The 114,484-nt window shown below is 59.9% G+C and carries 105 protein-coding genes, 2 tRNA genes and 4 pseudogenes (1 of these 111 running past the window's edge); 41 read left to right on the forward strand and 70 right to left on the reverse strand.

What is annotated here, in order from left to right; all coding sequences use genetic code 11:
- The 3 genes in view from PSH57_RS22685 to PSH57_RS22695 are tightly spaced (at most 27 nt apart) and all read left to right on the forward strand, a layout consistent with a single transcriptional unit that may run on beyond the window.
- On the forward strand, positions 1-176 hold the final stretch of the coding sequence (locus PSH57_RS22685) for an ABC transporter permease (protein WP_256232579.1). It extends 535 nt beyond the left edge of the window; only the last 176 of its 711 coding nucleotides appear in the window; its start codon lies beyond the left edge, outside the window; it ends in the stop codon at positions 174-176.
- Between the two features lie 27 nt (positions 177-203).
- Positions 204-1,322, forward strand: a complete 1,119-nt coding sequence (locus PSH57_RS22690; RefSeq protein ID WP_305416113.1) for a succinylglutamate desuccinylase/aspartoacylase family protein — start codon at positions 204-206, stop codon at positions 1,320-1,322.
- 13 nt (positions 1,323-1,335) lie between these two features.
- A complete protein-coding gene (locus PSH57_RS22695) occupies positions 1,336-2,100 on the forward strand; it encodes an ABC transporter ATP-binding protein (RefSeq protein WP_256232581.1) in 765 nt (254 codons plus the stop codon).
- 409 nt (positions 2,101-2,509) lie between these two features.
- Here the strand turns inward: PSH57_RS22695 and PSH57_RS22700 are convergent, their stop codons facing one another.
- The gene (locus tag PSH57_RS22700; RefSeq protein WP_305385692.1) at positions 2,510-2,725 is read right to left on the reverse strand and encodes a hypothetical protein; all 216 of its coding nucleotides are present in this window, start codon (positions 2,723-2,725) and stop codon (positions 2,510-2,512) included.
- Between the two features lie 102 nt (positions 2,726-2,827).
- Positions 2,828-3,394: a dCTP deaminase gene (gene dcd / locus PSH57_RS22705; RefSeq protein ID WP_214918353.1), complete on the reverse strand. Its 567-nt coding sequence runs from the start codon at positions 3,392-3,394 to the stop codon at positions 2,828-2,830.
- 354 nt (positions 3,395-3,748) lie between these two features.
- Here dcd and PSH57_RS22710 point away from each other — a divergent pair, with 354 nt between their 5' ends.
- Positions 3,749-3,958, forward strand: a complete 210-nt coding sequence (locus PSH57_RS22710) for a cold-shock protein (protein ID WP_002554837.1) — start codon at positions 3,749-3,751, stop codon at positions 3,956-3,958.
- A 195-nt stretch (positions 3,959-4,153) separates the two neighbouring features.
- Here the strand turns inward: PSH57_RS22710 and PSH57_RS22715 are convergent, their stop codons facing one another.
- Positions 4,154-5,161, reverse strand: coding sequence for a DUF481 domain-containing protein (locus tag PSH57_RS22715; RefSeq protein ID WP_305385693.1), 1,008 nt, complete (start codon positions 5,159-5,161; stop codon positions 4,154-4,156).
- Between the two features lie 137 nt (positions 5,162-5,298).
- Between PSH57_RS22715 and PSH57_RS22720 the strand changes: the two genes are divergently transcribed.
- The 4 genes and pseudogenes from PSH57_RS22720 (at position 5,299) to PSH57_RS22735 (ending at position 10,106) form a co-directional block, all read left to right on the forward strand.
- On the forward strand, positions 5,299-5,679 hold the full coding sequence (locus tag PSH57_RS22720; protein WP_422766110.1) for an MGMT family protein: 381 nt from the start codon (positions 5,299-5,301) through the stop codon (positions 5,677-5,679).
- Between the two features lie 44 nt (positions 5,680-5,723).
- A complete protein-coding gene (locus PSH57_RS22725; RefSeq protein WP_305416115.1) occupies positions 5,724-7,289 on the forward strand; it encodes an AmpG family muropeptide MFS transporter in 1,566 nt (521 codons plus the stop codon).
- A gap of 129 nt (positions 7,290-7,418) precedes the next feature.
- A pseudogene (locus PSH57_RS22730) lies at positions 7,419-9,135 on the forward strand (proline--tRNA ligase).
- A gap of 17 nt (positions 9,136-9,152) precedes the next feature.
- Positions 9,153-10,106 carry a YceB family lipoprotein gene (locus PSH57_RS22735; protein ID WP_305385696.1) on the forward strand — a complete coding sequence of 318 codons (954 nt, stop codon included), beginning with the start codon at positions 9,153-9,155 and terminating at the stop codon, positions 10,104-10,106.
- A 177-nt stretch (positions 10,107-10,283) separates the two neighbouring features.
- On the opposite strand, the gene dinB is transcribed toward PSH57_RS22735, so the two are convergent.
- Positions 10,284-11,345: a DNA polymerase IV gene (dinB, locus tag PSH57_RS22740; RefSeq protein ID WP_305385697.1), complete on the reverse strand. Its 1,062-nt coding sequence runs from the start codon at positions 11,343-11,345 to the stop codon at positions 10,284-10,286.
- 282 nt (positions 11,346-11,627) lie between these two features.
- Here dinB and PSH57_RS22745 point away from each other — a divergent pair.
- The 4 genes from PSH57_RS22745 (at position 11,628) to PSH57_RS22760 (ending at position 16,113) form a co-directional block, all read left to right on the forward strand.
- A tRNA-Met gene (locus PSH57_RS22745) sits at positions 11,628-11,704 on the forward strand.
- 254 nt (positions 11,705-11,958) lie between these two features.
- Positions 11,959-12,035 (forward strand) — tRNA-Met (locus PSH57_RS22750).
- A 152-nt stretch (positions 12,036-12,187) separates the two neighbouring features.
- Positions 12,188-14,830, forward strand: coding sequence for a bifunctional lysylphosphatidylglycerol flippase/synthetase MprF (gene mprF / locus PSH57_RS22755; protein ID WP_305385698.1), 2,643 nt, complete (start codon positions 12,188-12,190; stop codon positions 14,828-14,830).
- The gene (locus PSH57_RS22760; protein ID WP_305385699.1) at positions 14,830-16,113 is read left to right on the forward strand and encodes a virulence factor family protein; all 1,284 of its coding nucleotides are present in this window, start codon (positions 14,830-14,832) and stop codon (positions 16,111-16,113) included. The genes mprF and PSH57_RS22760 overlap by 1 nt, the downstream gene beginning before the upstream one ends.
- Positions 16,114-16,338: 225 nt before the next feature.
- Here the strand turns inward: PSH57_RS22760 and PSH57_RS22765 are convergent, their stop codons facing one another.
- Positions 16,339-18,180, reverse strand: a complete 1,842-nt coding sequence (locus tag PSH57_RS22765; protein ID WP_422766111.1) for a potassium transporter Kup — start codon at positions 18,178-18,180, stop codon at positions 16,339-16,341.
- A gap of 334 nt (positions 18,181-18,514) precedes the next feature.
- On the opposite strand from PSH57_RS22765, the gene rimO reads away from it, so the two are divergent.
- The 5 genes from rimO (at position 18,515) to tsaA (ending at position 22,535) form a co-directional block, all read left to right on the forward strand.
- The gene (gene rimO / locus PSH57_RS22770; RefSeq protein WP_305385701.1) at positions 18,515-19,855 is read left to right on the forward strand and encodes a 30S ribosomal protein S12 methylthiotransferase RimO; all 1,341 of its coding nucleotides are present in this window, start codon (positions 18,515-18,517) and stop codon (positions 19,853-19,855) included.
- Positions 19,856-20,030: 175 nt separating this feature from the next.
- A complete protein-coding gene (locus PSH57_RS22775) occupies positions 20,031-20,504 on the forward strand; it encodes a GNAT family N-acetyltransferase (protein ID WP_305385702.1) in 474 nt (157 codons plus the stop codon).
- Positions 20,505-20,578: 74 nt separating this feature from the next.
- Positions 20,579-21,289, forward strand: a complete 711-nt coding sequence (locus tag PSH57_RS22780; protein ID WP_305385703.1) for an rRNA pseudouridine synthase — start codon at positions 20,579-20,581, stop codon at positions 21,287-21,289.
- A 63-nt stretch (positions 21,290-21,352) separates the two neighbouring features.
- The gene (locus tag PSH57_RS22785; RefSeq protein ID WP_305385704.1) at positions 21,353-21,814 is read left to right on the forward strand and encodes a YehS family protein; all 462 of its coding nucleotides are present in this window, start codon (positions 21,353-21,355) and stop codon (positions 21,812-21,814) included.
- Positions 21,815-21,836: 22 nt separating this feature from the next.
- Positions 21,837-22,535 carry a tRNA (N6-threonylcarbamoyladenosine(37)-N6)-methyltransferase TrmO gene (tsaA, locus tag PSH57_RS22790; RefSeq protein WP_305385705.1) on the forward strand — a complete coding sequence of 233 codons (699 nt, stop codon included), beginning with the start codon at positions 21,837-21,839 and terminating at the stop codon, positions 22,533-22,535.
- Between the two features lie 239 nt (positions 22,536-22,774).
- Here the strand turns inward: tsaA and fpr are convergent, their stop codons facing one another.
- Positions 22,775-23,554, reverse strand: coding sequence for a ferredoxin-NADP reductase (gene fpr, locus PSH57_RS22795; protein ID WP_003184787.1), 780 nt, complete (start codon positions 23,552-23,554; stop codon positions 22,775-22,777).
- Between the two features lie 121 nt (positions 23,555-23,675).
- Here fpr and PSH57_RS22800 point away from each other — a divergent pair, with 121 nt between their 5' ends.
- Complete coding sequence (locus tag PSH57_RS22800) at positions 23,676-24,602, forward strand: LysR family transcriptional regulator (protein WP_214915496.1); 927 nt, start codon at positions 23,676-23,678, stop codon at positions 24,600-24,602.
- 5 nt (positions 24,603-24,607) lie between these two features.
- Here PSH57_RS22800 and PSH57_RS22805 read toward each other — a convergent pair whose 3' ends face one another.
- The 3 genes from PSH57_RS22805 to PSH57_RS22815 form a co-directional block, all read right to left on the reverse strand.
- Complete coding sequence (locus tag PSH57_RS22805) at positions 24,608-24,970, reverse strand: diacylglycerol kinase (RefSeq protein ID WP_305385706.1); 363 nt, start codon at positions 24,968-24,970, stop codon at positions 24,608-24,610.
- Between the two features lie 70 nt (positions 24,971-25,040).
- The gene (gene erdR / locus PSH57_RS22810) at positions 25,041-25,694 is read right to left on the reverse strand and encodes a response regulator transcription factor ErdR (RefSeq protein ID WP_305385707.1); all 654 of its coding nucleotides are present in this window, start codon (positions 25,692-25,694) and stop codon (positions 25,041-25,043) included.
- A gap of 224 nt (positions 25,695-25,918) precedes the next feature.
- Complete coding sequence (locus PSH57_RS22815) at positions 25,919-26,662, reverse strand: tRNA-uridine aminocarboxypropyltransferase (protein ID WP_305385708.1); 744 nt, start codon at positions 26,660-26,662, stop codon at positions 25,919-25,921.
- Between the two features lie 181 nt (positions 26,663-26,843).
- Between PSH57_RS22815 and PSH57_RS22820 the strand changes: the two genes are divergently transcribed.
- Positions 26,844-27,266, forward strand: a complete 423-nt coding sequence (locus PSH57_RS22820; protein ID WP_305385709.1) for a PA3611 family quorum-sensing-regulated virulence factor — start codon at positions 26,844-26,846, stop codon at positions 27,264-27,266.
- Here PSH57_RS22820 and PSH57_RS22825 read toward each other — a convergent pair whose 3' ends face one another.
- The gene (locus PSH57_RS22825) at positions 27,267-27,461 is read right to left on the reverse strand and encodes a hypothetical protein (protein WP_092401045.1); all 195 of its coding nucleotides are present in this window, start codon (positions 27,459-27,461) and stop codon (positions 27,267-27,269) included.
- 452 nt (positions 27,462-27,913) lie between these two features.
- Between PSH57_RS22825 and PSH57_RS22830 the strand changes: the two genes are divergently transcribed.
- Positions 27,914-29,032 (forward strand): LOG family protein, encoded by a 1,119-nt coding sequence (locus tag PSH57_RS22830; protein ID WP_305385710.1) that lies wholly within the window; start codon positions 27,914-27,916, stop codon positions 29,030-29,032.
- Positions 29,033-29,078: 46 nt separating this feature from the next.
- On the opposite strand, the gene recX is transcribed toward PSH57_RS22830, so the two are convergent.
- The 22 genes from recX to PSH57_RS22940 all read right to left on the reverse strand — a co-directional run bounded on the left by recX (position 29,079) and on the right by PSH57_RS22940 (position 46,509).
- The gene (recX, locus tag PSH57_RS22835; RefSeq protein ID WP_092401050.1) at positions 29,079-29,546 is read right to left on the reverse strand and encodes a recombination regulator RecX; all 468 of its coding nucleotides are present in this window, start codon (positions 29,544-29,546) and stop codon (positions 29,079-29,081) included.
- 8 nt (positions 29,547-29,554) lie between these two features.
- Positions 29,555-30,607 (reverse strand): recombinase RecA, encoded by a 1,053-nt coding sequence (gene recA, locus PSH57_RS22840; RefSeq protein WP_047230023.1) that lies wholly within the window; start codon positions 30,605-30,607, stop codon positions 29,555-29,557.
- Positions 30,608-30,690: 83 nt separating this feature from the next.
- Positions 30,691-31,191: a CinA family protein gene (locus tag PSH57_RS22845; protein WP_305385711.1), complete on the reverse strand. Its 501-nt coding sequence runs from the start codon at positions 31,189-31,191 to the stop codon at positions 30,691-30,693.
- Positions 31,192-31,260: 69 nt separating this feature from the next.
- Positions 31,261-31,797: a lysis system i-spanin subunit Rz gene (locus PSH57_RS22850; RefSeq protein WP_305385712.1), complete on the reverse strand. Its 537-nt coding sequence runs from the start codon at positions 31,795-31,797 to the stop codon at positions 31,261-31,263.
- Entirely contained in the window at positions 31,779-32,342 is a 564-nt protein-coding gene (locus PSH57_RS22855; protein ID WP_305385713.1) for a glycoside hydrolase family 19 protein, read from the reverse strand. The genes PSH57_RS22850 and PSH57_RS22855 overlap by 19 nt, the downstream gene beginning before the upstream one ends.
- Positions 32,343-32,506: 164 nt before the next feature.
- The gene (locus tag PSH57_RS22860) at positions 32,507-33,523 is read right to left on the reverse strand and encodes a contractile injection system protein, VgrG/Pvc8 family (RefSeq protein ID WP_305385714.1); all 1,017 of its coding nucleotides are present in this window, start codon (positions 33,521-33,523) and stop codon (positions 32,507-32,509) included.
- 9 nt (positions 33,524-33,532) lie between these two features.
- Positions 33,533-33,745 carry a tail protein X gene (locus tag PSH57_RS22865; protein WP_047230001.1) on the reverse strand — a complete coding sequence of 71 codons (213 nt, stop codon included), beginning with the start codon at positions 33,743-33,745 and terminating at the stop codon, positions 33,533-33,535.
- Positions 33,738-34,121, reverse strand: a complete 384-nt coding sequence (locus PSH57_RS22870) for a phage tail protein (protein WP_305385715.1) — start codon at positions 34,119-34,121, stop codon at positions 33,738-33,740. The genes PSH57_RS22865 and PSH57_RS22870 overlap by 8 nt, the downstream gene beginning before the upstream one ends.
- Entirely contained in the window at positions 34,121-36,301 is a 2,181-nt protein-coding gene (locus tag PSH57_RS22875; RefSeq protein WP_305385716.1) for a phage tail tape measure protein, read from the reverse strand. The genes PSH57_RS22870 and PSH57_RS22875 overlap by 1 nt, the downstream gene beginning before the upstream one ends.
- Before the next feature lie 128 nt (positions 36,302-36,429).
- The gene (locus PSH57_RS22880) at positions 36,430-37,014 is read right to left on the reverse strand and encodes a phage tail assembly protein (RefSeq protein ID WP_305385717.1); all 585 of its coding nucleotides are present in this window, start codon (positions 37,012-37,014) and stop codon (positions 36,430-36,432) included.
- A gap of 199 nt (positions 37,015-37,213) precedes the next feature.
- A complete protein-coding gene (locus tag PSH57_RS22885) occupies positions 37,214-37,720 on the reverse strand; it encodes a phage major tail tube protein (protein WP_305416117.1) in 507 nt (168 codons plus the stop codon).
- Positions 37,720-38,886: a phage tail sheath protein gene (locus PSH57_RS22890; protein WP_256232623.1), complete on the reverse strand. Its 1,167-nt coding sequence runs from the start codon at positions 38,884-38,886 to the stop codon at positions 37,720-37,722. The genes PSH57_RS22885 and PSH57_RS22890 overlap by 1 nt, the downstream gene beginning before the upstream one ends.
- A gap of 2 nt (positions 38,887-38,888) precedes the next feature.
- Complete coding sequence (locus PSH57_RS22895) at positions 38,889-39,098, reverse strand: hypothetical protein (RefSeq protein ID WP_305385718.1); 210 nt, start codon at positions 39,096-39,098, stop codon at positions 38,889-38,891.
- Between the two features lie 98 nt (positions 39,099-39,196).
- On the reverse strand, positions 39,197-39,595 hold the full coding sequence (locus PSH57_RS22900; RefSeq protein ID WP_305385719.1) for a phage tail assembly chaperone: 399 nt from the start codon (positions 39,593-39,595) through the stop codon (positions 39,197-39,199).
- A 59-nt stretch (positions 39,596-39,654) separates the two neighbouring features.
- Positions 39,655-41,766 carry a phage tail protein gene (locus tag PSH57_RS22905; protein ID WP_305385720.1) on the reverse strand — a complete coding sequence of 704 codons (2,112 nt, stop codon included), beginning with the start codon at positions 41,764-41,766 and terminating at the stop codon, positions 39,655-39,657.
- Positions 41,767-42,402 carry a phage tail protein I gene (locus tag PSH57_RS22910; protein WP_305385721.1) on the reverse strand — a complete coding sequence of 212 codons (636 nt, stop codon included), beginning with the start codon at positions 42,400-42,402 and terminating at the stop codon, positions 41,767-41,769.
- A complete protein-coding gene (locus PSH57_RS22915) occupies positions 42,399-43,394 on the reverse strand; it encodes a baseplate J/gp47 family protein (protein WP_076386159.1) in 996 nt (331 codons plus the stop codon). Before PSH57_RS22915 ends, PSH57_RS22910 begins: the two co-directional genes overlap by 4 nt.
- Entirely contained in the window at positions 43,391-43,723 is a 333-nt protein-coding gene (locus PSH57_RS22920; RefSeq protein ID WP_305385722.1) for a phage baseplate protein, read from the reverse strand. The genes PSH57_RS22915 and PSH57_RS22920 overlap by 4 nt, the downstream gene beginning before the upstream one ends.
- Positions 43,724-43,734: 11 nt before the next feature.
- A complete protein-coding gene (locus PSH57_RS22925; RefSeq protein ID WP_256232630.1) occupies positions 43,735-44,346 on the reverse strand; it encodes a phage baseplate assembly protein V in 612 nt (203 codons plus the stop codon).
- A 3-nt stretch (positions 44,347-44,349) separates the two neighbouring features.
- Complete coding sequence (locus PSH57_RS22930; protein ID WP_305385723.1) at positions 44,350-44,862, reverse strand: hypothetical protein; 513 nt, start codon at positions 44,860-44,862, stop codon at positions 44,350-44,352.
- A gap of 46 nt (positions 44,863-44,908) precedes the next feature.
- The gene (locus tag PSH57_RS22935) at positions 44,909-45,259 is read right to left on the reverse strand and encodes a phage holin family protein (protein WP_305385724.1); all 351 of its coding nucleotides are present in this window, start codon (positions 45,257-45,259) and stop codon (positions 44,909-44,911) included.
- A 515-nt stretch (positions 45,260-45,774) separates the two neighbouring features.
- Positions 45,775-46,509 carry a LexA family transcriptional regulator gene (locus PSH57_RS22940; RefSeq protein ID WP_305390459.1) on the reverse strand — a complete coding sequence of 245 codons (735 nt, stop codon included), beginning with the start codon at positions 46,507-46,509 and terminating at the stop codon, positions 45,775-45,777.
- A gap of 785 nt (positions 46,510-47,294) precedes the next feature.
- Here PSH57_RS22940 and PSH57_RS22945 point away from each other — a divergent pair.
- The 4 genes from PSH57_RS22945 to fdxA all read left to right on the forward strand — a co-directional run bounded on the left by PSH57_RS22945 (position 47,295) and on the right by fdxA (position 53,191).
- Entirely contained in the window at positions 47,295-47,654 is a 360-nt protein-coding gene (locus PSH57_RS22945) for a DUF6124 family protein (protein ID WP_305385725.1), read from the forward strand.
- Positions 47,655-47,946: 292 nt separating this feature from the next.
- Positions 47,947-49,499 (forward strand): IS3 family transposase gene (locus PSH57_RS22950; protein ID WP_305388963.1). Its coding sequence is split into 2 segments (ribosomal slippage): positions 47,947-48,409 and positions 48,409-49,499, totalling 1,554 coding nucleotides; the frame shifts between segments, so codons are not numbered across the junction.
- Positions 49,500-50,157: 658 nt separating this feature from the next.
- The gene (mutS, locus tag PSH57_RS22955; RefSeq protein WP_305385726.1) at positions 50,158-52,725 is read left to right on the forward strand and encodes a DNA mismatch repair protein MutS; all 2,568 of its coding nucleotides are present in this window, start codon (positions 50,158-50,160) and stop codon (positions 52,723-52,725) included.
- A 142-nt stretch (positions 52,726-52,867) separates the two neighbouring features.
- Positions 52,868-53,191: a ferredoxin FdxA gene (fdxA, locus tag PSH57_RS22960; protein WP_076386173.1), complete on the forward strand. Its 324-nt coding sequence runs from the start codon at positions 52,868-52,870 to the stop codon at positions 53,189-53,191.
- 494 nt (positions 53,192-53,685) lie between these two features.
- On the opposite strand, the gene rpoS is transcribed toward fdxA, so the two are convergent.
- The 8 genes and pseudogenes from rpoS to PSH57_RS23000 all read right to left on the reverse strand — a co-directional run bounded on the left by rpoS (position 53,686) and on the right by PSH57_RS23000 (position 60,878).
- On the reverse strand, positions 53,686-54,693 hold the full coding sequence (gene rpoS, locus PSH57_RS22965; RefSeq protein WP_003198289.1) for an RNA polymerase sigma factor RpoS: 1,008 nt from the start codon (positions 54,691-54,693) through the stop codon (positions 53,686-53,688).
- Positions 54,694-54,799: 106 nt separating this feature from the next.
- Entirely contained in the window at positions 54,800-55,645 is an 846-nt protein-coding gene (locus tag PSH57_RS22970; protein ID WP_305385727.1) for a peptidoglycan DD-metalloendopeptidase family protein, read from the reverse strand.
- Positions 55,646-55,871: 226 nt separating this feature from the next.
- On the reverse strand, positions 55,872-56,507 hold the full coding sequence (locus PSH57_RS22975) for a protein-L-isoaspartate(D-aspartate) O-methyltransferase (protein ID WP_171061419.1): 636 nt from the start codon (positions 56,505-56,507) through the stop codon (positions 55,872-55,874).
- Positions 56,508-56,548: 41 nt separating this feature from the next.
- Entirely contained in the window at positions 56,549-57,298 is a 750-nt protein-coding gene (gene surE / locus PSH57_RS22980; RefSeq protein ID WP_047227585.1) for a 5'/3'-nucleotidase SurE, read from the reverse strand.
- Positions 57,286-58,344 carry a tRNA pseudouridine(13) synthase TruD gene (gene truD / locus PSH57_RS22985; RefSeq protein ID WP_305385728.1) on the reverse strand — a complete coding sequence of 353 codons (1,059 nt, stop codon included), beginning with the start codon at positions 58,342-58,344 and terminating at the stop codon, positions 57,286-57,288. Before truD ends, surE begins: the two co-directional genes overlap by 13 nt.
- Entirely contained in the window at positions 58,341-58,814 is a 474-nt protein-coding gene (gene ispF / locus PSH57_RS22990) for a 2-C-methyl-D-erythritol 2,4-cyclodiphosphate synthase (protein WP_305385729.1), read from the reverse strand. Before ispF ends, truD begins: the two co-directional genes overlap by 4 nt.
- Before the next feature lie 93 nt (positions 58,815-58,907).
- Positions 58,908-59,756, reverse strand: a complete 849-nt coding sequence (fghA, locus tag PSH57_RS22995) for an S-formylglutathione hydrolase (RefSeq protein WP_305385730.1) — start codon at positions 59,754-59,756, stop codon at positions 58,908-58,910.
- 8 nt (positions 59,757-59,764) lie between these two features.
- A pseudogene (locus tag PSH57_RS23000) lies at positions 59,765-60,878 on the reverse strand (S-(hydroxymethyl)glutathione dehydrogenase/class III alcohol dehydrogenase).
- Positions 60,879-60,984: 106 nt separating this feature from the next.
- Here PSH57_RS23000 and PSH57_RS23005 point away from each other — a divergent pair.
- Positions 60,985-61,881: a LysR substrate-binding domain-containing protein gene (locus PSH57_RS23005; protein ID WP_305385732.1), complete on the forward strand. Its 897-nt coding sequence runs from the start codon at positions 60,985-60,987 to the stop codon at positions 61,879-61,881.
- Between the two features lie 172 nt (positions 61,882-62,053).
- Here the strand turns inward: PSH57_RS23005 and ispD are convergent, their stop codons facing one another.
- The 23 genes from ispD to rpsB all read right to left on the reverse strand — a co-directional run bounded on the left by ispD (position 62,054) and on the right by rpsB (position 88,387).
- Positions 62,054-62,761: a 2-C-methyl-D-erythritol 4-phosphate cytidylyltransferase gene (gene ispD / locus PSH57_RS23010; protein WP_305385733.1), complete on the reverse strand. Its 708-nt coding sequence runs from the start codon at positions 62,759-62,761 to the stop codon at positions 62,054-62,056.
- Positions 62,758-63,036 (reverse strand): cell division protein FtsB, encoded by a 279-nt coding sequence (gene ftsB, locus PSH57_RS23015; protein WP_047227579.1) that lies wholly within the window; start codon positions 63,034-63,036, stop codon positions 62,758-62,760. The genes ispD and ftsB overlap by 4 nt, the downstream gene beginning before the upstream one ends.
- A gap of 170 nt (positions 63,037-63,206) precedes the next feature.
- Positions 63,207-64,496, reverse strand: a complete 1,290-nt coding sequence (gene eno, locus PSH57_RS23020; RefSeq protein ID WP_305385734.1) for a phosphopyruvate hydratase — start codon at positions 64,494-64,496, stop codon at positions 63,207-63,209.
- 159 nt (positions 64,497-64,655) lie between these two features.
- A complete protein-coding gene (kdsA, locus tag PSH57_RS23025; RefSeq protein WP_256232251.1) occupies positions 64,656-65,501 on the reverse strand; it encodes a 3-deoxy-8-phosphooctulonate synthase in 846 nt (281 codons plus the stop codon).
- A 4-nt stretch (positions 65,502-65,505) separates the two neighbouring features.
- A complete protein-coding gene (locus PSH57_RS23030) occupies positions 65,506-67,137 on the reverse strand; it encodes a CTP synthase (protein ID WP_092401179.1) in 1,632 nt (543 codons plus the stop codon).
- 298 nt (positions 67,138-67,435) lie between these two features.
- Complete coding sequence (gene tilS / locus PSH57_RS23035; protein ID WP_305385735.1) at positions 67,436-68,737, reverse strand: tRNA lysidine(34) synthetase TilS; 1,302 nt, start codon at positions 68,735-68,737, stop codon at positions 67,436-67,438.
- Positions 68,738-68,887: 150 nt separating this feature from the next.
- Positions 68,888-69,835 (reverse strand): acetyl-CoA carboxylase carboxyltransferase subunit alpha, encoded by a 948-nt coding sequence (locus tag PSH57_RS23040; protein WP_256232255.1) that lies wholly within the window; start codon positions 69,833-69,835, stop codon positions 68,888-68,890.
- Positions 69,836-69,986: 151 nt separating this feature from the next.
- The gene (dnaE, locus tag PSH57_RS23045) at positions 69,987-73,508 is read right to left on the reverse strand and encodes a DNA polymerase III subunit alpha (RefSeq protein WP_305385736.1); all 3,522 of its coding nucleotides are present in this window, start codon (positions 73,506-73,508) and stop codon (positions 69,987-69,989) included.
- Between the two features lie 239 nt (positions 73,509-73,747).
- Complete coding sequence (gene rnhB / locus PSH57_RS23050; RefSeq protein WP_305390460.1) at positions 73,748-74,392, reverse strand: ribonuclease HII; 645 nt, start codon at positions 74,390-74,392, stop codon at positions 73,748-73,750.
- A gap of 11 nt (positions 74,393-74,403) precedes the next feature.
- A complete protein-coding gene (gene lpxB, locus PSH57_RS23055) occupies positions 74,404-75,534 on the reverse strand; it encodes a lipid-A-disaccharide synthase (RefSeq protein ID WP_305385737.1) in 1,131 nt (376 codons plus the stop codon).
- A gap of 2 nt (positions 75,535-75,536) precedes the next feature.
- Positions 75,537-76,313: an acyl-ACP--UDP-N-acetylglucosamine O-acyltransferase gene (gene lpxA / locus PSH57_RS23060; protein ID WP_305385738.1), complete on the reverse strand. Its 777-nt coding sequence runs from the start codon at positions 76,311-76,313 to the stop codon at positions 75,537-75,539.
- Positions 76,310-76,750, reverse strand: coding sequence for a 3-hydroxyacyl-ACP dehydratase FabZ (fabZ, locus tag PSH57_RS23065; RefSeq protein WP_047227569.1), 441 nt, complete (start codon positions 76,748-76,750; stop codon positions 76,310-76,312). The genes lpxA and fabZ overlap by 4 nt, the downstream gene beginning before the upstream one ends.
- Before the next feature lie 108 nt (positions 76,751-76,858).
- On the reverse strand, positions 76,859-77,914 hold the full coding sequence (gene lpxD, locus PSH57_RS23070; protein WP_305385739.1) for a UDP-3-O-(3-hydroxymyristoyl)glucosamine N-acyltransferase: 1,056 nt from the start codon (positions 77,912-77,914) through the stop codon (positions 76,859-76,861).
- A 3-nt stretch (positions 77,915-77,917) separates the two neighbouring features.
- Positions 77,918-78,421 (reverse strand): OmpH/Skp family outer membrane protein, encoded by a 504-nt coding sequence (locus PSH57_RS23075; RefSeq protein WP_047227567.1) that lies wholly within the window; start codon positions 78,419-78,421, stop codon positions 77,918-77,920.
- A 45-nt stretch (positions 78,422-78,466) separates the two neighbouring features.
- Positions 78,467-80,842 (reverse strand): outer membrane protein assembly factor BamA, encoded by a 2,376-nt coding sequence (bamA, locus tag PSH57_RS23080; protein ID WP_305385740.1) that lies wholly within the window; start codon positions 80,840-80,842, stop codon positions 78,467-78,469.
- A gap of 74 nt (positions 80,843-80,916) precedes the next feature.
- A complete protein-coding gene (gene rseP, locus PSH57_RS23085; RefSeq protein WP_305385741.1) occupies positions 80,917-82,269 on the reverse strand; it encodes an RIP metalloprotease RseP in 1,353 nt (450 codons plus the stop codon).
- Positions 82,270-82,321: 52 nt separating this feature from the next.
- Positions 82,322-83,512, reverse strand: coding sequence for a 1-deoxy-D-xylulose-5-phosphate reductoisomerase (gene ispC, locus PSH57_RS23090; RefSeq protein ID WP_305385742.1), 1,191 nt, complete (start codon positions 83,510-83,512; stop codon positions 82,322-82,324).
- Positions 83,509-84,315, reverse strand: coding sequence for a phosphatidate cytidylyltransferase (locus PSH57_RS23095; RefSeq protein ID WP_047227564.1), 807 nt, complete (start codon positions 84,313-84,315; stop codon positions 83,509-83,511). Before PSH57_RS23095 ends, ispC begins: the two co-directional genes overlap by 4 nt.
- On the reverse strand, positions 84,315-85,070 hold the full coding sequence (gene uppS, locus PSH57_RS23100) for a polyprenyl diphosphate synthase (RefSeq protein WP_305385743.1): 756 nt from the start codon (positions 85,068-85,070) through the stop codon (positions 84,315-84,317). The genes PSH57_RS23095 and uppS overlap by 1 nt, the downstream gene beginning before the upstream one ends.
- A gap of 13 nt (positions 85,071-85,083) precedes the next feature.
- Positions 85,084-85,641 (reverse strand): ribosome recycling factor, encoded by a 558-nt coding sequence (gene frr, locus PSH57_RS23105; RefSeq protein WP_305385744.1) that lies wholly within the window; start codon positions 85,639-85,641, stop codon positions 85,084-85,086.
- The gene (gene pyrH, locus PSH57_RS23110; protein WP_003184915.1) at positions 85,638-86,381 is read right to left on the reverse strand and encodes a UMP kinase; all 744 of its coding nucleotides are present in this window, start codon (positions 86,379-86,381) and stop codon (positions 85,638-85,640) included. Before pyrH ends, frr begins: the two co-directional genes overlap by 4 nt.
- 211 nt (positions 86,382-86,592) lie before the next feature.
- Positions 86,593-87,456, reverse strand: a complete 864-nt coding sequence (gene tsf / locus PSH57_RS23115) for a translation elongation factor Ts (protein ID WP_305416124.1) — start codon at positions 87,454-87,456, stop codon at positions 86,593-86,595.
- 193 nt (positions 87,457-87,649) lie between these two features.
- Complete coding sequence (rpsB, locus tag PSH57_RS23120; protein ID WP_003198231.1) at positions 87,650-88,387, reverse strand: 30S ribosomal protein S2; 738 nt, start codon at positions 88,385-88,387, stop codon at positions 87,650-87,652.
- Positions 88,388-88,763: 376 nt separating this feature from the next.
- Here rpsB and map point away from each other — a divergent pair, with 376 nt between their 5' ends.
- From map to dapC, 3 genes are all read left to right on the forward strand, one after another.
- Complete coding sequence (gene map, locus PSH57_RS23125; protein WP_305385745.1) at positions 88,764-89,546, forward strand: type I methionyl aminopeptidase; 783 nt, start codon at positions 88,764-88,766, stop codon at positions 89,544-89,546.
- A 42-nt stretch (positions 89,547-89,588) separates the two neighbouring features.
- The gene (locus tag PSH57_RS23130; protein WP_305385746.1) at positions 89,589-92,291 is read left to right on the forward strand and encodes a [protein-PII] uridylyltransferase; all 2,703 of its coding nucleotides are present in this window, start codon (positions 89,589-89,591) and stop codon (positions 92,289-92,291) included.
- Between the two features lie 72 nt (positions 92,292-92,363).
- Positions 92,364-93,563 carry a succinyldiaminopimelate transaminase gene (gene dapC / locus PSH57_RS23135; RefSeq protein ID WP_305385747.1) on the forward strand — a complete coding sequence of 400 codons (1,200 nt, stop codon included), beginning with the start codon at positions 92,364-92,366 and terminating at the stop codon, positions 93,561-93,563.
- Between the two features lie 205 nt (positions 93,564-93,768).
- Here the strand turns inward: dapC and PSH57_RS29405 are convergent.
- Positions 93,769-93,912: pseudogene (locus tag PSH57_RS29405) on the reverse strand (DUF6124 family protein); the annotation flags it as partial.
- 58 nt (positions 93,913-93,970) lie between these two features.
- Between PSH57_RS29405 and PSH57_RS23140 the strand changes: the two are divergent.
- Positions 93,971-94,337: pseudogene (locus tag PSH57_RS23140) on the forward strand (type II toxin-antitoxin system RelE/ParE family toxin).
- A 10-nt stretch (positions 94,338-94,347) separates the two neighbouring features.
- Positions 94,348-94,650: an XRE family transcriptional regulator gene (locus PSH57_RS23145; RefSeq protein WP_057448352.1), complete on the forward strand. Its 303-nt coding sequence runs from the start codon at positions 94,348-94,350 to the stop codon at positions 94,648-94,650.
- A 293-nt stretch (positions 94,651-94,943) separates the two neighbouring features.
- Here PSH57_RS23145 and PSH57_RS23150 read toward each other — a convergent pair whose 3' ends face one another.
- Both PSH57_RS23150 and PSH57_RS23155 read right to left on the reverse strand, forming a co-directional pair.
- Positions 94,944-95,303, reverse strand: coding sequence for a DUF6124 family protein (locus tag PSH57_RS23150; protein WP_305385748.1), 360 nt, complete (start codon positions 95,301-95,303; stop codon positions 94,944-94,946).
- Positions 95,304-96,118: 815 nt separating this feature from the next.
- Positions 96,119-97,765, reverse strand: a complete 1,647-nt coding sequence (locus tag PSH57_RS23155; RefSeq protein WP_305385749.1) for a Na+/H+ antiporter — start codon at positions 97,763-97,765, stop codon at positions 96,119-96,121.
- A 309-nt stretch (positions 97,766-98,074) separates the two neighbouring features.
- On the opposite strand from PSH57_RS23155, the gene PSH57_RS23160 reads away from it, so the two are divergent.
- From PSH57_RS23160 to PSH57_RS23175, 4 genes are all read left to right on the forward strand, one after another.
- Entirely contained in the window at positions 98,075-98,437 is a 363-nt protein-coding gene (locus PSH57_RS23160) for an ArsC family reductase (RefSeq protein WP_305444750.1), read from the forward strand.
- A gap of 32 nt (positions 98,438-98,469) precedes the next feature.
- The gene (gene dapD / locus PSH57_RS23165; RefSeq protein ID WP_305385750.1) at positions 98,470-99,504 is read left to right on the forward strand and encodes a 2,3,4,5-tetrahydropyridine-2,6-dicarboxylate N-succinyltransferase; all 1,035 of its coding nucleotides are present in this window, start codon (positions 98,470-98,472) and stop codon (positions 99,502-99,504) included.
- A 181-nt stretch (positions 99,505-99,685) separates the two neighbouring features.
- Positions 99,686-100,891: an aminotransferase class V-fold PLP-dependent enzyme gene (locus PSH57_RS23170; RefSeq protein ID WP_305385751.1), complete on the forward strand. Its 1,206-nt coding sequence runs from the start codon at positions 99,686-99,688 to the stop codon at positions 100,889-100,891.
- On the forward strand, positions 100,888-101,292 hold the full coding sequence (locus PSH57_RS23175) for a SufE family protein (protein WP_305385752.1): 405 nt from the start codon (positions 100,888-100,890) through the stop codon (positions 101,290-101,292). Before PSH57_RS23170 ends, PSH57_RS23175 begins: the two co-directional genes overlap by 4 nt.
- A gap of 146 nt (positions 101,293-101,438) precedes the next feature.
- Here PSH57_RS23175 and tcdA read toward each other — a convergent pair whose 3' ends face one another.
- Complete coding sequence (gene tcdA, locus PSH57_RS23180; RefSeq protein WP_390178971.1) at positions 101,439-102,248, reverse strand: tRNA cyclic N6-threonylcarbamoyladenosine(37) synthase TcdA; 810 nt, start codon at positions 102,246-102,248, stop codon at positions 101,439-101,441.
- Between the two features lie 376 nt (positions 102,249-102,624).
- On the opposite strand from tcdA, the gene dapE reads away from it, so the two are divergent.
- The 3 genes from dapE (at position 102,625) to PSH57_RS23195 (ending at position 105,045) form a co-directional block, all read left to right on the forward strand.
- On the forward strand, positions 102,625-103,776 hold the full coding sequence (gene dapE, locus PSH57_RS23185) for a succinyl-diaminopimelate desuccinylase (protein ID WP_305385753.1): 1,152 nt from the start codon (positions 102,625-102,627) through the stop codon (positions 103,774-103,776).
- Positions 103,776-104,585 carry a putative RNA methyltransferase gene (locus tag PSH57_RS23190; RefSeq protein WP_305385754.1) on the forward strand — a complete coding sequence of 270 codons (810 nt, stop codon included), beginning with the start codon at positions 103,776-103,778 and terminating at the stop codon, positions 104,583-104,585. The genes dapE and PSH57_RS23190 overlap by 1 nt, the downstream gene beginning before the upstream one ends.
- Positions 104,586-104,667: 82 nt before the next feature.
- A complete protein-coding gene (locus tag PSH57_RS23195) occupies positions 104,668-105,045 on the forward strand; it encodes a hypothetical protein (protein ID WP_305385755.1) in 378 nt (125 codons plus the stop codon).
- A 180-nt stretch (positions 105,046-105,225) separates the two neighbouring features.
- Here PSH57_RS23195 and PSH57_RS23200 read toward each other — a convergent pair whose 3' ends face one another.
- Complete coding sequence (locus PSH57_RS23200) at positions 105,226-105,435, reverse strand: cold-shock protein (RefSeq protein ID WP_003184959.1); 210 nt, start codon at positions 105,433-105,435, stop codon at positions 105,226-105,228.
- A 227-nt stretch (positions 105,436-105,662) separates the two neighbouring features.
- On the opposite strand from PSH57_RS23200, the gene plsB reads away from it, so the two are divergent.
- The 3 genes from plsB to PSH57_RS23215 are packed head-to-tail and all read left to right on the forward strand — an operon-like array spanning position 105,663 to position 109,337.
- Positions 105,663-108,164 (forward strand): glycerol-3-phosphate 1-O-acyltransferase PlsB, encoded by a 2,502-nt coding sequence (gene plsB, locus PSH57_RS23205; RefSeq protein WP_305416126.1) that lies wholly within the window; start codon positions 105,663-105,665, stop codon positions 108,162-108,164.
- A gap of 51 nt (positions 108,165-108,215) precedes the next feature.
- A complete protein-coding gene (locus PSH57_RS23210; protein ID WP_047227547.1) occupies positions 108,216-108,614 on the forward strand; it encodes a YbaY family lipoprotein in 399 nt (132 codons plus the stop codon).
- A gap of 33 nt (positions 108,615-108,647) precedes the next feature.
- Positions 108,648-109,337, forward strand: coding sequence for a DUF4197 domain-containing protein (locus PSH57_RS23215; RefSeq protein ID WP_305385756.1), 690 nt, complete (start codon positions 108,648-108,650; stop codon positions 109,335-109,337).
- A 159-nt stretch (positions 109,338-109,496) separates the two neighbouring features.
- Here PSH57_RS23215 and PSH57_RS23220 read toward each other — a convergent pair whose 3' ends face one another.
- Entirely contained in the window at positions 109,497-112,562 is a 3,066-nt protein-coding gene (locus PSH57_RS23220; protein ID WP_305416129.1) for an efflux RND transporter permease subunit, read from the reverse strand.
- 6 nt (positions 112,563-112,568) lie between these two features.
- The gene (locus PSH57_RS23225) at positions 112,569-113,669 is read right to left on the reverse strand and encodes an efflux RND transporter periplasmic adaptor subunit (RefSeq protein WP_305385757.1); all 1,101 of its coding nucleotides are present in this window, start codon (positions 113,667-113,669) and stop codon (positions 112,569-112,571) included.
- A gap of 94 nt (positions 113,670-113,763) precedes the next feature.
- Between PSH57_RS23225 and PSH57_RS23230 the strand changes: the two genes are divergently transcribed.
- The gene (locus PSH57_RS23230; protein ID WP_305385758.1) at positions 113,764-114,408 is read left to right on the forward strand and encodes a TetR/AcrR family transcriptional regulator; all 645 of its coding nucleotides are present in this window, start codon (positions 113,764-113,766) and stop codon (positions 114,406-114,408) included.
- The last annotated feature ends 76 nt before the right edge of the window (positions 114,409-114,484 follow it).

Raw genomic sequence — 114,484 nt, forward strand, 5'->3', positions numbered from 1 at the left:
CCGCTACCGTTCCAGACGTGCTCAAAGTCGCCCGGGACGCCAACTCGGCCACCTTCCTGACGTTCCAGTCGTTCGGTATCGCCGCGTTGATCTACCTGACCGTCACCTTTGCACTGGTGGGCCTCTTCCGCCTCGCCGAACGCCGCTGGTTGGCCTTTCTCGGGCCGACTCACTAGGTCTTCTGTTCCAGGACACACACGCAAATGCGCCACCAGATTCATGACCTGCTGGCCCCACTGCCGGGGACCGCACGCAAGATCCACAGCTTCCACTTCGGCCCGGAAAAAGCCGTCGGCAAAATCTACATCCAGTCGTCCCTGCACGCCGATGAGTTGCCCGGCATGCTGGTGGCCTGGCACCTCAAGCAGCGTCTGGCCGAGCTTGAGGCGTCCGGTCACCTGCGCCACGAGATCGTGCTGGTGCCCGTGGCCAACCCCATCGGCCTGGAACAAGTGCTGATGGATGTGCCCCTGGGCCGCTACGAAATGGAGAGCGGGCAGAATTTCAACCGCCGGTTCGTCGACCTGAGCGAGGAAATCGGCAACCAGATCGAAGGCCAGCTCACGGCTGATCCACAACACAACCTGATGCTGATCCGCAAACACCTGCGTGACGCCCTCGCCCGCCAGACCGCCAGTACGCAATTGCAATCCCAGCGCCTGGTCCTGCAACGGCTGGCCTGCGACGCCGACATGGTGCTGGACCTGCATTGTGATTTCGAAGCGGTCGCCCACCTCTATACCACCCCCGAAGCCTGGCCCCAGGTCGAGCCACTGGCCCGCTACATCGGTGCCGAGGCGAGCCTGCTGGCGACGGATTCGGGTGGTCAATCGTTCGATGAATGTTTCACCCTGCTCTGGTGGCAACTCAAAGAACGCTTCGGCGAACAATTCGAGATTCCTCTGGGCAGTTTTTCGGTCACCGTCGAACTGCGCGGCCAGGGCGACGTCACCCACGACCTGGCGAGTCTCGACTGCCAGGCCCTGATCGAATACCTGATCCGCTTCGGCGCCATTGACGGCGAACCGATGCCCTTGCCCGACCTGCCCTACCCGGCTACGCCGCTGGCCGGCGTGGAGCCGGTGGCGACGCCGGTCGGCGGCCTGCTGGTCTACAGCGCCGTGCCCGGAGAGTACCTGGAGGCCGGGCAACTGGTGGCGCAAATCATCGATCCGATCAACGACACGGTCACCCCCGTTCATTGCTGCAATGCCGGGCTGCTGTACGCCCGCTCGCTGCGGCGCATGGCCACTGCCGGCATGGTGATCGCCCATGTCGCCGGTGCCGAAGCCTACCGCAGCGGCTACCTACTTTCGCCTTGAGGATGCACGCCCCATGTACAAACTGACCATCGAAGGCCTGCATAAAAGCTATGGCGAACATCAAGTGCTCAAAGGCGTTTCGCTCAAGGCCAGGACCGGCGACGTCATCAGCCTGATCGGCGCCAGCGGCTCGGGCAAAAGTACCTTTTTGCGCTGCATCAACTTTCTGGAACAACCCAACGACGGCGCAATGAGCCTGGACGGCCAGGCGATCCGCATGATCAACGACCGCCACGGCATGCGCGTGGCTGACGAAAAGGAACTGCAGCGCCTGCGCACCCGCCTGGCCATGGTGTTCCAGCACTTCAACCTGTGGAGCCACATGACCGTGCTGGAAAACATCACCATGGCGCCGCGCCGGGTGTTGGGCGTCAGTCAGCAGGAAGCCGAGGACCGTGCCCGTCGTTATCTCGACAAGGTCGGCCTGCCGGCGCGAGTGGCCGAGCAGTACCCGGCGTTCCTTTCCGGTGGCCAGCAACAGCGCGTGGCCATCGCCCGCGCACTGGCGATGGAACCGGAAGTGATGCTGTTCGACGAACCCACTTCGGCCCTTGACCCGGAGTTGGTGGGAGAAGTCTTGAAGGTGATCCAGGGCCTGGCCGAAGAAGGCCGGACCATGATCATGGTGACCCACGAAATGAGCTTCGCCCGCAAGGTGTCGGATCAGGTGCTGTTTCTGCACCAGGGCCTGGTGGAAGAAGAAGGCGCGCCGGAAGACGTGCTGGGCAATCCCAAGAGCGAGCGGCTCCAGCAGTTTCTCAGTGGCAACCTGAAATAAACCCCGTGGGCAAGGGGGTTTTGTGGGAGCAAAGCTTGCTCGCGAAGCAGGCGCCTCGATTTTTGAAAGACCGCATCGCACCCGTCGCGGGCAAGTCTTGCTCCCACAAAATCGCCCCGCCACAGGAGCTTGCATGTTCTCAGCGCGCTCCTGCGTCGCCTTCCCCCATTAAACCTTTCATCTCCCACGGTGGTCACTGAAAGAAGACTTTCAGGGCGCACGCGGCGGGTATGGCGACCTCCAACAATTACGCAAACCAATGGTTCAGCGCCCGCGGCTGGAAGCCGTTCGCCTTTCAGGCCATCGCGTCGAACAGGACAATGACTGCAGGATCTTTGTCATTGGGGATAACGAAATATGGCCCGTCAGTTGAAGCACACGTGCTTTCTACTGACGGGCCATTTTGCGATCAGGCAACAGGCGCAGGAGGCGGCTCATCCGGCAGGGTAGGTTCGCCGGGTTCGGTGGGTTCGAAGGGCTGTTCGTTGGGGGTATCGGGATCAGGCTGGCCTGGAATACCGCCCGCCGCTTCGGCAGGGTGGGCCAGCAATGACCAAGCCATGACACCAATCTGATTGGGCTCAAGCCTGGCCAGTTCGGCACTGATTCGCGGATCGATCTTCATAGAGCAACTCCTGGGCGAAGGCCCGCTGCGCTGAGGCAAAAAAACGGGCAGTACACCCCATAGAGTGCCTGCCCGCCCAGGAATTCAAACTGTTCGTCAGAATCAGGTACGCGGCAGCGTCACACCGCGCTGGCCCTGATATTTGCCACCACGATCCTTGTAGGACACTTCACATTCTTCATCGGACTCAAGGAACAGCATCTGCGCCACACCTTCGTTGGCATAGATTTTTGCCGGCAAGGTCGTGGTGTTGGAGAACTCCAGGGTCACATGGCCTTCCCATTCAGGCTCCAGCGGCGTGACGTTGACGATGATGCCGCAGCGCGCGTACGTGCTTTTGCCCAGGCAGATGGTCAGCACGTTGCGCGGGATACGGAAATACTCAACGGTGCGCGCCAGGGCAAAGGAGTTCGGCGGAATGATGCATACGTCGCTCTTGACGTCGACGAAGCTCTTCTCATCGAAGTTCTTCGGGTCGACGGTGGCCGAGTTGATGTTGGTGAACACCTTGAATTCATCGGCGCAGCGCACGTCGTAGCCGTAGCTGGAGACGCCGAAGGAAATCAGCCGGTCGGCGCCTTCGCCACGCATCTGGCGCTCTACGAAAGGCTCGATCATGCCCTGCTCTTGCGCCATGCGGCGAATCCACTTGTCCGATTTGATGCTCATGGCGGGAGTCCTGAATAGCGAGGTGGAAAAAATACGTCCGGCATCTTACCGGGGCACGGGGCCGGGTTCAAAGCGCGGAACGCAAATCTCGCCGATCCGCCTTGATTTCCTGGCCCTGACGGCAATATCGCCCGCCGTCAGTCACCAAAACCGAGAAACCTTCGCAAAGACCATTGGCACGTACCGGAAAAAGGGTTAAGGTGGCGCCACTGTGCTGCTTGTGTCACTGAGAATCTCTACACGATATGTTGAATTTCGATCCAACCATCTACAAGAATTTTTCCTGCTCTTTGCACTCAGTCTCGGCCAGGGTTCTTCCTGTGTCGCAGTTATCTTTGTTCAAGGAGTTACACCATGTCTAATCGCCAAACTGGTACCGTTAAGTGGTTCAACGATGAAAAAGGCTTCGGCTTCATCACCCCACAATCCGGTGACGACCTGTTTGTTCACTTCAAAGCAATCCAATCCGACGGCTTCAAAAGCCTGAAAGAAGGCCAGCAGGTCTCTTTCATCGCTACCCGCGGTCAGAAAGGCATGCAAGCTGAAGAAGTTCAAGTTATCTAACTTGTCCTTGCTTTAGTAAAAGGCCCCGCCCTCAAAAGCGGGGCTTTTTTGTGCCTGTAAGTTTTTTGCAGGCACAAAATTAATGTGGGAGCGGACTTGCTCGCGAACGCGGTGGATCAGCAACATTTTCGTTGACTGACACACCGTTTTCGCGAGCAAGCCCGCTCCCACATTGGTTTGTTGGTTAGCCCGTAATTACCAGGTCACGCCAAACCCGGCGGTGTAGCGCGTTCTGCTCAAGTCGCTGTCTTCGGTACCCTCGATGACATCTTTCTCGGCCTTGAGGTTGAGCGAAGCCCAGTCGGTAACCTTGTAGCGCAGCCCCACCTCGGCGTCGTAGGCGTACTCGGCGACGCCGGACAGCGGCTTGCCGACTTCACCATTGGTGAAGAACTCGACACGCTTGCCGATCAGGTAGCGGTTGTAGTCCCACTTCATGGCGACGGAATAGAAGTTGTCCGTTCCACCGTCGCGGTATTCATAATCGGTGCGGTTGAGCAGCGAGCCCAACGAGAAAGCCCCCAACTCGTCATCCCAGAACTGATAACCCGGACCGGTGCCCACCACGCGCTGGCGAGCCAGCTCTTCGACCTTGTCGCGCTTGTAATTCAGGCGCCCTTGCCAGAACCATTTTTCCGTGAGGAACCGGTCGAGGGAGTACTCCAGCCTCCAGTTGTCGGTGGAAACCACATCATCCTGGAATTCACGGTTGTATTCGCCTTCGGCGGTGTGCCGCCATCTGCCGTGGCGTGCCGAGGTCTTGAAGTCGATGTCGTAGTCGTCGGTATCGTTTTCCGCGCGCTGATAATCCAGTGCGGCATCGATATTGCCCTTCCACACCAGATCCTCGACCACCGGTTTGGGTTTGAGGATTTGCTGGATACTGGCCAGCTCGACGGTTTTGGGCCCGTCGCCGTTGGCCAGGGTCACCTTGCCGTCCTCGGCCGCCTGCAACCCCTTGGCTTTTTCGCCGGCGTAGGCATCCTGCTTGACCAGCAATTGCTGGTCGCTCTCAAGAGTCTTGACCTGTTTCCAGTCGATGGGAATCGCGCCAGCGTAATCGGTCTGGATCAGCAGTTTGCCGCCATCGAAAACGGTGATCTTGCCACTGAGCTTGTCACCGTTCTTCAACCAGACGGTATCGGCAAGCAATGGCATGGAGGCGCTGGTGACAGCTAGGCATAGCAGGGTTCTAGACAACATAAGCGTATAAAGAGCTCAAGTTTGCGGTAAAAAGGCGGCATTATCCCCCGGGACGACACCTTAGCAAGGACTGACCGAAGTATTTGTAATGAGTTCATTTCTCAACCAACCTTGCGGGACTTAATCTACAAACGGCAATACGCCCTCCTTCAGGACGCCTGAACGTGACTGATGCTCCCGCGGACGCAGAGAGCGCCGCCCAGATTCGCCGTACCACCCTGTACCTGACCCTGGCACAAGTGCCGGCCGGCAAGGTAGTGACCTATGGCCAGCTCGCCGAAATGGCCGGCCTGGGCCGCGCGGCGCGCTGGGTGGGGCGTACCCTCAGCCAGCTGCCGAACGACACAAAGTTGCCATGGCATCGCGTGCTGGGTGCCGGCGGTCGGATCAGCCTGCCGGCAGGCAGCGCTTCAGGGGATGAACAACGCGCGCGCCTGCGCATGGAAGGGGTGAGTGTCCTGAATAGTCGTGTTGATATTCAGCGCCATGGCTGGCGCCCGGTAGAGCACAGCGGTTAGAGTGCGCGCTTTGTTTTCGCAATTTTTGAGGCAGACTCCAGCCCATGCCCCGTAAAACCTGGCGCGCCGCGCTCGCCGCCTATGCCAGTCCCTCGACGCTCGTGCTGTTGCTGCTTGGCTTCGCCGCCGGCTTGCCCTACATGCTGGTGTTTTCCACGCTTTCGGTCTGGTTGCGCGAAGCTGGCGTGGCTCGCGAGACCATTGGTTACGCGAGCCTCATCGGCCTGGCCTATGCCTTTAAATGGGTCTGGTCGCCCCTGCTCGACCAATGGCGCCTGCCGCTGCTGGGCAAACTCGGCCGCCGGCGTTCATGGCTGGTGCTCTCCCAGGCCCTGGTGATCCTCGGCCTGATTGGCATGGGCTTCTGCGATCCGCAAAAACACCTGTCATGGTTGATCGCCATCGCCGTGATCGTGGCTTTCGCCTCGGCCACCCAGGACATCGCCGTCGACGCTTACCGCCTGGAGATCGCCGACGACACCCGCCAGGCGGCCCTCGCCGCCAGCTACATGTCCGGGTACCGAATCGCGGCATTGCTGGCCACCGCCGGCGCACTGTTCTTTGCCGAAGGGTTCGGCTCCACCGGTTTCAGCTATAAACACTCGGCCTGGGCAGGCACCTACCTGTTGTTCGGCGTACTGATGGTCCCGGCGCTGCTCACCTCGCTGTTCATGCGCGAACCGCCGGTACCGCTGCGCACCCAGTTGCAGGCCGGTCGCTATAGCTTCGCCCACCAGTTGGCCTCGGTGTTCGTGCTCATCGTACTGCTGGTGTCGGTACCGGCGATGTTCACCCAGCTCTACAACACCGACTTCGCCAGCGTCCTGTTCGAAGGCGTCAGCCTGCTGGATCTGCTGCTCGAAGACCGCGCCTTTCTGCGGGCCATCCTCTATATCACCCTGACGGCCCTGTGCCTTTCAGCCATGGGGCGCCGCGGGCTGGCGCCAGTACTGACCCCGGTCAACGATTTCATTCTGCGCTACCGCTGGCAGGCCCTGTTGCTGCTTGGACTGATTGCCACCTACCGAATGTCCGACACGGTCATGGGCGTCATGGCCAACGTGTTCTACATCGACCAAGGTTTCACCAAGGACCAGATCGCCAGCGTCAGCAAGATTTTCGGGCTGATCATGACACTCGTCGGCGCCGGCATGGGCGGCTTGTTGATCGTGCGTTTTGGCATCCTGCCGATCCTGTTCATCGGCGGCGTTGCCTCCGCCGGTACCAATATCCTGTTTTTGATGCTCGCCGACATGGGCGCCAACCTGCAGATGCTGATTGTCACCATCTCTCTGGACAACTTCAGTTCTGGCCTGGCCACTTCGGCGTTCGTTGCCTACCTGTCGAGCCTGACCAACCTGAAGTTCTCGGCCACCCAATACGCCCTGCTCAGCTCGATCATGCTGTTGCTCCCGCGCTTGATCGGCGGTTATTCAGGGGTGATGGTGGAGAAATTCGGCTATCACGACTTCTTCCTGATCACCGCCTTGCTGGGGGTTCCGACCCTGTTGCTGATTGCCTTGCACTGGTATCAGGAAAACCGCCGCCAAGATTCGGGCTCGGCTTCGGACGAGGAACCGGCCCCCACGCGACCTGCGGAAGAATCGTAGGAAACCTCAGCAAACGCCGGCGAAACCGGCGTTCATGCCTGGCGACCGGCCACGCGCCTGTACGCCAGGGCATCTCGCCCGTACAATGCTCCGTCACTTCTCGTCATCAGCAACCGACAACGGCCAACCATGCGCACCAGTCAATTTTTGCTCGCCACACAGAAAGAAACGCCTTCCGACGCCGTCGTGATCAGCCACCAGCTGATGCTGCGTGCCGGCATGATCCGCAAACTCGCCTCGGGCCTTTACACCTGGCTGCCGATGGGCCTGCGAGTGATGCGCAAGGTAGAAGCTATCGTTCGCGAAGAGATGAACGCCGCCGGTTCTCTGGAAGTGTTGATGCCGGGCACCCAGCCGGCCGAGCTGTGGCAGGAGTCGGGACGTTGGGAAGAATACGGCCCGGAGTTGCTGCGCATCAAAGACCGTCATGGTCGCGACTTCTGCGCAGGCCCGACTCACGAGGAAGTGATCACCGATCTGATGCGCAACGAGTTGAGCAGCTATAAGCAGCTGCCGATCAACCTGTATCAGATCCAGACCAAATTCCGTGATGAGATCCGCCCACGCTTCGGCCTGATGCGTGGCCGCGAATTCATCATGAAGGATTCGTACTCCTTCCACACCGACCTGGCCTCGTTGCAAGTCACCTACGACCGCATGCACCAGGCGTACTGCAACATTTTCACCCGCCTGGGCCTGAAATTCCGCCCAGTTGAAGCCGACAACGGCTCCATCGGTGGCGCCGGCTCCCACGAGTTCCACGTATTGGCCGAGTCCGGCGAAGACGACATCGTCTTCAGCAACGGTTCCGACTACGCCGCCAACATCGAAAAAGCCGAGGCCGTGCCACGGGAAACCTCCCGCCCTGCACCGGCCGAAGAACTGCGCCTGGTGGACACACCAAACGCCAAGACCATCGCCCAACTGGTGGAAGGCTACAACCTGCCGATCGAACGCACCATCAAGACCCTGATCGTGCGCGCCGAAGAAGAAGGCAAGCTGATCGCCCTGATCATCCGCGGCGATCATGAGCTGAACGAAATCAAGGCTGGCAACCAGCCAGGCGTCGCCAGCCCCCTGGTCATGGCCACCGACGCCGAACTGCGCGACGCCATCGGCGCCGGTGCCGGCTCCCCTCGGCCCGTTGAACCTGCCGCTGCCGATCATCATCGACCGCTCGGTGGAGCTGATGAGCGATTTCGCCATCGGCGCCAACATCGATGACAAGCACTACTTCGGCGTGAACTGGGAGCGCGACTTGCCGGTTCCAACCGTGGCCGACCTGCGCAACGTCGTGGCGGGCGATCCGAGCCCGGACGGCAAAGGCGTCCTGGAAATCAAGCGAGGCATCGAAGTCGGGCACATCTTCCAGCTGGGCAACAAATACAGCAAGGCGATGAAGTGCGAAGTGCTGGGCGAAAATGGCAAGCCGGTGACCCTGGAAATGGGCTGCTACGGCATCGGCGTGTCCCGCGTGGTAGCGGCTGCCATCGAGCAGAACAACGACGACAAAGGGATCATCTGGAGCGATACCCTGGCGCCGTTCCAGATTGCCCTGGTGCCGCTGCGCTACGAGACCGAACTGGTTCGCGAAGCCACCGACAAGCTCTACGCCGAACTGACGGCCGCCGGCTTCGAAGTCCTGCTGGACGACCGCGACAAGAAAACCAGCCCCGGCATCAAGTTCGCGGACATGGAGCTGATCGGCATCCCACACCGGATCGTGGTCAGTGACCGCAGCCTGGCCGAAGACAACCTGGAATACAAAAGCCGCACTGAGGCCGAGCCGCAAGCGCTGCCGGTCGCCGACGTGCTGTCGTTCCTCCAGGCCCGTATCCGCCGCTGACATCAGATAGAGACGTCATGTTCAAGCGAAACACCTTAGGCCTCGGGGGCGCCGCGCTGTGCGGCGCCCTGCTGGTCAGCGGCTGTGCCAACCAAATGTCGCAACGCAGCGAGCACGAAGAGCGGGTCGAGCGCAAACTGCTCGACCATAACCTGCAGATCGATGTGGGTGAACCCAAGGTGCTCGACCTGCCTCAGCGCCGTGTACGAATCAATGAGCAGAAGACCTTCGAAGTCACCGAGTTCGAAGTGACCCGCCATTACGATCGCTACACGCCATACCAGCCTTGGCGGGAGGTTTACGAAATCCCGCTGGGCGCGGTGGCGGTGGTGGCCGGGGTCGGCGCTAATGTGGTCAATGTGTTTGCCCTCGGCAACCTCCCGGAGAGTGCGACCAGGGACTGGATCAGTTACGGTTTCGCCGGGCTCAACCCATTCATGAACGTGCCATCCCATGGCCGCGCCCAGCAGAACCTGGCCCGAATCGATGAAGTGCAGCGCGACAAACGGGTCGAACACTCAAGCCTGCCCTGGAGCGAGCGCCCGGTACAGGTCAAGGCTGCCCGACAGACCTTCGAGCTGAGCACCGACCGCAATGGCGTGTTGCGCTTGAACCTGCTGGAAAGCCCGTTCGCCGAGCATGACCTGAGCCACTTCGGCAAATTGCAGATCAGCGTGACGGACACCTTGGACGAGGTACACACCGACTCGTCCTTGAGCATCAGCAGCACCTTGCGCGGCAAGCTGGTAGAGGCCCACGCATTGATTTATGACGACCTGGAAGATGACGAGGTGAGCCAGTGGGTTCACCGGGTCAAGCGGCTGTCGGAACTGGGCCTTGAAGAAGAGGCCAGTGAGCTGGAACAAAGCCTGATCGAACTGACCCGCAATGATCCGGAGTTGCAGACCGAATTCCTCAAAGCCCTGACCAAGGATGGCGGGCGCCTGGTGGCGGATCCGGGGGCGAATTGAACAATGGGGCCTAACCGGCCTCTGTGGCGAGGGCCCGTTGTGGGAGCAAAGCTTGCTCGCGAAACAGCCGCCTCGACTTCTGAAAGACCGCATCGCCCTCATCGCGGGCAAGCCTTGCTCCCACAAAAGGCTCGCCGCCACAAAGACTGTGTATGGACTGGCACTTGAACAGTCGCCTCACCGCTCGAACAATTCCAACTGCTCAAATCCACCCCGCAGATCCTCCAGCCGTACCCCTATCCCCAACAACCGCACCGGCTTGCCGCCGCGGTTGAACGCCTGGGTCAATAGCAACTGGTAGCTGCCCAGATCCCGCCCTGCCCCGGCCTGCTCCAGAGTGGTCTGGGTAAAGTCGTGGAATTTCACTTTGACGAACGGCTTGCCCGGTCGATAGCTGCTGTCGATCCGCGCCATGCGCCCGCTGAGGGTCTCCATGAGTTCCGGCAGTTTGTCGAGGCAACTCACCAGGTCGGGCAGGTCAACATCATAGGTATTTTCCACACTGATGGACTGCCGCCGGCTGTCATTGTGTACCAGACGCTCATCGATCCCACGAGCCAGGCTCCAGAGTCGCTCACCGAAACTGCCGAATTCGCGCACCAGCGCCAACTTGTCCCATTGACGCAATTGCGAGCAATCGACAATGCCGAGCCGGTTCAACTTATCGGCAGTGACCTTTCCAACACCGTGGAGCTTGCTGACCGACAGGGCCGAGACAAAGTCCTCGACCTGGTCTGGGGTGATGACGAACAAGCCGTTGGGCTTTTTCCAGTCGCTGGCGATTTTGGCCAGAAACTTGTTGGGGGCGACACCAGCGGACACCGTGATGTGCAACTGATTGGAAACCCGTCGACGAATGTCCTGGGCGATGCGGGTGGCACTACCACCGAAATGGGCACTGGCGGAGACATCCAGGTAGGCCTCGTCCAGGGACAGTGGCTCGATCAGGTCAGTGTAATCGCTGAAAATCGTATGAATTTCCTTCGACGCCTCCCTGTAGGCCTCCATCCGCGGTTTGACGATGGTCAGGTCAGGGCAGAGCTTCAAGGCGTGCCCGGATGACATGGCCGAGCGTACACCGTAGGCCCGGGCTTCATAGTTACAGGTCGCGATTACCCCACGCCGGTCCGCCGAACCACCGACCGCCAGGGGTTTGCCGGCCAGCCGCGGGTCATCGCGCATCTCGATAGCGGCGTAGAAGCAGTCACAGTCGACGTGGATGATTTTGCGTTGCGTCATAAAAGAAGCGGATGTGCGACGAGTCGGGCGCCCAGTATCGCACCGACAACTGTACATAGCACCAGTAGTTGGAAAGATCCTTCCCTGCGGCTGGAAAAAACCTACGTGAATTCATTTCTTCAATCGCGGCAAAGCGTCCAATAGAGCGCCAGCCCTTGCCAGGCTTGCGTCACAGCGCTGTCACAATGCCCATGACTTAGGCTAAGCAATTGAAGCTGAACAGATTTTTCTCGCCCAAGGGTTGACAGCCCGCCAATCCTCTGTAGAATGCCGCCACACAGACGCGGGATGGAGCAGTCTGGTAGCTCGTCGGGCTCATAACCCGAAGGTCGTCGGTTCAAATCCGGCTCCCGCAACCAAACATCAAAAAAGGCTACTCGAAAGAGTGGCCTTTTTTGTGGCCGTTTGTTTTTGAGCAATGGTCCGCTGAAGAGAAGCCATTCGAACATGGCGCAAGCCTGCGGCGGCGTAATGCACGCTACAGCTTGTAGGACAATTTCCTTTTGATTTCGCGCATTTAGCTGGGTTGGCGACGGATTGGCCGTTTATTTGACCCTGCGACCTTTTAACGGTTGACACTCAGGCGTTCGCCTGTAGAATGCCGCCACACAGACGCGGGATGGAGCAGTCTGGTAGCTCGTCGGGCTCATAACCCGAAGGTCGTCGGTTCAAATCCGGCTCCCGCAACCAAACATCAAACAAGGCTACTCGAAAGAGTGGCCTTTTTTGTGCCTGTCAAAAAAAGCTTTCATTACAAATATTTTGTAATTATTTTTTTCAGGAGGGATTGGTAACTGGACTGGATGCCCCCATCCTGTCGCGCATAGTTCAAGAGGTGATTGATGCGCGCCCACTCGTCTGCCCCGCAAGACACTGTTACTGCGACCCAACCGATCAAGGCCGAGCGGCTACGCTGGCTGGACCGTATCAGTCAGTACCGTCAACCTATCGGCCTCGCCGTCACGCTGTTGTTGTTCGCGATCGCATTGATCGCCTGTCGCCACCTGCTGAGCGAACTCGATCTGTACGCCCTGCACGACTCAATTGTGCAAGTGCCGCGCTCAGCCCTGCTCGGCGCAGTCGCCGCGACGGTAGTCGGATTCGTCATCTTGCTGGGCTATGAATGGTCCGCCAGCCGTTATGCCGGGGTGAAATTGCCAGCGCAAACGCTGATCCTGGGCGGATTCAGCGCTTTTGCCATCGGCAACGCCATCGGGCTCTCGTTATTGTCGGGAGGCTCGGTTCGCTACCGGCTATATGCCCGCCATGGCCTGGGCGCGACGGATGTCGCCCACATGACCCTGTTCGCCAGCCTGTCCCTGGGCTGTGCACTGCCACCGCTGGCGGCCCTGGCAACCCTCAGCGATCTTCCCGCCGCTGCCGCCGCCCTGCACCTGCCGGCCACGTGGCTGGGAGCCACCTGTGTGGCGGTGCTGCTGCTCACCTGTGCGCTGGCTATCGACATCTATCGACGGCGCCTGCCAGAACAGCCCTATCGGGACAGCCTGCTGGTCAAGGCCGGCCGCCACACCCTACGCCTGCCCGGCCGACGCCTGACGCTTCTGCAACTGATCATCACCACGCTGGATGTCGCGGCAGCCGCCACGGTGCTGTACTTGTTGTTACCCGAAGCACCACCGTTCGGCGCATTCCTGCTGGTGTATCTGCTGGCGCTGGCAGCGGGCGTGCTCAGTCATGTGCCCGGCGGGGTCGGGGTGTTCGAAGCAGTTTTGCTGGCGGCCTTCGCCGACAAACTGGGGGCTGCGCCTTTGGCCGCCGCCCTGCTTTTGTATCGCTTGATCTATGTGCTGCTGCCGATGCTGGTGGCCTGTGTGTTGTTGCTGATCAATGAAGCGCAACGGCTGTTCCAGACCCGCCAGTCTCTGCGTGCAGCGTCGGGCCTGGCGGCGCCGATCCTGGCGGTACTGGTATTCCTGTCGGGCGTGGTGCTGCTGTTTTCCGGTGTGACCCCGGAGATCGATACTCGCCTGGAACACATTGGCTTCCTGATCCCTCATCGACTGGTTGACGCTTCGCACTTCGGCGCCAGCCTCGTGGGCGTGCTGTGCCTGTTGCTTGCTCAGGGCCTGCGCCGGCGCTTGTCCGCCGCCTGGATGCTGACCACTGTTTTACTTCTGGTCGGCGCCCTGCTCTCGTTGCTCAAGGGTTTCGATTGGGAAGAGGCCACCCTGCTGTCGCTGACGGCCAGTTTGCTGGCGGTGTTCCGGCGTTCCTTTTATCGTCCGAGTCGCCTGACCGAGCTGCCATTTTCGCCGCTGTTTCTGATTGCCAGCCTGTGTGTGCTCGGTGCGTCGATCTGGCTGCTGCTGTTTGCATACCAGGACGTGCCCTACAGTCATGAACTGTGGTGGCAATTCACCCTCGATGCCGATGCCCCTCGTGGTCTGCGCTCACTGCTGGGCGCGGCGGTGCTGCTGGTGGCGGTATCCCTGACCTGGTTGCTGCGCACCGCGCGGCCGGTGATCCAGTTGCCAGCGGCAGAAGAACTGGAGCGAGCCAAAAAGATTCTCATGGCCTCTTCGCAACCCGACGGCGGCTTGGCCCTGACCGGTGACAAGGCATTGCTGTTTCACCCCAACGACGAAGCGTTTCTGATGTATGCCCGCCGAGGCCGCAGTCTGGTGGCGCTGTACGACCCGATCGGCCCCACCCAGCAACGCGCTGAAATGATCTGGCAGTTCCGCGATCTGTGCGATACCCATCATGCGCGTCCGGTGTTCTATCAGGTACGCGCCGAGAACCTGCCGTATTACATGGACATCGGCCTGACGGCGATCAAGTTGGGTGAAGAAGCACGGGTCGACCTCAAGCAGTTCGATCTCGAAGCCAAGGGCAAAGAGATGAAGGACTTGCGCTACACCTGGAACCGCGGCACCCGTGACGGCCTGTCGCTGGAGATCCACGAACCAGGCCAGGCACCGATGGATGAGCTGAAAGTCATTTCCGAGGCTTGGCTGACCGGCAAGAACGTGCGGGAGAAAGGCTTCTCGCTCGGTCGCTTCAGTGACGACTACCTCAAGCATTTTCGCATCGCAGTGATTCGTTTCGAGGGCCGCCCGGTGGCGTTCGCCAACCTGCTGGAGACCTACAACCATGAACTGGCCAGCCTCGACCTGATGCGCGCCCATCCCGACGCCCCGAAACTGACCATGGAATTCATGATGGTCGGCCTTATTCAGCATTATAAAACCCATGGCTACGCCCGCTTCAGCCTCGGAATGGTGCCCCTGTCGGGCCTGCAACCGCGACGCGGCGCACCGCTAACCCAGCGTCTGGGTTCGATGGTGTTCCGCCGTGGCGAACAGCTCTACAACTTCCAGGGCCTGCGCCGTTTCAAAGATAAATTCCAGCCTGACTGGGAACCTCGTTACATGGCCGTGCCCGCCGGACTTGATCCGCTGGTAGCCCTGGCCGATACCGCCGCCCTGATTGCAGGCGGCCTGACTGGATTGGTGAAACGCTGATGATGCAACGTTCCTGGCGATACGTAGTGGCCACCCTGTTGGTGTTGGCAGTGATTCTAGGGGGCGGTTACTGGTACTGGAACCGCCCTGCCCCGCAACCGACCCTTGAACAACTGACGCCGGTCGACGGTGCGCCGATGACCCGGATCATTCCCGGCACCCCGCCCCGCGCCCAGGTGCTGGTGGCGGTCACTGAAGAGCAGAAACTCAGCGACACGCAATTGCTGGCCCTCAGCCGCAGCGGCTCGGCGCAGATCGTCCAGGTGATCCTGCCCAAGGACTGTGTGCTGCAAGGCCGCGCCCTGCAGGCCGGCCTGAAGCAGCTCCAGGGATCGGCGACGCTGGTCAGCGGTATCGGCCCGGGAGCCGTGCTGGCCTGGCGCTGGCTGGCCGAGCAGAAGGACGACAAAGCTCAGGCCGTGTCGGTGGACCTGGCCCTGGAAAAACCCGGTTGCACCCACCTGCTGCCTAAAAGCGCGGCCCACGGCCACTGGCTGGTGGCCTGGAATGACAACCCTGACGACACCAGCGCCGGTTTCGTACGGGATCAACCGAACGCCGAAACCAGCATCAGCAACTACGACATCAACCTGCCACAGGTGCTGAACAACGAACTGCACAAGATCCTGGTGGGCGCCGACCAGGGCGGCCTGAGCATTCCCGTGGTGGAAGTGCCAGCCAGCCAGGCCCGGGACACCGTGACACTGTTTCTCTCCGGAGACGGCGGCTGGCGGGACCTGGACCGGGACGTGGCCGAAGAAATGGCCAAGATCGGCTACCCGGTCGTCGGCATCGACACCCTGCGCTACTACTGGCAGCACAAGAGTCCGGAACAAAGCGCCCTGGACCTCACCGAACTGATGCAGCACTACCGTCAGGTCTGGGGCACCAAGCGCTTCATCCTGACCGGTTATTCCTTTGGCGCCGACGTGCTGCCTGCGATCTACAATCGCCTGCCGGCCAGCGAGCAGCAAGGGGTCGACGCAATCATCCTGCTGGCCTTTGCGCGCACCGGCAGCTTCGAGATCGAAGTCGAAGGCTGGCTCGGCAATGCCGGCACCGAAGCCGCCACCGGCCCGGAAATGGCCAAGCTGCCCGCCGACAAAGTGGTGTGCATCTATGGCGTAGAAGAAGCAGCTGAAAGTGGCTGCACTGACAAGACGGCGGTGGGCGAAGCCATCCAGCTACCTGGCGGCCATCACTTCGACGAAAACTACCCGGCACTGGCCAAGCGCTTGGTGGACGAAATCAACAAACGTCAGAACAAGAACGCCGAACAGTGAGCTGAAACCCGCTTTTTTGTGAACCCTGCAAACCTGATGTGGCGAGGGGATTTATCCCCGCTCGAGTGCGAAGCACTCGCACAGGTCATGAACCCAGGAAAATCCAGAGGGTTGCTTCGCAACCCAACGGGGATAAATCCCCTCGCCACAAGTTGTTGTCCACACAACCCCACGCCCACCAAAAAGCCCCCGCTGCCACAAGGCAACGGGGGCTTTTTGTTTGGGCTACATCTCCACCTGCGTCCCCAACTCAATCACCCGGTTCAGCGGCAGATTGAAAAAACGCAAATTGCCGTTGGCGTTTTTCAGCATGAAGGCGAACAACACTTCGCGCCAACGAGCCATGCCTTCGAGCTTGGACGCGATGACCGTCTCGCGACTGAGGAAGTAGGTGGTGCGCATCGGGCTGAAGTCCAGCTCATCCAGATGACACAGCCTGAGAGCCAGCGGCACGTCCGGTTCGTCGGTGAAACCAAAGTGCAGGATCACCCGGAAGAAACCTTCACCGTAGGCGTCCACCTCGAAGCGCCGTTGCGGCGGCACCCGGGGGATGTCTTCGTACACCACCGTCAGCAGCACCACTTGCTCGTGCAGCACCTGGTTGTGCAACAGGTTATGGAGCAGTGCGTGAGGCACGGCATCCGGGCGGGCGGTGAGGAAAACTGCCGTGCCCTTGACCCGATGAGGAGGTTCGATGCGGATGCTGCTGATAAATACCGGCAGCGGCAGAGCGCCTTCATCCAACCGATCCACCAGCAGTTCCTTCCCGCGCTTCCACGTGGTCATCAGAATGAACAACACGATTCCCGCCAATACCGGAAATGCGCCGCCCTGCAGGATTTTCGGGACATTGGCGGCAAAGAACAGGCCGTCCACCAACAGAAAACCAACCAGCAACGGCACCGTCAGCAGCGGCGGCCACTTCCACAACAACAACGCCACCGCCGACACCAGGATGCTGGTGATCAGCATGGTGCCGGTCACTGCCACGCCATAGGCTGAGGCCAACGCGCCGGACGACTCGAAGCCAAGCACTAGCAGGATCACACCAACCATCAACGCCCAGTTCACCGCGCCGATGTAGATCTGCCCTTGTTCGGCGCTGGAGGTGTGTTGGATGTACATGCGCGGGATATAGCCGAGCTGGATGGCTTGGCGGGTGAGGGAAAACGCACCGGAAATCACCGCTTGGGAAGCGATCACGGTGGCGAGGGTCGAGAGCACCACCAGCGGCACCAGCGCCCAGCCTGGGGCCAGCAAATAAAACGGGTTGCGAGCGGCCTCCGGGTTCTCCAACAGCAAGGCGCCCTGACCGAAATAGTTGAGCACCAGCCCGGGCAACACCAGGGCGAACCAGGCCCGGGCAATTGGTTTGCGGCCAAAATGTCCCATGTCCGCATACAAGGCCTCGGCGCCGGTCAAGGCCAGGACCACGGCCCCCAGGATCGCAACGCCAACACCCGGATGCACCATGAAAAAGCGCACGCCCCAGGCCGGGTTCAAAGCCTGGAGCACCTGCGGATGCTGGACGATGCCATGAATGCCCAGACCGCCAAGGACCACGAACCACAGCACCATGACCGGCCCGAACAATTTACCGATCCGGTCGGTACCGTGTTTCTGGATCAGAAAAAGCGCCACCAGAATCACCAACGCCATTGGTACAACCCAGTGATCCAGGCCATCAAAGGCCACCTCCAGGCCCTCCACGGCCGATAACACGGAAATGGCCGGGGTGATCATGCTGTCACCGTAAAACAGCGAGGCGCCGATCAGCCCGAGAATCACCAGCACTGAACGCAACCGGGGATAAGGGGAAGACGCCCGCCGGGCCAGCGCCGTCAACGACATGATGCCGCCTTCGCCCTGGTTGTCGGCGCGCAGGATAAACAGCACGTATTTGATCGAGACGACCCAGACCAGCGACCAGAAAATCAGCGCCAGAATCCCGAACACTCCGTCATGGTTGACCTGCACACCGTATTGACCGGAGAACACTTCCTTGATGGTGTACAAGGGGCTGGTGCCGATATCGCCATAGACCACTCCCGCGGCGGCCACCAGCATGCCCACGGGTCTGGCCGCTGCACGCCCGGCCCCCGACACCCGACTCTCTGCCTGCTCCATCCAACACTCCCACTACCTGATCCGCGTTGCTGGAAAGAAGCACTCTGATTGACCTTGCATCCACGCTGCCTTACTTCCTGTTACAGACAAATGATTGACTGTAGAGATTCAGGTGCGCTTAACGGCGCGAAGCATAGCGCAGCACTCGTCGTTTTTCCCCGTATAAAGCTGGTCAAGCGCTTCGAGCACCGCTAGAATTGCGCACTTTTTGATCAGAGGCGCGTCAAGCGTCCTGTCTCTACAAGAGACGATCTCTCCTACACCGAGGTTAGACATGTCCACCACTACCGCGCCGGCCAACCCCAAGGTTGGCTTCGTATCCCTGGGTTGCCCGAAGGCTCTGGTCGACTCCGAGCGCATCCTGACCCAGCTGCGCATGGAAGGTTATGACGTCGTATCCACGTACCAGGACGCCGACGTGGTAGTGGTCAACACCTGCGGCTTCATCGACTCGGCCAAAGCCGAATCCCTGGAAGTGATTGGCGAAGCCATCAAGGAAAATGGCAAGGTCATCGTCACTGGCTGCATGGGTGTGGAAGAAGGCAACATCCGCAACGTGCACCCCAGCGTGCTGGCCGTGACCGGTCCGCAGCAATACGAGCAGGTGGTCAATGCCGTGCACGACGTCGTGCCGCCCCGCCAGGACCACAACCCGCTGATCGACCTGGTACCGCCGCAAGGCATCAAGCTGACCCCGCGCCACTACGCTTACCTGAAGATTTCCGAAGGCTGCAACCACAGCTGCAGCTTCTGCATCATCCCCTCGATGCGCGGCAAACTGGTGAGCCGCCCGGTGGGTGATGTGCTCGACGAGGCCCAACGTCTGGTCAAGGCCGGCGTCAAGGAGCTGCTGGTGATCTCCCAGGACACCAGCGCCTATGGCGTCGACGTGAAATACCGCACTGGCTTCTGGAACGGCGCGCCGGTGAAAACCCGCATGACCGAACTGTGCGAAGCCCTCAGCACCCTCGGCGTGTGGGTCCGTCTGCATTACGTTTACCCATATCCGCATGTCGACGAACTGATCCCGCTGATGGCCGCCGGCAAGATCCTGCCGTACCTGGACATCCCGTTCCAGCACGCCAGCCCGAAAGTCCTCAAGGCCATGAAGCGCCCGGCTTTCGAAGACAAGACCCTGGCCCGCATCAAGAACTGGCGCCAGATCTGCCCGGACCTGATCATCCGCTCGACCTTCATCGTCGGCTTCCCTGGCGAAACCGAGGAAGACTTCCAGTACCTGCTGGATTGGCTGACCGAAGCCCAGCTCGACCGCGTCGGCTGCTTCCAGTATTCGCCCGTCGAAGGCGCACCGGCCAACGACCTGGACCTGGACGTGGTGCCGGACGAGGTCAAACAGGACCGTTGGGAGCGTTTCATGGCGCACCAGCAGGCCATCAGCTCGGCGCGCCTGCAAATGCGCATCGGCCGTAAAATCGAAGTGCTGGTGGATGAAGTGGATGAACAAGGCGCCGTGGGCCGCTGCTTCTTCGACGCCCCGGAAATCGATGGCAACGTATTCATCGACAACGGCAGCAACCTCAAGCCGGGCGACAAGGTCTGGTGCAAGGTAACCGACGCCGACGAATACGATCTGTGGGCTGAGCAGATCGGTTGATCTGCTGCTTCACAGACTCAATGTGATACCTGTGGGAGCCGAGCTTGCTCGGCTTGTATGTTTCCCACAGGTTCTTTCACAGGCCGAAAAAATGAAGAGCCTCGCTATCCTCACAAGATGCGAGGCTTTTTTGCAGCTATCGTATGGAGATATCCAGCACAAGGAGCAGGCGGGCATGCGTCAGCACTCGGTCATCCATACACCGAAATCCAGCGATTATCAGGAACTGACCCGGGTCTGGGAGGCCTCGGTACGCGCCACCCACGACTTTCTGCCGGACAGCTACATCGAATTGTTGAAAAACCTGGTGCTCACCCGTTATCTGGACGCGGTCATGCTTATCTGCACCCGGGACGCTCGCCAGCGCATTACCGGTTTCGCCGGTGTCGCGGCCGGCAAGATCGAGATGCTTTTCATCGACCCGCAACACCGTGGCCAGGGCCTGGGCAAACAGCTATTGCGCTATGCCATGGAGCACATGAACGCCGATCAACTGGATGTCAACGAACAGAACCCGCAAGCCTTGGGCTTTTACCTCAAGCAAGGCTTCGAAGTGGTCGGTCGTTCAGCAAAGGACGGCATGAACCAACCGTACCCGCTGCTGCACATGCGCTACAAACAGCCCGACCTGAAGGTCCAACACGGCTAAAAGGCAAATGGACCCGCGATTAACCGGCGCCAGGCAGGTACAATGCCCACCCTCTTTTTTGTTACGGCCCTGTCATGACTGACCCGATTCGTCTCTCCAAACGCCTCATCGAACTCGTCGGCTGTTCCCGTCGGGAGGCTGAGCTGTTCATCGAGGGCGGCTGGGTCACCGTGGACGGCGAAGTGATTGACGAGCCGCAGTTCAAGGTCGCCACCCAGAAAGTCGAACTCGACCCCGAGGCCAAGGCCACCGCGCCAGAGCCGGTGACCCTCCTGCTGAACGCCCCGGCGGGCATGGATGCAGACACGGCGATGGCCTCCCTGGGGCCACAGACCCTGAGCGAAGAACACCGTTTCGGCAAGCGCCCGCTAAAGGGCCACTTTCTGCGCCTGACCGCCAGCGCCGACCTGCAGGCCAACGCCAGTGGGTTGCTGGTGTTCACCCAGGACTGGAAGATCCTGCGCAAGCTCACCGCCGACGCCACCAAGATCGAGCAGGAATACGTGGTGGAAGTCGAAGGCGAGATGGTCGCCCATGGTCTCAATCGCCTGAACCATGGTCTGACCTACAAAGGCAAGGAGTTGCCGGCGGTCAAGGCCAGCTGGCAGAACGAGAACCGCTTGCGCTTTGCCATGAAAAACCCGCAACCGGGGGTGATCGCGCTGTTTTGCCAGGCGGTCGGCCTCAAGGTGGTGGCCATTCGTCGCATCCGCATTGGCGGCGTGTCCATCGGTAAGGTGCCGCTGGGCCAGTGGCGTTACCTGTCCACCAAAGAGAAGTTCTAGTTTCTTTTTTCCGGCGCCGCACTGAGCTGGGGCGCCCACTGCCGATTGATCAGGATTGCACACATGGTTCACAACGACGTACTTCGCAGCGTGCGCTACATGCTCGACATCAGCGACAAGAAAGTCATCGAGATCATCAAGCTGGGCGGCCTGGAAGTGCCCATGGCGGATCTGGTGGGTTACCTCAAGAAAGACGAGGAAGAAGGCTTCGTGTTCTGCCCTGACGACGTCATGGCGCATTTTCTCGATGGCCTGGTGATCTTCAAGCGCGGCAAGGACGAAAGCCGTCCGCCGCAGCCCATCGAAGTACCGGTCACCAACAACATCATCCTCAAGAAGCTGCGAGTGGCCTTCGAACTGAAGGAAGACGACATGCACGCCATTCTCAAGGCAGCGGAGTTCCCGGTGTCCAAGCCGGAACTGAGCGCATTGTTTCGCAAGTTCGGCCACACCAACTACCGCCCGTGCGGCGACCAGTTGCTGCGCAACTTCCTCAAGGGCCTGACGCTGCGCGTTCGCGGCTAATTTCCCCGCCTCGACCCAACCCATGACCTACAACGTCTCCCCCATCGGCTTCGTCCGCTCCTGCTTCAAGGAGAAGTTCGCCATTCCCCGCCAACCGCAACTGGCCCCGGCCGCACGCGGTGTGCTGGAGTTGGTGGCGCCATTCGATCAAGGCGACGCCGTGCAGGGCCTGGAGCAGGTCAGCCATGTCTGGCTGCTGTTCCTGTTCCACCAGGCCCTGGAAGACAAACCACGGCTGAAAGTGCGCCCGCCGCGTCTGGGCGGCAACAAATCCATGGGGGTGTTCGCCACCCGCGCCACTCATCGCCCCAATGGCATCGGCCAATCGGTGGTGAAGCTGGAACGGGTCGAAGCCGGTCGGCTGTGGATCTCGGGTATCGACTTGCTGGACGGCACCCCGGTGCTGGATATCAAACCCTACGTGCCCTACGCAGACATCATCGGCTCGGCGCACAACAGCATCGCCAGCGCAGCGCCTGAGCTGATTGCGGTGCGATGGGCCAGCTCTGCCCTGCATCAGGCCCGCGACCACGCCAAGCGCCTGGAAGAACCCCTGGTAGAGCTGATTGAACAGTGCCTGGCCCAAGACCCACGTCCGGCGTACCAGATTCCTACGCCCGAACGGGAATATGGTGCGCAATTCTGGGATCTGGACGTGCGTTGGCATTATCCGCAGTCGGGGGTGATCAAGGTGCTGGAAGTTATTCCCGCGAAATCGTAACCGCCAGAAACGAAAAAGCCCGCGCTGCCTTCTTCAGGTAGCGCGGGCTTCTTTATGGGGGCCACTGTTGGACCGAGTCGCCTTCTTCGCGAGCAAGCCCGCTCCCACATTGGATCGTAGTGAACGCGAATCTTGTGTTCACCAGGGATCCAGTGTGGGAGCGGGCTTGCTCGCGAAAGCGGTCCAACATTCAACGACTATGTTGGCTGACACCCCACTCCACACTTATCCAAACAGGCTTACTTCTCTACAAACGCCCGTTCGATCAGGTAATCACCCGGCTCACGCATGCGCGGCGAAACGGTCAGGCCGAAGCTGTTGAGCACTTCGCTGGTCTCGTCGAGCATGCTCGGACTGCCGCACAGCATGGCGCGGTCGTCCTGCGGGTTGATCGGCGGCAGGCCGATGTCGCGGAACAGCTTGCCGCTGCGCATCAGGTCGGTCAGGCGGCCTTCGTTCTCGAACGGTTCGCGGGTCACGGTCGGGTAATAAATCAGTTTGTCACGCAGCGCTTCGCCGAAGAATTCATTCTGCGGCAGGTGTTCAGTGATGAACTCGCGGTAGGCAACTTCATTGACGTAACGTACGCCGTGGCACAGGATCACTTTTTCGAAACGCTCGTAGGTTTCCGGATCCTGGATCACGCTCATGAACGGCGCCAGGCCGGTGCCGGTGCTGAGCAGGTACAAATGCTTGCCAGGCTTGAGATCGTCCAGCACCAGGGTGCCGGTGGGCTTCTTGCTGATGATGATCTCGTCGCCTTCCTTCAGATGCTGCAACTGGGAAGTCAACGGGCCGTCAGGTACCTTGATGCTGAAGAATTCGAGATGCTCTTCCCAGTTCGGACTGGCGATCGAGTAAGCGCGCATAAGCGGGCGGCCGTTGGGCTGTTGCAGGCCGATCATCACGAACTGACCGTTCTCGAAGCGCAGGCCCGGATCACGGGTGCACTTGAAGCTGAACAGAGTGTCGTTCCAGTGATGAACACTGAGGACACGCTCGTGGTTCATGTTGCTCATGTACGGGGACTCCTGGGAATGATGCCTGCGTCGTTAATTTGCGCAATTGCATCGCATTCTAATGGCGGCGACAATATCTGTTAAATGAATTATTAAGATAAGGGTTATCGGTTATATCGATATGCGATTTACTCTCCGTCAACTTCAAGTCTTCGTCGCCGTCGCCCAGCAAGAGAGCGTGTCCCGTGCCGCGGGCCTGCTCAATCTTTCGCAGTCGGCGGCCAGCACCTCCATCACCGAACTGGAGCGTCAGTCCAGCTGCCAATTATTCGACCGCGCCGGCAAACGCTTGAGTCTCAATGCCTTGGGCAAACAACTGCTGCCCCAGGCGGTGGCATTGCTGGACCAGTCCAAGGAGATCGAAGACCTGCTCAACGGCAAGTCCGGTTTCGGCTCACTGGCGGTCGGCGCGACCCTGACCATCGGCAATTACCTGGCGACCTTGTTGATCGGCAGCTTCATGCAGCGCCATCCGGAAAGCCAGGTGAAGCTGCACGTGCAAAACACTGCCAATATCGTGCACCAGGTTGCCCACTATGAAATTGATCTGGGTCTAATTGAAGGCGACTGCAGCCATCCGGACATTGAGGTCCAGAGCTGGGTCGAGGATGAGCTGGTGGTGTTCTGCGCCCCTCAACATCCGCTGGCCAAACGCGGCCAGGCGACCATGGAGGAGCTGACGCATGAAGCGTGGATTCTGCGAGAGCAAGGTTCCGGCACCCGCCTGACCTTCGACCAGGCCATGCGTCACCATCGCAGTGCGCTGAACGTGCGTCTGGAACTGGAACACACCGAAGCCATCAAGCGAGCCGTGGAATCGGGCCTGGGGATTGGCTGCATCTCCCGCCTGGCCCTGCGCGACGCCTTCCGGCGCGGTAGCCTCGTAGCGGTGGAAACCCCGGACATGGACCTGGCCCGGCAGTTTTATTTCATCTGGCATAAACAGAAGTACCAGACGTCGGCCATGCGCGAATTCCTCGAGCTGTGCCGGGCGTTTACCGCTGGCGTGCAGCGCAGCGACGAAATCGTCCTGCCGGCCATTGCCTGAAGACACTAGAGCAGCACCAGGCCCCACACCAAGGCAATCATTGTCAAAGCAATAAACTGAGCGGCACTGCCCATGTCCTTGGCATTTTTCGACAACGGGTGCTGTTCCAGGGAAATGCGGTCGATGGCCGCCTCCACCGCTGAGTTGAGCAACTCCACGATCAACGCCAGCAGGCAGACCGCAATCAGCAGCGCCTGCTCGACACGGCTGACATTCAGGAAGAACGACAATGGAATCAGGATGACGTTGAGCAAGACCAACTGACGAAACGCGGCTTCACCGACGAAGGCCGCGCGCAGGCCATCCAGAGAATAGCCAGAGGCGTTGAGGATGCGTTTCAGGCCGGTTTGGCCTTTAAAAGGCGACATAGAGTGGGCAACTGATCAAAAGGAGTGGAGAAGCTAATTCAAACCCGGTCAAAAAAGCGTGAACAAGACGCTACGATTGCGGTGAAATAGACTCAAGTTGCTGCAGCAGCAAGGCCGCCTGGGTCCGGGTGCGCACATTCAGTTTACGAAAGATTGCAGTGACATGGGCCTTGATGGTGGCTTCGGACACGCTCAACTCATAGGCAATCTGCTTGTTCAGCAGACCTTCACAGACCATGGTCAACACTCGGAACTGCTGCGGGGTGAGGCTGGCCAGTCCCTCGCTGGCGGCCTTGGCTTCGTCGGACACGCTCACCGCTTCGAATGCCTGGGGAGGCCAGGACACATCGCCATCCAGGACCGCCTTGACGGCTACCTGAATCATCTCAAGGGAACTGGATTTAGGAATGAAACCACTGGCCCCGAACTCCCGGGCCTTGACCATCACCGAGGCTTCTTCCTGGGCCGAGACCATCACCACGGGAATTTGCGGGTATTGGCCGCGCAACAGCACCAGCCCGGAAAAACCATAGGCACCCGGCATATTCAGATCCAGCAGTACAAGATCCCAGTCGGCCTTTTCAGTCAGCCGGGCCTCCAGTTCCGCAATACTGGCCACCTCCGTCAGACGGACATCCGGGCCAAGCCCCATGGTCACCGCCTGATGTAACGCGCTGCGAAAGAGTGGATGGTCATCGGCTATCAGGATTTCGTATGTGGCCATTATTCAAATGATCCTGTTTTTAATGGCAGGCCCGATGCACTCACGCCTCGCCCAAGCAACTCAAGATACCGGCATGCAGCGGCATCAACGGGGTACGTTCAACGCCAACACGTAAAAACACGGCGTTTCAAACCTTGGCCGTACCCTAATCGGCGCCAAGCATGCCCAGCGAAACAGGGGTGGTCAAGCAGCGCAGCCGCTGGCGTGTTCAGTATGCGCCACTATTAAGCCAACACTGGCTGTGGCGTACGAATAAAGGGCTGCAACTCGGCGTGGGCCGCAGTGGACACATCCACCTCCTGCTGTCGTTTGGCGCCCAGATAATGCTGGCTGAACACATCGAAATAGGCATCCAGGGCCGACGCAGCGCCACTGTCCCCGGCCAGTTCCAGACACAAGGCCGCCACTTCGGCAGTGCACAGATGCTCGCTGCGAGTCGAACGGCGCAAGCGGTAGCGCGACAGCCTGTCAGGCAGCAGGCTCAGAATCGGCAAACGGTCGAAATACGGGCTTTTGCGAAAAATCTTGCGCGCCTCGGTCCAGGTCGCATCCAGCAGAATGAACAACGGACGCTTGTCATGATCGAGGTTGACGGTGTGTGTGACCCGAGAGGGTTCGACGTACTCACCGGGAAACACCAGATACGGCTGCCATTGCGGGTCGTTGAGCAACGCCAGCAGTTGCTCGTCGACGTCGGTGCGTGACCAGATGAAAGCGTGATTGTCCCGCACCACGTCGGCAATCAGCCAACCCGTGTTGCTCGGCTTGAACACTTCCTTGTTGGTCATGATCAGGCAGACACCCGACCGCGCCTCGACACTCGGACGCCAGGCGCACAGGCAATGACTCTCTATCACCCGGCACGCGCTGCAACGGGGCGCACGCCAGCCACGGGCCTGAATCGGCTTGATACCTTCATCGATGCGCTGGTCGCGCAGACGGGCTACGGCGTTAGGGGCATGGTTCATCGCAGGCGACGCCGCCAGACAGGAAAACTCGACACGTACAAGACTCGGCAGGATAAAGGCCGGCAGTCTACCAGAGCGCGCAAACCTGTACCGTCCACGTGGCCTACCCTATAATTCGCCGCCACTGAACGCACAGTCATGTGACCGGTCGAACCACCAGTCACTGAACCAGGAGAGTTTCATGCTGCGCCTTATCGTCCCCACCGTTGCCGTGCTGCTGGCGACGTCCGTCACTGCACAGGCCGCTTCGCTGAAAGAACTCGAACTGAATAAGATGCTGCAAAACGTGGCCGCGCAGAGCAGCGCCGGCACGCCTCGGGCAATCAACGAAGACATACTCGATCAGGGCTATACCGTAGAAGGCACTGAGCTGATCAATCACCTGAGCGTGCAAAGCAGCCACGCCCAGAAAATGCGTGCCGATCCCAAGGCCGTCTATTTCCAGCTGGGCGCCACGGTGTGTACCAACCCAGGCTTGCGCAAGCTGATGGCCAAGGGCGCGACCATGCGCTACGAGTTCACCGAAGTGAAGACCAATCGCCCCATCGCGTCCGAGCGCTTCCAGGAGTCGGACTGCCCGAAACCGGCCAAAACCAAGAAGTAATCAACCCGAACTTGCGCGCCGCTGCTCATCGTCGGCGCGCAGTTCCGCCACCAGCGCCTGCAGATAACGCGAGCGCCACGCTCGGCCTTCCAGCCGGCGGCAGCACTCCTCCTCAAGGCTTACCCGATTAGCCTGAGCTGCTTCCAACAGCGTCAGGTACAGCTGCCTGTCGAGTTCCAACGTTACCCTGGTCATCAGTCCCGCCTCCATGCCCGATCCGCTTCAATCCGTCGAGTAGCGTCCAGTCCCGGACGCACCATTGCATTGAATCCTTGCTAATCAGTAAATCAGAGCGTCACGCACCAGGTAGGTAATCTGACGAGCGGCATGGCATTTGAGCGGTTGCCAACGTTGTTTTTTGAGCGCCATGATCGGGGGCAGCGAAAATCCGCGCGAGGGTCTAGATTCAAAAGTATCTCTCTTGCTTTGGGCAGAACGAGGCTGCCCCTGCCGATACCTTGCGTGTGATAGTTCTTTCATACAAGGGAAACGCAGAACCCGCAGGATGGCTTGATCGCCTGTCGTACACCGCGCCGAGCCAGGCCGAACATCCAGGCACTGCCCTGGACTGACGACGACACACGGAGTGTCGTGGCCCTGACGAATCTCTCGTTCGGGCCAGGGTTCTGTCAAGAAGGAGAAGCTGAATGCCTTATAAACCGAATGACCTGCTGAGTCGTCATTTTGAGAGCCATGGCCACGACCTCACCCGCAAGGTCGAAGAGCAACTCAACCTGGTCTCCCCCAACAGCCCGAACCTCCCCATCTACCGCGACATGATCCTGACCGTCCTGCGCATGGCCCAGGAAGATCACAACCGCTGGAATGCCAAGATCACGCTGCAGGCCCTGCGGGAACTGGAGCACGCTTTTCGCACGCTCGAACAATTCAAGGGTCGACGCAAGGTCACGGTCTTCGGTTCGGCCCGAACGCCCATCGAGCATCCGCTGTACGGCCTGGCCCGGGAACTGGGGGCGGAGTTGGCACGCTCGGACATGATGGTCATCACTGGTGCCGGCGGTGGCATCATGGCAGCCGCCCACGAAGGCGCTGGCCGGGACCACAGCCTGGGTTTCAACATCACCTTGCCTTTCGAACAGCATGCGAATCCGACCGTTGAAGGCACGCAAAATCTGCTGCCGTTCCACTTCTTCTTCACTCGCAAGCTGTTCTTCGTCAAGGAGGCCGACGCACTGGTGCTCTGTCCGGGTGGTTTTGGCACCCTCGATGAAGCGCTGGAAGTCCTGACATTGGTGCAGACCGGTAAAAGCCCGCTGGTGCCGGTGGTGCTGCTGGATGTACCAGGGGGCAAGTTCTGGCAAGGCGCCCTGCACTTCATCCGCGAGCAACTGGAGGAAAACCGCTACATCCTGCCCACCGATATGAAGTTGATGCGCCTGGTGTACAGCGCTCAAGAGGCAGTGGAGGAGATCAATCAGTTCTACAGCAACTTCCACTCCAGCCGCTGGCTCAAACATCAATTCGTGATCCGTATGAATCACAAACTGAACGAGCAGGCCCTCGGGCATTTGCAGGCGGAGTTTGCCGACTTGTGCCTCAACGATTGTTTTCATCAACATGCCTACGCCGGCGAGGAGCACGACGAGGCCCATTTCAGTCATCTGACCCGACTGGCCTTTACCTTCAATGCCCGCGATCACGGTCGTTTAAGGGAGCTGGTGGATTACATCAACCTGTCGGAAAACTGGGCCCAGCCCGCCACCAAGGTCCACCCCCTTACCTGGGAGCCGATCAAGGTGACCTGAACCCATAAAAAAACGGCCCGCTATCAAAATAGCGGGCCGTTTTTGTTTAGTCGTCCATGCCGCGACCGCTGAACAAACGGTTGATCATTTCCATGGAATATCCTCGATATGCCAGGAAACGCCCTTGCTTGGCTCGCTCTCTTGCATCAATAGGCAAATGCCCTGAGAACTTGCGGCGCCAGGTGTCCGTCAATTGCGCCTGCCAATCGATACCGCTTTCGCGCAAGGCCAGTTCGATATCCGGGCGCTGCAAGCCACGCTGACCGAGCTCCTCGCGAATTCGCAAGGGGCCGTATCCAGAGCGAGCGCGATAAGAGACAAAGCTCTCAAGGTAGCGGGACTCCGACAACAAGCCCTCTTCCGTCAAACGGTCCAAGGCCGTGTCGATCAACTCATCGGCAGCGCCGCGCTGACGCAGTTTGCGGGTCAGCTCGACTCGACCGTGCTCGCGTCTGGCGAGCAGGTCCATTGCAGTTCGCCGCACCGCGACGAGGGTATCGAGAACGACGGTCATCGAATCGATCAGATGTCAGCGTCAGCCAGGTCGTCTGCAGTCTCGCGGTTAGCCACTGACTTGACGTCTGCAACGGGGCTCAGAAGCTTGTCACGCAGTTGCTTCTCGAGGGTCGCTGCAATTTCCGGATTGTCTGCCAGGAACTTGGCCGAGTTGGCCTTGCCCTGACCGATCTTGGTGCCATTGTAGGCATACCAGGCGCCGGATTTTTCGACGAAACCGTGCAACACACCCAGGTCGATCATCTCGCCATTAAGGTAGATACCCTTACCGTAAAGAATCTGGAACTCCGCCTGACGGAACGGCGAAGCGACCTTGTTCTTCACAACCTTAACGCGAGTTTCGCTGCCGACAACCTCATCGCCTTCTTTCACCGCGCCAGTGCGGCGGATGTCCAGGCGAACCGAAGCGTAGAACTTCAGCGCGTTACCACCGGTGGTGGTTTCCGGGCTACCGAACATCACACCGATCTTCATACGGATCTGGTTGATGAAGATCACCAGGCAGTTGGCATTCTTGATGTTACCGGTGATCTTGCGCAGGGCCTGGGACATCAGACGAGCCTGGAGGCCCACGTGCATGTCGCCCATTTCACCTTCGATTTCCGCTTTTGGTACCAGTGCAGCCACGGAGTCGACGATGATCACGTCAACGGCGTTGGAACGCACCAGCATGTCGGTAATTTCCAGGGCCTGTTCACCGGTGTCCGGCTGGGAAACCAGCAGGTCATCGACGTTAACGCCCAGCTTGCCGGCATATTCCGGGTCCAGGGCGTGTTCGGCATCGACGAAGGCGCAGGTCGCACCGGCTTTTTGAGCCTGGGCGATCACCGACAGGGTCAGCGTGGTTTTACCGGAAGATTCAGGACCGTAGATTTCAACGATACGGCCTTTTGGCAGGCCGCCGATGCCAAGCGCAATGTCCAGGCCCAGGGAGCCGGTGGAGATGGAAGGAATAGCCTGACGGTCCTGATCGCCCATACGCATTACGGCACCCTTGCCGAATTGACGTTCGATCTGACCCAAGGCCGCAGCCAAGGCTTTCTTCTTGTTGTCGTCCATTAAAGTCCTCACGTAATCAATAAGGCCTGACGGCCAACACCTGTATAAGTAGCCAGTATTATTCCACAGCGATTGAGGATCGCCTACCCCTGATTTGAGATTTCTGCGGCGACATGTTGCAGCAGCCCCTCTAGCGCGGCCTTCACCGTTTGTCGGCGGACTTCGTCGCGGTTGCCGGCAAAGAATAGCTGCTCACTGATGACCGTTTCGCCAACGCCCCAGGCCAGCCATACAGTACCCACCGGTTTGTTCGGCGAGCCGCCATCGGGGCCGGCCACGCCGCTGACCGCCACGGCAAACCGCGCCAGGCTTTTTTGCTGCGCGCCCCGCACCATTGCCTCGACCACCTCACGGCTGACCGCCCCCACCGTTGCGAACAACTCGGCCGGCACACCCAACTGCTGAGTCTTCTGGCGATTGGAATAGGTGACATAACCCGCCTCGAACCACGCCGAACTCCCGGGAATACGAGTGATCGCCTCGGCAATCCCGCCTCCGGTACAGGACTCGGCCGTGGTCACATGGGCATTGACCCGCTGCAGGCGTCGGCCCAGTTCAGCGGCCAGCTCGGTAATGTCATCCATGATGCTCTCCTGATTCGATGCAAGGGCCCTACCGTACACGAGCGTTGCAGGCTTGCAAGGCTCGCCGGATCATCGACCCAGTGCCCTGACGTAGGCCTGACAAGCTTGCAGAGCGATCAATCCGCGATCCCCTTCGTCGGTGATGGCGATAATTCGTTGAGCATGCGCCGGGTCAAGTCGGGCGCGTGGGGGGCCATGATCCACGCCGCCGGTGCTGGCGGTGGCAGGCACTGCACAACCGGCGGCAACATCGTCGGCGTCGAGGAGGACTGACAGCCGGACATCGGCAGTAGCAAGGCGATCGCGCAAGCGATCCTGATCACGTTGGGCATCGCTCAAGGCTCGGTAATGGGATTGTTCGCTGGCGGAGAGTTGCTGTTCCAGGGCCAGGCGCTTGTCTTGCTCGACCTTTTGTTGAATCGCTGCCGCCTGGGTTATTTGATTCAGCGTCTGGGCCTGGATCTGGGCCGCTTGCGCCAGTTGCCGCTCATAACGCCACGCCTGGACTTGCCACGCCAGCGCCGCCGTGCCGCCGGCCACCAACGCCAGCAACACAGCGACGCCAAGGGCGCGAGAAGAAAAAGGCATCAAACCGAAGGCTGACATAACACCGCCCTCGCCCGTGCCCAAAGTTGCAGACGATCCTGCAAGCCATTCAAACCGCCGTTGATGCGACGGGTGATGCTGTTGAACTGATCGCGATCAGCCAGTTCGTTCAAGCCGTTTTGATTCCAGAACCAGGCGGCAGACTCAGCCGCCCATTGCGGTTGCTCCAGCAGTTGCGGCAACGCCAACAGTCGTTCATCGCCGAACAAACCCAGGCTACAACGCCGATAATTGTCTCGCCCGGTAATCTGAATCAACCCGCGACCGCGATATTGCTGGCCGTCACCGTCGGCCTGGGGTGTGTTGCCCAAGCGAACGGCCAACGAGCCCGTGTCGTACTTGCTGAGATATTGATCACTACCAAGCTCGCGCACATAGCGCAATTGCCCTGATTCATGGCCAACCTGGGCCAGAAACGCGGCAATGCGTTTGGGCGTGTCGATACGATGGCTGGACATCGCGGTGTTTAGCGCGGAAATAAAAACGCCCGCTTGGGAGCGGGCGTTGGGCATGATGTTGATGAGTTGTTGTTGGGTAACTTCCATGGGTCAGTTCATCGAAAGCAATTGCAACGTGGCGACGTCAAAACCTGCAACCACGCGATTGCCTAACGCACGACATTGCTCACGCAGTTGCGTGAGGATCGGGGTGACCTTCATTGGGGGCTCCAGTTGTATGGAAGGTGCAGTCAGAACTGTGGGAGTGGTGTTTAGGCCCTGGCATCCAGGCAGGTCGCATCAATCCTGCTGCGATAGCTTTTTTCCCGGTCGCCACTGGCGATAACTTTGTCGATCGACCAGCGACCGCGCATGAAGTCCGGCCAGGAGGCGTCCAGCAGCACGATGCCTTCGGCGCACAAGCCTGGATTGCCGGGGCATTCGATCGCCACCTTGAGGGCTTCGCGCATCATCCGCCGCACCTCGCCTTCTCCGGCGGCGCGGGCATCGTTGGCGCTTTGAAAGCGCTGGCGAAGGGTCTTGAACGGCGCGATGCCGCTCGCCTCGACCCGCATTTTTCCTGCCGCCGCATCCCACCAACTGGCCTTGCAGCCCTGGTATTTTGCCCGGGCGGTGTCATCCAGGACGGCGGAGATGAAGGCGTTATCGCCCGGGCGGTTATTCGTCGTCACCGACAACTTTGTCTCTGGCAGGACTTTGCCCGACAAAGATTTCGCCTGCCCCCGGCGCGCCAGCACATACAACTCGTTGACCGGCTTGGCGACAGCGTCATAACGGTGAGCCAGTCGCGTCAGAAAACCCATGTCGGTTTCGTTGGACTGATCGATGTGCTCGATTTTTATCAGCGCCAGGTCCGGCGCCACACGCGGGGAAAACCCGTGCCTGGAGGTCAACTGACGAAACAGCGCGCCCAGGGTCGTCGGCCCATGGCTGGCGGATCGGCGTTGCTTGAAACCGGTCTGATCGGCCGCACTGAACGGTGCTGCCGTCGCGACAAGCGTCAGGCGCAAGGGAAACAGACTCGGCGTACGCCGGGTCACGACAAACTCGCCTTTATCCACCAGCCCCGACTCCAGATAGCCGACCCGCAGGCCGATTTTCCCGCCCAGGCTGGGCAACCCTTCAAGCCCTTCCAGGCTGATGGTGAGCGTCAGTTGATCGGACTCGATCCCCGCCGCGTCGATGTGCGTCCAACTGAGCAAGCGTTCGTTGAGCAGCGCCGCGTTCGCACCGTATATTTCCACCGCTGGCGTGAAACCCAGTGACATATTGCCTCCTTAATCCCAGGCCGAAACCGGTGTGGGTGCGACGGGTTGTAGATCCACTTCCGGCAGGACAATCCACACCCCCGCCGGCAATACCGGACCCCACTCGGCCAGTTTCGGATTGAGTCGCCAGAGCGCCTCTTCGGCGGCATCGTCACAACGCTCAAGTTCGCGGTACAGCAACAGATTCACCGAATCACCGGCAATACTTCGAACCCTACGCATTGGCGAACTCCGTCAATTCAATCACCCAGCCGACCACCATCGCGGTGCCGTCATCAATGACCTCGGTCTGGGTTTCCGACACTCTGCTGATCTGCCACAGCCCCCAGTTGCGGCCGATGCCGTCAACCAACGGCACCGGAATGCGCTGGGCCTGTAATGCACGCAGCTCATCGAGTCGATCCATGGCGGTCGCGTACATCGACTTGCCGGTGATCGTCAGCCCTTGCAGCCCTTGACCCACCTGGCTGGATTTGGGTTTGCTGGTGAGGATGTCGATGCTTTTCCAACCGCCGTCCGAGGTGCGGACCAGGGAGTGGTAAGCGAAGTTTCTGGACAGACCGAAAATGAAACTGCCCAGTGCCATTTGTTGGCGCATCACGTACCTCCGTCAGTCAGGGCCGCGTCACTGCGCATGGCCAGTGAGTTAGGCATGGTTGTCAGGCCGAACTGGCCCGAGAGCTGTTGCACCACCAGGTTGGCTAACTGACTGGCACTGGCCTGGTCCTGGCCGTTGATGTAGATGTTTGCGGTCATGGTGTTTTGTTGTGTGGCGGTCGGGGTGCTGGTCAGGTCTTTGCTGACCTGGTCTGGAGCGGCGAGTCTGTCAGTGGGTGCGACGAGTTTTTCGCCCAGAGACGCCCCGGCATCGCTCCCCAACCAACCGCCCAGCAGCCCGCCGATCAGGCCACCAATAGCAGTGCCGACCACCGGAACAACACTGCCCAAAGCGGCACCGGCCGCGGACCCTGCGGCAGCGCCTGCCCAGCCGCCACCTGCGGCTCCCAGGCCTGCGCCCATCATCCGTTTGTCGCCGGTAAGCACACCCTCGGTCACATCAGCGACGGCGCCGACCACTTTTAATGGCCCAGGCGCGTTGCGCGTCATCGAGCGCAATGAGGCCGTTGGGCCGAGTGAGGAACGCCCGACGGTCCCCCGCGAGCCTCGTGTACTCACCCGTATTTTCGGCCTTCTCGTGGATTCGGGACGCTGGCTGGCATTGCTTGTATCCAGCTTCTTCGCACGAGGTTTTTTCCTGAAGTCTTCGGAGATCACCTCACCCAATCGGCCGGGAAGGTGCGGGGCAGCCCTACCTAACACCCGCTTGGCCACCTGACTGGACATCTCATCCACTACGGCCTTGAGCAGCACACCCACCAGCGGTTTGATCGCCGCGGCAACAAGCACAATTGCAGCGGTGGCTTTAGGGGAGGATTCAGCCAATTCACTCATGCCATCGGCCAGCGAACCCAGCCACTGGAACGAGGTATCCGCCGAAGGCATCAGGGCATTTCCCGTAGCCACCGACAAACGCTCGCTACGGGCATTGAGGATGTTCAACTGGCCTTGTTGGGTTTTCGACAGAGCCAACGCGTCCTGCCGCACCGAGCCGTCGTTGCCCAATTGCGACGTGGCATATTGGCTTGGGTCTTTCACCTGCAAAAAGGCTGCGTTCACATCAGGCAGTTTCTGCGCCATGCGCAGCACCGCCTCATCGCCATTGCCGAAGAGCGTGCCGGCAAGGGCCGAGCGCTTTTCGGCCGGTTGCGCGTTCAAGGCCGCCAGCACCGTCATCACCGTGCCAGACACCGTGTCCTTGTCACGCAAACCGCTCGCCACCGCCGTGGGCGCCAGACCCAGCTGTTTCCAGGCCGTTTGCTCGGTGGCGGAGGTCTGGTCACCCTTGCCCAAGGCCGTTGTGAAACTATCCAGCGCCACCCCGGCTTCAGCTTGTTGGGTACCGGTATTGAGCAATGCCGCCGTCAACGCGGCGGCTTGTGCAGGGGCCAGGCCCGCCGTCGTCGCAGCCGCACCGTCACGCTGCAAGACCGCACCGATCTCAGCCGCTTTCGCACCATTGGGTAATTTGCCCAATTGGTTGGCGGCATCCGCCAAGTCAAAGGCTTGCGCGCCGCTGAGCTTCATGGAGATGCGCCAGTCGGCCAGCATTTCGGCGGCCTTCATGGCCGGCATCTCGAACGCCGCCGCGGTGACGCCAGCATCCGAGGCGAAATTCGACAGGACCAACTGTCGCTCCGAGGCATCGTGCACATCGCTACCGATGCCTTTCCTGGCCGCCTGGCTTTGCATCCTCACCACTTCAACCGCCGTGGTGCCCCCGGCCGCCACCAGCGGTGCGGTGGCGATCTGCTGGGTTGACTCAGCCACCTGTTGAATCTGGCGCGGCCCGAATTGGGTGGCCTTTTTCAGATCGGCCATGGCCGAATCCATCGCTATCGCAGGTTTGAGCAGCACCGGTGGTTCGATACCGCCACCCGACTTACCCTTAGGCTCACTGGCTGACTCACCCTTGGCGCCGGCGCCCATCGTTTGGGAGAACAATCGTTGCGCCGACAGTTTCACGGTCAGCGACTCAATCGCCGTGGTCAGCAACCCGAGTTTGAGCCCGAGTTTTTCCAGCACCAGATCGAGGCTCGACAGCTGATCCCCGGCGAACGCACCTTGCGCTGACACACCACTCGTGAGACTGGTATTACCGAACGCCAGTCCACTCTCATTAAAGGCTGCGTATTTGAGCGAATATCTATCGTCCGCCATCCCGCTCTACTCCTGTTTCACGCCAAGGCGAGTCATCGCGATGTCGTAACGACGTAATGCCTTGCCGACGTCCCACTCCAGAATTTCCGCTTCACTTATCGGGTAAATGAGCGGCACCACATCGAGGATCACTTCGATGTCGCGCTCCGAAAGAAGTCCGCCGGTTTGTTTAAAAAATCGTCGATGCGTACCTGAAGCTGTGTCCAGTCAGGCACGGTCAGCAGGTCCAGATCGGGAATCATCAAGCCGGTGCAATGGGCGGTGATGAACTCGGCGCGTTCCTTGGCCGTCTTCAGTTTTTTCATCGCCTTGGTCGCTCGTAGCACGGGCATTTCCAGGGTCAGCGAGGTCAGGCTGCGGCCAGCGACGTTGAGCGTTTGGAGCAGTTGTACCTGGTCGGGGTCGTCCGACTCTGTTTCAGCTTCAGCGACCTGCCCCAAGAAGTACGACGCCGGACGAGTCGACATTTCGTGTACGTACTGCGCAATGCTCACGTAGTCCGGGCGCTTGAGCTGATCCAGCTCCTTGACCGACAGGCCGGTGGCCAATTTGGCCAGCTCGAAAAACTGGTCGTCCTCATCGTCGCCGGCACGGGCCAGGGCGTCTTTCTGTGCGACGTAGAACAGCGGCTTGAGCTGAAGCTGCTCGATTTGCGCCCCGTCGTCACCGGTGATCGGCGACAACAGGGCGTGAACAGGAGGTGTCCAGAACATGAAATGAATTCCTTGGTCAATCATGGGAAGTTGCGCGGTGCCGGTCAGTGACCGCAAAACTCCAGGCCGGCGAGCCCCTGTGGGAGCGGGCTTGCTCGCGAAAGCGATGGTTCAGGCAACATTGATGTTGAAGCTGATGGCCCCTTCGCGAGCAAGCCCGCTCCCACAGGAGGTCTGCGTTCAACTGGCAAGCATTTGTTTAGGGCAACAGCACCGCTCGACGAGCATCGCCGAGAATGTCGACACCGTTGAGCACGAACTTCTGGGTGCGCACGTCGATGTCGATCACCGGGATACCGTTTTCGAGACGGTTGTAGGTGCGGCAGGCCAGCTCAAGTGTCGTGGTGGGTTTGTCGCCCATCTTCAGCTTGGCCTCTTCCAGGGATTTGAGCTTGCCGCCGACGGTGTGGTAGGTGAACCAGGTGTTGCCATCCTGATCCTGACCTGCTTCACGCACGTTCAGCAGAATGTCATCGCCCAGTTGCACACCCAGGGCGAGCATGATTTCCGGCCCGGCCCCTTGCAGGACGAGGGTAGCGTTCAGCACCTTGCCGCTCTTGGCCATTTCTTCGGCGATGAAGCGTCCACCGACCATCGCCTCCATGTCGAACTCGATCTTCGGCGGGCTGAACTCTTCCACCGTCGCCGACAACGGCAGGCCTTGCAGGGTGGCCGCGATGGCCTGTCTTACGCGGTTGGTAAACATTAGAGAACGTCCTCCAGGAACTGCTCGATGATTTCATCGCGGGCATTGAGTTGATAAATCATGTGTTCGTTCGGCGCGTAGCGGCCGTAGTCGATGACCACGTACCAGGTGCCGTTCTTGTACTTCTCGACACTGTTCAATTCCGGGTGCAGGTACACGCTGCCACCGGGGATGGTTTCGTCGGCGACCAGGGTTTGCAGCCAGTCGTTGATGCGCTTGACCTCCTGGTCCATGAAGGATTTGGTCAGGTTCTTGGCCATGGCCTTTTGGCCGGCTTTCACCAGCTTGCGGCTGATGGCATCTTCAAGGCCGACGTAGCTGATGAACTTGCCGGTGACGGAGCGGTTACCCAGCAGCGAGAAGCCGCCGAGAATGGTCCGGGCGTAGTAGCAAACGCCGTAGCGGTTGAGCAGATCGCCTTCGGTGGAGGTGTCGAGGATGTTGTATTCCACGGTGCGCGAGACGTCTTCGGCATAGGTCACCTGATTGCCCGGGCTCTCCCATTGTTTGACCTTGGCCAGTGCGGCGATGGCCAGGCTCGACGGCGCCAGGAAGACGTTTTTCTTCGCAACCTTGGAGTACACCGCCGGCATGTTATGCACCACCAGGCAACGGTCGAAACCGAGGTCCGCACCGCCCAGTTCCTGGCTGTAAGTCACTTGATCAGCAACCGCCGCGTCCTTGCCGTCGAGCACCACACGCGCCTTGATGCGCTTGCCAAACGAGGCGAACTCGCTCGCTACCGCCTTGGTGCCAGTGAAACCTGGCGCACCTATGATGGTCAGGTCTTCAGCGACCCCACTGAGCGCCGCCAGACCGAGTTTGCGTCCGGTCTCGGCCTCGATGCCGCCAATGACGTTGTTCTGCGTGTCGGCCGGTGTGGCACCCTCTTCGACGATGACCACGTAGACCGGCACCTTGACCACTTTGAGAATCTGGTAAACCGCGTGAAACAGCGTCCCCGCCTCAGCACCGGTCGGGTCCAACTGGGCCTGAGTGGTGAAGCTGTTGATGCGGAATGGGGTGTTTTTCGGAATCAGCACGTTGGCATTCGGCGCGGTGCCGACCAGCCCGATAACGTTGTCACCCAGGCCACCCATGGCCTCGGGAGATTCAGTGGCATTGACGGTGATGCCGTTGTGCTCGAAGTTCAAAACCTCAGCCATGGTTATTCAGCCTTTTTTGGGGCGGCCTTTTTGGCCGGGTTTGATGTAGAAGCCGATTCACCGGCCTCGGTTTTTTTCAGCTGCAGACGACCGGCGCTGCGCCAGGCGTTGGCCTCGACGTCGAGCAGGTCTAGTTCCTGGCCGACGCTCGACCAATGGCCGCCGCTGGTGGGGAATGGGAGGAGCACGGTGTAGGTTTGGCGTAGTGCCATTTGGGTTCTCCAGATACGAAAAAGCCCCGTGTGTGCGGGGCTGTTGTTAGGTTTTTGTTATGTTGCGGAAAAGAAAACGCCCCGTTGGTGCGGGGCGTTTATTGGAGTTGCAGATCAATCCAAGACGGTGGTATTGGACGCAGCCCTGTGTCAGGGAATAGCTCGGACTGAGGCCAGTCGCGCAACTTTTGAAGGTAATCGAGCAAATCTACAAATTGCTCATTATTGAGTGTCGTCGTCCGCCCCAAGTCCTGCTCGTCGCGATGCCGATCACGCAGCCATTGACGAGCTGTCAGCTCGCCGTCGCGCCATAGGCGCTCAGTCGCGATACGCTCCTCCAGCACCGCGACCTTCTCGACGAAAACCTCATTCTCAAAGAGCCAACCAGTTTGAACCTGCACAGCACACGACCGCCATTTAAGGTCGGGGTGATAACGCCCTTCCGGATCAACGTCCGTCGTTTCGAGAACGACACCCTCTTGTACCAATGCCCACATGGCCTTTCCTCAGTAAGTGATAAATACGCAGCCGTCTGCGCCAGATTGCGATCGGGTCTTTAAGCGTCCACCGCCCCCCATACCTGGCCGAGTAAGACTCGATGTATCCAGAGCAGCAAAAGCACTCTCGCCCCCCCCCCTGGACCGCCCCAGTTCCCTGTGCCCGCCGAGTTGCGCACAGGCGGAAAGCCAAGGCCGAGCGAAGCATTAAGGTCGCCACCGGCCCCCATTCCACCTTGAGCGCCGGCATTCATCACACCACCACGCCCGCCCGTGGCCGAGCAGAAAGAACCGAATGACGACGTCCCACCCGCAATTCCTGAATCGCTCTCTGTGGAAACGGCGGCTCCACCGGCCCCTACCGTCACCGCGATTAAGCTGCCAGGCACAACGGTGCAGAGACGGCTGCTGATTCCTCCGCCGCCGCCGCCCCCAGGTCCGGTGTTGATCGCCTCGTTCCCACCAAACGCTCCGCTTCCCCCGCCACCAACGACTTCAACATGAACCTTCGTCACGCTTGCCGGTACGGTCCACTGATAAACACCAGGAGCCTTGAAATAATTTTTTGCGCGATAGGGTAGATGTGAGGTTTGGCCCAGCTCACTCCAAAATGGCTGCGTGCCCGTGGCAGTCTTGTGTCCAAGATAAGCCCGCGTCGGACCGTTTGCCGTGTTGTTGATGATCGCCAGAAACGCCTTGTACCCGGCAGCAACGTATCCGCCACCTACAAAAACAGTCATAGAAGTGCTGCTACCAACGCTAGTTTCAGGCGGCCCACCAATAGATGCATTTTCATGACCTAGCGTGAACGCACGATAGAGGCCAGGCTTGATATCTTCCGAGAAGTCACTGATCACCGGGATTTTTGCTGCATCCGAGCCAAGACCAAACTTATCTAGAAGAGCCCGAACCCCACCATTAAACGCGGTAGACAAGGTATCCGGGACCGATCCGTTCTCCGCATACCAGGTAATACCAGCGCCAGTCGACAACGTGATGCTGTCCATTGTCTTGAGCACCAACTGATTTGCAGCAATACCCGCCACATAATCCGTACCTTGCAGGACGATGGTTGCTGTGCCGGTCGACACGTTCAGCAGGTTGATGGTGCCGCCATTGAACCCCGTGTTTGCCTTCGGCAAAGTGATATTCACGGGGTTGGCCGAGTTGATGATAAATGACTTACCGAACGCATCCGCTGTCAGCACGGCACTGGCGTCCAACCCGCCAACGCTTGAATGGTTGCCGAGCGCACGCTGCACAAACGCAGTAGTCGCAAGTTGCTGATTGTTGTTGCTTACCGGGGCAGTTGGGGCAGTCGGGGTTCCTAGAAGCGCTGGCGAATTGAGGGGTGCAAACCCCTGCGTCACATTCTGAAAACTCAATGCCGTGGTGCCCAGAACAATCCCGCCATCCGTAACCAACTGCCAAATCGTATTAGCAAGCGTCGCCCCCTCTTCGACCGGAACACTCAATCCCGAAGTAACCTCGGCATTCGCATCAGAATCCTTTGCCCGAACCCAAGCACCGTTCGCGGCAACGTAGATACCATTGTCTTTCGCCAGCGTTTGGGATTTAACAAGCACCCGATTCCCGGCAACCACAGCAACACCGTCAATCGCCTGCGCACCACTCAAAACAATGTTGGCCGTCGTCGCCACCCGTACAGACTGCTTCCTGTCGAGCTTGGCGAGTTCGTCGGCCACATAACCGGCCACCCAAGCCCGCGTCGCCTTGACCACCGTGTCATCAATCAGCAGCGTCACCAGCTCGGCATTACTGGTCTCGAAAATCGACCGGATATAAAACTCTTTCCCCGAACCTGACGTCGCCAACACCGGCTTGAACGACTCCGGATATTTGACGATGGCATACAGGATCCCGGTATCGGTCCAGATCCCGGCCTCCCGCACATACCAGCCGCCCACGTCGGGCGGGATGGTGACTTCCGCCAACAACCAGCTCGGGTTTTTCTCATCCTGGAACAGCGCATTGAGTGGCCCGCGCCACACTTCGCGTTTGAGCGCCGTGGCAGTTGCGGCCGGGTTGTAAACTTCGCCGCCGCCGTCACCGACAGAAATCTGCGACAGCTTGATCGGTGTGCCCGCCGCCTTGCAGGCGGTTTCGTAGGCGATCCCCGCATCGGTGAGCAGGGTGTAGTAGTCGGCCATTTAGGACCCCTGTGGATAAATAGTGGAGGTTTCGACGGTGTAGAGCGCGGCGGCCTTGAAGGCCTGGCCCGAGGCTTCAAGCCCTTCGATGACAATCGGATAAACCGTGGTGAGTTCGCCGCACACCGTGGCGGCGCCGATGACGTGACGGCCGAACGCACTCAAGCCGACAGAGACCGTCAAGGTGTCGCGCTCGCTTTTGGCATCGGCCAGACGGCGGTCAAGACGAGCATCGATGGCTTCGCTGTAGGGCTGTTCGGTAAACGCCCTGACGGAAAAGCTGTAGGGCGGGCCGGGGGGCGTTTGCTCATGCCAAGCGCGCACCTCAGGCCTCAGTTGCAAACCCTTGGCGGCGTTTTCCAGCGCCTTTCGCGTCCCGGCTTGCCGTGCGGTGGGCCAGGCGAGTTCAACCGTCAGGCGCTTTTCAGCCTCCGGCGCCGCAGAACTCCACTCACTGACCCCGCGATCCGCGGCGAGGTACGGCAGAAACGCCAAGGGCGTTGCCACCGGGTTCATCAGTTCGGGAAACGGCGGATCGATGCGTTCCAACAACCGGGCGAAACCGTGATCAAGTGCCCTTTCCAGCGGTGAACTGTTGGTCGGTAGCAGGCTCCGGCGAAGCGGGTCGTCACTCATAACGTATCCACCTCGACCTCGACGCCCGTGCAATACGGAGCTTGAAAAGCCGTTGTCACAATCGGCTCGAGCGGTTCGAGAATCTGCAGCTGAACCGCCCCCGCGCTGTGCAGCGTGTAGTCGATCCAACTCGGGTCCACCCGGCCCTCCAAGTGATGACAGGCCTCGGCGTACGCCTGCAGCTGCTGTTGTGCCGCAACCTGGGTCAAACCCGAATCCGGGCCGGCATTGATCTTCGCCACGACGCGGATTTTGTAGGGTTTGATTTGCGCAGCCTGGACGATGATGTGATCCGTCTCCGGTCGTACATCAGGACGAGCGAAGTGCTGACGAACACCCTCAAGGAGTGTCTCGGACGGTGTGCCATCGCCCTCCCGGGACAGCACCGTGACCGTGACTTCGCCCGGCGCGGTGCGGCGTCCGTTGCCGTCCTTGACCTGCGCCGCATAGCCATCCGGGTTGAAGGTGTAGGTAACCGTCACGACACCGGCCGAGGCGTTTTCCACCTTCACGACGGGCCGTTCACCCAGGGTAAAAATCTCCCGCCGATACTGCATGCGCGAGCCGGCCGCCGGGGCATGGGGCGCAAGGTAATAGCGCAAGCGGGCGTCATCATCGCTCTCGTAAACCGGAGGGATGGGCGGGAATGCTGCCGGGTCGCCAGGATCGAGCAACTGCCGTTCGAGGCCCATGTCCGCGAGGCGGGCATCGAGGTTGGTCCCCGTGGCCCACCACGCCAGCATCTGCTTGATGCGGGCGTTGTATTTGCGTTCGTGGGTTTGCAGGCGGACGCAGAATGCCTCGAGGGCCAGGGTTAGCAGCTCGCTTTCGTTTTCCAGGCTGTCCACCAGCTTCGCCGCGCTGGCGGGAGAGCGTGCGGCGACGTACTCGACCACGAAGGTCTTGAACTCTGCGAGCAAGTCTTCGAACGCTTCGACGGTGACGATTGCCGGTTCGGCTAATTGGTTCTGGCCGGGTATCAACATGCTCATGCCACCACCTCGAAAGTCTGTTTGCGGTTTTTCCAGGTGCCGGCGAAGCGCAACAACAAGCCGGCCCCGTGTCGGCTGGCGACAATGACCTGCGGCTCGAAGTCTCCAATGCCGTTGTCCGGGTTGTAGAACGCTTGGGCCGCGTGGCTCTGGGCAAGGATCAGCAGGTCATCGCCGAGGTTCTGCCCTAGCAATTGCGTGAGGGCGCAGCCATACAGAGGGCGCTTCTGGCGAGTGCCCAACGGCGTGGTCAATGCACGGGTGGCGCGCTGCACGAACTGCAGCCAGTCGTCGACCGTGGCGCCGGTATTTCGATCGATTCCAATCATGAGGAAATCTCTTATGCGGTACTGATGACGCGCCCCTGGTGATCCACCACCGGGCCGCTCAGGTGCACACCGGACGCGTCGAGCCGTATGCCGACGGCGCCCAGTTGCAATTCGATGGCCTGCGGCGTCATCGCCAGCCTCGCCGGGCCAATGCTTAAGTCGAGGGACTCACGGGAACCGGTGAATGCCGTCGGGCCGTTTTGCCAGTGCAGGACATGGCTGGCGTGGTCGTAGCCGTTTTCCGTGCCGTCCTGATACAGGCGTCGGGTCAGTGATGCCTGTGTGGATACGGGCGGGAATTGACCGCCATTGAGGCCGAACAACGCAACCGACTGCCCACCGCCCTCGCCGCCGCCGTGGTTCAGCAACAGGCACTGCTCGCCCACGGAAGGAATCCGCGACTCGCTCTGTTCGCCAGCACTGGGATTGAAAAAACGGATCGCCGGGGTCAACAACTCGCCATGGCTGACCTTGCAGGTATTGCTAGCCGCATCGACTTCCTGACAAACGCCGATGCGACAGAAACTGTCGGCGCGCCGATGCAGGTCTTCCAGCTCGGTTTCCATCTCGGCCAGACGCTCGATAAGCGGCCCCAGATGCATCCGTAACAGCGCATCAAACATGGGTCAGTCCTCGAGTGCGGTGTATTGAGCCGGATCGTCGATGTTCGACACTTCCCAGGTCCGGGCAAATTTCGGAATACCCAACGGGTCTTCCAGTAGCGTCGGGCCGAGGTAGATAGTTTGGGTAAATGAAAGGGTCCAGGCGGTGTACGCCCGAGCTTCGTTGGTGAACGTGGATGCGATGCCATCGATCTCCGTGGGCAGATCACATTGATCGCCCGACAGTCCCCAGCGGTTATCCAACACCAGGTGTTTCAGCTCACCGGCGAGATCGCACGCCTCCCAGCCCGCAACGGCCATGACCACTTGCAGGGAAACCGTCAGGACATGGGCAATACGTCCGTCGTTGGCGCGGTTACCTGATGCATCACGCTCGATGGCAATCAGCACCCAGGGTTGGTCGTCGGTGCCATCAAAATCCTGGGGGCTGCCGACTTTCAAGGTGGGATAAGTAGCGCGCAGCGTCTGGGCAATGGCAGAGAACAACTGCGACGGTTTTTCGATGATGGCGGGCATTGATGGCCTCCTTTTGTAGGGCAACGCGCAGATCAGCGATGTCGATTTAATGCTGGTCGGGCGGAAGGTCTCGCGGTGGCACTTCGCAGACGCCAATCCGCTTGGCAACCCATCGCTCATAAAGGCCGATGGCCACGTCGGCACCGGCCATGGCGGTCAAGCAGCCCAGGGCGCCGGCGCTCCAGATCGACAGGCCAAGGGCATACAGCAGCATGATTGCCGATACGCCGCAGACCATGCAGGCGCCGGAGCGCAGGGCCAGGCGACGCAATAGCGACCAGCCACGGGCGCCCTCCTTGTCGGCACGCCACATCTCGCCGGTCACGCCGCCCACCAGGGCGAGCACGATGACCAGCCAGATCGGCATGTCCAGCAACGCTTGTTGCTCGTTTGTCATGTCACGCCTCCTGGGGTGATGGATGAGAATGTGTGTTGGGTTCAAACGATGTCTCTTGAGGTAGGCATTCCAAAAAGCCCGGGGTGAACCGGGCTTTTCAGTAATGCGGTCCTTCGCCTTCCCAGGCCAATGGCCTGAAGGAAGTTGATCTTTCGGCGCGACTGGCGCGGTACGGATCCATTCAAATTGTTTTTCCGACCGCGGTCCCTGCCCGCCGGATAACTGCTTCTGGTGCTTTACGCTGCACACCCGGGTCAGTTGCCAACCCTCTGAACCGTTAAGGCCGGTTCATCGCTGCCTGTTGGTGGAACTAAAGAGCTTTGTTGCCAGCCGCTTTGTCGAGCGGCTTGGACACAGAATATGCATGAATGCATATACAGTCAATGCGTAAATGCATTTATTTGTGCACTGAGCATGCGTTAATGCATGTCGCGCAGCAAACGCAGGGGGTAGGGGATTTTCACAGGCGTAAAAAAACCCGCACGATGGCGGGTTTTTATCTGACAGCGGAGGGGTTAGCGGGCGTACATGCCCCACCAGAAGACGTGGCCGAGGATGACGATTTGCTCATCCTGCATTTCCTGGAAGGTGTAGTCCTCATCCGGATGCTCGTCGCGGTTGAAGCTGCGCAGGCGGATGCCAGTGGGCAAACGATAGAGCTGCTTTACCCGCAATTGGCCGTTGTGGTTGATGGCATAGAGGTCGCCGTCAACGATGTCGCCGATCCCGCATTTACCAGCGTTCACCCCGACCGTGGCGCCATCGCGCAGCACCGGCAGCATGCTGTTGCCGCGCACGGTCACGCATTTTGCCTGGTCGAACTGCACGCCGTTATGACGCAGGCTGCGCTTGCCAAAGCGCAGGCTTGAGCGCTCGCTCTCCTCGATGATGAATCTTCCTGATCCAGCAGCCAATTCAACCTCACGCAGAAAAGGGACCGACACCTCGTCTTCTTCGACGGGGGTGTCGTCATCCCACAGGCTTATGTCCTTGAGTTCGGAATGCGGCTCGTCGCGGCGCGGATGGCCGGCAGACGCAATGTCCGCGCGCCCGCGCAACTGATCGGTACTCACGGCAAAGTATTCGGCGATCCGGGAGATGTGTTTATCCGAAGGGTCGACGATCTTGCCACTGAGAATCCGCGACAGGGTTGACTGAGGCACGCCGGTACGACGGTGAAGCTCCGTGGGGGAGATCCCGTGCTGATCGAGCAGAGCCCTTAATACGGTAGAAACGTTGCGTTTTTGCATAACGCGCATGATGCGTGTTCTTTTTGCAGAAGACAAATGCTGTTTTGCATAAGCATGCATATCGATGATGAAGTGTTTCCATCCAACATCAACGCAAGCTGCCCCATCGCTATCGCGAGCAGGCTCGCTCCCACAGGAAATCCAGGGTTTATGCGAAGTCTGTGAACGACTGGGTAAAACTTTGAGAGCGGGCTTGCTCGCGAAGACCGCGGTACATTCAACATCAATGCAAACTGATCTGCCGCTTTCGCGAGCAAGCCCGCTCCCACAGGGGATTTGCTGTGTATGCGAAGTCTGTGAGCGATTGGGTAAAACTGTGGGAGCGAGCCTGCTCGCGATGACGACGGCACATTCAACACCGATGCAAGCGGCCCGAATGCGCTGGGCGGGCGTCAGCTATTGTCGGCGCTTGGAAAAACCCCCTACAACCTCTTGGGAAACCGCCCGATCTGCGTCCTTCAAATTTGCGAAACCGGGCTACGTCGCCTTGCGCCTCTGCCTACAACTGCGCCAGAATCCGCCGGCTTGTCCACCTTGGATCCCATCGGTACTTTTGATCCCGTCACTGCCCATCAGTGATCGGGTTTAGTAGCCCGGCATTCCAAGATGTACATCGCTCCATCCAGTCAGGTATTCCTATTCCTGCATTCGATGGTAGCTGTGCGCAGGGCGCCCTCGGGTGCGCCGGTTTCTTGGATCCCCGGTCTACTAACCTGCGTACAGCTGCCACCCACTTCGTTTAGTAGCGAATCGGTGACGGCTCCCACTTCGAGGATCCAAGAAGCATGAGCAAGCACACTTCAAATCCCCCAACCCAAGACGATCACATATCCCGCAGCCAAACGGCCAACGCCAAAAAACTCGACGACGCGGCCACTCGCGCCCTGGACTACTACCTCAAACCAAAAGCCGACAAAGAACCATCCGACACACTCGACACCCTTTACGTCATCGCTCCGAACATCGACGCCGAGTGCCTGCTCGCCAACCTCAGCGAAACCCTGGCCTCGGCCAACGCCATGGTCAGTGATCTGGCATTCGACCTGGAGGGGTCGCGACGGCATATCGCGCTGGGGGTCCAGCAGATGATCGAGCTGGGGCAGTTGCTGGCGAATCGGGCGCAGGATGTGGTTGAGCCGAGGTAGGTATTCATGATGCAAGCCGAGACCTAAGAGAAGCCAGAGCAATCATTGTGGGCGGGCCTGCTCGCGATGGCGGTAGTTCAGTTAGAACCAAGTTGTATTGGCAGCCGTCATCGCGAGCAGGCTCGCTCCCACAATTGGATCGGAGTACGACCGGAAGAATAAGGCCGGCTGTCAGGCCGCCTCGCGAGCAAGCTTTGCTCCCACAGATCTGATGGGTGTACCCCCCGGTGTCAGGCTAGTTGTCGCCTCTCCAGATTCCTAAAAGCATTTCGGGGGCGGCAAGAGTATGGTCATGCCTTTCTATTCACCTGAACGTAAAGCCGCACTACTGAAAATGATGCTTCCGCCCCTTAGCCTCTCCGCAAAAGAGGTCGCGCGCCGCGAGGGTTGTAGCGATTTTTCTCTCTATCAATGGCGCAAACAGGCTGCTGCCCGAGGCTCTCAATTGTCCGAAAAAAAGCAACCGATAGAGAACTGGTCAGCTGAGTCAAAACTGACAGCGATCATCGAAACATCAGCACTGTCGGAACTGGAACTGGGTGAATATTGCCGCCGCATGGGCATTTTCCCTGAGCAGATTGCCGCTTGGCGCAACGCGTTTATCACCAACAGCGCCAATCAGCCTACAGCTAAAAAAGTTGATGCCGCGCAAGTGCGCGAAGACAAGAAACGCATTCAACAACTGGAGCGTGAACTGCGCCGCAAAGATGCCGCTCTCGCTGAAACCGCAGCCCTGCTGGTGCTGCGAAAAAAGCTCAATGCCTACTGGGGGAGCGACGACGGGGACAACTGACCTTGTTGCCAGAACGGTATTTACTCGTGGGCTGGCTCAACGAAGCCATCACGGCGGGCGCCCGTAGGGCGCCTGCTTGTCAGGAAGTTGGTATTTCGCTCAGGACGCTGCAACGCTGGAGCTTACCGTCCGAAATCCTCGCCGATGGCCGTACGACAACGGTCAGGCCAATACCCTGTAATGCGCTCAGTGAGTTGGAGCGCCAAAGCATCCTGATGCTGTGCAACAGCAAAGCCTATGCTCATCTGCCGCCGAGTCAGATCGTTCCGCAATTGGCAGATGAAGGGCGCTATCTCGCTTCGGAAGCCACGTTTTATCGGGTGCTCAAGGCTGCGGACCAACAGCAACATCGGTCGCGAGCCAAGAGACCACAGCATCATGCTGCACCGACGACGTATGCCGCGACGTCGGCCAATCAGGTGTGGTCCTGGGATATTACCTATCTGCCCACGCCGATTCGTGGGCAGTTTTACTATCTCTACTTGATCGAGGACATCTACAGCCGCAAAGCCGTGGGCTGGGAAGTCTACGAAGCAGAAAGCGGAGAAAAAGCGGCGGTATTACTGCAGCGAAGTGTGACTCAGGAAAAATGTTGGCAGCAGCCGTTGGTGCTCCACTCGGATAATGGCGCGCCCATGAAGTCGGTGACCCTGCTGTCCAAGATGTACGATTTGGGCATTACGCCTTCGCGAGGGCGACCTCGCGTCAGCAACGACAACCCTTATTCCGAGTCGTTGTTCAGAACATTGAAATACTGTCCGCAGTGGCCCTTGGGCGGGTTTGACAGTCTGGATGATGCACGTGTCTGGGTGCGGGACTTTATGGTCTGGTACAACACCGTGCATCGCCATAGCAGAATCCGCTTCGTCACCCCGGCCCAGCGTCATGAAGGTAAGGACAATGAAGTCCTCGCCCGCCGCGACACTGTTTACAGATTAGCTAGAGCGAAAAATCCTGGACGGTGGTCAGGAGAAACACGCAATTGGAGGCCAGTAGGGACGGTGTATCTGAACCCTGAAAGAGAGCTTACTGTGACTGCAAAAGTGGCATAACAAAACGGTGTACGCGACAACTACCTTGAAAAACGCCGGTACGACCGGAAGAACCAGGCCGGCTGTCAGGCCGCCTCGCGAGCAAGCTTTGCTCCCACAGATCTGATGGGTGTACGACCGGGAGAGCCAGGTCGGCTATTAGGCCGCCTCGCGAGCAAGCTTTGCTCCCACATATCTGATGGGTGTACGACCGGGAGAGCCAGGTCGGCTATTAGGCCGCCTCGGTTCAGTTTTTGATCTGGGGCGCCCCGTTAACCACGCTGGCTGAACGAAGGTATTGCGCAGTGGGCAACCCGGCATGGATGCCGGGTTAGCCGCGCTGGGCCATGGATGGCCCTTCGCGGCGGCCCACGGAGCAATGCCTTCGTTCAGGCATGCCGAGCCTAGGCGAGGCACCGAGTGGTGAGGCAAAAGCGTTTTGCTTACTTTTGACTGGGCCGGCTTCCGGGCTGTTCAAAAGTGAGCCGCCGTCAGGGCGGAACCCTAAGCAGCCGTTACCGAAAAAACGGATAAGCACACAATCCCAAGAACCACTCACATATGGGTAGCACCAGACCGCCCATGTTAACCTTGCGCCCATCGCGGAAAAGCCGGGCCAATGCCCCTCCTTTTGCCCCACACCTTTCAACGAGTTTGCCTGACACCGATGAATACAGCCGTGAACGATCTGTCCTCCCACACGCCGATGATGCAGCAATACTGGCGCCTGAAGAATCAGCACCCCGATCAGTTGATGTTCTACCGCATGGGCGACTTCTACGAGATCTTCTATGAGGATGCGAAGAAGGCCGCCAAGTTGTTGGACATTACCCTGACGGCGCGTGGGCAATCGGCGGGCATGGCGATTCCGATGTGTGGGATTCCTTACCACGCGGCGGAAGGTTACCTGGCGAAACTGGTCAAGCTGGGCGAGTCGGTGGTGATCTGCGAGCAGGTCGGCGACCCGGCCACCAGTAAAGGGCCGGTGGAACGCCAAGTGGTGCGGATCATCACGCCGGGTACGGTCAGTGACGAAGCACTGCTGGATGAGCGACGGGACAACCTGATCGCCGCGGTCCTGGGGGATGAGCGCCTGTTTGGCCTGGCGGTGCTGGACATCACCAGCGGCAATTTCTCGGTGCTGGAGATCAAGGGCTGGGAAAACCTGTTGGCGGAGCTGGAACGGGTCAACCCGGTAGAGTTGCTGATCCCGGATGACTGGCCCAAAGACCTGCCGGCGGAAAAACGCCGTGGCGTGCGTCGTCGGGCGCCGTGGGATTTTGAGCGCGACTCGGCGCTGAAAAGTCTCTGCCAGCAGTTTTCCACTCAGGACCTCAAAGGTTTTGGGTGCGAAAACCTGACCCTGGCCATCGGCGCTGCCGGCTGCCTGCTGGCCTACGCCAAGGAAACCCAGCGCACCGCCCTGCCCCACTTGCGCAGCCTGCGTCATGAACGCCTGGATGACACCGTGGTGCTGGACGGCGCGAGCCGACGCAATCTGGAACTGGACACCAACCTGGCCGGCGGGCGCGACAACACCCTGCAATCGGTGGTCGATCGCTGCCAGACCGCTATGGGCAGCCGTCTGCTGACCCGTTGGCTGAACCGTCCGCTGCGGGATTTGCCGGTGCTGCTGGCGCGCCAGACTTCCATCACCTGCTTGCTGGACCGTTATCGCTTCGAGCAGTTGCAACCGCAGCTCAAGGAAATCGGTGACATCGAGCGGATCCTGGCGCGTATCGGCCTGCGCAACGCCCGTCCCCGAGACCTGGCGCGCCTGCGCGATGCCCTTGGCGCCCTGCCCGAGCTTCAGGTGGCGATGACCGACCTGGAAGCACCGCATCTGCAGCAACTGGCGCGCACCACCAGCACTTACCCGGAGCTGGCCGCGCTGCTGGAAAAAGCCATTATCGACAACCCGCCAGCGGTGATCCGGGACGGCGGCGTGCTGAAAACCGGCTACGACGCCGAACTCGACGAATTGCAATCGCTGAGCGAGAACGCCGGTCAGTTCCTGATCGACCTCGAATCCCGGGAAAAAGCCCGTACCGGCCTGGCCAATCTCAAGGTCGGCTACAACCGCATCCACGGTTACTTCATCGAATTGCCGAGCAAACAGGCCGAACAGGCGCCGGCTGATTACATTCGTCGCCAGACCCTCAAGGGCGCCGAGCGTTTCATCACCCCGGAACTCAAAGCGTTCGAAGACAAAGCGCTGTCGGCCAAGAGCCGCGCCCTGGCCCGGGAAAAGATGCTCTATGAAGCGCTGCTCGAAGATCTGATCAGCCAACTGCCGCCATTGCAGGACACCGCTGGCGCCCTGGCGGAACTGGACGTGCTGAGCAATCTGGCCGAACGCGCGCTGAACCTGGATCTCAACTGCCCGCGTTTTGTCAGCGAACCCTGCATGCGCATCGCCCAGGGTCGTCACCCGGTGGTCGAACAGGTATTGACCACGCCGTTCGTGGCCAACGACCTGAGCCTGGATGACAACACCCGCATGCTGGTGATCACCGGCCCGAACATGGGCGGTAAATCCACCTACATGCGCCAGACCGCATTGATCGTGCTACTGGCCCACATCGGCAGTTTCGTGCCGGCAGCCAGCTGCGAGCTGTCCCTGGTGGACCGGATCTTCACCCGGATCGGTTCCAGCGATGACCTGGCCGGCGGGCGTTCGACCTTCATGGTGGAAATGAGCGAAACCGCGAACATCCTGCACAACGCCACCGAACGCAGCCTGGTGCTGATGGACGAGGTCGGACGCGGCACCAGCACCTTCGACGGCCTGTCCCTGGCTTGGGCAGCGGCCGAACGGCTGGCGCACCTGCGGGCGTACACACTGTTCGCCACCCACTATTTCGAGCTCACTGTACTGCCGGAAAGCCAGCCACTGGTGGCGAACGTGCATCTCAATGCCACCGAGCACAACGAGCGCATCGTATTCCTGCACCATGTGCTGCCCGGCCCGGCCAGCCAGAGTTACGGCCTGGCAGTCGCGCAACTGGCCGGCGTCCCCAGCGAAGTGATCAGCCGTGCCCGCGAGCACCTGAGCCGCCTGGAAACCACTAGCCTGCCGCACGAAACACCGCGCCCGAGCAAAGGCAAACCGGCGGCTCCGCAGCAGAGCGACCTGTTCGCCAGCCTGCCGCATCCGGTGCTCGATGAACTGGCCAAAGTGGACCTGGACGACCTGTCCCCACGTCGGGCACTTGAATTGCTTTATACATTGAAGACACGGATCTAACGCACAGGCGTTCAAGCTGGTAGAATCTCGCGCGGTTTGGGATGCTGCGGGCTATTAGCCTGGTTCGCAGACTATCGCTCCCGAACCTGGCGAGCCCACCGTGAAGGGGTTCCGCTGCCGCCGCCTGAGGAGAGAATTAGAAATGACCTTCGTCGTCACCGACAACTGCATCAAGTGCAAGTACACCGACTGCGTAGAAGTCTGTCCGGTGGACTGCTTTTACGAAGGGCCGAACTTCCTGGTCATTCACCCGGACGAGTGCATCGACTGCGCCCTGTGTGAACCGGAATGCCCGGCGAATGCCATCTTCTCTGAAGACGAAGTGCCGGCCGGCATGGAGAACTTCATCGAGCTGAACGCTGAACTGGCGGACATCTGGCCAAACATCACCGAAAAGAAAGACGAGTTGCCAGACGCGAAAGAGTGGGATGGCAAACCAGACAAGCTCAAAGACCTCGAACGCTGATATCACCCTGCGCTCGTTGAAAAAGGCCCCTTGCGGGCCTTTTTGTTTTCTCGGATTCAATAAATCGCAGGCAAAAAAAGGGGCGGTTTGACCCGCCCACATTTTTTCCCTAATCCCTTTGATCCTTTTCATCATCCTGATGAATCGCATCCTGCGATGTCCTCCTTCCTTCCCCATCATCCGTGACAGGTGTGTCTGTCCGTCGACACAGGACTGATATTAGTATTTTCCCCAGCGTGTGCAATTGGCCCAACGCCGTCGCCCGGCCCTGTCACAGCATTGAAATACAACAAAATATGCTTATATATCAATACGATATGAAAAACACGACGATCTTTATAGGCGTCTATCCCTCCGACGGGAAACCAAACGCTTACGCAACACTAGGCAAAAGCTTACACGCCATGCCGACAAACAGCGTAAGCGCTGAGCCGCCGCAGAAACGAAAAAGCCCCGAAACAGTCGGGGCTTTTCCTGTTACGCGTGCGTTGCCGTTATTGGAACAACGACTCGCTCGACAGGCCGTTCTTCTCCAGGATCTCCCGAAGACGCTTGAGGCCTTCGACCTGAATCTGTCTGACCCGCTCACGGGTCAATCCAATCTCCAGGCCCACATCTTCAAGGGTGCTGCTTTCATGACCGCGCAAGCCGAAGCGGCGAATCACCACTTCCCGTTGCTTGTCCGTGAGCTCCGAGAGCCACTGGTCGATGCTCTGGGACAAGTCATCATCCTGGAGCAGCTCACACGGATCGGTAGGTCGGTCATCGGTGAGCGTGTCCAGCAGGGTTTTATCCGAGTCTGGTCCCAGTGAAACATCAACCGAGGAAACCCGCTCGTTGAGCCCAAGCATGCGCTTGACCTCACCCACCGGTTTTTCCAGCAGGTTGGCGATCTCTTCGGGTGAGGGTTCGTGGTCAAGCTTTTGGGTCAGTTCACGGGCGGCCCGCAGGTAGACGTTCAGTTCCTTGACCACATGGATCGGCAACCGGATGGTCCGGGTCTGATTCATGATCGCCCGCTCGATGGTCTGACGAATCCACCAGGTCGCGTAGGTCGAGAAACGGAAGCCTCGCTCGGGGTCGAATTTCTCGACAGCGCGAATCAGCCCCAGGTTACCCTCTTCGATCAGGTCCAGCAGCGATAGTCCACGATTGACGTAGCGTCGGGCGATTTTCACCACCAGGCGCAGGTTACTTTCAATCATGCGTTTTCGCCCGGCCGGGTCGCCACTTTGCGACAGGCGCGCAAAATGAACTTCTTCCTCGGGGGAGAGCAGCGGCGAGAAGCCGATTTCGTTGAGGTACAGTTGAGTGGCGTCCAGCGCCCGGGTGTAATCGATGTACTTATGTTGTTTAAGTGAAGCGGAGTGTTTGGATTTGGCGCGAACGGAAGGTGGAGTCGCCCCTTCATCATTCGACATCGAATCCATAGCGATGCCGGTCTCCATAAGGAGAACCTCATCGTCGATGTCAAACTCCGGCACTTCTTTACTGAGAGCCATTGTTATAGTCCTTTGGTGAGTTCGACCTCAAGCTCAAGCGACGCCTTTATCCTTGGCAACGCTGGAGCCTGTTCCCTCTACGTGACGGAACAGGCTGACAATCAAATCAACGACGTGGCAGGAATTGCAGCGGATCGACTGGCTTACCTTGTCGGCGAATCTCAAAATGCAGTTTCACCCGGTCCGTTCCCGTTGATCCCATTTCGGCAATTTTTTGCCCGACCTTGACCTGCTGCCCCTCCCGAACCAACAGCCTGCGGTTGTGACCGTAGGCACTGACGTAGGTATCGCTGTGTTTGATGATCACGAGTTCGCCGTAGCCCCTTAAACCACTCCCGGCGTACACAACCGTACCATCAGACGCGGCTAAAACAGGCTGTCCCAAATCCCCGGCGATATCAATTCCTTTATTCAAACTACCGTTTGAAGAGAATTTTCCAATGAGAACGCCATTAGAAGGCCACCCCCAGCCGCTCGGGCTGGGGCCTGCCGCAGGCTTCGGAGCAGGCGTCGGTTTGCTCGCGACGGACGGTACGGTTGCCGTTGCGGCACCGACCGGACGACGAATCACCGTTGTTTTACTCGACGACGAAGCCGTCGAACCTGACTGAGTGACCACCGCGGTAGGCGTTGAACCACTACGACCATCAAAGCGAATTCTCTGACCCGGATGAATCGTATAAGGCGCAGGAATGTTGTTTCGCGCCGCGAGGGCTCTGTAGTCCCAGCCATAGCGAAAAGCGATGGAAAACAGCGTATCGCCGCGACGGACTACATACTGACCGGTTGTTACTGTAGGACGTTGAGGTGTCGCGTGGGTGCGATCGACAACCCGGACGTTACCCGACGGGGTACTGGAGCAGCCGACCAGCACGGTGCTCAAGACAAGGCCAGTCACCAGGCGCTGAAAGCTCGTGATACCCATACGCTGCGCAATGACTGTGAGACTCACCCGCCGCTCCCTTTGTGGTGGTTGAAAAATTGGAAACTGCCTGTGCAGGCAACGGTATTACAAATATAGCTGGCCGCCACCCCACTTCTATTAATGAAGCGCGAGGCGCTGTCGCACACGTTTGCTCGACGCCGTTGCAATCCGTTTAACCAATCAACGGTTAACTGATCAGTGCCGGTGTATGACACAGCCCATGCCACAGAATTCAGCGTCTGTTTATAAATGCTCAGGCCAAGGGCCCGTTAAGCAACGGAACGAACCGCACCGCCCCCAGCACGTGGCGTGAAAAACCTTGTTCTTCGCGCACGATCAGCATCAACTGCTGAACTTCACCAGCCCCCACCGGAATCACCAACCGCCCACCGGGCGCGAGTTGATCCAGCAAGGCCTGGGGCACATCAGTGGCCACGGCGGTGACGATGATGCCGTTATAAGGTGCCAGGGCCGGCCAGCCTTCCCAGCCATCGCCCCAACGAAACACCACATTGCGCAGGTTCAGTTCCACCAGGCGCTCCTTGGCGCGATCCTGCAGCACCTTGATCCGCTCCACGGAAAATACCCGCTCCACCAGCTGCGACAACACCGCCGTCTGGTACCCCGAACCAGTGCCGATCTCCAACACCTTGTCCAGCGGCCCCGCCTCCAGCAGCAACTCGCTCATGCGGGCCACCATATAAGGCTGGGAAATGGTCTGGTTGTGGCCGATCGGCAATGCGGTGTCTTCGTAGGCGCGATGGGCCAAGGCTTCATCGACGAACAAATGCCGTGGGGTGCGGCGAATCACTTCCAGCACCTGGGCGTTGGAAAGACCTTCTTCGTATAGCCGTTGAATCAGCCGCTCCCGGGTACGCTGGGAGGTCATGCCGATTCCGCGGCGCAGTATATCGTCTTGCTCACGAGCCATCAGCGCAGCCCCTCCAGCCAGCCATCGAGCGTTCGAAAAGCATCGTTGAAGGTGCGATCCAGCTGCAACGGCGTTATCGAGACATAGCCTTGCATCACTGCATGAAAATCGGTGCCTGGCCCGCCATCCTCGGCATCACCGGCGGCGGCAATCCAGTAGCCGGCCTTGCCCCGGGGATCGACCACCTGCATGGGCTTCGCCGCGCGGGCACGGTGACCCAGGCGAGTGAGCTGGATGCCCCGGATGTGATCCAGTGGCAAGTTCGGAATGTTCACGTTCAGCACCGTACGCGGTGGCAGGTCCAGCTCGCCATGGGCCTCGACCAATTTGCGGGCGAAGTAAGCGGCCGTAGGCAAATTATCGACTTGGCGCGAAACAAACGAAAAGGCAAACGACGGATGCCCGAGGAAACGGCCTTCAAGGGCGGCGGCCACGGTGCCGGAATAAAGCACGTCATCCCCCAGGTTGGCCCCCAGGTTGATGCCCGAAACCACCATGTCCGGCTCGCGCTCCAGCAAGCCATTGAGGCCCAGGTGCACACAGTCGGTCGGGGTGCCGTTGAGGCTGATGAAACCATTATCCAGATAGCACGGGTGTAATGGCCGGTCGAGCGTCAGCGAACTGCTGGCGCCGCTTTTGTCCTGGTCCGGGGCGATGACCACGCATTCGGCAAAATCCGCCAGCGCAGCATAAAGCGCGGCAAGGCCGGGTGCTGTCACCCCGTCGTCGTTAGAAATCAGAATACGCATGGGCTGTCCGTCTGCCCCACCGGCACCAGATCGACGAGTTCGCGCACCAAGACAGTGGCGAAACATCCGGCCGGCAGGACGAATTCCAGTTGCAGAATGTCAGGCGAGGGATAATGCCACGACAGGCCGCCAATGGGCAGTCGCAGGATGCGACGTTCGTGACTCATTCGCGCGTTTATCAACCAGTCGCGCAAATCGGCCTCGGCCTCGGCGATGGCCTGCTCCAGATCATGGACCGCGCCGGCGGCAGGCGAAGGTCCCTCGCCCCACTGCGGCCCGGTGGGGTGCAAATCGAGAATCGCCAAGCGCGGATCACTGCACTCGGCCTCGCCGGCGGGGAAAAAACTGCGGCTGTCGGTGAAGGCCAGCAGGTCGCCCACCTGCGCTTGCTGCCAGGTGCCATCGGCCACCCGAGCCGCCAACACCCGGTTGAACAGAAAACTGCGGGCGGTGGACAACAGTCGCGAACGTACATTGCGCTGTTCCGGCAAAGCCTTGCGCGCCGCCCAGGCGCGGGCATCGACGAGGTTACCGCCGTCATGCCCGAAGCGCTGGGCGCCGAAATAATTGGGAATGCCCAGGCGGGCGATCTGCTGCAGACGCGCATCGATAGCCGCTGGATCGCCCTTGAACTGGGTCAGGCGCAAAGTAAAGCCATTGGCCGAGTGCGCGCCGCGTTGCAGCTTGCGTTTATGGCGACCGGTCTTGAGGATCTTCAGCGTTTCGTTTTCTGCCGCCGACAGGTCCGGGTCGGCCTTGCCCGGCAACTGGACACTGAACCACTGGCGAGTCAACGCCTGGCGGTCCTTGAGACCGGCATAACTGACGGTGCGTAACGATACGCCGGCGGCCTTGGCAATTCGCCGGGCAGCCTCTTCAGTGTTCAAACCGCGTTTTTCAACCCAGATCCATAAGTGCTCGCCTTCGCCCGTCAGCGGGATGTCGAGCACTTCGTCGACCTGGAAATCTTCAGCAGTGGCCTTGAGCACTGCGCTGCCCAACGACTCGCCGTAGGCACGGGGGCCCAATAGTTCCAGTTCGGTCATGGGCGCAGCAACAAGGCAACGCTATGAACGGCAATGCCTTCTTCGCGACCAACGAAACCAAGTTTCTCGGTGGTGGTGGCTTTCACGTTGACCTGGTCCAGCTCAACTTGCAGGTCCTCGGCAATCAACCGACGCATCGCTTCGATGTGCGATGCCATTTTCGGTGTCTGGGCGACGATGGTGTTATCGACATTGCCGACTTTCCAGCCCTTGGCGTGGATCAGCGAGACCACATGGCGCAGCAGCACCCGGCTGTCGGCACCCTTGAATTGCGGGTCGGTGTCGGGGAAATGTTTGCCAATATCACCCAGCGCGGCCGCGCCAAGCAAGGCGTCGCTCAAGGCGTGCAGCAGGACGTCACCGTCAGAATGCGCGAGTAGCCCGAAGCTGTGTGCAATACGCACGCCGCCCAGAGTAATGAAGTCGCCTTCAGCGAAACGGTGAACATCGTAGCCGTGGCCAATACGCATAAAAAAACGCCCCGATTTTTGTCAGGGCGTGATTCTACCTGCATTCAGCGTGGGGAGCGCCCTCAATTAGCTCCCCCGCCAAGGGGAAACAGACTAAGAGCCCCCTAAAGCGTGGGCATGATGTTGCAAGTGATCCTCAATGAAGCTGGCGATGAAGAAGTAGCTGTGGTCATAGCCCGGTTGCAGGCGCAACTCCAACGGATGACCGGCAGCCTTGGCCGCTTGCTGCAGGGCTTCGGGCTTGAGCTGGTTGGTCAGGAAATCATCGCGATCGCCCTGATCCACCAGCAGCAGCAGCTTTTCGTCAGCTTCGGCGATCAATGCACAGGCATCCCACTCACGCCACTTCGAGCGGTCTTCCCCCAGGTAACGAGAGAACGCCTTCTGTCCCCACGGGCAATCCATCGGATTGTTGATCGGCGAAAATGCCGACACCGAACGGTAACGCCCTGGATTACGCAAGGCGCAGACCAGCGCCCCGTGGCCACCCATGGAGTGACCACTGATGCCGCGTTTATCCGAGGCCGGGAAATGCGCTTCGACCAAGGCCGGCAATTCCTGCACCACGTAGTCATGCATCCGATAGTGCCGCGCCCACGGATCCTGCGTGGCGTTCAGATAGAACCCCGCCCCCTGGCCGAAGTCCCAGGCCCCGTCCGGATCGCCCGGCACGTCGGCGCCGCGCGGACTGGTGTCCGGCGCGACAATAATCAGACCCAATTCGGCGGCCATGCGCTGGGCACCGGCCTTTTGCATGAAGTTCTCGTCGGTGCAGGTCAATCCAGACAACCAATACACCACAGGCAACTTGCCACCTTGCTCGGCTTGGGGCGGCAGGTACACGGCAAACACCATGTCACAACCGAGCACTTCGGAACGATGCCGGTAGCGCTTGTGCCAGCCGCCAAAGCTTTTCTGGCAGGAAATGTTTTCAAGGCTCATGACCGACCTCAGAAATGAATAACGGTGCGGATGCTCTTGCCTTCATGCATCAGGTCGAACGCCTTGTTGATATCTTCCAGGCCCATGGTGTGGGTGATGAAGGTATCCAGCGGAATCTCGCCCTTCGCGGCCATTTCCACATAGCTTGGCAACTCGCTGCGACCGCGCACGCCGCCAAACGCCGAACCGCGCCAGACACGCCCTGTCACCAACTGGAACGGACGGGTGGCGATTTCCTGGCCGGCCCCGGCCACGCCGATGATCACCGACTCGCCCCAACCCTTGTGGCAGCACTCCAGCGCGGCGCGCATCAACTGGACATTGCCGATGCACTCGAAGGAAAAGTCCACGCCGCCGTCAGTCATGTCGACAATGACTTCCTGGATCGGACGGTCGAAATCTTTCGGATTGACGCAATCAGTGGCGCCCAGTTGCTTCGCGATTTCGAACTTGGCCGGGTTGATGTCGATGGCAATGATGCGCGATGCCTTGGCTTTCACCGCACCAATCACCGCCGACAGGCCGATGCCGCCCAGGCCGAAGATCGCCACGGTGTCACCTGGCTTGACCTTGGCGGTGTTGAGGACCGCGCCGATACCGGTGGTGACGCCGCAACCCAGCAGGCAGACTTTTTTCCAACGGGGCTTCTTTGGGGATTTTCGCCACGGAAATTTCTGGCAATACGGTGTATTCGGAGAACGTCGAGGTCCCCATGTAGTGGAAAATCGTCTCACCCTTGTAGGAAAAGCGCGAGGTGCCATCCGGCATCAGGCCTTTGCCTTGGGTGGCACGAATCGCCTGACACAGGTTGGTCTTGCCCGACTTACAGAACTTGCACTGCCCGCACTCCGGGGTGTACAGCGGAATGACGTGATCGCCCACCGCAACCGACGTCACACCTTCGCCAATGGCTTCGACAATGGCGCCGCCTTCATGGCCAAGGATCGAGGGGAAGATCCCTTCCGGATCGGCGCCCGACAAAGTGTAGGCATCAGTGTGGCAGACACCCGAGGCCACCACGCGCAGCAACACTTCTCCCGCCTTGGGCATGGCGACGTCGACTTCAACGATTTCCAGGGGTTTCTTGGCCTCGAAGGCAACGGCCGCGCGTGACTTGATCATGGGAGTCTCCAGCAAATAAAAACAAGACAAGGAGTGTAATCCCTCACCGGAGGATGAATAATCCAACAAAAAGCAAAACATTATTGCTCCACAGGGATAATCGTTCATGTCCGAGAACCGCTGGGAAGGGATCGACGAATTCGTCGCCGTGGCCGAATGCAGTCAGTTCACCGCTGCTGCCGAACGTCTCGGGGTTTCGTCTTCCCATATCAGTCGACAAATCGTACGACTTGAAGAACGTCTCCAGACACGGCTGCTGTATCGCAGTACCCGCCGAGTCACCTTGACCGAGGCCGGCCAAACCTTCTTCCAGCATTGCCAGCGTCTGCAGGACGGACGCGAAGAAGCACTACGGGCGGTGGGCGACCTCACCAGCGAACCCAAGGGCATGCTGCGCATGACCTGCGCCGTGGCCTACGGCGAGCGGTTCATTGTGCCGCTGGTGACACGGTTCATGACGCTTTATCCGCAATTGCGGGTGGACATCGAACTGAGCAACCGCCCCCTCGATCTGGTTCACGAAGGACTGGACCTGGCGATTCGCCTGGGTCGCTTGCAAGACTCACGTCTGGTTGCCACGCGTCTGGCTCCACGTCGCATGTATCTGTGCGCATCGGCGTCCTATCTGGAGCGCTACGGTCGGCCCCATAGCTTGTCGGAATTGAGCCGCCACAATTGCCTGATCGGCAGCTCCGACCTCTGGCAACTGGAGCAGAACGGCCGGGAATTTTCCCAACGAGTGCAGGGAAACTGGCGTTGTAACAGTGGGCAAGCGGTGCTGGATGCAGCCTTGCAAGGGGTGGGGTTATGTCAGTTGCCGGATTACTACGTGCTGGAGCATTTACACAGCGGGGCGTTGATATCGCTACTGGAGAACCATCAGCCACCCAATACCGCGGTGTGGGCGCTGTATCCGCAGCAGCGGCATTTGTCGCCGAAGGTGCGCAAGCTGGTGGATTATTTGAAGGAAGGGTTGGCGCAGCGGCCGGAGTATCGGGGTTAGGCTAGTTTCTGTCCGGAGCTTATTCGGTGCCTGAATAATCGCCTTCGCGAGCAAGCCCGCTCCCACAATAGATCTATGTTGATCACAAATGTGTGGCCAGATACAGGACCAGTGTGGGAGCGGGCTTGCTCGCGAAAGGCGCGACGCGGTATTCGCACAGATACTCAATTAATTAGCGGCGATTCGCCCAACGCTGGCGCAACCACTCCAGGTCTTCAGGGCGTGTGACCTTGATGTTGTCGGCCCGCCCTTCAATCAGCCGTGGTGCTTGCCCCGCCCACTCCATGGCGGACGCCTCATCGGTAATCAGCGCATCCGCCACCACGCTGTCAGCCAGAGCACGATGCAAGGCACCGAGACGAAACATCTGCGGTGTGTAGGCTTGCCAGATGACGCTGCGGTCAACGGTTTCCACTACCCGGCCGTGTTTGTCGACTCGCTTGAGGGTGTCGCGCGCCGGGACAGCCAAAAGGCCGCCGACCGGGTCGTTCGCCAGTTCGCGGAGCAATGTGTCCAGATCATCGCGGGCCAGGTTGGGCCGGGCGGCGTCATGCACCAGCACCCAATCGTAATCGTCGGCGCCCTGCTCGTGAAGATGCAGCAAGGCATTGAGCACCGAATCCGAACGCTGTTCACCGCCGTCCACGCGCTGGATGCGTGTATCGCTGGCACAGGCCAGGGTCGGCCAATAAGGGTCATCGTGTGCAACACTGACCACCACGCCTTTTACGGTCGGATGATCGAGGAAACAGCCCAGGCTGTGTTCGAGAATTGTGCGCCCGCCCAGTTGCAGGTATTGCTTGGGACGGTCCGCGGCCATACGGGCTCCAACGCCCGCGGCAGGAATCACGGCCCAGAAGGCCGGCAAGCGGATACTCATTGGGCCAACTGATAGAGGGTTTCGCCCTCTTTTACCATGCCCAGTTCATGGCGAGCCCGCTCTTCAACGGTCTCCATGCCTTTTTTCAACTCACTGACTTCGGCGTCCATCACCCGGTTACGCTCCAGCAACGCCTCGTTTTCGGCATGCTGTTCGGCAATCTGCTGAGTCAGGTCCGCCACTTGCGCCAGGCTGCCATTACCCACCCAAAGGCGGTACTGCAGGCCAGCCAGCAACAGGAGCAAGACAAGAAACAACCAATTGGGACTGCGCATCGAATCTCAGGTATCCAGTGAAAAAGACAGCCATGCCACACTTTGAAGCGTCTGATAGCACGAAGCCTGGAAAAACCAGGCTTGTGCTTGATAAGGCATCAGATTAGAGGCAAAACCGCCGCTATTGCGACTTTTTCAACACTATCCGGTGTCTTTTTACCATCTACCGCTTAACCGCGAAACTCGGCACGACCGTTGTACTTGGCCTTGCCGTTCAACTGCTCCTCGATACGCAGCAGTTGGTTGTACTTGGAAACGCGGTCGGAACGGCACAGCGAACCGGTTTTGATCTGGCCTGCCGCAGTGCCCACGGCCAGGTCGGCAATGGTCGAATCTTCGGTCTCGCCGGAACGGTGGGAGATCACGGCGGTGTAGCCAGCGGCCTTGGCCATCTGGATGGCTTCCAGGGTTTCGGTCAGGGTGCCGATCTGGTTGAACTTGATCAGGATCGAGTTGGCGATCTTCTTGTCGATGCCTTCTTTCAGGATCTTGGTGTTGGTCACGAACAGGTCGTCGCCCACCAGCTGGGTTTTTTCGCCGATCTTGTCGGTGAGGATTTTCCAGCCGGCCCAATCGGACTCGTCCAGGCCATCTTCGATGGAGATGATCGGGTAGCGCTCGGTCAGGCCCTTGAGGTAGTCGGCAAAACCTTCGGCGGTGAACACCTGGCCTTCGCCGGACAGGTTGTACTTGCCGTCTTCGTAGAATTCACTGGCGGCGCAGTCCAGGGCCAGGGTCACGTCGGTGCCCAGCTTGTAACCGGCGTTGGCCACCGCTTCGGAGATCACTTTCAGCGCGTCTTCGTTGGACGCCAGATTCGGTGCAAAACCGCCTTCGTCGCCAACGGCAGTGCTCAGGCCACGGGCCTTCAGCACAGCCTTGAGGTGATGGAAAATCTCGGTGCCCATGCGCAGGCCTTCGGAGAAGGACTTGGCGCCCACCGGCTGGACCATGAATTCCTGGATGTCGACGTTGTTGTCGGCGTGCTCGCCACCGTTGATGATGTTCATCATTGGCACCGGCATCGAGTAGACGCCCGGGGTACCGTTGAGGTTGGCGATGTGTGCGTACAGCGGCAGGTCCTGGTCCTGGGCAGCGGCCTTGGCAGCAGCCAGGGACACGGCCAGGATTGCGTTGGCACCCAGGCTGGCTTTGTTTTCGGTAGCGTCGAGCTTGATCATCGCGTGATCGAGGGCTTTCTGGTCGGCAGGATCCTGGCCCAGCAACAGGTCACGGATCGGACCGTTGATGTTGGCGACGGCTTTGAGCACGCCCTTGCCCAGATAACGGCTCTTGTCGCCATCACGCAGCTCAAGCGCTTCGCGCGAGCCAGTGGATGCACCGGACGGCGCGCAGGCGCTGCCGATGATACCGTTGTCGAGAAGCACGTCCGCTTCAACAGTGGGGTTGCCACGGGAGTCGAGAACTTCACGACCTTTGATGTCGACGATTTTTGCCATTGTTGTAAACACTCCAAAGTTGACGAAACGCTGTAACAGTAAGGCTTGCCGACGACGGGCCCGAAGGACGTCATCGCTGGCATGCCATGCTCCCACAAAAGCAGTGCGGCCAGCGGGCCAGAGCGATAATCGAGCGGTACTTTACCGGAGAAAACCGCGTTACGCGGTTTCTATCGTCGGAAAACTCTTGACCAGTTCGTCCAACGCCTTGAGCTGAGACAGGAACGGTTCCAGCTTGTTCAAACGCAAGGCGCAAGGGCCGTCACACTTGGCGTTGTCCGGGTCCGGGTGGGCCTCAAGGAACAGCCCCGCCAGGGACTGGCTCATGCCGGCCTTGGCCAGGTCGGTGACCTGGGCGCGACGTCCGCCGGCGGAATCGGAACGACCGCCCGGCATTTGCAGCGCGTGGGTCACGTCGAAGAACACCGGGTACTCGAACTGTTTCATGATGCCGAAGCCGAGCATGTCCACCACCAGGTTGTTGTAGCCGAAGCTCGAACCACGCTCGCAGAGGATCAACTGGTCATTGCCGGCCTCTTCGCATTTGCTCAGGATGTGCTTCATTTCCTGGGGCGCGAGGAACTGGGCTTTCTTGATGTTGATCACCGCGCCGGTCTTGGCCATCGCGACCACCAGGTCGGTCTGGCGCGACAGGAAGGCCGGCAGCTGGATGATGTCGCAGACCTCGGCGACGGCCGCGGCCTGCTCAGGCTCGTGGACGTCAGTGATGATCGGCACGCCGAAGGCTTGCTTGATGTCCTGGAAGATGCGCATGCCCTCTTCCAGGCCTGGGCCACGATAAGAGGTCACGGATGAGCGATTGGCCTTGTCGAAGCTGGCCTTGAAGACGTAAGGGATGCCCAGTTTCTGGGTGACCTTCACGTACTCCTCGCAGACCTGCATCGCCATGTCGCGGCTTTCCAGCACATTCATGCCGCCAAACAGCACCATGGGCTTATCGTTGGCAATCTCGATGTCGCCGACGCGAATGATCTTCTGGGCCATCGTTTTATGCCTTCTTCTGGTGTTGAGCCAAAGCGGCTTTCACGAAACCACTGAACAGCGGGTGACCGTCCCGTGGCGTCGAGGTGAACTCGGGGTGGAACTGGCAAGCAACGAACCATGGATGATCCGGGGCTTCGACTACTTCCACCAGCGCGCCGTCACCGGAACGACCGGAGATTTTCAGGCCTGCTTCGATCAGTTGCGGCAGCAGGTTGTTGTTCACTTCGTAGCGATGACGGTGCCGCTCGACGATCACATCCTTGGCGTAGCAATCATGCACCTTGGAGCCGGCTTCAAGCAGGCACTCCTGGGCACCGAGACGCATGGTACCGCCCAGGTCGGAGGTTTCGGTGCGTACTTCCACGGCACCGGTGGCATCTTCCCACTCGGTGATCAGGCCCACGACCGGGTGGCCGCTGGCGCGATCAAATTCCGTGGAGTTGGCGTCCTTCCAGCCCATCACGTTACGGGCGAACTCAATGACCGCCACTTGCATGCCCAGGCAGATGCCCAGGTAAGGCACCTTGTTTTCGCGAGCGTACTGAACAGCGGTGATCTTGCCTTCCACGCCCCGCAAGCCGAAGCCGCCCGGCACGAGGATCGCATCGGCGCCTTCAAGCAAGCCAGTGCCCTGGTTCTCGATGTCTTCGGAGTCGATATAGCGCAGGTTGACCTTGGTGCGGTTGCTGATGCCGGCGTGACTCATCGCCTCGATCAGCGACTTGTAGGCATCCAGCAGTTCCATGTACTTGCCGACCATGGCGATGGTGACTTCGTGTTCCGGGTTGAGCTTGGCATCGACCACCGCTTCCCATTCGGACAGGTCGGCGCTGGCGCACTGCAGGCCGAAACGCTCGACGACGAAATCGTCCAGGCCCTGGGAGTGCAGGATGCCCGGGATCTTGTAGATGGTGTCAGCGTCTTCCAGGCCGATCACCGCACGCTCTTCGACGTTGGTGAACTGGGCGATCTTGCGACGCGAAGAAATATCGATCGGGTGATCGGAGCGGCAGATCAGCACATCTGGCTGCAGGCCGATGGAGCGCAGCTCCTTGACCGAGTGCTGGGTGGGCTTGGTCTTGGTTTCGCCGGCAGTGGCGATGTACGGAACCAGGGTCAGGTGCATCAGCATCGCGCGCTTGGCGCCGATTTCGAAACGCAACTGGCGGATGGCTTCGAGGAACGGCTGGGACTCGATGTCACCCACCGTGCCGCCGATTTCGACCATCGCCACGTCGGCGTCGCCGGCACCCTTGATGATGCGGCGCTTGATTTCGTCGGTGATGTGCGGGATGACCTGGATGGTCGCGCCCAGGTAATCACCACGGCGCTCCTTGCGCAGCACGTGCTCGTAGACTCGGCCGGTGGTGAAGTTGTTGTTCTGGGTCATGGTCGTGCGGATGAACCGCTCGTAGTGGCCCAGGTCCAGGTCGGTCTCGGCGCCGTCGTGGGTGACGAACACTTCACCGTGCTGGAACGGGCTCATGGTGCCCGGGTCGACGTTGATGTACGGGTCCAGCTTGAGCATGGTGACCTTAAGTCCCCGCGCCTCCAGGATGGCCGCCAATGAAGCCGAGGCAATGCCTTTCCCCAATGAAGAAACAACACCGCCCGTGACGAATATGTAGCGCGTCATGAAAAACCCTAGAAGTCTGCGTTAAAGCGGTCCGAGCCGCCGGGGAAAGCGAAGGAAGGCCGAAGCCCCCGATCACCTGCATTAATCACAGTGCACCTTTCAAAAAAACCGCCGCGTTGGGACAGACCGGAAGTGAAATCACCGGTACGTTGCTCGCTACACATTTTTTGGAATCGCCCAGCAAAGACTGCTTGGTAATCGGCAACTCCTGCAATTCAGGCGAATCCACAGAAGTTGTATCAAGAAGGGAGCGTAGTCTACCGGAAAGCCCCTTTCAGCTCAAACCCAGATCTTGGCTTCATGGCTGCCAGATCAGTTGCCAGTTGCCATCAATGCCGCTGTCGAGTCCTGGCAGGTTAGCCACCGCCAGCAATTGCTCGTTGCGATACAGCAGCGGCAATCGACCGCGCGCAAACGCCGGCACGCCGCTTTCGTTGAGCAAACGTTTGAGGTCGCGGTGGCCACGGCCGGGCAACATCATGACTTCACCTCCCTGACGATAGCGGACGCAGAGCGGCCCGTCGGGAATTTTACCGTCGAAGGTCACCTTGCCGTTGTCTGGCAGGTCCAATGCTTGAGCAGTCAGCGTCCATTCTACGGGGGCCGCGACCGGTCGCAGCCAGTGGTCGGATAACCACCAGACGCGCCCGCCGGCCCGGTGCAGTTCACCACCCGCCAATCGCCAGATCGGCCCTGTATCGTGCGCCGCATCGCGTAGTGAGTCCCAGCCGAACCAGTGATCGCTGTCGGGTAGTGTGGTCATCGAAACCAGCCAATGACTCAACGCGTTACGCTGACGGGCCGGCGCCAAGGCTTGCAACGGGGCCAACTCAAGCGACCGCAACCCAAGCCAGTCGAACGCACTGGGCGTGATGGCTCGGTCCAGATCGATTTGCGCCAGCTCAGCCAGCAAGCCTTGGGCCTCACCCATGTGCGCAGCGCTGCGCGCCAGGGCCACCGCTGCCTGGGGCCACTGCTCGGTCAATACCGGGAAAACTCGCTGACGCAGGAAATTGCGTGCGTACCGGTGATCGTCGTTGGAAGGGTCTTCGATCCAGCTCAAGCCCTGCTGCGTCGCGTAGGCTTCAAGTTCCGCACGGGACACATCAAGTAGTGGCCGCACCAGTTGGCCCCTCCCCAAGGGGCGCTGTCCAGGCATGGCCGACAATCCCCTCACACCCGCTCCACGCAGTAAGCGAAACAACAGGGTTTCAGCCTGATCGTCGCGGTGCTGGCCGGTGAGCAGCACTTCATTGCTGTGGAGCTCCGCCACGAAAGCACCATAACGCGCCTCCCGGGCGGCGCGCTCGACGCTGGCGCCGGGCTGGACTTGCACACTCACTACCTCAAGCGGCACCCCAAGGGCCTTGCAGACCGAGCGACAATGCTCCGGCCATGCATCGGCCACAGCCTGGAGGCCATGATGGACGTGGATAGCACTGAGCGGTGGCAGGGTTTGGGTTTTTGAGAGCGACGCGAGCAGGTGCAGCAAAACGGTGGAATCGAGGCCACCGGAGAAGGCGATGCGCCAGGCGGCGGCGTTGCGCCAGGGGGAGAGTTGGGTGAGGAGCCGGGTTGGCAGATCGTTGCTGGTGTTCATGGATTTCAGCCTTGGCACAAATCAAATGTGGGAGCGGGCTTGCTCGCGAAGGCGGTGAATCATTCAACACATGAGTTGAATGTTAAACCGCTTTCGCGAGCAAGCCCGCTCCCACATTGGCTCCCCACAAACGCTGGAAGCTTGGTCGGATCAGAGACCGTAGCTCATCAGCCGCTCATAGCGACGGGTCAGCAGCGCGTCGTTGTCAAAATGCTTGAGCATCGACAGTTGCGAACTCAGCTCGGCGCGAATCAGTGCCGCAGCCGCGGCCGGATCACGATGAGCGCCGCCCACCGGCTCGCTGATCACTTTATCCACGATCCCCAGGCCCTTGAGACGCTCAGCGGTGATGCCCATGGCTTCGGCGGCATCCGGCGCCTTCTCGGCGGTTTTCCACAGGATCGAGGCGCAGCCTTCCGGCGAGATCACCGCGTACGTGGAATATTGCAGCATGTTCAACTGATCGCAGACGCCGATGGCCAGCGCACCGCCGGAACCACCCTCGCCGATCACCGTAGCGATGATCGGGGTCTTCAGCCGCGCCATCACACGCAGGTTCCAGGCGATCGCTTCGCTCTGGTTGCGCTCTTCGGCGTCGATGCCAGGGTAAGCGCCCGGCGTGTCGATGAAGGTCAGGATCGGCATCTTGAAGCGCTCGGCCATTTCCATCAGGCGGCAAGCCTTGCGATAGCCTTCCGGACGCGGCATGCCGAAGTTGCGGCGCACCTTTTCGCGTACTTCCCGGCCTTTCTGGTGGCCGATGATCATCACTGGCTGGTCGTCCAGACGGGCAACCCCACCGACGATCGCGGCGTCGTCGGAGAAATGACGATCGCCGTGCAGTTCATCGAACTCGGTGAAGATGTGATCGATGTAGTCCAGGGTGTATGGACGACGTGGGTGACGCGCCAGGCGGGCGATCTGCCAACTGGTCAGCTTGCCAAAGATGTCTTCGGTCAGCGTGCGGCTTTTGTCCTGCAGACGAGAGATTTCATCGCCGATATTCAGCGAATTGTCATTACCGACCAAGCGCAACTCTTCGATCTTGGCTTGCAGGTCGGCGATCGGCTGTTCGAAATCTAGAAAATTCGGGTTCATAGGCGTCCGTCTTGGGTCGACGTCCAAGAGAGCTTGGGCCGGCCGGTTGTCTATTCGCGCCCTACCTTAAGGGAGAGGCGCGTTCAGGTCGAGATTAAAAATTCGGGTCGAGATCAGGGCCGCTCCCAGGTTCAGGAGTGGCACCTGGCCGTCAACGGTATTGGAGGAAGACGTTGTCTTTGCCGAACTGGTCACGCAAGGCTTGAATCAACGCATCCGCCGGATCGATCCGCCAGCCTTCGCCGAACTGCAGCACAGCCTTGGCGTCGGGGCGCACGTACTCCATGGTAATCGGGCAAGCACCGCGATGGCGCTTGAACAACTCCCCCAGCCAGCGTAGCTGATCGCCCTTGAGATCCTGGGTCTGCAATTTCAGGCGCAGGCTCTCGGCCAGGTTGGTCCGGGCATCCTCCATGCTCATCACCCGCTTGACCCGCAGCCGCAGGCCACCGGAAAAATCGTCGTTGCTGACTTCGCCTTCCACCACCACCATCGCGTCGGTCTGCAACAACGACTGGGCCGAATGGAACGCCTCGGCAAACAACGACGCCTCGATGCGCCCGGAGCGGTCGTCGAGGGTGATGAAGCCCATCTTGTCGCCCTTTTTGTTTTTCATTACCCGCAGGGCAATGATCATACCGGCGACGGTCTGCGTGTCACGAGCCGGCTTCAGATCAATGATGCGCTGGCGGGCGAACCGGCGGATCTCGCCTTCGTATTCGTCGATCGGGTGACCCGTGAGGTACAGGCCCAAGGTGTCCTTCTCTCCCTTGAGACGCTCCTTGAGGGTCAGCTCCTTGGCCTTGCGGTGATTGCCGTAGACATCGGCATCTTCCTCGACGAACAACCCGCCAAACAGGTCGGCGTGGCCACTGTCGTGGGTACGGGCGGTTTGCTCAGCGGCCTTGATCGCTTCCTCCATGGCCGCCAGCAGCACTGCGCGGTTACGGTCGATGTTGGCTTGGTAGGCTTTGGGTTCATCCTGGAAATAAGGGCCCAAGCGGTCGAGCGCGCCACTGCGGATCAAACCATCGAGTGTGCGCTTGTTGATACGCTTGAGATCGACCCGGGCGCAGAAATCAAACAGGTCCTTGAACGGTCCGTCCTGACGGGCTTCGGTGATGGCTTCCACCGGCCCTTCACCCACGCCCTTGATCGCCCCCAGTCCATAAATGATGCGGCCTTCGTCGTTGACCGTGAACTTGAACTCCGAAGCGTTCACGTCCGGCGCGTCGAGGCGCAGCTTCATGGTCCGCACTTCTTCGATCAAGGTCACGACCTTGTCGGTGTTGTGCATATCCGCCGACAGTACCGCCGCCATGAACGGCGCCGGGTAATGGGCCTTCAGCCAGGCGGTCTGGTAGGACACCAGGCCGTAGGCGGCCGAGTGGGATTTGTTGAAACCGTAACCGGCGAATTTTTCTACCAGGTCGAAGATGTTACCGGCCAGATCAGGGTCGATGCCGTTGGTGGCGCACCCGTCAATGAAACCACCGCGCTGCTTGGCCATTTCCTCGGGCTTTTTCTTACCCATGGCCCGACGCAGCATGTCCGCGCCGCCAAGGGTATAACCGGCCATGACCTGGGCAATCTGCATCACCTGTTCCTGATACAGGATGATGCCGTAGGTCGGTGCCAGCACCGGCTTCAAGCCTTCGTACTGATAATCCGAGTGCGGATACGCCAGTTCGGCGCGCCCGTGCTTGCGGTTGATGAAGTCATCCACCATGCCCGATTGCAGCGGGCCCGGACGGAACAGGGCCACCAGTGCGATCAGGTCTTCCAGGCAGTCGGGCTTGAGCTTTTTGATCAGCTCCTTCATGCCCCGGGATTCAAGCTGGAACACTGCCGTGGTTTCGGCTTTTTGCAACAGACTGTAGGTCGGCTTGTCATCCAGCGGAATGAAGGCAATGTCCAGTGGCGCTTCGCCGACCTTGGCCCGGTCGCGGTTGATGGTTTTCAGTGCCCAGTCGATGATCGTCAGGGTGCGCAGGCCGAGGAAGTCGAACTTCACCAGGCCCGCCGCCTCGACGTCATCCTTGTCGAACTGGGTCACCAGGCCGTCGCCTTCTTCATCGCAATAGATCGGCGAGAAGTCCGTCAGCTTGGTCGGCGCGATCACCACGCCCCCGGCGTGCTTGCCGACGTTACGCACCACGCCTTCGAGCTTGCGGGCCATCTCCCAGATTTCCGCCGCTTCTTCATCGACCTTGATGAAGTCCCGCAGGATTTCTTCCTGCTCGTAGGCCTTTTCCAGGGTCATGCCGACTTCGAACGGAATCATCTTCGACAGGCGATCGGCCAGGCCATAAGACTTGCCCTGCACCCGCGCCACGTCACGCACCACCGCCTTGGCGGCCATGGAACCGAAGGTGATGATCTGGCTCACCGCGTTACGGCCGTATTTCTCGGCCACGTAATCGATCACCCGGTCGCGACCGTCCATGCAGAAGTCGACGTCGAAGTCGGGCATGGAAACCCGTTCCGGGTTGAGGAAACGTTCGAACAGCAGGTCGTATTCCAGCGGGTCGAGGTCGGTGATCTTCTGCACGTAGGCCACCAGCGAACCGGCACCCGATCCACGGCCTGGCCCTACCGGCACACCGTTGCTCTTGGCCCACTGGATGAAGTCCATCACGATCAGGAAGTAACCGGGGAACCCCATCTGGATAATGATATCCAGCTCGAAATTCAGCCGGTCGACATAGACCTGGCGCTTGGCTTCGTAATCTTCGGTGGTGTCCTTGGGCAGCAGGACGCTGAGGCGCTCCTCAAGGCCGTCGAAGGACACTTTGCGAAAATACTCGTCGATGGTCATGCCATCGGGAATCGGGAAGTTGGGCAGGAAGTGCTTACCCAGCTTCACATCGATGTTGCAACGTTTGGCGATCTCGACGGTGTTTTCCAGCGCTTCCGGCAGGTCGCTGAACAACTCGGCCATTTCCTCGGCGCTTTTGAGGTATTGCTGATCGCTGTAGTTCTTCGAGCGACGTGGATCATCGAGCGCCCGGCCTTCACCGATGCAGACGCGGGTTTCGTGGGCTTCGAAATCTTCCTGCTTGATAAATCGCACGTCGTTGGTCGCCACCAGAGGCGCGCCGATCCGGTCGGCCAGGGCTACGGCGGCATGCAGGTGTTCTTCGTCGTTGGGCCGATTGGTGCGCTGCACCTCGATGTAGAAGCGGTCCGGGAACACCGCCATCCAGTCGCGGGCCAGCACTTGGGCTTCTTCGGCGTTGCCACTGAGCAAGGCCAGGCCGATCTCACCCTCCTTGGCCGCCGACAGCATGATCAGCCCTTCGCTGGCCTCGGCCACCCACTCGCGCTCGATGATGATCGAGCCGTTGCGCTGACCATCGATAAAGCCGCGGGAAATCAGTTCGGTGAGGTTGCGGTAACCCACGGCGTTCATCACCAGCAGGCTGATGCGGCTCAGCGGCGCATCCGGGTCTTTGTTCGACAACCACAGGTCGGCCCCGCAGATCGGCTTGATCCCGGCGCCCATGGCATTTTTGTAGAACTTGACCAGCGAACACATGTTGTTCTGGTCGGTGACCGCCACGGCAGGCATGTTCATGCCCACCAGGGTCTTGACCAGTGGCTTGATCCGCACCAGGCCATCGACCAGGGAGTATTCAGTGTGCAGGCGTAGATGAACGAATGAAGCCGGCATAGTGATCCTGCGTTAAGTCATGAAAACAACAAGGCCCGGATTGTACCGGGCCTTGGGTAAAACATCAGCCAGGAGTATCCCGCCAGGCAATTGTGCACACTACTTTGTGGCGAGGGGATTTATCCCCGCGGGGACGCAAAGCGGCCCTTTAGCTGATAGCCCGGTGCTTGAAGGGCCTTGGGGCTGCTTCGCAGCCCAGCGGGGATAAATCCCCTCGCCACACATCCGCACTCGCCTTTTTATGCAACGGGAGTCCGATTATCCAGGATCAATCCCTCACGCGCTTCATAAGCCAGCCGCACCGGCGCGAACGAGCGCCGATGGATGGGCGTCGGCCCAAGGCGCGCCAGGGCTTCCAGATGAACGGGCGTCGGGTAGCCTTTGTGACCGCCGATGCCGTAACCCGGGTAGATCAATTCGAAGGCGCTCATTTCCCGGTCACGGCTGACCTTGGCCAGAATCGATGCCGCCGCGATGGCCGGCACCTTGCCGTCGCCCTGGATGACCGCTTCGGCGCGCATCGACAGTTTCGGGCAACGGTTGCCATCGATCATCGCCAGTTTCGGCGTGATGTGCAGGCCTTCCACGGCGCGCTGCATGGCCAGCATCGTGGCGTGCAGGATATTCAGCTCATCGATCTCTTCCACTTCGGCCCGGGCTATACACCAGCTCAGGGCTTTCTCACAGATTTCGTCGTAGAGTTTTTCACGACGGGCCTGGGTGAGCTTTTTGGAATCGTTGAGGCCCAGGATGGGCCGGTTCGGGTCGAGAATCACCGCGGCCGTCACCACCGCGCCGCACAAAGGGCCACGGCCTACCTCATCAACACCGGCCACCAGCTCTTCAACTTCAGCGACCAGATTGAAGTCCAGGCCCATCTGCAGTTTCACGTTACTCATGGTTTGGCGCCAATCAGGGTCAAAACCGCGTCAGCTGCCTGGTTCGAGGCATCGCGACGCAAGGTACGATGAATTTCGTCAAAGCCCCGGGTCTGCTCCTGGCCGCCATCGATCAAGGGCGACAGCGTATTGGCCAGGGCATCGGCGGTGGCCTCGTCCTGCAGCAGTTCTGGCACCAGCACGCGCTGGGCTAACAGGTTCGGCAAGGAGATGTAGGGGCTCTTGACCATGCGCTTGAGGATCCAGAACGTTAGCGGCGCCAGGCGATAGGCGACCACCATCGGGCGTTTGTACAGCAACGCCTCGAGGGTAGCAGTGCCGGACGCAATCAACACGGCATCACACGCAGCCAGTGCGAGATGGGAGCGGCCGTCGAGCAGCGTGACTGGCAGATCACGGCCGGCCAGCAGTGTTTCAAGCTGAGCCCGGCGTTGCGGGCTGGCACAGGGCAGGACGAAACGCACGCCGGGACGCATCGCCTGCAGGCGCTCGGCGGCGTCAAAGAACAAGCCCCCCAGGCGACTTACCTCGCCGCCACGGCTGCCGGGCATCAAGGCCACCAGCGGACCGTCGGGCAGCCCCAACGCCTGGCGAGCCCCGTCACGGTCGGCCTCCAGCGGAATGGTATCGGCCAGGGTGTGCCCGACAAACCGTACCGGCACGCCCTTCTCTTCGTAGAATCGGGCTTCGAACGGCAGCAGCGTCAGCATCAGGTCGCAACCTTCGCGGATTTTCAACACGCGCTTCTGCCGCCAGGCCCAGACCGAGGGGCTGACGTAGTGCACCGTCTTGATACCGGCCTGGCGCAACTTGAGTTCGATATTGAGGGTGAAATCCGGCGCATCGATACCAATGAACACATCCGGTTTTTCGTCGATCAGGGTCGCGATCAGCTTCTTGCGGCGAGCCAGCAATTCGCGCAGGCGTCCCAATACTTCAACCAGCCCCATCACCGACAAGCGCTCCATCGGGAAGTAGGACGTCAGTCCTTCGGCTTGCATCAACGGTCCGCCCACACCGATGAACTCGATCGCGGGGTGCTGCGCCTTGAGCGCGCGCATCAGACCGGCGCCCAGAATGTCACCGGAAGCCTCTCCTGCCACCAGTGCTATACGCAAATTAGCCATGGTTAGCGAGTGATGCCGCGAGTCGAGGACTGGATGGAGTCGCGGAATATCGCGACTTCCGGGAACTGCGCCGAAGCCTCGGCCAGCTCGGCGAGTGCCTGTTCGACGGTCAGCCCCTGGCGGTACACAACCTTGTAGGCGCGCCGCAACGCCGTGATCGCTTCTTCGCTGAAACCACGACGGCGCATGCCTTCGAAATTCATGCTGCGGGCTTCAGCCGGGTTACCGAACACGGTGATATAGGCCGGGACGTCCTTGCCGATGGCAGTGCCCATGCCGGAGAAGCTGTGGGCGCCGATATGACAATACTGATGGACCAACGTAAACCCGGACAGGATCGCCCAGTCGTCCACGTGCACATGGCCGGCCAACGCGGTGTTGTTGACCAGGATGCAGTGGTTGCCAATGACGCTGTCATGACCGATGTGGGCGTAGGCCATGATCAGGTTATGGTCGCCAAGGGTCGTTTCGGAACGATCCTGAACGGTGCCACGGTGAATCGTCACGCCTTCGCGGATCACGTTGTGATCGCCAATGACCAGACGGGTTTCTTCACCTTTGTACTTGAGATCGGGCGTGTCCTCGCCTACCGAAGAAAACTGGTAGATGCGATTGTGCCGACCGATCCGGGTCGGCCCTTTGAGTACCACATGGGGACCAATCACCGTACCCTCGCCGATTTCCACACCTGGGCCGATGATCGACCATGGGCCGACCTCGACATCCGCGGCCAGAACGGCCGCCGGATCGATGATTGCGCGAGGGTCAATCAAACTCATAGTTTGCGTTCCGCACAGATGATTTCAGCGGAGCAGACCGGCTTGCCGTCGACCGAAGCCTGGCATTCGAACTTCCAGATCTGGCGCTTGCAACTGATGAATGTGGCTTCGAGGATCAGTTGATCGCCCGGGGTGACCGGCTGGCGAAAACGCAGCTTGTCGGAACCGACGAAGTAATAAAGCGTGCCATCGGCAGGCTTCACGTCGAGCATTTTGAAACCAAGGATCCCGGCAGCCTGAGCCATTGCTTCGATGATCAGCACGCCAGGCATGATTGGATGCGCGGGGAAGTGACCATTGAAGAACGGTTCGTTGATGCTGACATTCTTGTAGGCGCGAATCCGCTTGCCTTCAACGTCAAGTTCCACCACCCGGTCCACCAGCAGGAACGGGTAACGGTGAGGCAGGTATTCGCGAATCTCGTTGATGTCCATCATTTCGGGGGGAAGCCTATGTAAAGATTGGAAGCGCACGATCGACGCGCGCCCCTCTAGCAAATCAAGGAGGCAGTCTAGCGGCTGTGCACACTTGATATGGAAATGGTATCAGCCATCTGATGAAGCATTACCGTCAGGGGTCACGTCCCCTACACGCTTTTCCAACTGACGCAGACGCCGCGCGATGTCATCGAGCTGGCGGATTCGGGCCGCGCTCTTGCGCCATTCGGCCGCCGGCTGCATCGCCGTACCGGAAGAATAAGCACCCGGTTCGGTGATCGAATGAGTCACCATGGTCATTCCGGTGAGGAATACGTTGTCACAGATATCGATGTGTCCCACCAGCCCCACACCACCGGCGAGCATGCAGTGCTTGCCGATCCGGGTGCTGCCGGAGATGCCTACGCAGGCGGCCATGGCGGTATGGTCACCGACCTGGACGTTGTGGGCGATCTGGATCTGGTTGTCGAGCTTGACGCCATTGCCAATGACCGTATCAGCCAGGGCACCACGGTCGATCGCGGTGTTGACGCCGATCTCCACGTCATCGCCGACCGTAACACCGCCGATCTGGGCGATCTTTTGCCAGATCCCCTTCTCCTTGGCAAAACCGAAACCTTCACCGCCCAACACCGCGCCAGACTGGATCACGACCCGCTTGCCGATTCGCACGTCGTGATACAACGTGACCCGCGGAGCCAGCCAACCACCTTCACCGATCTCGCAGCGCGCGCCTATGAAGCAATGGGCACCCAACGTAACGCCGGCGCCGATCCGGGCTGCGCTTTCGATGACGACAAAAGGACCGATGCTGGCCGAGGGATCAACCACCGCATCCGCCGCGATAACCGCGCTGGGATGAATGCCGGGGGCCGACTTGGGCTTGGGGTCAAACAAATGTGAAATCCGCGCATACGCCAGATAAGGATCCGGGACGATCAGCGCATCGCCTGCGAACCCTTCGGCATCGGCAGGCTTGAGCAACAGCGCTGCGGCCCGGCTGTCAGCCAGGTATTTGCGGTATTGAGGGTTTGCCAGGAAGCTCAACTGAGCTGGGCCAGCCTCTTGTAAAGTGGCTAGCCCAGTGATGACCTTCTCCGGGTCGCCACGCAGGGTGGCGCCAAGGAACTCGGCCAACTGGCCGAGCTTGATAGTCGCTGTCATGGATTACTTCAGCTGATTCATGCGCTCGATAACCTGGCGCGTGATGTCGTACTGAGGTTTGACATCAATCACTGCGCCACGCTCGAACACCAGGTCAAAACCACCTTTCTTGATGACTTCTTCCACCGCCCTGTCGAGCTTTGGCTTGAGCTGCTTGAGCATCTCGCGGTCGGCAACGGCTTTCGCTTCGTTCAGTTCCTTGGACTGAAACTGGAAGTCACGAGCCTTTTGCTTGAACTCAAGCTCCAGACGCTCACGCTCGCCCTGAGCCATTTTGTCGCCACCGGAGACCAGACGATCCTGGATACCCTTGGCGCTGCTCTCCAGGCTCTTGAGCTTGGTCAGTTGCGGGCCGAACTTCTTCTCGGCATCCACGGCGTATTTCTTCGCCGCGTCGGATTCCAGCAGGGCCATCTGATAGTTCAGTACGGCGATCTTCATGTCGGCAAAAGCCGGACCTGCGACCATCAAGGTCGCCAGGAGAACCAATTGAGTCAACTTACGCACGATGTACTCCTACAAAATCCATTGTCGTTATCTTGGGTCAAACGCTTAGAACGTCTGGCCGAGGGAGAATTGGAACACTTGGGTTTCAGCGTCATCCGGTTTCTTGATCGGCATCGCCAGGGCGAAGCTCAAAGGACCCAGCGCGGTGACCCAGGTCACACCCACGCCCACGGAACTTGCCAGGTTGCTCAGGCTGATGTCGTTGCACTGGGTATTGGACCTGGTGCCGTCGGTGTTGGTGGTGTCCTCGCACGAAGAGTCGAATACGTTACCCACGTCCCAGAATACCGAGGTACGCAAGGAGCGCTGATCCTTGACGAACGGCATCGGGAACAACAGCTCTACACCGCCCTGGATCAGGACATTACCACCGAACGGCAGCGGATCCTGGTCCGGATCACGTATGGTTCCCGGGTTGGTGCCCTTGCTCGGCGTACTGCGCGGGCCAAGGGTGCTGTCCTTGAAACCACGGACCGAGTTGAAACCACCAGCATAGTAGTTCTCGTAGAACGGCAAGCCGTCGGTGGAACCATAGCCGTCGCCATAACCCAGCTCAGTGTGCAGACGCATGGTGTAATTATCAGACAGCGGCTGGAACAGTTGACCACGATAGTCGAGCTTGAAGAACGAGAGATCGCTGCCAGGGGTGGTAGTTTCCAGTACCAGGCTCTGGGAACGGCCACGGGTCGCCAGTACGCCTTTGTTCAGGGTCGACTCGGACCAACCGACAGACGCCTTGAAGTTCAGGTACTTGTCGCCTTCCTTTTCAACGAAGTCAAAAATCTCGTCAACGGTATAACGCCCGGTGCTGATCTCGTCCTGCTGGGCGGTGAGACCGAACGTCAGACGCGAAGTCTCGCTGATTGGATAACCCACGTTGACGCCTGCACCCAGGCTGTCCACGGCATAGCTGGAGATGTCGGAGTCGAGCTCGTCATAGTCAGTGGTGCGATAGAAGGCGTTGTAGCCCAGGCTCACACCGTCTGCAGTCCAGTAGGGGTCGACGAAACCGAAGTTGTAGCGGGTCTGGTATTCGCTGCGGGTCAGGCCGACGCTGACCCGGTTACCGGTACCCAGGAAGTTGTTCTGGGTGATCGAGCCGCCGAGGATCAGACCGGCGCTCTGGGCGAAACCGACGCTGGCGGTGATCGAACCGGAAGCCTGCTCTTCAACGCTGTAGTTCACATCGACCTGGTCATCAACGCCGGGCACTGCCGGAGTCTCGACGTTGACTTCCTTGAAGAAGCCCAGGCGTTCCAGGCGAGTCTTGGACTGGTCGATCAGGTAAGTCGATGCCCAGCCACCTTCCATCTGGCGCATTTCACGGCGCAGCACCTCGTCCTCGGACTTGGTGTTGCCACGGAAGTTGATGCGGTTGACGTAGGCACGCTTGCCCGGATCCACGGCGAAGGTGATGTCGACGGTATGGTCTTCATCGTGTGGCTGAGGCACGCCGTTGACGTTGGCGAAAGTATAACCTTCGTTACCCAGGCGCCGGGTGATCAGTTCGGAAGTGGTGGTCATCAGCTTGCGCGAGAACACCTGGCCCTTCTGCACCAGCAGCAGCGACGTGACCTGGTCTTCGGGGACCTTCAGGTCACCGCTGAGCTTGACGTCACGAACGGTGTACTTGTCGCCTTCGTTGACGTTGACGGTGATGTAGACGTGCTTCTTGTCCGGGGTGATGGACACCTGGGTCGAAGCGATATCCATGTTGATATAGCCACGGTCCAGGTAGTAGGAACGCAGGCGCTCCAGGTCACCAGAGAGTTTTTCGCGAGCATACTTGTCGTCATTCTTGAAGAACGACAGCCAGTTGGTGGTCTTGAGCTCGAACAGGTCGATCAGGTCTTCATCCGGGAAAACCGTGTTGCCCACCACGTTGATGTGCTGGATGGCCGCAACGGTGCCTTCATTGATGTTGACCTTAAGGCCTACGCGGTTGCGCGGCTGCGGTACCACTTCAGTGTCGACGGTGGCCGAGTAACGACCCTGGGCAACGTACTGGCGTTGCAGCTCGTTACGAACACCTTCGAGGGTGGCGCGCTGGAAGATTTCGCCTTCGGCCAGGCCGGATTGTTTGAGGCCCTTCATCAGGTCTTCAGTGGAGATCGCCTTGTTGCCTTCGATCTCGATACTGGCGACCGACGGCCGCTCAACTACCGTGATGACCAGGACATTGCCGTCACGACCCAGTTGGATATCTTGAAAGAAGCCGGTTTTGAACAGCGCACGAGTGGACTCCACCAGGCGCCGATCATCCGCCTGCTCGCCGACGTTTAACGGCAAGGCACCAAAGACACTACCCGCGGAGACCCGCTGGAGGCCATTGACGCGAATATCAGAGATAGTGAAGGACTCGGCGTGAACTTCGGCGATCATCAATACGGTGAGAACCGCAGTTAGCAGCAGACGTTTCATGAAGTCCTTTCTTATTCCAACTGGCAATAAACAAACTGCCGCAAAATGCGGCAGATTCGCAATTCAGCGAAGCGTTACAGACGACCCAAATCGTTGACCAAGGCAAGCAACATCACCCCGACCACCAAGCTGATACCGATCTGTATCCCCCAACCTTGCACCCTATCCGACAAGGGACGACCACGCGCCCACTCGATCAGATAAAACAGCAGATGCCCCCCATCCAGTACCGGAATGGGCAGCAAATTCAGAACCCCCAGGCTAATGCTCAGATAAGCAAGGAAATTCAGGAAATCAGCGACGCCCGACTGGGCAGAAGCGCCCGCCACTTTAGCAATGGTTATCGGTCCACTCAAGTTTTTTACCGAGAGCTCGCCGAACAACATTTTCTTGAGCGAATCGAGGGTCAGGATGCTCATGGTCCAGGTACGACGCGCGCCCTCGCCAATTGCCGCCACAGGGCCGAAGCTGACCTCACGAACCATCTCCGGTGGCCAGTCGACGGCCTTGACGCCGGCGCCCAGATAACCGGTCGGCGTCTTGCTCTCGCCACGAGCGCCCAAGGTCACCGGGACGTCAATTGGAGCACCGTCGCGTTCGACGCGCAGCACAATTTTGGTATCAGGACGTACACGAACCGAATCGACCACCTGCTGCCAGTCGCTGACCGGCAGGCCATCAAGCGACAGCAGCCGATCACCGGTCTTCAGGCCTGCTGCCTGGGCCGGGCCTTTCGGATCAAGCTCGGCCAGCACCGGCGGCAACGCAGGTCGCCAAGGCCGAATGCCCAGGGAACGGATCGGATCCGGCTCGTCGGCACCCTTGAGCCAGTTATCCAGCACCAGCTCGCGAGGCGACTGCGTCGTCGAACCTTGCTCACGCACCACCAACTGCAACGAGCCGCTCTCGCCCAGACGCCGCACTAATTGCAGATTCACCGCCGCCCAGCCCGAGGTGGGCTCGCCATCGATGGCGACGATTTCCTCGCCCGCACCCAGACCCGCCCGTGCGGCTATGCTGCCGGCCTCGACCGCGCCGATGACCGGCCGCACCTGCTCGCTGCCCAACATGGCCAGGGCCCAGAAAAAAACCATGGCCAGTAAAAAGTTGGCAATCGGCCCCGCCGCCACAATGGCGATACGCTGACGGACGGTCTTGCGATTGAAGGATTGGTCGAGCTGATCGGCGGGCACTTCACCTTCGCGCTCGTCGAGCATTTTCACGTAGCCGCCCAGCGGAATGGCTGCCACGACGAACTCGGTGCCTTTTTTGTCATGCCAGCGCAGCAGCGGCATGCCGAAACCGACGGAAAAACGCAGAACCTTGACGCCACAGCGACGCGCGACCCAGAAATGCCCGAATTCGTGAAAAGTGACCAGCACACCCAATGCAACCAGGGTGCCGACAATCATATAGAGCGCGCTCATCTGTTTTCTCCGCAATCCTGCCCAGGACAACCCTGGCTAACGTACCGCAGCCTCAACGCCCGTGCCGCTTCAACCATTGGCCCGCCAGCTCGCGAGCCCTGGCGTCCGCCGTGAATACCGCATCGAGGTCATCGAGCGAAACCACGGCCTCGAGGTTCAAGACCTCCTCGATGATACTCGCGATCTCGAGGTAACGGACACGTCCGTCGAGAAACGCTGCAACCGCCACCTCATTGGCGGCGTTAAGCATGGCCGGAGCACTGTTGCCCGCCTCGGCCGCCTGTCGCGCCAGACGCAGGCATGGAAAGCGCTGCTCGTCCGGCGCCTGGAAATCCAGGCGGGCAATGGCAAACAGGTCCAGCGGCGCCACGCCCGAATCGATCCGCGCAGGCCAGGCCAGTGCATTGGCGATCGGGGTGCGCATGTCCGGGTTGCCCAACTGGGCCAGTACCGAACCGTCGATGTAGTCCACCAGGGAGTGGATCACGCTCTGCGGGTGAATCACTACCTCGACCTGGGAAGGCTTGGCATCGAACAACCAGCAAGCCTCGATCAATTCCAGGCCCTTGTTCATCATGCTGGCCGAATCCACGGAAATCTTGCGTCCCATGGACCAGTTCGGGTGAGCACAAGCCTGCTCCGGTGAAACATGCACCAATTCTTCCAGCGGAGTCTGCCGGAACGGGCCGCCGGAAGCTGTCAGTAAAATCCGCCGAACCCCCACTGCGCCCAGGCCGCGGGAAAAATCCTGCGGCATGCATTGAAAAATCGCATTGTGCTCGCTGTCGATGGGCAACAACACCGAGCCGCTTTTGCGCACCGCCTGCATGAACAGCGCGCCGGACATTACCAAAGCTTCTTTGTTGGCCAGCAGGATCTTCTTGCCAGCCTCCACTGCCGCCAGCGTCGGACGCAAGCCCGCCGCACCGACAATCGCCGCCATCACCGCGTCGACTTCAGGATCGGAGGCCACCTGACACAAGCCCTCCTCCCCCACCAGCACACGGGTAGGCAAGCCTGCCGCGCGCAAGTCGTCCTGCAAGACCCGCGCAACGCCAGCCTCGGGCACCACGGCGAACCGCGGGGTGTGGCGCACGCACAGCGCCAGCAGCTCACTCAAGCGAGTGAAACCACTGAGGGCAAACACCTGATAGCGCTCCGGGTGCCGGCCGATGACGTCAAGTGTACTCAGACCAATCGAACCGGTAGCCCCCAGGACGGTGATGTATTGAGGGCGACTCACGATGCCGCCATCCACAACAACACGGCAAAGATCGGAATCGCAGCGGTGAGGCTGTCGATGCGATCCAGCACGCCACCATGGCCGGGCAGCAGATTACTGCTGTCCTTGATGCCGGACTGACGCTTGAACATGCTTTCGGTCAGATCGCCGACCACCGAAACAAACACGATGAGGGCGGCGCCAAACAGGCCCATCAGCAACTGCCCGGCACTCCACTCGCGCACGACGCCGACCACGGCCGTAATCACCAGGCTCAAGGCCAGGCCGCCATAGACCCCTTCCCAGCTCTTGCCAGGACTGACCTTGGGTGCAAGCTTGCGCTTGCCGAACGCCCGCCCGGAGAAATAGGCACCGACATCCGCGCCCCAGACCAACACCATCACGGCCATGATCTGCCAGTTGCCCAACGGGCCTTGCTTGATCCAGATCAGCCCTTGCCAGGCCGGTAGCAGGATAAGCAGGCCAATCACCAGCTTCGCGGCAGCGCCTGCCCAATGATGCGTGGTCCGCGGATAGGTCAACACCAGGAAGGTCGCCGTGGCCCACCACAAGACCGCCGCACCCAGTACCCAGGGCGCGATACCCGGCACCAGGTACATGACGAACAGCATCGCCGCCACGGCCACGGCGTAGGCCACGCGCGCAGACTGCGCAGGGAAACCCGCCAGGCGCGCCCACTCCCACGCCCCCAAAGTCACGACCAACCCGATGAACAGCGCGAAACTGGCGCCTTCAAGCAGGAAAAATCCACCCAGGGCAATGGGCAAGAGGATCAGGGCGGTGATGATTCGTTGTTTAAGCATTAAACCCGGGCTCCAGCTTCGATCTGCTCACTCGTTTTACCGAAGCGACGCTGACGGGAAGCGAAATCGGCCAGCGCCGTGCGCATGGCTTCGTGTTTGAAGTCCGGCCAGAACAGGTCGGAGAAGTACAGCTCAGCGTAGGCCAGCTGCCAGAGCAGGAAGTTACTGATGCGATGCTCGCCACCGGTGCGAATGCACAGGTCCGGCAACGGCAAGTCGCCAGTGGCCAGACAGGCCTGCAACAACTCGGGCGTGATGTCTTCCGGCCGCAGATGCCCGGCCTGGACTTCCCGCGCGAGCCGTTGGGCCGCCTGGGCGATGTCCCACTGGCCGCCATAGTTGGCGGCAATTTGCAGGACGAACCGATCGGCACCCGCCGTGGCGGCCTCGGCTTCGCGCATTGCGGCCTGCAACTCGGGATGAAAGCGCGAGCGATCACCAATGATGCGCAGGCTGATACTGTTGTCGTTGAGGCGCTTGGCCTCACGCCGCAGGGCCTTGAGGAACAGGTCCATCAAGGCACTGACTTCATCGGCCGGACGCTGCCAGTTCTCGCTGGAGAAGGCGAACAGGGTCAGTACCTCGACCCCGGCCTCGGCACACACCTCGATGACCGCGCGAACTGCATCAACCCCCGCTTTATGCCCGGCAACGCCAGGCATAAAGCGCTTCTTGGCCCAGCGATTATTGCCGTCCATGATGATTGCCACGTGACGCGGAACCGCGAACGGCACGGCCTGCTTGGTCTTTTCCATGAAAACGAGACCCTTATACGGCCATCAGGTCTTTTTCTTTCTGCGCCAAATCCGCGTCGATTTTAGCCACGTACTTCTTGGTCAGGTCATCAATCTCGCCAGTGGCGCGACGCTCTTCGTCTTCGCTGATTTCCTTTTCCTTGACCAGGTCCTTGAGCTGACTGTTGGCATCACGGCGGATATTACGCACGGCGACGCGAGCGTCTTCAGCCACATCACGGGCCTGCTTGGTGAAGCCCTTACGGGTTTCCTCGGTCAGGGCCGGCATGGAAATCAGCAGCAGCTCACCCAGGTTGGTCGGGTTCAGGTTCAGGCCGGCACTGCCAATGGCCTTGTCGACCGCGCCCAGCATGTTGCGCTCAAAGGCAACGACTTGCAGGGTCCGGGCATCCTTGACGGTGATGTTGGCCACTTGCTTGATCGGAGTATCAGCGCCGTAGTACGGCACCATCACGCCTTCGAGGATGCTTGGGTGCGCCTGGCCGGTACGAATGCGACCGAAGTTGTGTGCCAGCGACTCCACGGATTTCTGCATGCGCTCTTGAGCGTCTTTCTTGATTTCGTTGATCATTGTTGTGCTTCCTCGATCAGTGTTCCTTCGGCGCCACCATGCACGATATTCAGCAGGGCGCCGGGCTTGTTCATGTTAAAAACGCGCAGCGGCATCTTGTGGTCGCGGCACAGGCAGATAGCCGTCAGGTCCATGACACCCAGCTTGCGATCCAGTACTTCATCGTAGGTCAGATGATCGAACTTCTCGGCATGCGGATCTTTGAACGGGTCAGCGGTATAGACGCCATCGACCTTGGTTGCCTTGAGCACGACATCGGCATCGATCTCGATCGCTCGCAGGCAGGCGGCCGAATCCGTGGTGAAGAACGGATTACCGGTGCCGGCGGCAAAAATCACCACTTCCTTGGCATTGAGGTGGCGCATCGCTTTGCGGCGGTCGTAGTGATCGGTCACGCCGACCATGGAGATGGCCGACATTACGATGGCCGAGATATTGGCACGCTCCAGCGCGTCACGCATAGCCAGGGCGTTCATCACAGTGGCCAGCATGCCCATGTGGTCGCCCGTAACCCGATCCATGCCGGCCGCGCTCAGCGCTGCGCCGCGGAACAGGTTGCCGCCGCCGATAACCAGGCCGACCTGAACGCCGATCCCGACCAACTGGCCGACTTCCAGGGCCATGCGATCCAGCACTTTCGGATCGATCCCGAACTCTTCCGAGCCCATCAGGGCCTCGCCGCTAAGCTTGAGTAGAATGCGTTTATAGCGAGCCTGATAACCACTGCCCTGCTGAGCCATTGCGAATCTCTCCTGCGGCGTATTTTCGAAAATTCTTTCAGGCTGTTTGCAGCCTGCGTTCACTCTAGCTTGACGCTGACACAGCGCCATCGGAACACGGCTTTGTAAGCCAGTTCCGACAGGAAACCAATAAAAATCGGCATCCCCATCCAAAAAGAGGCTGCGCGCGTAAGCGGGCAGCCTCTTCAGGGCGACAGTTGTAAAAACCGTCTTATTGCTTGCTGGCAGCCAGTTGAGCAGCCACTTCTTCAGCGAAGTTGTCTACTGGCTTCTCGATGCCTTCGCCCACTTTGAAGTAGGTGAAGGAAACGATTTCAGCGCCGCCCTTCTTGGCCAGTTCACCGACCTTGATTTCAGGGTTCTTGACGAAGGCCTGCTCAACCAGGCTGGCTTCAGCCAGGAACTTGGTGATACGACCGGCAATCATTTTTTCAACGATTTCGGCTGGTTTGCCTTTGATCTTGTCTTCGTTGAGCTGCATGAACACGGCTTTTTCGCGCTCAATGGCATCAGCGGAAACTTCCGACGGCAGCAGGAACTCTGGGTTGCTGGCAGCGACGTGCATCGCGATGTCTTTGGCCAGCTCGACGCTACCGCCTTTGAGGGCTACAACGACGCCGATCTTGTTGCCGTGCAGGTAAGAACCGACAACATCACCTTCGACGCGAACCAGACGACGGATGTTGACGTTTTCGCCTACTTTGGCAACCAGGGCTTCACGAGCCGATTCCTGAGCGGCAATCAGCGGAGCTGCGTCGGTCAGTTTGTCGGCGAATGCTTTTTCTACACTGGCAGCAACGAATGCCTTGAAGTCGTCTTGCAGGGCCAGGAAGTCAGTCTGAGAGTTGACTTCGATGATAACGGCAGCTTTACCGTCATCCTTGATACCGATCGCGCCTTCAGCGGCAATGTTGCCGGCTTTCTTGGCAGCCTTGATGGCGCCCGAAGCACGCATGTCATCAATGGCTTTCTCGATGTCGCCGCCAGCCTTGGTCAAGGCTTTCTTGCAGTCCATCATGCCTTCGCCGGTACGCTCGCGCAGTTCTTTGACCAACGCTGCAGTAATCTCTGCCATTTTCAAATTCCTCTTGGATAGGTTTTCAACCATTCCACCCGACCGAACGGGCGATCAATTCTTCCTGAACCACCCTTTGTTAGCCGCTGCACGTTACAGATGCTGTAGCTGCGCTGCTGACAAATGGTTTTCGAGGTGGCAAAAAGGGGGCCAAGCCCCCTTTTTGCTTACTGAGTCAACGCCAGGGCGTCAATTACTCAGCGGCTGCTGCCGGAGCTTCTTCAGCGAAGACTTCGGTGCCGCCATTCACGTTGTTGCGACCACGGATGACAGCGTCAGCCATCGAACCCATGTACAGCTGGATGGCGCGAATGGCGTCATCGTTGCCTGGGATGATGTAGTCAACGCCTTCCGGGCTGCTGTTGGTATCGACAACGCCGATGACCGGGATACCCAGCTTGTTGGCTTCGGTGATCGCGATGCGCTCGTGGTCAACGTCGATCACGAACAGTGCGTCAGGCAGACCGCCCATGTCCTTGATACCGCCCAGGGAGCGGTCCAGCTTCTCAAGATCGCGGGTGCGCATCAGCGCTTCTTTCTTGGTCAGCTTGGCGAAAGTACCGTCTTCGGACTGAACTTCAAGGTCACGCAGACGCTTGATGGAAGCGCGAATGGTCTTGAAGTTGGTCAGCATGCCGCCCAACCAGCGGTGATCGACGTACGGCGAACCGCAACGTGCTGCTTCTTCAGCAACGATCTTGCCAGCGGAACGCTTGGTGCCGACGAACAGAATCTTGTTTTTGCCCTGGGCCAGGCGCTCTACGAAGGTCAGTGCCTCGTTGAACATTGGCAGGGTTTTTTCAAGGTTGATGATGTGGATCTTGTTACGCGCGCCGAAAATGTACTTACCCATTTTCGGGTTCCAGTAACGGGTCTGGTGACCGAAGTGCACACCGGCCTTCAGCATATCGCGCATGTTGACTTGGGACATGATAGTTCCTTGATAAGTCGGGTTTGGCCTCCACGTATCCCAATGACCAACCAGCGACTTATATAAGCCGAAGGCACCCAGGTCATCGTGTCGACACGTGTGTGGATTTAAGCTTGCGGGGTCATCCCCGGAAAGCGGCGCATTTTATACCACAGCAAGGGCGAAAACGGAACACGGATTCTGAAAACCTGGCGAAGCACCGCTCCCACGGCCCTTTCATTGCCTGTGGATACAGCCTTTGATAGAGAGAAGCGATGCATGCAGGCGCGGATTTGCGCTGATCGTCTGTTAGAATCGCGTTTTTCAGGGCTGCCCGGATCATCATCCGCCGCCTATTTCGTTTTGAACAGCGCCGTCGGGCGCAGAGAGAGCCTGTATGACCGTTACCCTCAAAACCCCCGAGGACATCGCAAAAATGCGTGTCGCCGGCAAACTCGCCGCCGACGTGCTGGAAATGATTGCCGAACACGTCAAGCCGGGCGTTACCACCGAAGAACTGGACCGGATCTGCCACGACTACATCGTCAATGAGCAGAAAGCCATCCCTGCTCCGCTCAATTACAAGGGTTTCCCGAAGTCGATCTGCACCTCGATCAACCACGTGGTCTGCCACGGCATCCCCAACGAAAAGCCGCTGAAGGATGGCGACACCCTGAACATCGACGTCACCGTCATCAAGGACGGCTATCACGGCGACACCAGTCGCATGTTCCATGTCGGCAACGTGCCGGAATGGGCCCAGCGCCTGTCGAAAGTCACCCAGGAATGCATGTACATGGCCATTGAACTGGTGAAACCGGGCTGCCGCCTGGGAGACATCGGCGAAGTGATCCAGAAACACGCGCAGAAGAATGGTTTCTCGGTGGTACGCGAGTTCTGCGGCCACGGTATCGGCAAAGTGTTCCATGAAGAACCGCAGATCCTGCACTACGGCCGTGCCGGCACCGGCATGGAGCTGCAAGCGGGCATGACCTTCACCATCGAGCCAATGATCAACCAGGGCCGCGCCAACACCAAGGTACTGGGTGACGGCTGGACCGCCATCACCAAGGACCGCAAGCTGTCAGCCCAGTGGGAACATACCTTGCTGGTCACCGAGACTGGGTACGAGATCTTCACCCTGCGCAACGATGACACCATCGCCCGCGTTTCCGCCTGATCCACAACCCAGCTATAGATAGAAAGAAAGGAAAGCCATTCGATGCCGCAGGTGGATCCCGAACTCTTCGACCGCGGCCAGTTCCAGGCTGAACTGGCCCTGAAGGCAAGCCCCATATCGGCCTTCAAGAAGGCGATCCGCCAGGCTCACGAAGTGCTCGACCAGCGCTTTCGCAGTGGCCGGGATATTCGCCGGCTGATCGAAGACCGCGCCTGGTTCGTCGATAACATCCTGCAAAAGGCCTGGGAGCAGTTCAACTGGAGCGAAGATGCCGACATTGCCCTGGTGGCGGTGGGTGGCTACGGACGCGGCGAACTGCACCCCTACTCCGACATCGATTTGCTGATCCTGCTGGACAGCGCCGACCATGAAGTTTTCCGCGACTCCATCGAGCGTTTTCTGACGCTGCTGTGGGACATCGGCCTGGAAGTCGGTCAGAGCGTGCGCTCGGTGCAGGAATGCGCCGACGAGGCCCGCGCCGACCTGACGGTGATCACCAACCTAATGGAAAGCCGGACCATCGCCGGCCCCGAGCACCTGCGCCAACGTATGCTCGAGGTCACCAGCACGGCGCACATGTGGCCCAGCAAGGACTTTTTCCTGGCCAAGCGCGCCGAGCAGAAGGCCCGCCACCACAAGTACAACGACACCGAATACAACCTGGAGCCCAACGTCAAAGGCTCCCCTGGCGGATTGCGGGACATCCAGACGATCCTGTGGGTTGCCCGTCGCCAGTACGGCACGCTGAACCTGCGAGCCCTGGCCGGCGAAGGCTTCCTGGTGGAAAGCGAAAACGCCCTGCTGGCCTCGTCCCAGGAATTTCTGTGGAAAGTGCGCTACGCCTTGCACATGCTTGCCGGGCGCTCCGAAGACCGCCTGCTGTTCGATCACCAGCGCTCCATCGCGGGCTTGCTGGGCTTCGAGGGCCAGGATGCCAAGCAGTCCATCGAAAACTTCATGCAGCAGTACTACCGGGTGGTAATGAGCATTGCCCAGCTCAGCGAGCTGATCATCCAGCACTTCGAGGAAGTCATCCTCGCGTCCCAGGACGAAGCGCCACCGCAACCGATCAACTCACGCTTCCAACTGCATGACGGCTACATCGAAGCGCGTAGCGCCAACGTGTTCCGCCGTACACCTTTTGCCATGCTCGAGATCTTCGTACTCATGGCCCAGCAGCCGGAAATCAAGGGGGTGCGCGCCGACACCATTCGCCTGCTGCGGGAAAACCGTCACCTGATCGATGACGACTTCCGCCACGATATCCGCAACACCAGCCTGTTCATCGAGCTGTTCAAGTGCAGGATCGGGGTGCATCGCAACCTGCGGCGGATGAACCGCTACGGCATTCTGGGGCGCTACCTGCCGGAGTTCGGCTTCATCGTCGGGCAAATGCAGCACGACCTGTTCCACATCTATACGGTCGATGCCCACACGCTGAACCTGATCAAGCACCTGCGTAAGTTGCAATACACCCAGGTATCAGAAAAATTCCCGCTGGCCAGCAAGCTCATGGGCAAGCTGCCCAAGCCCGAACTGATCTACATGGCAGGGCTTTATCACGATATCGGCAAAGGTCGCCAAGGCGATCACTCCGAGATCGGCGCGGTGGATGCCGAGGCGTTCTGCCAGCGGCACCAACTGCCAGTATGGGACAGCCGACTGATCGTCTGGCTGGTGCAGAATCACCTGGTGATGTCGACCACCGCCCAGCGCAAGGACTTGTCCGACCCGCAGGTGATCCACGACTTCGCTCAGATCGTCGGCGATGAAACACGCCTGGACTACCTCTATGTACTGACCGTGGCCGATATCAACGCCACCAACCCGAGCCTGTGGAATTCCTGGCGCGCCAGCCTGCTGCGCCAGCTCTACACCGAGACCAAGCGCGCCTTGCGCCGCGGCCTGGAAAACCCGGTGGACCGCGAAGAGCAGATCCGTCGCACCCAAAGCGCCGCCCTGGACATCCTGGTACGCGGTGGCACCGATCCGGACGACGTCGAGCAGCTCTGGTCGCAATTGGGCGACGACTATTTCCTGCGCCACACGGCCGGCGACGTGGCCTGGCACAGCGATGCGATTTTGCAGCAACCGGCCGATGGCGGGCCGTTGGTGCTGATCAAGGAAACCACCCAGCGCGAGTTCGAGGGCGGCACGCAGATTTTCATCTACGCCCCGGACCAGCACGACTTCTTCGCCGTGACCGTGGCGGCGATGGACCAGCTCAACCTCAACATTCACGACGCTCGGGTCATTACGTCCAGCAGCCAGTTCACCCTCGACACCTACATTGTGCTCGACACCGACGGCGATTCGATTGGCGACAACCCGGCGCGGGTCAAGCAGATCCGCGACGGTCTCACCGAGGCCCTGCGCAACCCGGCGGATTACCCGACCATCATCCAGCGCCGGGTGCCGCGCCAACTCAAGCACTTCGCCTTCGCTCCCCAGGTGACGATCCACAACGACGCCCAGCGTCAGGTCACGGTGCTGGAGCTCAGCGCCCCGGATCGCCCGGGCCTGCTGGCGCGGGTCGGGCATATATTCCTGGAGTTCGACCTGTCGTTGCAGAACGCCAAGATCGCCACCCTGGGCGAGCGGGTGGAAGACGTGTTCTTCATCACTGACGCGCATAACCAGCCGCTGTCCGATCCGCAGTTGTGCAGCCGCCTGCAGGACGCGATTGTCCGGCAGCTGAGCGTCAACCAGGAACCTGATATCAACCTGACGCGTATCAATATCTGAACCAACGAACTTCCTGTGGGAGCGAGCCTGCTCGCTCCCACAAGGACCGCGCCCACATTGACGAGGCCCTTGATGAACAACGCTCTGAACCAGCTCCAGCCTTACCCGTTCGAAAAGCTCCGTGCCCTGCTGGGCAGCGTCACGCCCAATCCGGACAAACGCCCGATCGCCCTGTCCATCGGCGAACCCAAACATCGCTCGCCAAGCTTCGTGGCTGAAGCCCTGGCCAGCAATCTGGAAAAAATGGCCGTGTACCCGACCACCCTCGGCATCCCGGAGTTGCGTGAGGCCATCACTGGTTGGTGCGAGCGCCGCTTCAACGTGCCAAACGGCTGGCTGGATCCGGCGCGTCACGTGCTGCCGGTCAATGGCACCCGTGAAGCGCTGTTTGCTTTCACCCAGACCGTGGTCAACCGTGGCGACGATGCCCTGGTGGTCAGCCCGAATCCGTTCTATCAGATCTATGAAGGCGCCGCGTTTCTGGCCGGTGCCAAGCCGCACTACCTGCCGTGCCTGGACGAAAACGGCTTCAACCCGGATTTCGACGCCGTCTCGCCGGACATCTGGAAACGCTGCCAGATCCTGTTCCTGTGCTCCCCGGGCAACCCGACCGGCGCATTGATTCCAGTGGACGTGCTGAAGAAACTCATCGCCCTGGCTGACGAACATGACTTCGTGATCGCCGCGGACGAGTGCTACAGCGAGCTGTACTTCGACGAACAGACCCCGCCGCCAGGGCTACTCAGCGCCTGCGTCGAACTCGGTCGCCAGGACTTCAAGCGCTGCGTGGTGTTCCACAGCCTGTCCAAACGCTCCAACCTGCCCGGCCTGCGCTCCGGTTTCGTGGCCGGCGACGCGGACATCCTCAAGGGCTTCTTGCTGTATCGCACCTACCACGGCTGCGCGATGCCGGTTCAGACCCAACTGGCGAGCATCGCCGCGTGGAACGACGAAGAGCATGTGCGCGCCAACCGTGGGCTGTACCGGGAGAAGTTTGACGCGGTGCTGGATATCTTAAGCCCGGTGCTGGATGTGCAGCGTCCCGATGGCAGCTTCTACTTGTGGCCGAATGTGGCAGGCGATGACGCGGCGTTCTGCCGGGACCTGTTCGAACAGGAACACGTGACCGTGGTACCGGGCTCGTACCTGTCCCGCGATGTGGATGGCGTCAACCCAGGCGCCGGGCGCGTGCGCATGGCCCTGGTCGCGCCGCTGGCTGAATGCGTGGAAGCGGCCGAGCGGATCCGCGCGTTCATTCAACGTCGGGGTTGATGGCTGTATCGGGGCTGTTGTGGCGAGGGGATTTATCCCCTCACCACAGGTTCAGTGCTTCACAGGTATTTGTGTATTTGCCTTTCGATTTATCGCGAGCAAGCTTTGCTCCCACAGCGGTTTGGTGTTGTTCACAAAGTTTGTGACCGACACCCGCCTCCTGTGGGAGCAAAGCTTGCTCGCGATGAGGCCGGCACTTATTACATCAAGTCCGAAGCTCTACCCGGTCCAGGCACTTGTTCGCCAACAACATCCCCAACTCAATCATCGGCCCCCCCAACGCTACATGCCGCCGCGAACCGTTCAGGTCAAACACCAGATCGCTGAGCATCGCATAGGTCGAGGCCAGGAGATGTCCGTAATCTCAGGATCCTGTACAAATTCTCAGTAGCAACCCAGCTTGCGAAATGCACCTATTTCGGTACACTCCATTCATGGTTGATATTGCCCCCATACTAAACGTACGTTTCTTCCGCACAGACGCCGGGAATGAGCCCGTTCGCGAATGGCTGACTGACCTGCCTCGCGAGCACAGACGAATGATCGGGACTGACATCAAGACTGTTCAGATTGGGTGGCCGATAGGTATGCCGGTGGTTCGCAAACTGGACACTGGGCTATGGGAGGTCAGGATTGACCTTGGAGATACCATCCCGCGTTCTCTTCACCGTAGTGGGCTCTGACATGGTTCTACTCCACGCTTTCATAAAGAAAAGTCAAAAAACGCCAACCACCGACATGGCAACCGCCAAGCAGCGCAAAGCAAGACTATGAGGCACAGCAAATGAACAAGCACATCGGATCTGATTTTGACGACTTCCTCGCCGAGCAAGGTATCGCCGAAGAAGTTTCCGCCGCTGCGCTCAAACGCGTTATTGCCTGGCAGATTGCCGAAGCAATGAAACTTCAGAAAGTGACCAAAAAGGCCCTTGCACAGCGGATGCACACCAGTCGCACTGCTGTTGATCGTGCGTTGGATCAGAACGATGCAGGAATGACGCTGGCAACGCTTGCCAGCGCAGCGCGTGCGTTGGGTCAGAGAGTGGAAGTGCGGCTGGTTCCTGAGCAGGAAGAGGCTCACGCATAAGCGCTGTTGTGGCGAGGGGATTCATCCCCGCTGGGCTGCGAAGCGGCCCCCAAACAGGCAACTCGGTGTGCCAGAAAGATTGAGTTCACTGCTTTAGGGCTGCTTCGCAGTCCAACGGGGATAAATCCCCTCGCCACAGGTTCAGTGCTTCACTGATATTTTTGTAATTGCCTTTCGATTTATCGCGAGCAAGCTTTGCTCCCACAGTGGTTTGGTGTTGTTCACAAAGTTTGTGACCGATACCGGATCCTGTGGGAGCAAAGCTTGCTCGCGATGAGGCCGGCACTATTACATCAAGTCCGAAGCTCTACCCGATCCAGGCACTTGTTCGCCAACAACATCCCCAACTCAATCATCTGGGCCACTCCCAATGCTACATGCCGTCGCGAGCCGTCCTGATCGAAGGCAAGGTCGTTGAGCATTGCATTGGCCGAAGCCAGGGTTTCACTGAGGTTGGCCAGCAACACTTCGGTGTCGATACCTTCAGCCACAGTGAATAGCTGTACTGAGGGCTTGGGTTCTGAGTTGCTGTCGTCAGGTTTGAGGTAGTGGTCCAGCGCACGATCAGCGGCTTCTTGTAGCTTTTCCGGGGCGTAGTCGCCGTAGGGGAAAGTGGAGGCAGGCTTTGGAGGATTGGGAGTTTCTTTGATCATGTTTATAGCTCCTAGAGAATTGGGAGCCGCCACCGAGTCTTCTCACGGACCGGAGGGTGGCAGCCGTACGCGGGGTGAGAATCCGAGTCTCTAGAAGCCCGGCCATGCCGAAGCATGCCCGCGCACGGCCGCCATAACATAATGCGCAGACGAAAAATCGCCTGCACTTTATATGGTCGGCGCCTGCGCGCCTAGAGGAGTTCGGATTCTCACGTCCGGTCGCTGAATTGGCAGCGACACCCAGAGGCTAGAGCCCTCGCTTCCGACGGACAACCTTAAAAACTTGTCGGAAACTTCGGTGCGTCTGACAGACCACAATCGCTTGCTCAGACAAGAAAAGAAATAAAACGCGCCCCCTAAAGCAAGCCATTGATTTTACGGGTTTAACACTTCAACAAATCTCATGCAGCCCTGTTTCAAGAATCAAGCTGGCTTGAATTCGCTAATACCAGTAGCCATGATCGCCCCCGTCACCAGCGAAAGCTGGCCGGAGTCTGGGTCCCTCTCAGGGCTGACCCAGCCGCGCAGACGGGGCGGAGCAAGCTCAACTGCGTGTCGATTGAAGCCGCCTTCGGGCGGCTTTGCTTTCTATGAGAACAAGGCACACCGGGCTTTGTTGCGCCTGAAATGCCGAAGATCCGCAAAGTGGTGGTGATCTATCCTGTGGCGAGGGGATTTATCCCCGCTGGGCTGCGAAGCAGCCCTCAAAGCTAACAACGCGCTGTGTCAGACAGCTTGAATTGACAGCTTTGGGACTGCTGCGCAGTCCAACGGGGATAAATCCCCTCGCCACAATTAGCTTTGCGCCATGGCTGCTATTTACCCAACCCCAAATTCGCCTCCGCCAGATCCAACTCCCCCAGCACCTCACGCAGCACGTCATCCCCAATCTGGTGATGACGGCTGAGGCGATACAACTCCAGCCGCTGCGCCCGATAGGCCTTCAAGCGCAGCCGGCGTTCCAGCAGGTCCATCTCGAACGCCAATGCCTGGGCTTCGGCGGAGTCGTTGAATACGTCGAGCTGGTGGCGATACTCAGACATCAGTCGTGCTTTGAGCTCCGCCGCCAGCGCCGCTTGGGTCGCGTCGGGCGCGCTGGCAGCCTCGCTCGTTTCGTCCACCTCCAGCGCATGGATCGCCGCTTCAGCAGTTTTGCGCCAGGCATCGCGAACTTCGTTGCGGCGCTTGTCGTCAGGGCTCTTCTCAATGCCCCGTAACAGCAGTGGCAGGGCGACGCAGGCCGCGATCAGCGACAACAGAATCACCCCGGCGGCAATGAAGATCAGCAAGTCCCGCTCGGGAAACGCTTCCCCCGCCCCCAGCAGCAACGGCACCGACAGCACCCCCGCCAACGTCACCGCCCCGCGCACACCGCCGAAGGTCAACAACCAGCAAGAACGTGCCGTCGGCACCAGGGTCAACTCGCCTTTGCCACGCCAGCGGCGCAATAGCCCGGACACGCGCCAAGTGCTTTGCACCCAGACAAACCGCAGCACCAGCAACACCAGGAAAATCGCCACCACGTCCAGGCAGCGGTAGAACAGCGTCGGCCACAATGTGGTTTCATGGCTGGTCACCGCCTTGGCGATGTCCGGCAATTGCAGGCCCAGCAGCAGGAAGATCAAGCCGTTGAAGGCAAACTCCAGCAGCGACCAGACGCTGCGATTGAGCAACCGCGTGCCGGTCTGGCGCGGCAGCAGGTCGAGCCAGCTCTGCATCATGCCGGCCGCCACCGCCGAGAGAATCCCCGAAGCGCCCAAGCGTTCAGCCAGCACATAGGCCGCGAATGGCAGCAGCAACATGAACACTACATGTGTGGCCGGATCGTCCCAGCCGCGCCCGATCATCCAGGCCCGCATACGGCCTACCAGCCAACTCAAGGCCACGCCGACCAGCAGTCCACCGATCGCCACCAGCACGAAGGTCAGGCTCGCGCCCGCCAGGGAAAACACCCCGGTGATCGCCGCCGCCAGGGCGAACTTGAAGGTGACCAGGCCCGATGCGTCGTTCATCAGCGCTTCGCCCTGGAGCATGTGCATCAACGGCGCGGGCAAGCGATCGCGGGCAATCGCCGACACCGCCACCGCGTCGGTCGGCGACAGGACCGCCGCCAGGGCAAACGCCACCGCCAGCGGGATGCTCGGCAGCAGCCAGTGAATGAAATAACCGGCGCCCACCACCGTAAACAGCACCAGCCCCACCGCCAGCGTCAGGATCGGCCCGCGCAGGCGCCAGAATTCGCGCTTGGGCATGCGCCAGCCATCGGAGAACAGCAGTGGCGGCAGGAATAAAAACAGGAACAACTCTGGATTGAGCGTTACATGCAAACCCAGGGATGGCCAGGCCAGCAACGCCCCTGCGCCGATCTGCACCAAGGGCAACGGCAACGGGATCAACCGGCCGATCAGCCGCGAAACACCCACGAGCGTCAACAGGATCAGCACGGTATAAGCGCTTTGCATAACGAGTTTCCATTTACAGCGACACACATCCGGCAACAGCTTGCCGTTGAAGTGCCATATTAACCGCTTAGCATGGGCGTAGCCGTTGTACCTATGTCGCAGCCCGCTCTGTGGAATGAGCCTGTGGGAGCTGAGCTTGCTCGCGATGAACGATGGCGCAGTCTTGCAGTTGAACCGTGTCGCCTGTATCGCGAGCAAGCTTTGCTCCCACAGGTTTGGGGGCATGCCGATCTGGGCCGTCGCCAAACCGTCCGGTCATGGCATAATCCTTCACCTTTTATTTCCAGCACCTGCAAAGGGGGCAATTCCTTGACCGATTCAAGCAAAACGTTGCACCTTTTCGGCACCAAAGCCTGTGACACGATGAAAAAGGCGCGCACCTGGCTCGATGAACACGCTGTCAGCTATGACTTTCACGATTACAAAACCGCCGGCATCGACCGTGAGCACCTGACCCAATGGTGCAACGAGCATGGCTGGCAAGTGGTGTTGAACCGTGCCGGTACGACCTTTCGCAAACTCGACGACGAACGTAAAGCCGATCTCGACCAGACGAAAGCCATCGAACTGATGCTCGCCCAACCCTCGATGATCAAGCGCCCGGTGCTTGATCTCGGTGACCGAACCCTGATTGGCTTCAAGCCAGATATTTATGCGGCAGAGATCAAGTAAACCTGCCCAGTCCATTTTGTAGAGGTAATTTCATGTCCAGTACTCTGTTCAGCCTGGCCTTCGGTGTCGGCACGCAAAACCGTCAAGGCACCTGGCTGGAAGTGTTCTACGCCCAACCGTTGCTCAACCCTTCGGCCGAGATCGTCAAGGCCATCGCGCCGATTCTGGCCTATAGCGAAGGCAACCAGGCCATCACCTTCACCACCGCCCAGGCTTCGCAACTGGCTGACGCGCTCAAGGGCGTCGATGCCGCGCAAGCCGCGTTGCTGACCCGTCTGGCCGAGAGCCACAAGCCGCTGGTCGCCACCCTGCTGGCTGAAGACGCACCACTGAGCTCCACGCCCGAGGCCTACCTCAAGCTGCATCTGTTGTCCCACCGCCTGGTCAAGCCTCATGGCCTGAACCTGACCGGTATTTTCCCGCTGCTGCCGAACGTAGCCTGGACCAGCCAGGGCGCAATCGATCTGAGCGAACTGGCCGAGCACCAGCTCGAAGCCCGTCTGCGCGGCGAGCTGCTGGAAGTGTTCTCGGTGGACAAGTTCCCGAAAATGACCGACTACGTGGTCCCGGCCGGCGTGCGTATCGCCGATGCCGCGCGGATCCGCCTGGGCGCCTATGTGGGCGAAGGCACCACGGTGATGCACGAAGGTTTCGTCAACTTCAACGCCGGCACTGAAGGACCAGGCATGATCGAAGGCCGTGTATCGGCTGGCGTGTTCGTCGGCAAGGGCTCGGACCTGGGCGGCGGTTGCTCGACCATGGGCACCCTGTCGGGCGGTGGCAACATCGTGATCAAGGTTGGCGAAGGCTGTCTGATCGGCGCCAACGCCGGCATCGGCATTCCGCTGGGTGACCGCAACACCGTGGAGTCGGGCCTGTACGTGACCGCCGGCACCAAGGTGGCGCTGCTGGACGAGAACAACCAGTTGGTCAAGGTGGTCAAGGCCCGCGAACTGGCCGGCCAGCCCGACCTGTTGTTCCGTCGCAACTCCGAGACCGGCGCGGTGGAATGCAAGACTCACAAGTCGGCCATCGAACTGAACGCTGCACTGCACGCCCACAACTAAGCCGCTTCACACCCTCACCTGTGGGAGCGAGCTTTTTTTGTGGGAGCAAAGCTTGCTCGCGAATGAACGATGACGCGGTCTCACCGTAAACCGTGTCGCTGCCATCGCGAGCAAGCTCGGCTCCCACAAAAAAAAGCCCGCTCCCGCAGGGTCCGGCGTCACTCCAGCAGGGCCCGAAAGCATGTTGATCCAATCCCCCTGGCGCGCCGACTTCCCGGCCATCGCCGCCCTGCAACGGCAAGGCCAGACCTACCTGGACAACGCCGCCACCACGCAAAAACCCCAAGCCCTGCTGGACGCCCTGGCGCATTACTACGCCAATGGCGCGGCCAACGTGCACCGCGCGCAGCATTTGCCGGGCGCCCATGCGACCCAGGCGTTCGAAGACAGCCGACTCAAAGTCTCGCAATGGCTCAATGCAGCGGATTGCGGGCAAATCGTCTTCACCCATGGCGCCACTTCGGCGCTGAATCTTCTGGCCTATGGGCTGGAACATCTTTTCAATCCGGGCGATGAAATCGTCATCAGCGCCCTGGAACACCACGCCAACCTGCTGCCGTGGCAACAACTGGCCGAGCGTCGTGCGTTGACGCTGGTGGTGTTGCCGCTGGATGCCGATGGAGTGATCGATATCAGCGCCGCCGCCGATCTGATCGGGCCACGTACGCGCCTGCTGGCGGTGAGCCAGTTGTCCAACGTGCTGGGCACCTGGCAGCCCTTACCAGCGCTATTAGCCCTGGCCAAGGCCCATGGCGCGCTGACAGTGATCGATGCCGCCCAAGGCGTGGTGCATGGCCGTCACGATGTGCAGGCACTGGGTTGCGACTTTTATGTATTTTCCAGCCATAAGCTCTATGGCCCCGAAGGACTGGGCGTGTTGTTCGGCCGCACCGAAGCGCTTCATCAACTGCGTCATTGGCAGTTCGGCGGCGAGATGGTGCAACAGGCCGACTACCACAGCGCCACGTTCCGTCCGGCACCACTGGGCTTCGAAGCCGGCACGCCGCCGATTGCCAGTGTGATCGGCCTGGGCGCGACCCTCGACTACCTGTCCGGCCTCGACCCGCAAACGGTCAGCGACCATGAAGCAGCGCTGCATGACTACCTGCTCCACGGGCTGCTGGCGCGCAACGGCGTACGCCTGGTAGGCAATCCGAGCCTGGCCCTGGTCAGCTTCGTGGTCGAAGGCGTGCACAACGCCGACCTGGCCCACTTGCTGACCGAACAAGGCATCGCCGTACGTGCCGGGCATCACTGCGCCATGCCGCTGTTCAAGCACCTGAAGTTATCGGGGGCGATTCGCGTGTCGCTGGCGCTGTACAACGACTCCGCCGATATCGAACGCTTCTTCGAAGCGCTGGACCAGGCCCTGGAGATGCTCCGATGAGCCTGCCGGCCGACGCGGCCGCAGCGCTGCAAGTCTTTCGGGACGCATCGGGGTGGGAACAGCGCGCCCGGCTGCTGATGCAATGGGGCGAGCGTTTGCCGCCCTTGAGCGATGCCGACAAATGCGAGACCAATCTGGTCAGCGGCTGTGAAAGTCAGGTGTGGCTGGTGGGACAGCTGCAGGACGGGCAGTGGCAGTTCTCCGCCAGCAGCGATGCACGGTTGATTCGTGGGCTGGTGGCGTTGCTGTTGGCGCGGGTCAACGGATTGTCCGCTGCCGAGTTGCAGCAGGTGGATTTGCCGGGTTGGTTCAATCAGCTGGGATTGTCGCGGCAGCTGTCGCCATCGCGTAGCAATGGCTTGAATGCGGTGTTGAAGCGGATGCGCGAATTGACGCAATGATTGTGGCGAGGGGATTTATCCCCGTTGGGCTGCGAAGCAGCCCCTCTAGAGCTGTGACCTCAATCCTCTTGGCATACTGAGTTGCCTGGTTTGGGGGCTGCTTCGCAGCCCAGCGGGGATAAATCCCCTCGCCACAAGAGCGGTCACTATTCGGGCTTGACCCGGTCAGCCGGCCGTCGCACACCCGCCACAATCTTATCCACAGCCTTGGTCGCCGCGACCATGCCGAATGTCGCGGTCACCATCATCACCGCGCCGAACCCACCGGCGCAGTCGAGTTTGACGCCATCGCCGACAAAACTCTTCTGCAAGCAGATGCTGCCGTCGGGTTTGGGGTAGCGCAATTGTTCGGTCGAGAACACGCAGGGCACGCTGTAGTGGCGGGTCACGGTGCGGGAAAAACCGTAGTCGCGGCGCAAGGTAGAACGCACTTTCGAGGCCAGCGGATCGTTGAACGTGCGGTTCAAGTCGCACACCTGGATCAGCGTCGGGTCGATCTGCCCGCCCGCGCCGCCGGTGGTGATGATCTGGATCTTGCGGCGCTTGCACCAGGCGATCAGCGCCGCCTTGGCATTGACGCTGTCGATGCAGTCAATCACGCAGTCAATGTTCGGCGTGATGTATTCGGCCATGGTGTCGCGGGTGACGAAATCCGCCACGGCATGCACCGTGCAGTCGGGGTTGATGCCGCGCAGGCGCTCGGCCATCACCTCGACCTTGGGTTTGCCGACGGTGCTGTCCAGGGCGTGCAGTTGGCGGTTGGCGTTGCTGACGCAGACATCGTCCAGATCGAATAACGAAATCTCGCCCACGCCGCAACGGGCGATGGCTTCCGCCGCCCAGGAACCGACGCCGCCCACCCCGACAATCGCCACATGGGCCGCCCGCAGGCGCTCCAGGCCTTCGATGCCGTACAAACGGGCGATACCGGCAAACCGTGGATCTTCTGTACTCATGACCATTACCCCAAAAACCGGCGCGCATTATAGGGCTTTGTCGTAGCAATTTAAGCAAAACCTCCGTGGGAGCGAGCCTGCTCGCGATGGCGTCGGTTCAGTCAATATCAATGTCGACTGATCCACCGCATCGCGAGCAGGCCCGCTCCCACAGTTTTTGTGCTCCACCTGTCCCGTCCCGGGAGCCCATGGTGGTCGTTTTGCTATAAGATAACCGCCATTTTGTAAGCCTCGACCGAATACAATCCAACGGTCGAACTCAGTACCTGTGGGAGCGGGCTTGCTCGCGAAGCTTTTAGCGTCAGTGATGACGCCTTCGCGAGCAAGCCCGCTCCCACATGGACTGTGATCTTCTTTCCAGCTTTCGGAGTTTTCCATGACGGCCCACGCCGACCTCTCGCCGACCCTGCAACTCGCCTGCGACCTGATCCGCCGTCCGTCCGTGACGCCGGTGGATGCCGATTGTCAGAAACTGATGATGCAGCGCCTGGGCAGCGCGGGTTTTACGCTCGAACCGATGCGCATCGAGGATGTGGATAACTTCTGGGCCAGCCATGGCAAGCATGACGGTCCGGTGCTGTGTTTCGCCGGGCACACCGACGTGGTGCCGACCGGTCCGGTGCAGGCCTGGCAGCTCGACCCGTTCGATGCGGTCATTGATGAACACGGCATGCTGTGTGGCCGTGGCGCGGCGGACATGAAAGGCAGCCTGGCGGCGATGGTGGTCGCAGCCGAACGGTTTGTCGCCGACTACCCGGACCACAAAGGCTCGATCGCCTTTCTGATCACCAGCGATGAAGAAGGCCCGGCCCACCATGGCACCAAGGCCGTGGTCGAGCGCCTCAAGGCCCGCCAGGAACGCCTGGACTGGTGCATCGTCGGCGAGCCGTCGAGCACCACCCTGGTGGGTGACGTGGTCAAGAACGGCCGCCGCGGCTCCCTCGGCGCCAAACTGACGGTGCGCGGCAAGCAAGGCCACGTGGCCTATCCGCACCTGGCGAAGAACCCCATCCACCTGGCGGCTGCGGCGCTGGCAGAGTTGGCCGCCGAGCATTGGGATCACGGCAACGACTTCTTCCCGCCCACCAGTTTCCAGATTTCCAACCTCAACTCCGGCACTGGCGCGACCAACGTGATCCCCGGCGACCTGGTGGCGGTGTTCAACTTCCGCTTCTCCACCGAGTCCACAGTCGAAGGCTTGCAAAAACGCGTCGCCGATATCCTCGACAAACATCAACTGGACTGGCACATCGATTGGGCGTTGTCGGGCCTGCCGTTCCTCACCGAACCAGGCGTTTTGCTGGATGCCGTGTCTTCGAGCATCAAGGATGTCACCGGTCGTGAGACCCAGGCATCCACCAGCGGTGGCACCTCCGATGGCCGTTTCATCGCCACCATGGGCACCCAAGTGGTGGAACTGGGGCCGGTCAATGCGACCATCCACCAAGTCAACGAACGCGTGCTGGCGGCCGACCTCGACGTACTGACCGAGATCTACTACAAGACGCTGATCAAGTTGCTCGCCTGATGCTCGCCTGTCCGATCTGCAGTGAGCCGCTGAACGCCGTGGACAACGGTGTGGCCTGCCCGGCCGGGCATCGGTTCGACCGTGCACGGCAGGGTTACCTGAACCTGTTGCCCGTGCAGCACAAAAACAGCCGCGACCCCGGTGACAACCTGGCCATGGTCCAAGCCCGTCGCGACTTTCTCAACGCCGGGCATTACGCCCCGGTCGCCCGGCGCCTGGCCGAACTTGCCGCCGAACGCGCGCCCGGTCGCTGGCTGGACATCGGCTGTGGCGAGGGCTACTACACCGCACAAATCGCCAACGCTTTGCCCGATGCCGATGGCTACGCCCTGGATATTTCCCGGGAAGCGGTCAAGCGCGCCTGCAAACGCGATCCACGGCTGACCTGGTTGATCGCCAGCATGGCCCGCATCCCCCTGGCGGACGGCTGCTGTCAGTTCCTGGCCAGCGTGTTCAGCCCGCTGGACTGGCAGGAAGCCAAACGCCTGCTCAGCCCCGGAGGCGGCCTGATGAAGGTCGGCCCGACCAGCGGCCACCTGATGGAGTTGCGCGAACGACTGTACGACGAAGTGCGCGAGTACACCGACAACAAGCACCTGGCCCTGATGCCTTCGGGCATGGTGCTGGCTCACAGCGAAACCCTCGAATTCAAGCTGACGCTCGACAGCGGCCAGGACCGCGCCAACCTGTTGGCGATGACGCCCCACGGCTGGCGCGCCAGCGCCGAACGCCGCGCCAGCGTGATCGAGCAGCCCGAGCCGTTCGAGGTCACGGTGTCGATGCGCTACGATTATTTCGTTCTTCAATAACTTTTGATTCCCGGCCTCCGGCAACCGCCGGAGGCCAGTTAAATCCGCGAATGGATTTTTCAAGACCGCAGTGAGGACATCCATGCGCCAACCCGATATCGAAATTTACCTCAAAGACGCCGACGTCGATCACAAGGCCATTGCCGCCTGGCTCGGTGAGGCCCTGGGCCCGTGCAGCGACTGGGTCCAGAAAGGCCAGACCTACAAGTGCAAGGCAGGCGATATCCCGGTGACCTGGCTGCCCAAGGCCGTGGGCAAATGGAACAGCCTGTACCTGGAAAGCGACCAGACCCCGTGGGAAGACGACATCGCCTGCGCCCGCGCAGCCTTTGCCGCGCTGAACGTCGAAGTGCGCTGCGCGCCCGGCTCGTGGGTGGAAGAAGAAGGTGAGGAATCGGCCGATCGCTGGATTCGTATCAGCGCCGATGGGGAAGAAGAAATTACCTGGAAGACGGCGTGATACAGCCAACCCCCATGTGAAAGCAGATCCCAATGCGGGAGCACTGTGGGAGCAAAGCTTGCTCGCGATGGCGGAGGTACATTCAACATCGATGCAAGCTGACCTACCACTATCGCGAGCAAGCTTTGCTCCCACAGGGGATCTCCCACAGGGGGATCTACTATGGCTTCAAGAGTGGGTTTACAACCCCACCACATCCTCAGCCTGCAAGCCCTTCTGCCCTTCCACCACTGCGTACTCGACCTGCTGGCCTTCAGTCAGTGAACGGTGGCCTTCGCCACGGATCGCGCGGTAATGCACGAATACATCCGCCCCGCCTTCACGCTGGATGAAGCCATAGCCCTTCGCGTCGTTGAACCACTTCACATTGCCGGTTTCGCGTGCTGCCATGATTGCTCACTCCCGTTTTTATTTTTAAGTCGGCCTTTCGATAGAAAGCCGTACGATCTTTGGCCGCCGTCCGGCCGTCCCCGAGGAAGGCAGAGGCAGTCAACCGCCCGAGTATATGACAGACGCAAAAACTCTCAACTGACTTTACTTCGGCGCTTTTTTGCCGATTTTCGACGAATCCGGCACACTAGCCGCCGCTTTATCTTATCCACTCATGCAGAAGCCGTATGACCCGCTCCCCGTTCCGCCGTCTTGTGTTTGGCACCCTGCGCCGACTGTTGTACCTCTGGGTTCGCTCCGAGACGATCAACCAGTCGTCCTTCACCCTCAACCTCGACCGCAGTCGTCCGGTGTTCTACGTCCTGCAAGATCCTTCGCTCACTGACCTGGCGGTGCTCGACACCGAGTGCACCAAGGCTGGCCTGCCCCGTCCGGTGCTGCCGGTCTCAGTGGGTAACTTGCTGGAACCGGCGGCGTTTTTCTACCTGACCCCGGCGCCGGACTGGCTCGGCCGACAGGACAAACGTGGCGCGCCGCCGCCCCTGACGCGGCTGGTCAATGCCCTGACCCACAACGCCGCCGAAGACGCGCAGATCATCCCGGTCAGCGTGTTCTGGGGGCAGTCGCCCGACAGCGAATCCAGCCCGTGGAAACTGTTGTTCGCCGACAGTTGGGCCGTCACTGGCCGCCTGCGGCGCTTGCTGAGCATCATGATCCTGGGGCGCAAGACCCGCGTGCAGTTTTCCGCGCCGATCCATTTGCGCGAACTGATCGAACACGACAAGGGCCACGAACGCACCGTGCGCATGGCCCAGCGGATCCTGCGGGTACATTTTCGCAATTTGAAAGCGGCGGTCATTGGCCCCGACATTTCCCACCGACGCAATCTGGTCAAGGGCCTGCTGAACCAGCCGCTGGTCAAGCAGGCGATTGCCGACGAGGCCGAACGGGAAAAAATCTCCCCGGAAAAAGCCAAGGCCCAGGCCCTGCGCTACGGCAACGAAATCGCCTCGGACTACACCTACACCGCGATCCGTTTCCTGGAAGTGGTGCTGAGCTGGTTCTGGAACAAGATCTACGACGGCATCAAGGTCAATCACATCGAAGGCGTGCAGAAAGCTGCCCAGGGCCACGAAGTCATCTATGTGCCGTGTCACCGCAGCCATATCGACTACCTGCTGCTGTCGTACCTGCTGTTTCGCAACGGCTTGACCCCTCCGCACATCGCCGCCGGCATCAACCTCAACATGCCGGTGATCGGCGGGCTGTTGCGCCGTGGCGGGGCTTTTTTCATGCGCCGCACCTTCAAAGGCAACCCGCTCTACACCGCGGTGTTCAACGAATACCTGCACACGCTGTTCACCAAAGGCTTCCCGGTGGAGTATTTCGTCGAGGGCGGTCGCTCGCGCACCGGACGCATGCTGCAACCCAAGACCGGCATGCTCGCCATCACCCTGCGCAGCTTCCTGCGCTCATCGCGCATGCCCATCGTGTTCGTGCCGGTCTACATCGGCTATGAGCGTGTCCTCGAAGGCCGTACCTACCTGGGCGAATTGCGTGGAGCGAGCAAGAAGAAAGAATCGATATTCGACATTTTCAAGGTCATCGGCGCCCTCAAGCAGCGCTTCGGCCAGGTGGCGGTGAACTTCGGCGAGCCGATCAAACTGACGGAGTTTCTCGACGGCGAACAGCCGGGCTGGCGCCAACAGGACCTGGGCCCGCAATTCAAACCGGCCTGGCTCAACGCAACCACCCACCGCCTCGGCGAGCGGGTGGCGCGGCACCTGAACGAAGCGGCGGCCATCAACCCGGTCAACCTGGTCGCCCTGGCGCTGCTGTCCACCAGCCGCCTGGCGCTGGACGACCGTGCCATGGCCCGGGTGCTGGACCTGTACCTGGCGTTGCTGCGCAAAGTACCGTACTCGCCCCACACCACGTTGCCCGAGGGCGATGGACGAGCGCTGATCGAGCACGTCAAAGGCATGGACCTGCTGTCGGAACAGAGCGATGCCCTGGGCAAGATTCTGTATCTGGACGAGCAGAATGCCGTCCTGATGACCTACTACCGCAACAACGTGCTGCACATCTTCGCCCTGCCGGCGTTGCTGGCGAGTTTCTTCCAGAGCACCTCGCGAATGAGCCGCGAACAGATCCTGCGCTACACCCGCGCCTTGTACCCCTATCTGCAATCGGAATTGTTCATTCGCTGGTCACTGGAAGAACTGGACGCCGTGGTCGACCAATGGCTCGAAGCGTTCGTCGAACAAGGGCTGCTGCGTTTCGAAAAAGACCTGTACCTGCGCCCGGCCCCGAGTTCGCGGCATTTCGTGCTGCTGACCCTGTTGTCCAAAAGCATCGCGCAGACCTTGCAGCGCTTCTACATGACCGTCTCACTGCTGCTCAACAGCGGCCAGAACAGCATCAGCGCCGAAGAACTGGAAGACCTCTGCACGGTCATGGCCCAGCGCCTGTCGATCCTGCACGGTCTGAACGCACCGGAATTCTTCGACAAGAGCCTGTTCCGGCATTTCATCCAGACGATGCTGGACCTGGACGTGCTGCGCCGGGACGAAGCGGGCAAGCTAAGCTATCACGAGCTGCTGGGTGAACTGGCCGAAGGTGCGGCCAAGCGGGTCCTGCCGGCGGAGATCCGTTTGTCGATCCGTCAGGTGGCGTTGCATCGCAGTGAAGATGCGGCAGATCAGGTCACCCCGGTGGCTGCGGACTGACTCCCACAGGCGCCAGGTTTTCTCTGGCGCCCTCAATATGGAAATGCCCTCATGAAAAAGCTTCTTCTCGTAGCCGTTGCCACGCTACTCAGTGCCTGCTCCAGCGCACCGCTGGCGAGCAAAAACAGCCTCGACGGCGAAGTGTTCTACCTGCAGCGCATCGCCCTGCCGCCCACCGCGGTCTTAAGCGTGAGCCTGCAGGATGTGTCCCTGGCCGACGCCCCCGCAGTGGTGCTCGATGAACAGAGCGGCCCGGTAAAGGGTCAGGTCCCGCTGCCCTTTCACCTCAGCTATGATCCGGCACAGGTCAAGCCCGGCCATCGCTATGCCGTGAGTGCGCGCATTGAAGTGGACGGCCAGTTGATGTTCATCACCACCGAACAACACACCGTGCAGCTCGATGGCAAAGATCCCCAGCCGTTGAAGATCCGCGTCAACGCCGCACGCTGATTTCCCTTTCAAATTTTCTTCAAGGAAGCTGCCATGCTCCGCTCTACGCTCCGTTTCACCAGCCTGTGCGCCAGTCTGTTGTTCTGCGCCAACACCATGGCCCTGTCCCTGGCTGACCTCTCGCAGAAAGACGCCACCGGCGGCCTCAAGGACGCACTGACCCAAGGCGCCCAAGTAGCGGTCAAGCAACTGGGCACTCCCGGTGGCTTCAGCAACAACCCGGACGTGAAGATCGAACTGCCGGGCAAGCTCGGTAAAGTCGCCAGCAAGATGAAAGCCTTTGGCATGGGGGACCAGGTCGAACAACTGGAAACCAGCATGAACCAGGCCGCTGAAGCTGCCGTCGTCCAGGCTCAGCCGATCCTGGTCAATGCTGTGAAGAACATGAGCGTGAGCGATGCCAAGGGTATCCTGAGCGGCGGCAACGATTCAGCCACGCAGTACCTGAACAAGAGCAGCCGCGAGCAGATTCGCGCCAAGTTCCTGCCCATCGTCAAGCAAGCCACCGACAAGGTTGGCCTGGCGCAGAAATACAACACGTTCGCAGGCCAGGCCGCGACCTTCGGTGTACTGGACGCCAAAAGCGCCAACATCGAAAACTACGTGACCGAACAGGCATTGGACGGTTTGTTCGAGATGATCGGCAAGCAGGAAGCCACTATCCGCCAGAACCCTGCGGCGGCGGCGAGCAGTTTGGCCAAGAAGGTTTTCGGGACTCTCTGAGCCGGGGTTTTCAATCAGCATCTTGATTGCCTGTAACACCCTCTTCGCGAGCAAGCCCGCTCCCACATTTAACCGCGTTCCTCCCTTGGAATACGGTCGAATGTGGGAGCGGGCTTGCTCGCGAAGGCGGCGGCACATTCAACAATGAGCCTGCGGTTATCAGGTCTTCTTGACCCTGAACCACGCCGCATACAACGCCGGCAGGAACAACAGCGTCAACGCCGTCGCCACGATCAGCCCGCCCATGATCGCCACCGCCATCGGGCCAAAGAACAGGCTGCGTGACAGCGGGATCATCGCCAGTACCGCCGCCAGCGCGGTAAGCACAATCGGGCGGAACCGTCGCACAGTCGCTTCGATGATCGCCTGCCACGGGGCGAGCCCACTCTTGATGTCCTGTTCGATCTGGTCCACCAGGATCACCGAGTTGCGCATGATCATCCCCGACAAGGCGATGGTGCCCAGCATGGCGACGAAACCGAACGGCTGGCGGAACACCAGCAGGAACAGCGTGACCCCAATCAGCCCCAAGGGCGCCGTCAGGAACACCATGGCCGTGCGGGAGAAACTGCGCAGTTGCAGCATCAACAACGTCAACACCACGACGATGAACAGTGGCACGCCGGCATTCACCGATTGCTGGCCTCGGGCCGCGTCCTCTACCGTACCGCCCACTTCCAGCAGATAACCGTCGGGCAACTCGGCGCGAATCGGGGCCAGGGTCGGGAATATCTGCTGCACCAGGGTCGCCGGTTGTTCCTTGCCGTAGATATCGGCCCGCACGGTCACACTTGGCAGGCGATTGCGGTGCCAGATCACGCCTTCTTCAAAGCCGTACTCCAGCGTCGCGATCTGCGACAGCGCAACGCTTGTGCCATTGTCGGTCGGCACCGCCAGGCTCGGCAGCAGCGACAACTCGGTGCGCTCATGCACCGTACCGCGCAGCAGAATCTCGATCAGTTCGTTGTCTTCCCGGTATTGGCTGACGCTGGAGCCGGTGAGGGAGCTGCGCAAAAAGCTCGACAGGTTAGCCGTACTCACACCCAACGCTCGGGCGCGGTCCTGATCGACGTTCAGGTACACCACCTTGCTCGGCTCTTCCCAATCCAGATGCACGTTGGCCACGTAGGGGTTTTCACGAACCTTGGTCGCCACTTTCCGCGCCTGGGCCCGGACTTGTTCGATGTGCTCACCGGTCACGCGAAACTGCACCGGATAACCAACCGGCGGGCCGTTTTCCAGGCGCGTGACCCGCGAGCGCAGGGCCGGGAATTGCTCGTTCAACGTGGTGATCAACCAGCTGCGCAGCGGCTCGCGGTCTTCGATAGTCTTGGCCAGCACCACGAACTGGGCGAAGCTGGGTGCCGGCAGTTGTTGATCCAGCGGCAGGTAGAAGCGCGGTGAACCGGTGCCGACATAAGCCACGTAGTTGTCGATGCCCGCGTGGTCTTTGAGCAGCGCTTCAAGGCGCTCGACCTGCTCAGCGGTGTTGCTCAGGGAAGCGCCTTCGGCCAGCTTCAGGTCGACCATCAGCTCAAGTCGCCCCGAGGCCGGGAAAAACTGTTGCGGCACAAAACGAAACAGCGCCACCGATCCCACAAATAACAGCACGGTCAACACGATGACGGTTTTGCGCCGCCGCACACACCACTCCACCAAGCGCCGGACACGCTGGTAGAACGGCGTGCCGTAGGGGTCGAACTGGCCATCAGCGGTGCCGTGTTTGGCCGCATGAATTTTCGCCAGGTCCGGCAGCAGCTTTTCCCCCAGGTACGGCACGAACACCACGGCGGCCACCCAGGAGGCCAGTAGCGCCAGGGTGACAACCTGGAAAATCGAACGGGTGTACTCGCCGGTGCCTGATTGCGCCGTGGCGATCGGCAAGAAACCCGCTGCGGTGATCAATGTACCGGTGAGCATCGGGAATGCCGTGCTGGTCCAGGCATAGCTGGCGGCCTTGATCCGGTCGAAACCCTGCTCCATTTTGATCGCCATCATCTCGACCGCGATGATCGCGTCATCCACCAGCAGACCCAACGCCAACACCAGCGCGCCAAGGGAAATCTTGTGCAGGCCGATGCCCAGGTAATACATCGCGGCGAAGGTCATCGCCAGCACCAGCGGAATTGCCAGGGCGACCACCATCCCGGTCCGCAGCCCGAGGGAGAAGAAGCTCACCAGCAACACGATCGTCAACGCTTCCACCAGCACCTGAACGAACTCGCCAACACCGGTTTTCACCGCCGCCGGCTGGTCCGAGACCTTACGCAATTGCATGCCGGCCGGCAGGTTGTTCTGGATACGGGCGAATTCGGCCTCCAGGGCCTTGCCCAGGATCAGAATGTCGCCGCCGTCCTTCATCGCCACGGCCAGACCAATGGCATCTTCGGCCATGAAGCGCATGCGCGGGGCCGGCGGATCATTGAAACCGCGATGCACATCCGCGACATCGCCGATACGGAACGTACGATCAGCGACACGAATGGGAAAGTCGCGGATCTCTTCTACTGTCTGAAAATTTCCCGATACCCGTAATTGGATTCGCTCGCTGCCGGTTTCGAAAAAGCCTGCGGTCGATATTGCGTTCTGCTCTTCCAACGCCTGCTGGACGGCAGCCAGCGGTACGCCGAGGGTCGCCAGCTTCACGTTCGACAGTTCGATCCAGATTTTTTCGTCCTGCAACCCCAACAGTTCGACCTTGCCCACATCCTTGACCCGTTGCAGCTGGATCTGGATGCGATCGGCGTAATCCTTGAGCACGCCGTAGTCAAAACCATCGCCCGTCAGCGCATAGATATTGCCGAAGGTGGTGCCAAACTCATCGTTGAAAAACGGCCCCTGGATGCCCGGCGGCAAGGTGTGACGGATGTCGCTGACTTTCTTGCGGATCTGATACCACAACTCGGGAATCTGCGCCGAATGCAGGGAATCGCGGGCCATGAAGGTCACCTGGGATTCGCCCGGGCGGGAGAACGAGACGATTCTTTCGTAATCGCCGGTTTCCATCAGTTTCTTTTCGATGCGTTCGGTGACCTGGCGAGAAACCTCCTCTGCCGTGGCCCCCGGCCAGTTGGTGCGAATGACCATGGCCTTGAAGGTAAACGGCGGGTCTTCGCTCTGGCCGAGCTTGGTGTAGGAAAGCGCGCCGACGATTGCCAGCAGCAACATCAGGAACAGTACGATCTGGCGATTACGCAGCGCCCATTCGGAAAGATTGAAGCCCATCGGGGATTACTCCTTGGCCGCCAGATTGACCACGCGGTTGGAGCGATCCACCGGCCGCACCTGCTGGCCGTCGAGGAGCACGTGTACACCGGCTGCGACGACCCAGTCATTGGGGCTCAGCCCTTCAAGCACGGGTACGGTTTTTTCGCCAAAAGGGCCGACGCGCACGGGGGCTTTTTTCAGGGTGTTATTGCCGTTGACGACCCACACGTACGTGGCGCCGTTCTCGGCGGTGAGTGCCGACAGCGGCACCGACAGCGACACCTGGTCGCCGGTCTGGACAAACACTCGGGCACTCTGACCCAGCTCAGCGGGAACACTGCCGGCGGTGAACGCCACGCGAGCGGCGAAGGTACGGGATTTGGGATCGGCGGCTGGCGACAGTTCGCGAATGCGTCCGCTAAACCGCTGATCAGGCTGGCTCCATAGCTCGACCGAGACCGGCTGGCCAATCTTGAACCGGCCAAAGCCCTGCTCCGGCAGACTGATCAGCACTTCACGCTCGCCGTCGGTGGCGAGGGTGAATACGGTTTGACCGGCCGACACCACCTGCCCAACCTCCACGGAACGCCGAGCCACCACGCCATCCTGGGGCGCACGCAACACCGAGTAACTGGCCTGGTTGCTGGCGACATCGAATTCAGCCTTGATTTGCTTGAGCCGCGCGGCACCGGAGCGGTAGAGGTTTTCTGCGTTGTCGTACTGGGAGCGGCTGACCATCTGCCGTTCCATCAAGGTTTTGTAGCGATCACGTTCAGCGCGTACCAGGTTCAGGTTGGCTTCGGCGGCGGCGACCTGGGCGCGGGTCGCTTCCAGTTGCAGGCGCACATCCTGGGGATCGAGCTCGGCCAGGGGCTGGTTAGCCTTGACTCGCTGGCCCTCTTCGACCAACCGTCGGCTCACTTTGCCGCCAATGCGAAAGGCCAGATCTGGCTCGAAACGCGCCCTGACTTCACCCGGATAACTCTCCGTCGCCTGGCCCGAAGGCTCTGGCTGCACCACCATGGCGGGGCGCACGGCAAGGGGCACCGGTTCGTCCTGACCACACGCAGACAATAAAAAAACCAGGCTCACTGGCAGGGCGAGGGGCAAGGCATAGCGGAACATGGCGAGTGACCTTTCGCTAATGGTGCTTGGAATAATTATACTGACGAGTATGTTATTAATAGCAAACTCACCAGTCCAGTATTAAAAGCGAAGAATGTCGAACAATCTTTCACCTCCTAACGGCCCAGGCCGTCCGAAGGATCTGGCTAAGCGCCAGGCCATCCTCGATGCGGCAAAAAAACTCTTTGTGAGCCTGGGGTATGCCAACACCAGCATGGACGCGGTCGCCACCGAGGCAGGCGTGTCGAAGCTGACGGTCTACAGCCACTTCAACGACAAGGAAACGCTGTTTTCCGCTGCCGTGGTGGCCAAGTGTGAAGAGCAAGTGCCGCCGCTTTTCTTCGAATGGCCAGACGGCGTACCGATCGAACATGTGCTGTTGAACATTGCCCGTGGTTTTCACCAACTGATCAACAGCGACGAATCGGTGAACCTGCATCGGCTGATCATGGCCTTGGGCAGCCAGGACCCGCAGCTGTCGACGATCTTCTTTGAAGCCGGGCCGCAACGGATGCTCTCAGGCATGGAAAGGCTGCTGACCAAGGTCAACCAGAGCGGAGCCCTGTGCATCGAAAAACCGCGCAATGCGGCGGAACACTTCTTCTGCCTGATCAAGGGCGCGGCGAATTTCCGCTTGTTGTATGGCTGCGGCGCACCGCTGGAAGCCGCAGCGGCCGAGGCTCATGTCGAGGAAGTGGTGGGGTTGTTCATGCGGGCTTATCGGCCACAGATCACCTGATAGATTCTCGCCGACTGGGCGGACCTCATCGCGAGCAGGCTCGCTCCCACACTGGATCTGTGGTGCTCATCAAATC

This window comes from Pseudomonas hefeiensis, from assembly GCF_030687835.1.
In the GTDB taxonomy this organism is placed as follows: Bacteria; Pseudomonadota; Gammaproteobacteria; order Pseudomonadales; family Pseudomonadaceae; genus Aquipseudomonas; species Aquipseudomonas hefeiensis.

Excerpts from the sequence above, each read along its gene's own strand:
- PSH57_RS22690 (WP_305416113.1), top strand. The coding sequence starts at position 204 with ATGCGCCACCAGATTCATGACCTGCTGGCCCCACTGCCGGGGACCGCA.
- PSH57_RS22695 (WP_256232581.1), top strand. The coding sequence starts at position 1,336 with ATGTACAAACTGACCATCGAAGGCCTGCATAAAAGCTATGGCGAACAT.
- PSH57_RS22700 (WP_305385692.1), bottom strand. The coding sequence starts at position 2,725 with ATGAAGATCGATCCGCGAATCAGTGCCGAACTGGCCAGGCTTGAGCCC.
- dcd (WP_214918353.1), bottom strand. The coding sequence starts at position 3,394 with ATGAGCATCAAATCGGACAAGTGGATTCGCCGCATGGCGCAAGAGCAG.
- PSH57_RS22710 (WP_002554837.1), top strand. The coding sequence starts at position 3,749 with ATGTCTAATCGCCAAACTGGTACCGTTAAGTGGTTCAACGATGAAAAA.
- PSH57_RS22715 (WP_305385693.1), bottom strand. The coding sequence starts at position 5,161 with ATGTTGTCTAGAACCCTGCTATGCCTAGCTGTCACCAGCGCCTCCATG.
- PSH57_RS22725 (WP_305416115.1), top strand. The coding sequence starts at position 5,724 with ATGCCCCGTAAAACCTGGCGCGCCGCGCTCGCCGCCTATGCCAGTCCC.
- PSH57_RS22735 (WP_305385696.1), top strand. The coding sequence starts at position 9,153 with ATGTTCAAGCGAAACACCTTAGGCCTCGGGGGCGCCGCGCTGTGCGGC.
- dinB (WP_305385697.1), bottom strand. The coding sequence starts at position 11,345 with ATGACGCAACGCAAAATCATCCACGTCGACTGTGACTGCTTCTACGCC.
- mprF (WP_305385698.1), top strand. The coding sequence starts at position 12,188 with ATGCGCGCCCACTCGTCTGCCCCGCAAGACACTGTTACTGCGACCCAA.
- PSH57_RS22760 (WP_305385699.1), top strand. The coding sequence starts at position 14,830 with ATGATGCAACGTTCCTGGCGATACGTAGTGGCCACCCTGTTGGTGTTG.
- PSH57_RS22765 (WP_422766111.1), bottom strand. The coding sequence starts at position 18,180 with ATGCTGGTGGCCGCCGCGGGAGTGGTCTATGGCGATATCGGCACCAGC.
- rimO (WP_305385701.1), top strand. The coding sequence starts at position 18,515 with ATGTCCACCACTACCGCGCCGGCCAACCCCAAGGTTGGCTTCGTATCC.
- PSH57_RS22775 (WP_305385702.1), top strand. The coding sequence starts at position 20,031 with ATGCGTCAGCACTCGGTCATCCATACACCGAAATCCAGCGATTATCAG.
- PSH57_RS22780 (WP_305385703.1), top strand. The coding sequence starts at position 20,579 with ATGACTGACCCGATTCGTCTCTCCAAACGCCTCATCGAACTCGTCGGC.
- PSH57_RS22785 (WP_305385704.1), top strand. The coding sequence starts at position 21,353 with ATGGTTCACAACGACGTACTTCGCAGCGTGCGCTACATGCTCGACATC.
- tsaA (WP_305385705.1), top strand. The coding sequence starts at position 21,837 with ATGACCTACAACGTCTCCCCCATCGGCTTCGTCCGCTCCTGCTTCAAG.
- fpr (WP_003184787.1), bottom strand. The coding sequence starts at position 23,554 with ATGAGCAACATGAACCACGAGCGTGTCCTCAGTGTTCATCACTGGAAC.
- PSH57_RS22800 (WP_214915496.1), top strand. The coding sequence starts at position 23,676 with ATGCGATTTACTCTCCGTCAACTTCAAGTCTTCGTCGCCGTCGCCCAG.
- PSH57_RS22805 (WP_305385706.1), bottom strand. The coding sequence starts at position 24,970 with ATGTCGCCTTTTAAAGGCCAAACCGGCCTGAAACGCATCCTCAACGCC.
- erdR (WP_305385707.1), bottom strand. The coding sequence starts at position 25,694 with ATGGCCACATACGAAATCCTGATAGCCGATGACCATCCACTCTTTCGC.
- PSH57_RS22815 (WP_305385708.1), bottom strand. The coding sequence starts at position 26,662 with ATGAACCATGCCCCTAACGCCGTAGCCCGTCTGCGCGACCAGCGCATC.
- PSH57_RS22820 (WP_305385709.1), top strand. The coding sequence starts at position 26,844 with ATGCTGCGCCTTATCGTCCCCACCGTTGCCGTGCTGCTGGCGACGTCC.
- PSH57_RS22825 (WP_092401045.1), bottom strand. The coding sequence starts at position 27,461 with ATGACCAGGGTAACGTTGGAACTCGACAGGCAGCTGTACCTGACGCTG.
- PSH57_RS22830 (WP_305385710.1), top strand. The coding sequence starts at position 27,914 with ATGCCTTATAAACCGAATGACCTGCTGAGTCGTCATTTTGAGAGCCAT.
- recX (WP_092401050.1), bottom strand. The coding sequence starts at position 29,546 with ATGACCGTCGTTCTCGATACCCTCGTCGCGGTGCGGCGAACTGCAATG.
- recA (WP_047230023.1), bottom strand. The coding sequence starts at position 30,607 with ATGGACGACAACAAGAAGAAAGCCTTGGCTGCGGCCTTGGGTCAGATC.
- PSH57_RS22845 (WP_305385711.1), bottom strand. The coding sequence starts at position 31,191 with ATGGATGACATTACCGAGCTGGCCGCTGAACTGGGCCGACGCCTGCAG.
- PSH57_RS22850 (WP_305385712.1), bottom strand. The coding sequence starts at position 31,797 with ATGTCAGCCTTCGGTTTGATGCCTTTTTCTTCTCGCGCCCTTGGCGTC.
- PSH57_RS22855 (WP_305385713.1), bottom strand. The coding sequence starts at position 32,342 with ATGGAAGTTACCCAACAACAACTCATCAACATCATGCCCAACGCCCGC.
- PSH57_RS22860 (WP_305385714.1), bottom strand. The coding sequence starts at position 33,523 with ATGTCACTGGGTTTCACGCCAGCGGTGGAAATATACGGTGCGAACGCG.
- PSH57_RS22865 (WP_047230001.1), bottom strand. The coding sequence starts at position 33,745 with ATGCGTAGGGTTCGAAGTATTGCCGGTGATTCGGTGAATCTGTTGCTG.
- PSH57_RS22870 (WP_305385715.1), bottom strand. The coding sequence starts at position 34,121 with ATGCGCCAACAAATGGCACTGGGCAGTTTCATTTTCGGTCTGTCCAGA.
- PSH57_RS22875 (WP_305385716.1), bottom strand. The coding sequence starts at position 36,301 with ATGGCGGACGATAGATATTCGCTCAAATACGCAGCCTTTAATGAGAGT.
- PSH57_RS22880 (WP_305385717.1), bottom strand. The coding sequence starts at position 37,014 with ATGTTCTGGACACCTCCTGTTCACGCCCTGTTGTCGCCGATCACCGGT.
- PSH57_RS22885 (WP_305416117.1), bottom strand. The coding sequence starts at position 37,720 with ATGTTTACCAACCGCGTAAGACAGGCCATCGCGGCCACCCTGCAAGGC.
- PSH57_RS22890 (WP_256232623.1), bottom strand. The coding sequence starts at position 38,886 with ATGGCTGAGGTTTTGAACTTCGAGCACAACGGCATCACCGTCAATGCC.
- PSH57_RS22895 (WP_305385718.1), bottom strand. The coding sequence starts at position 39,098 with ATGGCACTACGCCAAACCTACACCGTGCTCCTCCCATTCCCCACCAGC.
- PSH57_RS22900 (WP_305385719.1), bottom strand. The coding sequence starts at position 39,595 with ATGTGGGCATTGGTACAAGAGGGTGTCGTTCTCGAAACGACGGACGTT.
- PSH57_RS22905 (WP_305385720.1), bottom strand. The coding sequence starts at position 41,766 with ATGGCCGACTACTACACCCTGCTCACCGATGCGGGGATCGCCTACGAA.
- PSH57_RS22910 (WP_305385721.1), bottom strand. The coding sequence starts at position 42,402 with ATGAGTGACGACCCGCTTCGCCGGAGCCTGCTACCGACCAACAGTTCA.
- PSH57_RS22915 (WP_076386159.1), bottom strand. The coding sequence starts at position 43,394 with ATGAGCATGTTGATACCCGGCCAGAACCAATTAGCCGAACCGGCAATC.
- PSH57_RS22920 (WP_305385722.1), bottom strand. The coding sequence starts at position 43,723 with ATGATTGGAATCGATCGAAATACCGGCGCCACGGTCGACGACTGGCTG.
- PSH57_RS22925 (WP_256232630.1), bottom strand. The coding sequence starts at position 44,346 with ATGTTTGATGCGCTGTTACGGATGCATCTGGGGCCGCTTATCGAGCGT.
- PSH57_RS22930 (WP_305385723.1), bottom strand. The coding sequence starts at position 44,862 with ATGCCCGCCATCATCGAAAAACCGTCGCAGTTGTTCTCTGCCATTGCC.
- PSH57_RS22935 (WP_305385724.1), bottom strand. The coding sequence starts at position 45,259 with ATGACAAACGAGCAACAAGCGTTGCTGGACATGCCGATCTGGCTGGTC.
- PSH57_RS22940 (WP_305390459.1), bottom strand. The coding sequence starts at position 46,509 with ATGCAAAAACGCAACGTTTCTACCGTATTAAGGGCTCTGCTCGATCAG.
- PSH57_RS22945 (WP_305385725.1), top strand. The coding sequence starts at position 47,295 with ATGAGCAAGCACACTTCAAATCCCCCAACCCAAGACGATCACATATCC.
- fdxA (WP_076386173.1), top strand. The coding sequence starts at position 52,868 with ATGACCTTCGTCGTCACCGACAACTGCATCAAGTGCAAGTACACCGAC.
- rpoS (WP_003198289.1), bottom strand. The coding sequence starts at position 54,693 with ATGGCTCTCAGTAAAGAAGTGCCGGAGTTTGACATCGACGATGAGGTT.
- PSH57_RS22975 (WP_171061419.1), bottom strand. The coding sequence starts at position 56,507 with ATGACCTCCCAGCGTACCCGGGAGCGGCTGATTCAACGGCTATACGAA.
- surE (WP_047227585.1), bottom strand. The coding sequence starts at position 57,298 with ATGCGTATTCTGATTTCTAACGACGACGGGGTGACAGCACCCGGCCTT.
- truD (WP_305385728.1), bottom strand. The coding sequence starts at position 58,344 with ATGACCGAACTGGAACTATTGGGCCCCCGTGCCTACGGCGAGTCGTTG.
- ispF (WP_305385729.1), bottom strand. The coding sequence starts at position 58,814 with ATGCGTATTGGCCACGGCTACGATGTTCACCGTTTCGCTGAAGGCGAC.
- fghA (WP_305385730.1), bottom strand. The coding sequence starts at position 59,756 with ATGAGCCTTGAAAACATTTCCTGCCAGAAAAGCTTTGGCGGCTGGCAC.
- PSH57_RS23005 (WP_305385732.1), top strand. The coding sequence starts at position 60,985 with ATGTCCGAGAACCGCTGGGAAGGGATCGACGAATTCGTCGCCGTGGCC.
- ispD (WP_305385733.1), bottom strand. The coding sequence starts at position 62,761 with ATGAGTATCCGCTTGCCGGCCTTCTGGGCCGTGATTCCTGCCGCGGGC.
- ftsB (WP_047227579.1), bottom strand. The coding sequence starts at position 63,036 with ATGCGCAGTCCCAATTGGTTGTTTCTTGTCTTGCTCCTGTTGCTGGCT.
- eno (WP_305385734.1), bottom strand. The coding sequence starts at position 64,496 with ATGGCAAAAATCGTCGACATCAAAGGTCGTGAAGTTCTCGACTCCCGT.
- kdsA (WP_256232251.1), bottom strand. The coding sequence starts at position 65,501 with ATGGCCCAGAAGATCATTCGCGTCGGCGACATCGAGATTGCCAACGAT.
- PSH57_RS23030 (WP_092401179.1), bottom strand. The coding sequence starts at position 67,137 with ATGACGCGCTACATATTCGTCACGGGCGGTGTTGTTTCTTCATTGGGG.
- tilS (WP_305385735.1), bottom strand. The coding sequence starts at position 68,737 with ATGAACACCAGCAACGATCTGCCAACCCGGCTCCTCACCCAACTCTCC.
- PSH57_RS23040 (WP_256232255.1), bottom strand. The coding sequence starts at position 69,835 with ATGAACCCGAATTTTCTAGATTTCGAACAGCCGATCGCCGACCTGCAA.
- dnaE (WP_305385736.1), bottom strand. The coding sequence starts at position 73,508 with ATGCCGGCTTCATTCGTTCATCTACGCCTGCACACTGAATACTCCCTG.
- lpxB (WP_305385737.1), bottom strand. The coding sequence starts at position 75,534 with ATGGCTAATTTGCGTATAGCACTGGTGGCAGGAGAGGCTTCCGGTGAC.
- lpxA (WP_305385738.1), bottom strand. The coding sequence starts at position 76,313 with ATGAGTTTGATTGACCCTCGCGCAATCATCGATCCGGCGGCCGTTCTG.
- fabZ (WP_047227569.1), bottom strand. The coding sequence starts at position 76,750 with ATGATGGACATCAACGAGATTCGCGAATACCTGCCTCACCGTTACCCG.
- lpxD (WP_305385739.1), bottom strand. The coding sequence starts at position 77,914 with ATGACAGCGACTATCAAGCTCGGCCAGTTGGCCGAGTTCCTTGGCGCC.
- bamA (WP_305385740.1), bottom strand. The coding sequence starts at position 80,842 with ATGAAACGTCTGCTGCTAACTGCGGTTCTCACCGTATTGATGATCGCC.
- rseP (WP_305385741.1), bottom strand. The coding sequence starts at position 82,269 with ATGAGCGCGCTCTATATGATTGTCGGCACCCTGGTTGCATTGGGTGTG.
- PSH57_RS23095 (WP_047227564.1), bottom strand. The coding sequence starts at position 84,315 with ATGCTTAAACAACGAATCATCACCGCCCTGATCCTCTTGCCCATTGCC.
- uppS (WP_305385743.1), bottom strand. The coding sequence starts at position 85,070 with ATGGAAAAGACCAAGCAGGCCGTGCCGTTCGCGGTTCCGCGTCACGTG.
- frr (WP_305385744.1), bottom strand. The coding sequence starts at position 85,641 with ATGATCAACGAAATCAAGAAAGACGCTCAAGAGCGCATGCAGAAATCC.
- pyrH (WP_003184915.1), bottom strand. The coding sequence starts at position 86,381 with ATGGCTCAGCAGGGCAGTGGTTATCAGGCTCGCTATAAACGCATTCTA.
- tsf (WP_305416124.1), bottom strand. The coding sequence starts at position 87,456 with ATGGCAGAGATTACTGCAGCGTTGGTCAAAGAACTGCGCGAGCGTACC.
- rpsB (WP_003198231.1), bottom strand. The coding sequence starts at position 88,387 with ATGTCCCAAGTCAACATGCGCGATATGCTGAAGGCCGGTGTGCACTTC.
- map (WP_305385745.1), top strand. The coding sequence starts at position 88,764 with ATGACCGTTACCCTCAAAACCCCCGAGGACATCGCAAAAATGCGTGTC.
- PSH57_RS23130 (WP_305385746.1), top strand. The coding sequence starts at position 89,589 with ATGCCGCAGGTGGATCCCGAACTCTTCGACCGCGGCCAGTTCCAGGCT.
- dapC (WP_305385747.1), top strand. The coding sequence starts at position 92,364 with ATGAACAACGCTCTGAACCAGCTCCAGCCTTACCCGTTCGAAAAGCTC.
- PSH57_RS23145 (WP_057448352.1), top strand. The coding sequence starts at position 94,348 with ATGAACAAGCACATCGGATCTGATTTTGACGACTTCCTCGCCGAGCAA.
- PSH57_RS23150 (WP_305385748.1), bottom strand. The coding sequence starts at position 95,303 with ATGATCAAAGAAACTCCCAATCCTCCAAAGCCTGCCTCCACTTTCCCC.
- PSH57_RS23155 (WP_305385749.1), bottom strand. The coding sequence starts at position 97,765 with ATGCAAAGCGCTTATACCGTGCTGATCCTGTTGACGCTCGTGGGTGTT.
- dapD (WP_305385750.1), top strand. The coding sequence starts at position 98,470 with ATGTCCAGTACTCTGTTCAGCCTGGCCTTCGGTGTCGGCACGCAAAAC.
- PSH57_RS23170 (WP_305385751.1), top strand. The coding sequence starts at position 99,686 with ATGTTGATCCAATCCCCCTGGCGCGCCGACTTCCCGGCCATCGCCGCC.
- PSH57_RS23175 (WP_305385752.1), top strand. The coding sequence starts at position 100,888 with ATGAGCCTGCCGGCCGACGCGGCCGCAGCGCTGCAAGTCTTTCGGGAC.
- tcdA (WP_390178971.1), bottom strand. The coding sequence starts at position 102,248 with ATGAGTACAGAAGATCCACGGTTTGCCGGTATCGCCCGTTTGTACGGC.
- dapE (WP_305385753.1), top strand. The coding sequence starts at position 102,625 with ATGACGGCCCACGCCGACCTCTCGCCGACCCTGCAACTCGCCTGCGAC.
- PSH57_RS23190 (WP_305385754.1), top strand. The coding sequence starts at position 103,776 with ATGCTCGCCTGTCCGATCTGCAGTGAGCCGCTGAACGCCGTGGACAAC.
- PSH57_RS23195 (WP_305385755.1), top strand. The coding sequence starts at position 104,668 with ATGCGCCAACCCGATATCGAAATTTACCTCAAAGACGCCGACGTCGAT.
- PSH57_RS23200 (WP_003184959.1), bottom strand. The coding sequence starts at position 105,435 with ATGGCAGCACGCGAAACCGGCAATGTGAAGTGGTTCAACGACGCGAAG.
- plsB (WP_305416126.1), top strand. The coding sequence starts at position 105,663 with ATGACCCGCTCCCCGTTCCGCCGTCTTGTGTTTGGCACCCTGCGCCGA.
- PSH57_RS23210 (WP_047227547.1), top strand. The coding sequence starts at position 108,216 with ATGAAAAAGCTTCTTCTCGTAGCCGTTGCCACGCTACTCAGTGCCTGC.
- PSH57_RS23215 (WP_305385756.1), top strand. The coding sequence starts at position 108,648 with ATGCTCCGCTCTACGCTCCGTTTCACCAGCCTGTGCGCCAGTCTGTTG.
- PSH57_RS23220 (WP_305416129.1), bottom strand. The coding sequence starts at position 112,562 with ATGGGCTTCAATCTTTCCGAATGGGCGCTGCGTAATCGCCAGATCGTA.
- PSH57_RS23225 (WP_305385757.1), bottom strand. The coding sequence starts at position 113,669 with ATGTTCCGCTATGCCTTGCCCCTCGCCCTGCCAGTGAGCCTGGTTTTT.
- PSH57_RS23230 (WP_305385758.1), top strand. The coding sequence starts at position 113,764 with ATGTCGAACAATCTTTCACCTCCTAACGGCCCAGGCCGTCCGAAGGAT.